107 protein-coding genes and 4 tRNA genes (2 of these 111 cut by a window edge) are annotated in these 114,046 nt (G+C 59.0%); 52 read left to right on the top strand and 59 right to left on the bottom strand.

All coding sequences use genetic code 11. The features are described 5' to 3' along the window. From msrQ to ACA074_RS23575, 6 genes are all read right to left on the bottom strand, one after another. Positions 1-550 carry the 5' portion of a protein-methionine-sulfoxide reductase heme-binding subunit MsrQ gene (msrQ, locus tag ACA074_RS23550; protein ID WP_187679257.1) on the bottom strand. The gene continues 74 nt to the left of window position 1, outside the view, so 550 of the gene's 624 nt are visible here — the first part of the coding sequence; it begins with the start codon at positions 548-550; its stop codon lies beyond the left edge, outside the window. Continuing rightward, entirely contained in the window at positions 550-1,563 is a 1,014-nt protein-coding gene (gene msrP, locus ACA074_RS23555) for a protein-methionine-sulfoxide reductase catalytic subunit MsrP (RefSeq protein WP_497615362.1), read from the bottom strand. Before msrP ends, msrQ begins: the two co-directional genes overlap by 1 nt. A 63-nt stretch (positions 1,564-1,626) precedes the next feature. Continuing rightward, entirely contained in the window at positions 1,627-2,484 is an 858-nt protein-coding gene (pssA, locus tag ACA074_RS23560) for a CDP-diacylglycerol--serine O-phosphatidyltransferase (protein WP_187679255.1), read from the bottom strand. A 147-nt stretch (positions 2,485-2,631) separates the two neighbouring features. Next, entirely contained in the window at positions 2,632-3,648 is a 1,017-nt protein-coding gene (gene ilvC / locus ACA074_RS23565) for a ketol-acid reductoisomerase (protein WP_003228216.1), read from the bottom strand. A 48-nt stretch (positions 3,649-3,696) separates the two neighbouring features. Continuing rightward, the gene (gene ilvN / locus ACA074_RS23570) at positions 3,697-4,188 is read right to left on the bottom strand and encodes an acetolactate synthase small subunit (protein WP_003176102.1); all 492 of its coding nucleotides are present in this window, start codon (positions 4,186-4,188) and stop codon (positions 3,697-3,699) included. A 2-nt stretch (positions 4,189-4,190) separates the two neighbouring features. Beyond that, positions 4,191-5,915 (bottom strand): acetolactate synthase 3 large subunit, encoded by a 1,725-nt coding sequence (locus ACA074_RS23575; protein WP_489881363.1) that lies wholly within the window; start codon positions 5,913-5,915, stop codon positions 4,191-4,193. A gap of 400 nt (positions 5,916-6,315) precedes the next feature. Between ACA074_RS23575 and ACA074_RS23580 the strand changes: the two genes are divergently transcribed. Next, positions 6,316-6,732, top strand: a complete 417-nt coding sequence (locus ACA074_RS23580; RefSeq protein WP_497677906.1) for a DUF4124 domain-containing protein — start codon at positions 6,316-6,318, stop codon at positions 6,730-6,732. A gap of 18 nt (positions 6,733-6,750) precedes the next feature. Here the strand turns inward: ACA074_RS23580 and ACA074_RS23585 are convergent, their stop codons facing one another. From ACA074_RS23585 to mrcB, 3 genes are read right to left on the bottom strand one after another with little or no spacing between them, the layout of a single operon-like run. Continuing rightward, complete coding sequence (locus ACA074_RS23585) at positions 6,751-7,086, bottom strand: YqcC family protein (protein WP_187679252.1); 336 nt, start codon at positions 7,084-7,086, stop codon at positions 6,751-6,753. Continuing rightward, entirely contained in the window at positions 7,086-7,835 is a 750-nt protein-coding gene (locus ACA074_RS23590; protein WP_187679251.1) for a tetratricopeptide repeat protein, read from the bottom strand. The genes ACA074_RS23585 and ACA074_RS23590 overlap by 1 nt, the downstream gene beginning before the upstream one ends. A gap of 16 nt (positions 7,836-7,851) precedes the next feature. Then, positions 7,852-10,176, bottom strand: a complete 2,325-nt coding sequence (mrcB, locus tag ACA074_RS23595; protein ID WP_497677907.1) for a penicillin-binding protein 1B — start codon at positions 10,174-10,176, stop codon at positions 7,852-7,854. A gap of 118 nt (positions 10,177-10,294) precedes the next feature. On the opposite strand from mrcB, the gene ACA074_RS23600 reads away from it, so the two are divergent. From ACA074_RS23600 to ACA074_RS23615, 4 genes are all read left to right on the top strand, one after another. Continuing rightward, positions 10,295-11,851 (top strand): bifunctional aminoglycoside phosphotransferase/ATP-binding protein, encoded by a 1,557-nt coding sequence (locus ACA074_RS23600; RefSeq protein WP_401268423.1) that lies wholly within the window; start codon positions 10,295-10,297, stop codon positions 11,849-11,851. Positions 11,852-11,942: 91 nt separating this feature from the next. Next, the gene (locus tag ACA074_RS23605; RefSeq protein ID WP_007909940.1) at positions 11,943-12,287 is read left to right on the top strand and encodes a pentapeptide repeat-containing protein; all 345 of its coding nucleotides are present in this window, start codon (positions 11,943-11,945) and stop codon (positions 12,285-12,287) included. A gap of 229 nt (positions 12,288-12,516) precedes the next feature. Further along, a complete protein-coding gene (locus ACA074_RS23610; protein ID WP_003228231.1) occupies positions 12,517-12,789 on the top strand; it encodes a TfoX/Sxy family protein in 273 nt (90 codons plus the stop codon). Positions 12,790-12,805: 16 nt separating this feature from the next. Further along, positions 12,806-13,606 carry a Crp/Fnr family transcriptional regulator gene (locus ACA074_RS23615; RefSeq protein WP_497677908.1) on the top strand — a complete coding sequence of 267 codons (801 nt, stop codon included), beginning with the start codon at positions 12,806-12,808 and terminating at the stop codon, positions 13,604-13,606. 226 nt (positions 13,607-13,832) lie between these two features. Here the strand turns inward: ACA074_RS23615 and ACA074_RS23620 are convergent, their stop codons facing one another. Genes ACA074_RS23620 through ACA074_RS23635 form a run of 4 tightly spaced genes read right to left on the bottom strand, consistent with a single transcriptional unit; the run spans position 13,833 to position 17,379 of the window. Then, positions 13,833-14,684 carry a ChaN family lipoprotein gene (locus ACA074_RS23620; protein ID WP_497677909.1) on the bottom strand — a complete coding sequence of 284 codons (852 nt, stop codon included), beginning with the start codon at positions 14,682-14,684 and terminating at the stop codon, positions 13,833-13,835. A gap of 21 nt (positions 14,685-14,705) precedes the next feature. After that, positions 14,706-15,473 carry a heme ABC transporter ATP-binding protein gene (locus tag ACA074_RS23625; protein WP_497677910.1) on the bottom strand — a complete coding sequence of 256 codons (768 nt, stop codon included), beginning with the start codon at positions 15,471-15,473 and terminating at the stop codon, positions 14,706-14,708. Then, complete coding sequence (locus ACA074_RS23630) at positions 15,473-16,456, bottom strand: FecCD family ABC transporter permease (protein ID WP_497618299.1); 984 nt, start codon at positions 16,454-16,456, stop codon at positions 15,473-15,475. The genes ACA074_RS23625 and ACA074_RS23630 overlap by 1 nt, the downstream gene beginning before the upstream one ends. A 50-nt stretch (positions 16,457-16,506) precedes the next feature. Beyond that, positions 16,507-17,379: a heme/hemin ABC transporter substrate-binding protein gene (locus tag ACA074_RS23635; protein ID WP_497677911.1), complete on the bottom strand. Its 873-nt coding sequence runs from the start codon at positions 17,377-17,379 to the stop codon at positions 16,507-16,509. A gap of 163 nt (positions 17,380-17,542) precedes the next feature. Between ACA074_RS23635 and ACA074_RS23640 the strand changes: the two genes are divergently transcribed. Next, positions 17,543-17,860, top strand: a complete 318-nt coding sequence (locus tag ACA074_RS23640; protein WP_489881356.1) for a Rieske (2Fe-2S) protein — start codon at positions 17,543-17,545, stop codon at positions 17,858-17,860. Here ACA074_RS23640 and sfsA read toward each other — a convergent pair. After that, positions 17,857-18,570 carry a DNA/RNA nuclease SfsA gene (sfsA, locus tag ACA074_RS23645; RefSeq protein WP_497677912.1) on the bottom strand — a complete coding sequence of 238 codons (714 nt, stop codon included), beginning with the start codon at positions 18,568-18,570 and terminating at the stop codon, positions 17,857-17,859. The two genes, ACA074_RS23640 and sfsA, sit on opposite strands and share 4 nt — an antisense overlap. Beyond that, positions 18,570-19,742 (bottom strand): pyridoxal phosphate-dependent aminotransferase, encoded by a 1,173-nt coding sequence (locus ACA074_RS23650; protein ID WP_497677913.1) that lies wholly within the window; start codon positions 19,740-19,742, stop codon positions 18,570-18,572. Before ACA074_RS23650 ends, sfsA begins: the two co-directional genes overlap by 1 nt. Before the next feature lie 334 nt (positions 19,743-20,076). Between ACA074_RS23650 and dksA the strand changes: the two genes are divergently transcribed. The 15 genes from dksA to ACA074_RS23725 all read left to right on the top strand — a co-directional run bounded on the left by dksA (position 20,077) and on the right by ACA074_RS23725 (position 40,569). Next, on the top strand, positions 20,077-20,520 hold the full coding sequence (dksA, locus tag ACA074_RS23655) for an RNA polymerase-binding protein DksA (protein WP_042561095.1): 444 nt from the start codon (positions 20,077-20,079) through the stop codon (positions 20,518-20,520). 190 nt (positions 20,521-20,710) lie between these two features. Next, positions 20,711-21,607, top strand: a complete 897-nt coding sequence (gluQRS, locus tag ACA074_RS23660) for a tRNA glutamyl-Q(34) synthetase GluQRS (protein WP_489881353.1) — start codon at positions 20,711-20,713, stop codon at positions 21,605-21,607. A gap of 77 nt (positions 21,608-21,684) precedes the next feature. Beyond that, positions 21,685-21,861, top strand: coding sequence for a hypothetical protein (locus ACA074_RS23665; protein ID WP_003176118.1), 177 nt, complete (start codon positions 21,685-21,687; stop codon positions 21,859-21,861). Then, positions 21,845-24,799, top strand: a complete 2,955-nt coding sequence (locus tag ACA074_RS23670) for a sensor histidine kinase (protein ID WP_187679241.1) — start codon at positions 21,845-21,847, stop codon at positions 24,797-24,799. The genes ACA074_RS23665 and ACA074_RS23670 overlap by 17 nt, the downstream gene beginning before the upstream one ends. Positions 24,800-24,821: 22 nt before the next feature. Next, positions 24,822-26,255: a sigma-54-dependent transcriptional regulator gene (locus tag ACA074_RS23675; protein WP_497677914.1), complete on the top strand. Its 1,434-nt coding sequence runs from the start codon at positions 24,822-24,824 to the stop codon at positions 26,253-26,255. 734 nt (positions 26,256-26,989) lie between these two features. Next, on the top strand, positions 26,990-28,393 hold the full coding sequence (locus ACA074_RS23680) for a polynucleotide adenylyltransferase PcnB (protein ID WP_187679239.1): 1,404 nt from the start codon (positions 26,990-26,992) through the stop codon (positions 28,391-28,393). A gap of 3 nt (positions 28,394-28,396) precedes the next feature. Continuing rightward, complete coding sequence (gene folK, locus ACA074_RS23685; RefSeq protein ID WP_497677915.1) at positions 28,397-28,882, top strand: 2-amino-4-hydroxy-6-hydroxymethyldihydropteridine diphosphokinase; 486 nt, start codon at positions 28,397-28,399, stop codon at positions 28,880-28,882. A 456-nt stretch (positions 28,883-29,338) separates the two neighbouring features. Further along, positions 29,339-30,139 (top strand): 3-methyl-2-oxobutanoate hydroxymethyltransferase, encoded by an 801-nt coding sequence (gene panB / locus ACA074_RS23690; protein WP_187679237.1) that lies wholly within the window; start codon positions 29,339-29,341, stop codon positions 30,137-30,139. Further along, complete coding sequence (gene panC / locus ACA074_RS23695; RefSeq protein WP_187679236.1) at positions 30,136-30,996, top strand: pantoate--beta-alanine ligase; 861 nt, start codon at positions 30,136-30,138, stop codon at positions 30,994-30,996. The genes panB and panC overlap by 4 nt, the downstream gene beginning before the upstream one ends. A gap of 343 nt (positions 30,997-31,339) precedes the next feature. Then, positions 31,340-33,004, top strand: a complete 1,665-nt coding sequence (gene pgi, locus ACA074_RS23700) for a glucose-6-phosphate isomerase (protein WP_187679235.1) — start codon at positions 31,340-31,342, stop codon at positions 33,002-33,004. 212 nt (positions 33,005-33,216) lie between these two features. Then, complete coding sequence (gene acs, locus ACA074_RS23705) at positions 33,217-35,154, top strand: acetate--CoA ligase (RefSeq protein WP_489881348.1); 1,938 nt, start codon at positions 33,217-33,219, stop codon at positions 35,152-35,154. A gap of 51 nt (positions 35,155-35,205) precedes the next feature. Further along, positions 35,206-36,078, top strand: coding sequence for an oxygenase MpaB family protein (locus tag ACA074_RS23710; protein ID WP_497677916.1), 873 nt, complete (start codon positions 35,206-35,208; stop codon positions 36,076-36,078). Between the two features lie 92 nt (positions 36,079-36,170). Beyond that, positions 36,171-37,187, top strand: a complete 1,017-nt coding sequence (locus ACA074_RS23715) for a class I SAM-dependent rRNA methyltransferase (RefSeq protein ID WP_497615370.1) — start codon at positions 36,171-36,173, stop codon at positions 37,185-37,187. A gap of 134 nt (positions 37,188-37,321) precedes the next feature. Then, positions 37,322-40,273 carry a DUF748 domain-containing protein gene (locus ACA074_RS23720; protein ID WP_497677917.1) on the top strand — a complete coding sequence of 984 codons (2,952 nt, stop codon included), beginning with the start codon at positions 37,322-37,324 and terminating at the stop codon, positions 40,271-40,273. Then, a complete protein-coding gene (locus tag ACA074_RS23725; protein ID WP_187679230.1) occupies positions 40,273-40,569 on the top strand; it encodes a DUF2845 domain-containing protein in 297 nt (98 codons plus the stop codon). The genes ACA074_RS23720 and ACA074_RS23725 overlap by 1 nt, the downstream gene beginning before the upstream one ends. 223 nt (positions 40,570-40,792) lie before the next feature. On the opposite strand, the gene ACA074_RS23730 is transcribed toward ACA074_RS23725, so the two are convergent. Next, positions 40,793-41,149: a BON domain-containing protein gene (locus tag ACA074_RS23730; protein WP_187679229.1), complete on the bottom strand. Its 357-nt coding sequence runs from the start codon at positions 41,147-41,149 to the stop codon at positions 40,793-40,795. 296 nt (positions 41,150-41,445) lie between these two features. Continuing rightward, positions 41,446-41,877 (bottom strand): pilin, encoded by a 432-nt coding sequence (locus ACA074_RS23735; RefSeq protein ID WP_187679228.1) that lies wholly within the window; start codon positions 41,875-41,877, stop codon positions 41,446-41,448. A gap of 226 nt (positions 41,878-42,103) precedes the next feature. On the opposite strand from ACA074_RS23735, the gene pilB reads away from it, so the two are divergent. Genes pilB through yacG form a run of 5 tightly spaced genes read left to right on the top strand, consistent with a single transcriptional unit; the run spans position 42,104 to position 46,715 of the window. After that, positions 42,104-43,804: a type IV-A pilus assembly ATPase PilB gene (pilB, locus tag ACA074_RS23740; RefSeq protein WP_187679227.1), complete on the top strand. Its 1,701-nt coding sequence runs from the start codon at positions 42,104-42,106 to the stop codon at positions 43,802-43,804. Between the two features lie 2 nt (positions 43,805-43,806). Next, complete coding sequence (locus ACA074_RS23745; RefSeq protein ID WP_489881342.1) at positions 43,807-45,024, top strand: type II secretion system F family protein; 1,218 nt, start codon at positions 43,807-43,809, stop codon at positions 45,022-45,024. A gap of 1 nt (position 45,025) precedes the next feature. Next, positions 45,026-45,898, top strand: coding sequence for a prepilin peptidase (locus ACA074_RS23750; RefSeq protein ID WP_497615374.1), 873 nt, complete (start codon positions 45,026-45,028; stop codon positions 45,896-45,898). Then, entirely contained in the window at positions 45,895-46,518 is a 624-nt protein-coding gene (gene coaE, locus ACA074_RS23755; RefSeq protein ID WP_489881340.1) for a dephospho-CoA kinase, read from the top strand. The genes ACA074_RS23750 and coaE overlap by 4 nt, the downstream gene beginning before the upstream one ends. Further along, complete coding sequence (gene yacG, locus ACA074_RS23760; protein ID WP_007959585.1) at positions 46,515-46,715, top strand: DNA gyrase inhibitor YacG; 201 nt, start codon at positions 46,515-46,517, stop codon at positions 46,713-46,715. The genes coaE and yacG overlap by 4 nt, the downstream gene beginning before the upstream one ends. Before the next feature lie 6 nt (positions 46,716-46,721). Here yacG and ACA074_RS23765 read toward each other — a convergent pair whose 3' ends face one another. The 3 genes from ACA074_RS23765 to ACA074_RS23775 all read right to left on the bottom strand — a co-directional run bounded on the left by ACA074_RS23765 (position 46,722) and on the right by ACA074_RS23775 (position 48,138). Continuing rightward, positions 46,722-46,937 carry a hypothetical protein gene (locus ACA074_RS23765; RefSeq protein WP_007959584.1) on the bottom strand — a complete coding sequence of 72 codons (216 nt, stop codon included), beginning with the start codon at positions 46,935-46,937 and terminating at the stop codon, positions 46,722-46,724. Positions 46,938-47,002: 65 nt separating this feature from the next. Next, positions 47,003-47,692: an energy-coupling factor ABC transporter permease gene (locus tag ACA074_RS23770; RefSeq protein WP_187679223.1), complete on the bottom strand. Its 690-nt coding sequence runs from the start codon at positions 47,690-47,692 to the stop codon at positions 47,003-47,005. Continuing rightward, entirely contained in the window at positions 47,689-48,138 is a 450-nt protein-coding gene (locus ACA074_RS23775) for an FAD/FMN-containing dehydrogenase (protein WP_497679347.1), read from the bottom strand. The genes ACA074_RS23770 and ACA074_RS23775 overlap by 4 nt, the downstream gene beginning before the upstream one ends. A gap of 148 nt (positions 48,139-48,286) precedes the next feature. On the opposite strand from ACA074_RS23775, the gene ACA074_RS23780 reads away from it, so the two are divergent. The 5 genes from ACA074_RS23780 to ACA074_RS23800 all read left to right on the top strand — a co-directional run bounded on the left by ACA074_RS23780 (position 48,287) and on the right by ACA074_RS23800 (position 51,662). Further along, entirely contained in the window at positions 48,287-48,913 is a 627-nt protein-coding gene (locus ACA074_RS23780; RefSeq protein ID WP_003228301.1) for a DUF1780 domain-containing protein, read from the top strand. Next, entirely contained in the window at positions 48,910-49,437 is a 528-nt protein-coding gene (locus ACA074_RS23785; RefSeq protein ID WP_489881339.1) for an MOSC domain-containing protein, read from the top strand. Before ACA074_RS23780 ends, ACA074_RS23785 begins: the two co-directional genes overlap by 4 nt. A 51-nt stretch (positions 49,438-49,488) precedes the next feature. Next, positions 49,489-49,662 (top strand): DUF3094 family protein, encoded by a 174-nt coding sequence (locus ACA074_RS23790; protein WP_003228304.1) that lies wholly within the window; start codon positions 49,489-49,491, stop codon positions 49,660-49,662. A gap of 63 nt (positions 49,663-49,725) precedes the next feature. Next, complete coding sequence (locus ACA074_RS23795; RefSeq protein ID WP_489881338.1) at positions 49,726-51,024, top strand: NAD(P)/FAD-dependent oxidoreductase; 1,299 nt, start codon at positions 49,726-49,728, stop codon at positions 51,022-51,024. Between the two features lie 230 nt (positions 51,025-51,254). After that, a complete protein-coding gene (locus ACA074_RS23800; RefSeq protein WP_187679219.1) occupies positions 51,255-51,662 on the top strand; it encodes an HvfA family oxazolone/thioamide-modified RiPP metallophore in 408 nt (135 codons plus the stop codon). A gap of 122 nt (positions 51,663-51,784) precedes the next feature. Here the strand turns inward: ACA074_RS23800 and ACA074_RS23805 are convergent. From ACA074_RS23805 to rluD, 7 genes are all read right to left on the bottom strand, one after another. After that, a tRNA-Pro gene (locus ACA074_RS23805) sits at positions 51,785-51,861 on the bottom strand. Positions 51,862-51,958: 97 nt separating this feature from the next. Beyond that, a tRNA-Lys gene (locus tag ACA074_RS23810) sits at positions 51,959-52,034 on the bottom strand. 5 nt (positions 52,035-52,039) lie between these two features. Beyond that, a tRNA-Pro gene (locus ACA074_RS23815) sits at positions 52,040-52,116 on the bottom strand. A 9-nt stretch (positions 52,117-52,125) separates the two neighbouring features. Continuing rightward, positions 52,126-52,201 (bottom strand) — tRNA-Asn (locus tag ACA074_RS23820). 295 nt (positions 52,202-52,496) lie between these two features. After that, positions 52,497-55,061 carry an ATP-dependent chaperone ClpB gene (gene clpB / locus ACA074_RS23825; RefSeq protein ID WP_401268480.1) on the bottom strand — a complete coding sequence of 855 codons (2,565 nt, stop codon included), beginning with the start codon at positions 55,059-55,061 and terminating at the stop codon, positions 52,497-52,499. A 129-nt stretch (positions 55,062-55,190) separates the two neighbouring features. Further along, the gene (pgeF, locus tag ACA074_RS23830) at positions 55,191-55,913 is read right to left on the bottom strand and encodes a peptidoglycan editing factor PgeF (protein WP_497677918.1); all 723 of its coding nucleotides are present in this window, start codon (positions 55,911-55,913) and stop codon (positions 55,191-55,193) included. Further along, entirely contained in the window at positions 55,910-56,872 is a 963-nt protein-coding gene (rluD, locus tag ACA074_RS23835) for a 23S rRNA pseudouridine(1911/1915/1917) synthase RluD (protein ID WP_401268484.1), read from the bottom strand. The genes pgeF and rluD overlap by 4 nt, the downstream gene beginning before the upstream one ends. Before the next feature lie 151 nt (positions 56,873-57,023). Here rluD and ACA074_RS23840 point away from each other — a divergent pair, with 151 nt between their 5' ends. The 4 genes from ACA074_RS23840 to ACA074_RS23855 all read left to right on the top strand — a co-directional run bounded on the left by ACA074_RS23840 (position 57,024) and on the right by ACA074_RS23855 (position 61,322). Continuing rightward, on the top strand, positions 57,024-58,040 hold the full coding sequence (locus tag ACA074_RS23840) for an outer membrane protein assembly factor BamD (protein WP_497677919.1): 1,017 nt from the start codon (positions 57,024-57,026) through the stop codon (positions 58,038-58,040). Between the two features lie 126 nt (positions 58,041-58,166). Further along, positions 58,167-58,400, top strand: a complete 234-nt coding sequence (locus tag ACA074_RS23845; protein WP_262410350.1) for a PP0621 family protein — start codon at positions 58,167-58,169, stop codon at positions 58,398-58,400. Continuing rightward, positions 58,390-59,979 (top strand): sensor histidine kinase, encoded by a 1,590-nt coding sequence (locus ACA074_RS23850; RefSeq protein WP_187679259.1) that lies wholly within the window; start codon positions 58,390-58,392, stop codon positions 59,977-59,979. Before ACA074_RS23845 ends, ACA074_RS23850 begins: the two co-directional genes overlap by 11 nt. Then, positions 59,976-61,322, top strand: coding sequence for a sigma-54-dependent transcriptional regulator (locus tag ACA074_RS23855; RefSeq protein WP_497677920.1), 1,347 nt, complete (start codon positions 59,976-59,978; stop codon positions 61,320-61,322). The genes ACA074_RS23850 and ACA074_RS23855 overlap by 4 nt, the downstream gene beginning before the upstream one ends. A 57-nt stretch (positions 61,323-61,379) precedes the next feature. Here the strand turns inward: ACA074_RS23855 and thiO are convergent, their stop codons facing one another. From thiO to ACA074_RS23890, 7 genes are read right to left on the bottom strand one after another with little or no spacing between them, the layout of a single operon-like run. Then, positions 61,380-62,480 carry a glycine oxidase ThiO gene (thiO, locus tag ACA074_RS23860; protein WP_497677921.1) on the bottom strand — a complete coding sequence of 367 codons (1,101 nt, stop codon included), beginning with the start codon at positions 62,478-62,480 and terminating at the stop codon, positions 61,380-61,382. 57 nt (positions 62,481-62,537) lie between these two features. Beyond that, positions 62,538-62,939 (bottom strand): type IV pilin protein, encoded by a 402-nt coding sequence (locus ACA074_RS23865; protein WP_497677922.1) that lies wholly within the window; start codon positions 62,937-62,939, stop codon positions 62,538-62,540. 15 nt (positions 62,940-62,954) lie between these two features. Continuing rightward, positions 62,955-66,044 carry a pilus assembly protein gene (locus ACA074_RS23870; RefSeq protein ID WP_489879975.1) on the bottom strand — a complete coding sequence of 1,030 codons (3,090 nt, stop codon included), beginning with the start codon at positions 66,042-66,044 and terminating at the stop codon, positions 62,955-62,957. Beyond that, positions 66,031-66,510: a pilus assembly PilX family protein gene (locus tag ACA074_RS23875; protein ID WP_497677923.1), complete on the bottom strand. Its 480-nt coding sequence runs from the start codon at positions 66,508-66,510 to the stop codon at positions 66,031-66,033. The genes ACA074_RS23870 and ACA074_RS23875 overlap by 14 nt, the downstream gene beginning before the upstream one ends. A gap of 11 nt (positions 66,511-66,521) precedes the next feature. Continuing rightward, positions 66,522-67,235 carry a PilW family protein gene (locus tag ACA074_RS23880; RefSeq protein ID WP_401268496.1) on the bottom strand — a complete coding sequence of 238 codons (714 nt, stop codon included), beginning with the start codon at positions 67,233-67,235 and terminating at the stop codon, positions 66,522-66,524. After that, positions 67,232-67,681 (bottom strand): type IV pilus modification protein PilV, encoded by a 450-nt coding sequence (gene pilV / locus ACA074_RS23885; RefSeq protein WP_489879972.1) that lies wholly within the window; start codon positions 67,679-67,681, stop codon positions 67,232-67,234. The genes ACA074_RS23880 and pilV overlap by 4 nt, the downstream gene beginning before the upstream one ends. Further along, on the bottom strand, positions 67,678-68,151 hold the full coding sequence (locus ACA074_RS23890) for a GspH/FimT family pseudopilin (RefSeq protein WP_187679207.1): 474 nt from the start codon (positions 68,149-68,151) through the stop codon (positions 67,678-67,680). The genes pilV and ACA074_RS23890 overlap by 4 nt, the downstream gene beginning before the upstream one ends. A gap of 130 nt (positions 68,152-68,281) precedes the next feature. Here ACA074_RS23890 and ACA074_RS23895 point away from each other — a divergent pair, with 130 nt between their 5' ends. Then, complete coding sequence (locus ACA074_RS23895) at positions 68,282-68,836, top strand: GspH/FimT family pseudopilin (RefSeq protein WP_497677924.1); 555 nt, start codon at positions 68,282-68,284, stop codon at positions 68,834-68,836. Here the strand turns inward: ACA074_RS23895 and ispH are convergent. The 6 genes from ispH to murJ form a co-directional block, all read right to left on the bottom strand. Then, complete coding sequence (gene ispH, locus ACA074_RS23900) at positions 68,808-69,752, bottom strand: 4-hydroxy-3-methylbut-2-enyl diphosphate reductase (protein WP_187679205.1); 945 nt, start codon at positions 69,750-69,752, stop codon at positions 68,808-68,810. The two genes, ACA074_RS23895 and ispH, sit on opposite strands and share 29 nt — an antisense overlap. A 140-nt stretch (positions 69,753-69,892) precedes the next feature. After that, the gene (fkpB, locus tag ACA074_RS23905; protein WP_185037054.1) at positions 69,893-70,330 is read right to left on the bottom strand and encodes an FKBP-type peptidyl-prolyl cis-trans isomerase; all 438 of its coding nucleotides are present in this window, start codon (positions 70,328-70,330) and stop codon (positions 69,893-69,895) included. A gap of 7 nt (positions 70,331-70,337) precedes the next feature. Continuing rightward, on the bottom strand, positions 70,338-70,850 hold the full coding sequence (gene lspA / locus ACA074_RS23910; RefSeq protein WP_187679204.1) for a signal peptidase II: 513 nt from the start codon (positions 70,848-70,850) through the stop codon (positions 70,338-70,340). Further along, positions 70,843-73,674 (bottom strand): isoleucine--tRNA ligase, encoded by a 2,832-nt coding sequence (gene ileS, locus ACA074_RS23915; RefSeq protein ID WP_497677925.1) that lies wholly within the window; start codon positions 73,672-73,674, stop codon positions 70,843-70,845. The genes lspA and ileS overlap by 8 nt, the downstream gene beginning before the upstream one ends. Positions 73,675-73,687: 13 nt before the next feature. Continuing rightward, the gene (gene ribF, locus ACA074_RS23920; protein WP_167394884.1) at positions 73,688-74,626 is read right to left on the bottom strand and encodes a bifunctional riboflavin kinase/FAD synthetase; all 939 of its coding nucleotides are present in this window, start codon (positions 74,624-74,626) and stop codon (positions 73,688-73,690) included. A gap of 129 nt (positions 74,627-74,755) precedes the next feature. Then, positions 74,756-76,294, bottom strand: coding sequence for a murein biosynthesis integral membrane protein MurJ (gene murJ / locus ACA074_RS23925; RefSeq protein ID WP_489879969.1), 1,539 nt, complete (start codon positions 76,292-76,294; stop codon positions 74,756-74,758). A gap of 252 nt (positions 76,295-76,546) precedes the next feature. Between murJ and rpsT the strand changes: the two genes are divergently transcribed. After that, entirely contained in the window at positions 76,547-76,819 is a 273-nt protein-coding gene (rpsT, locus tag ACA074_RS23930; RefSeq protein ID WP_003228351.1) for a 30S ribosomal protein S20, read from the top strand. Positions 76,820-76,930: 111 nt separating this feature from the next. On the opposite strand, the gene ACA074_RS23935 is transcribed toward rpsT, so the two are convergent. The 5 genes from ACA074_RS23935 to rplU form a co-directional block, all read right to left on the bottom strand. Beyond that, on the bottom strand, positions 76,931-77,398 hold the full coding sequence (locus tag ACA074_RS23935; RefSeq protein ID WP_401272238.1) for a CreA family protein: 468 nt from the start codon (positions 77,396-77,398) through the stop codon (positions 76,931-76,933). A gap of 10 nt (positions 77,399-77,408) precedes the next feature. Further along, positions 77,409-78,527: a glutamate 5-kinase gene (gene proB, locus ACA074_RS23940; RefSeq protein ID WP_401272239.1), complete on the bottom strand. Its 1,119-nt coding sequence runs from the start codon at positions 78,525-78,527 to the stop codon at positions 77,409-77,411. Positions 78,528-78,664: 137 nt separating this feature from the next. Then, positions 78,665-79,888 (bottom strand): Obg family GTPase CgtA, encoded by a 1,224-nt coding sequence (gene cgtA, locus ACA074_RS23945; RefSeq protein WP_401272240.1) that lies wholly within the window; start codon positions 79,886-79,888, stop codon positions 78,665-78,667. A gap of 193 nt (positions 79,889-80,081) precedes the next feature. Beyond that, positions 80,082-80,339 (bottom strand): 50S ribosomal protein L27, encoded by a 258-nt coding sequence (gene rpmA, locus ACA074_RS23950; protein WP_003176049.1) that lies wholly within the window; start codon positions 80,337-80,339, stop codon positions 80,082-80,084. A gap of 35 nt (positions 80,340-80,374) precedes the next feature. Further along, positions 80,375-80,689, bottom strand: a complete 315-nt coding sequence (gene rplU / locus ACA074_RS23955) for a 50S ribosomal protein L21 (RefSeq protein WP_003176051.1) — start codon at positions 80,687-80,689, stop codon at positions 80,375-80,377. A gap of 240 nt (positions 80,690-80,929) precedes the next feature. Here rplU and ACA074_RS23960 point away from each other — a divergent pair, with 240 nt between their 5' ends. From ACA074_RS23960 to ACA074_RS23970, 3 genes are all read left to right on the top strand, one after another. After that, positions 80,930-81,898, top strand: coding sequence for a polyprenyl synthetase family protein (locus ACA074_RS23960; RefSeq protein WP_497677926.1), 969 nt, complete (start codon positions 80,930-80,932; stop codon positions 81,896-81,898). Positions 81,899-82,023: 125 nt separating this feature from the next. Next, complete coding sequence (locus ACA074_RS23965) at positions 82,024-82,365, top strand: zinc ribbon domain-containing protein YjdM (protein WP_003228364.1); 342 nt, start codon at positions 82,024-82,026, stop codon at positions 82,363-82,365. A 206-nt stretch (positions 82,366-82,571) separates the two neighbouring features. Next, on the top strand, positions 82,572-82,829 hold the full coding sequence (locus ACA074_RS23970; RefSeq protein ID WP_003228365.1) for a PA4570 family protein: 258 nt from the start codon (positions 82,572-82,574) through the stop codon (positions 82,827-82,829). 131 nt (positions 82,830-82,960) lie between these two features. On the opposite strand, the gene bamJ is transcribed toward ACA074_RS23970, so the two are convergent. The 3 genes from bamJ to ACA074_RS23985 form a co-directional block, all read right to left on the bottom strand. Then, positions 82,961-83,578, bottom strand: a complete 618-nt coding sequence (gene bamJ / locus ACA074_RS23975) for a BamJ family beta-barrel-assembly machinery protein (RefSeq protein ID WP_039761705.1) — start codon at positions 83,576-83,578, stop codon at positions 82,961-82,963. 124 nt (positions 83,579-83,702) lie between these two features. Further along, positions 83,703-84,008 carry a DUF6482 family protein gene (locus ACA074_RS23980; protein ID WP_497677927.1) on the bottom strand — a complete coding sequence of 102 codons (306 nt, stop codon included), beginning with the start codon at positions 84,006-84,008 and terminating at the stop codon, positions 83,703-83,705. Between the two features lie 177 nt (positions 84,009-84,185). After that, entirely contained in the window at positions 84,186-84,674 is a 489-nt protein-coding gene (locus ACA074_RS23985) for a TIGR00645 family protein (RefSeq protein WP_129395586.1), read from the bottom strand. 162 nt (positions 84,675-84,836) lie between these two features. Here ACA074_RS23985 and ACA074_RS23990 point away from each other — a divergent pair, with 162 nt between their 5' ends. Continuing rightward, positions 84,837-86,666: a hypothetical protein gene (locus ACA074_RS23990; RefSeq protein WP_497677928.1), complete on the top strand. Its 1,830-nt coding sequence runs from the start codon at positions 84,837-84,839 to the stop codon at positions 86,664-86,666. Here the strand turns inward: ACA074_RS23990 and ACA074_RS23995 are convergent. Next, positions 86,663-86,983 (bottom strand): PA4575 family protein, encoded by a 321-nt coding sequence (locus ACA074_RS23995; protein WP_095189336.1) that lies wholly within the window; start codon positions 86,981-86,983, stop codon positions 86,663-86,665. The two genes, ACA074_RS23990 and ACA074_RS23995, sit on opposite strands and share 4 nt — an antisense overlap. Positions 86,984-87,294: 311 nt before the next feature. Then, entirely contained in the window at positions 87,295-89,733 is a 2,439-nt protein-coding gene (locus ACA074_RS24000; protein WP_187679194.1) for a Lon protease family protein, read from the bottom strand. Positions 89,734-90,010: 277 nt separating this feature from the next. Here ACA074_RS24000 and ACA074_RS24005 point away from each other — a divergent pair, with 277 nt between their 5' ends. From ACA074_RS24005 to ACA074_RS24020, 4 genes are all read left to right on the top strand, one after another. Beyond that, the gene (locus ACA074_RS24005) at positions 90,011-90,499 is read left to right on the top strand and encodes a DUF3015 domain-containing protein (RefSeq protein WP_042561159.1); all 489 of its coding nucleotides are present in this window, start codon (positions 90,011-90,013) and stop codon (positions 90,497-90,499) included. 95 nt (positions 90,500-90,594) lie between these two features. After that, a complete protein-coding gene (locus ACA074_RS24010; protein WP_497677929.1) occupies positions 90,595-92,448 on the top strand; it encodes an Lnb N-terminal periplasmic domain-containing protein in 1,854 nt (617 codons plus the stop codon). A 152-nt stretch (positions 92,449-92,600) separates the two neighbouring features. Further along, positions 92,601-92,957 carry a hypothetical protein gene (locus ACA074_RS24015; RefSeq protein ID WP_187679192.1) on the top strand — a complete coding sequence of 119 codons (357 nt, stop codon included), beginning with the start codon at positions 92,601-92,603 and terminating at the stop codon, positions 92,955-92,957. A gap of 71 nt (positions 92,958-93,028) precedes the next feature. Then, positions 93,029-93,523, top strand: coding sequence for a GreA/GreB family elongation factor (locus ACA074_RS24020; protein ID WP_305439894.1), 495 nt, complete (start codon positions 93,029-93,031; stop codon positions 93,521-93,523). Here the strand turns inward: ACA074_RS24020 and gdhA are convergent. Both gdhA and ettA read right to left on the bottom strand, forming a co-directional pair. Next, positions 93,520-94,857, bottom strand: coding sequence for an NADP-specific glutamate dehydrogenase (gene gdhA, locus ACA074_RS24025; RefSeq protein ID WP_497615384.1), 1,338 nt, complete (start codon positions 94,855-94,857; stop codon positions 93,520-93,522). The genes ACA074_RS24020 and gdhA overlap by 4 nt on opposite strands. A gap of 348 nt (positions 94,858-95,205) precedes the next feature. Then, positions 95,206-96,870 (bottom strand): energy-dependent translational throttle protein EttA, encoded by a 1,665-nt coding sequence (gene ettA / locus ACA074_RS24030; protein ID WP_187679258.1) that lies wholly within the window; start codon positions 96,868-96,870, stop codon positions 95,206-95,208. Between the two features lie 285 nt (positions 96,871-97,155). On the opposite strand from ettA, the gene morA reads away from it, so the two are divergent. The 5 genes from morA (at position 97,156) to ACA074_RS24055 (ending at position 105,564) form a co-directional block, all read left to right on the top strand. Continuing rightward, positions 97,156-101,004, top strand: coding sequence for a cyclic di-GMP receptor MorA (gene morA, locus ACA074_RS24035; RefSeq protein ID WP_489879961.1), 3,849 nt, complete (start codon positions 97,156-97,158; stop codon positions 101,002-101,004). A 238-nt stretch (positions 101,005-101,242) separates the two neighbouring features. Then, positions 101,243-102,496, top strand: a complete 1,254-nt coding sequence (gene glyA, locus ACA074_RS24040; RefSeq protein ID WP_187679188.1) for a serine hydroxymethyltransferase — start codon at positions 101,243-101,245, stop codon at positions 102,494-102,496. A gap of 276 nt (positions 102,497-102,772) precedes the next feature. Then, positions 102,773-104,086: a C4-dicarboxylate transporter DctA gene (locus ACA074_RS24045; RefSeq protein WP_187679187.1), complete on the top strand. Its 1,314-nt coding sequence runs from the start codon at positions 102,773-102,775 to the stop codon at positions 104,084-104,086. Between the two features lie 50 nt (positions 104,087-104,136). Further along, positions 104,137-104,841, top strand: a complete 705-nt coding sequence (locus ACA074_RS24050) for a FadR/GntR family transcriptional regulator (RefSeq protein WP_187679186.1) — start codon at positions 104,137-104,139, stop codon at positions 104,839-104,841. 24 nt (positions 104,842-104,865) lie between these two features. Then, positions 104,866-105,564 (top strand): GntR family transcriptional regulator, encoded by a 699-nt coding sequence (locus ACA074_RS24055; RefSeq protein ID WP_497677930.1) that lies wholly within the window; start codon positions 104,866-104,868, stop codon positions 105,562-105,564. Positions 105,565-105,617: 53 nt separating this feature from the next. Here the strand turns inward: ACA074_RS24055 and yjiA are convergent, their stop codons facing one another. The 3 genes from yjiA to ACA074_RS24070 form a co-directional block, all read right to left on the bottom strand. Beyond that, a complete protein-coding gene (gene yjiA / locus ACA074_RS24060) occupies positions 105,618-106,589 on the bottom strand; it encodes a GTPase (protein WP_497658132.1) in 972 nt (323 codons plus the stop codon). A 151-nt stretch (positions 106,590-106,740) separates the two neighbouring features. Then, positions 106,741-106,938, bottom strand: a complete 198-nt coding sequence (locus ACA074_RS24065; protein ID WP_003228401.1) for a YbdD/YjiX family protein — start codon at positions 106,936-106,938, stop codon at positions 106,741-106,743. Positions 106,939-106,953: 15 nt separating this feature from the next. Continuing rightward, the gene (locus tag ACA074_RS24070) at positions 106,954-109,020 is read right to left on the bottom strand and encodes a carbon starvation CstA family protein (RefSeq protein ID WP_187679183.1); all 2,067 of its coding nucleotides are present in this window, start codon (positions 109,018-109,020) and stop codon (positions 106,954-106,956) included. Between the two features lie 159 nt (positions 109,021-109,179). Here ACA074_RS24070 and ACA074_RS24075 point away from each other — a divergent pair, with 159 nt between their 5' ends. Then, on the top strand, positions 109,180-109,548 hold the full coding sequence (locus ACA074_RS24075) for a PilZ domain-containing protein (protein WP_401267268.1): 369 nt from the start codon (positions 109,180-109,182) through the stop codon (positions 109,546-109,548). 112 nt (positions 109,549-109,660) lie between these two features. Here ACA074_RS24075 and radA read toward each other — a convergent pair whose 3' ends face one another. Genes radA through ACA074_RS24090 form a run of 3 tightly spaced genes read right to left on the bottom strand, consistent with a single transcriptional unit; the run spans position 109,661 to position 113,221 of the window. Further along, positions 109,661-111,028, bottom strand: a complete 1,368-nt coding sequence (gene radA / locus ACA074_RS24080; protein ID WP_007909773.1) for a DNA repair protein RadA — start codon at positions 111,026-111,028, stop codon at positions 109,661-109,663. A gap of 45 nt (positions 111,029-111,073) precedes the next feature. Further along, the gene (locus ACA074_RS24085) at positions 111,074-111,619 is read right to left on the bottom strand and encodes an ankyrin repeat domain-containing protein (RefSeq protein ID WP_497677931.1); all 546 of its coding nucleotides are present in this window, start codon (positions 111,617-111,619) and stop codon (positions 111,074-111,076) included. A 60-nt stretch (positions 111,620-111,679) separates the two neighbouring features. Next, complete coding sequence (locus ACA074_RS24090; RefSeq protein ID WP_497677932.1) at positions 111,680-113,221, bottom strand: catalase; 1,542 nt, start codon at positions 113,219-113,221, stop codon at positions 111,680-111,682. 286 nt (positions 113,222-113,507) lie between these two features. Between ACA074_RS24090 and mscL the strand changes: the two genes are divergently transcribed. After that, entirely contained in the window at positions 113,508-113,921 is a 414-nt protein-coding gene (mscL, locus tag ACA074_RS24095) for a large-conductance mechanosensitive channel protein MscL (RefSeq protein WP_187681198.1), read from the top strand. 43 nt (positions 113,922-113,964) lie between these two features. Here mscL and ACA074_RS24100 read toward each other — a convergent pair whose 3' ends face one another. Then, a protein-coding gene (locus ACA074_RS24100) for a ferredoxin--NADP reductase (RefSeq protein WP_401267276.1) crosses the window boundary here: on the bottom strand, positions 113,965-114,046 show its 3' portion. Its footprint extends 695 nt past the window's final position; only the last 82 of its 777 coding nucleotides appear in the window; its start codon lies beyond the right edge, outside the window; the stop codon is at positions 113,965-113,967.

Here is a 114,046-nt window from a genome sequence, read left to right on the forward strand (position 1 = left end):
GCAGCAAAAGAAGCAGAGCACCTATAAAGGCATAGATAGCCCACTCTCGGAGATCAGCACGCACGATCCAAAGCATATGCAGCAAACCCAGCCCCAGAATCACATAGGCCAGACGGTGCAGCTTCTTCCAGCGCACGCCTAGACGGCGTTGACTGTAACGATTGGAAGTCACCGCCAACGCCAGCAACCCGAGAAAACCTAATGTACCGACAATAATGTATGGCCGCTTACGCAGCTCAACGCCAAGCTGCGACCAATCGAACCCGAGAATAAATGCCATGTAGCTACATAGATGTAGAACCACATAGGCAAAACACCAAAGCCCCAATTGCCGACGTACTGCGATCCACCCCGCCCAGCCGGTCAATTTTTGCATAGGCGTCATGCTCAAAGTAATCAGCAACAACACCAACGTCCCGAGTCCGAGCCGATCAACCAGGACCTTGCCAGGATCCGGCCCAAGCAAATCTTCGAAGGCTTGATAAAACCACAGCAAAGGCCAGATCGCCGCTGCAATGAAAACACCCACTCGCCAGACCGGATATCGCATCAGTAATTCTTCCGCAGATCGAGCCCTGTATATAAAGAAGCAACTTCATCCGAGTAGCCGTTGAACATCTGGGTATCGCGCACATTCGGCTTGAACAGGCTGTTCGGCAACCGGCGCTCCCGTGCTTGCGTCCAGCGCGGATGGTCGACTGTAGGATTCACGTTCGCATAAAACCCGTACTCATCCGCCGCAATACTCTGCCATGTCGTCTTCGGCTGCTCGCTGACTAAACTGATCCGCACGATGGATTTGACGCTCTTGAACCCATACTTCCAAGGCACAACCAAACGCAGCGGTGCGCCATTCTGATTCGGCAATTCCCGGCCATACATGCCCACAGCCAGAATCGCCAATGGATTCATCGCCTCATCCAGACGCAAGCCTTCTACATAAGGCCAGTCGATCAGGGCAAAACCAGAGCGCTGTCCTGGCATGCTCTTGGGATCCTGCAGCGTTTCGAAACGGATGTACTTGGCATTGGAGGTAGGCTCGACCTGCTTGAGCAGCGCCGAGATAGGAAAACCGATCCACGGAATAACCATCGACCAGGCTTCAACGCAGCGCAGGCGATAGATGCGCTCTTCCAGCTGATACGGCTTCATGAAGTCTTCCAGCGCATAACGCCCTGGCTTACCCACCTCCCCGTCTACCACAACACTCCAGGGTTCGGTTTTCAGCGTCCCGGCATTCGCCGCCGGGTCACCTTTGTCAGTACCGAACTCATAGAAGTTGTTGTAGTGAGTCGCGTCTTTATAAGGGGTGATCGCCTCATCCTTGACGTTGACCGCTCCCCACTTAGTAGAGGGAAGCTTCTCGGTAAACCAGGCTGGCGCTTTACCCGCCTCGACATCAGCATATCGAGCGGCTTCGTCTGCACTTGCCCAGCGCGGCAAGCTGCTGACGGCGATACCGGCGGCAGTGGCTCCAAGCAATTGGCGACGAGAGAGATAAATCGATTCAGACGTGACATCCGACTCATGGCAGTCAGATGCTTTGGGGATTTTGATCAACATGACAACTCCGCAGCTTTGGAGGACAGATGTACCCATAGACTGCGGAGTATGCGGGAAATTACATCACTCGGCGTTTTTGTGGCGACGAAGATGCAGGAGGTATTGCACTGGGCCGGAGGCCGCATAAGCGAGAAACACCAGCAGCAGAATGCGCGGTGGATCGCTGAAGACCACGGCAAACACCAACACCACCGCGAGAATCGCAACGAAAGGCACACGCCCTTTCAAGTCCAGCTCCTTGAAGCTGTTGTACTTGATGTTGCTGACCATCAGCATGCCGGCAGCGGCCACCATCAGCGCGACCAGGAACGACATCTTCGAGCCCTGGATCCCGTAATCGCTGAACGCCCAGACAATACCCGCCACCACGCCGGCGGCTGCCGGACTGGCCAGACCGATGAAGTAGCGCTTGTCGGCAGTGCCAACCTGAGTGTTGAAGCGCGCCAGACGCAGGGCCGCACCCGCTACATAGATGAAGGCGACCATCCAGCCGACCTTGCCCATATCACCCAGCGCCCAGCCAAAGGCCAGCAGCGCCGGTGCCACGCCGAAAGCAACCATGTCGGACAGCGAGTCATACTCGGCGCCGAAAGCGCTTTGCGTATTGGTCATGCGCGCAACACGACCATCGAGGCCGTCGAGCACCATAGCGACGAAAATAGCGATGGCAGCGAAGGCGAAATACTTGCTCGCGTTCACCGAGTCCCCGGCGCTTAACGCAGCCTGGGCACTCATCGAGTTGATGATGGAGTAGAACCCTGCGAACAGGTTCGCAGTGGTGAACAGATTCGGCAGCAGATAGATACCACGATGCCGGACTTTACGACCTTCTGCGTCGTGCCCTTCTTCGATGTGTTCATCGATAGGCAGCAGGCTTTCGGCGTCAGAAGCCTTGTTCGGCTCTTCGGGACGTTCGCTCATGGACATTACCTTGCAACGGTTTGGAAAAAATTCGACAGGTGTCTGGGACGACGGTTCGGCCACAAACGATGCAGCTTTATACCAGAACCACCGCCTCAAACGAAAAAACGCGGCCGAGGCCGCGTTTTTCGTACAAGGGACGACGACTTAGTTTTTGGCTTTGTCGACGATCTTGTTGGCACCGATCCACGGCATCATGGAGCGCAGTTGCTCGCCGATGATTTCGATACCGTGAGCGGCGTTGTTACGACGCTTGGCGGTCATCGAAGGGTAGCCGGTTGCGCCTTCGCTGATGAACATTTTGGCGTATTCGCCGTCCTGAATACGTTTCAGGGCGTTGCGCATGGCCTGACGGGATTCGGCGTTGATCACTTCCGGACCGGTCACGTACTCGCCGTACTCAGCGTTGTTGGAGATCGAGTAGTTCATGTTGGCGATACCGCCTTCGTACATGAGGTCAACGATCAGTTTCAGTTCGTGCAGGCACTCGAAGTAGGCCATTTCCGGCGCGTAGCCAGCTTCAACCAGAGTTTCGAAACCGGCTTTGACCAGTTCAACGGTACCGCCACACAGAACGGCTTGTTCGCCGAACAGATCGGTTTCAGTCTCGTCCTTGAAGGTAGTTTCGATGATGCCGGTACGACCGCCGCCAACACCGGCAGCGTAGGACAGTGCAACGTTTTTGGCGTTGCCCGAAGCGTCCTGGTAGATCGCGATCAGGTCAGGGATACCACCACCCTTCACGAACTCGGAACGCACGGTGTGGCCCGGGGCTTTCGGCGCGATCATGATCACGTCGAGATCGGCACGCGGAACAACCTGGTTGTAGTGGATCGCGAAACCGTGGGAGAAGGCCAGGGTGGCGCCTTTCTTGATGTTCGGCTCGATTTCGTTCTTGTACAGCGAGGACTGGAACTCGTCCGGTGTCAGGATCATGACCAGGTCGGCAGCAGCAACAGCGGAAGCAACGTCGGTCACTTTCAGGCCGTGAGCTTCAGCTTTGGCAACGGTGGCCGAACCTTTACGCAGACCAACGGTAACGTCGACACCGGAATCTTTCAGGTTGCACGCCTGGGCGTGGCCCTGGGAACCGTAACCGATGATGGCAACTTTCTTGCCCTGGATGATCGACAGGTCGCAGTCTTTATCGTAGAAAACTTTCATGAATTTCCCCTATATATCCAGGCCGTTCAGGCCATTCGCTAATTTGGTTTAGATGCTGAGTACTTTGTCGCCGCGGGCAATGCCGGTCACGCCGCTGCGGACGGTTTCCAGAATCGATGCGGTGCCAATGGACTGAATGAAGCTGTCGAGCTTGTCGCTGGTACCGGTCAATTGAACGGTATACACGCTGGCGCTGACATCGACGATCTGTCCACGGTAAATATCGGTGGTGCGTTTGATCTCGGCGCGCTGGGCGCCAGTGGCCTTGACCTTGACCAGCATCAGTTCGCGCTCGATATGAGCACTTTCCGACAGGTCCACCAGCTTGACCACTTCGATCAGCTTGTTCAGGTTTTTAGTGATCTGCTCGATGACTTCATCGTGGCCAACGGTGGTCAGCGTCAGACGCGACAGGGTCGGGTCTTCGGTCGGGGCCACGGTCAGGCTTTCGATGTTGTAGTTGCGCTGCGAGAACAGGCCGACTACGCGAGACAGAGCGCCGGGTTCGTTTTCCAGAAGCAAGGAAATAATGTGCCGCATGATTAAGTACGCTCCGTCTTGCTCAGCCACATATCGCGCATCGAGCCGTCTTTGATCTGCATCGGGTAGACGTGCTCGCTGGTGTCGACCGAAATATCGATCACGACCAGGCGATCCTTCATGGCAAACGCTTCTTCCATCTTCGACTTCAAATCTTTCGAATCGGTGATGCGTACGCCAACGTGACCGTAGGCTTCAGCCAACTTGACGAAGTCAGGCAGCGATTCCATGTACGAGTGCGAGTGACGGCTGCCGTAGCTCATGTCCTGCCACTGACGCACCATCCCCAGAACACCGTTGTTCAGGATGACGATTTTTACTGGCAAGCCATATTGCAGGCAGGTCGACAGTTCCTGGATGTTCATCTGGATACTGCCTTCACCGGTGACGCAGGCAACGTCGTCTTCCGGGAAGCTCAACTTGATACCCATGGCCGCCGGGAAACCGAAGCCCATGGTGCCCAGGCCACCGGAGTTGATCCAGCGGTTAGGCTTGTTGAACGTGTAGTACTGCGCAGCGAACATCTGGTGCTGACCCACGTCGGAGGTGATAAAGGCATCGCCCTTGGTCACTTCGCACAGGGTTTCGATCACGGTCTGCGGCTTGATCTTGCTGCCGTCGCCCTTGTCGTAAGGAAACAGGCCGCGATCACCACGCCATTCATCAACCTGCTTCCACCAACTGGCCACAGACTCCTTGTTTGGGGTCTCACCGATTTCCTTGAGGATCGCGACCATTTCGGTCAGGACGCTCTCCACCGGACCAACGATAGGCACGTCAGCCTTGATGGTCTTGGAGATCGAAGCCGGGTCGATATCGATGTGGATGATCTTGGCGTTCGGGCAGAACTTCGCCGCGCCGTTGATCACGCGATCGTCGAAACGCGCACCGACAGCCAGGATTACGTCGGCATGGTGCATCGCCAGGTTGGCGGTGTAGCTGCCGTGCATGCCGAGCATGCCGATAAACTGACGATCGGTGCCAGGGAAGCCGCCCAGGCCCATCAGCGTGTTGGTCACTGGCAGGTTGAGCATTTTCGCCAGTTCGGTCAGCGGTGCGGAACCGTTGCCCAGGATCACGCCGCCACCGGAGTACAGCACAGGGCGCTTGGCCGCCAGGAGCATTTCTGCCGCCTTGCGGATTTGCCCCGAGTGACCGCGAACGGCCGGGCTGTAGGAGCGCAGCTTGGCTTTCTTCGGGAAGATGTATTCGAACTTCTCGGCCGGGTTGGTCATGTCTTTCGGAATATCGACCACGACCGGACCCGGACGACCGGATTGCGCCAGGTAGAAGGCCTTCTTCATGACTTCCGGGATTTCCGAAGCGTGCTTGATCATGAAGCTGTGCTTCACGATCGGCCGGGAGATACCGATCATGTCGGTTTCCTGGAACGCGTCGGTGCCGACCATGGTGCTAGGCACCTGACCGGAAATGATCACCATTGGAATCGAATCCATATAGGCGGTGGCAATACCGGTGATGGCGTTTGTGGCGCCTGGACCGGAAGTCACCAATACCACGCCGGCTTTACCGGTGGCACGGGCGTAGCCGTCAGCCATATGGGTAGCCGCTTGCTCGTGACGAACCAGGATGTGAGTCACTTCCGGCTCTTTGAACAGGGCATCGTAAACATGCAGGAGAGCACCACCCGGGTACCCGTAGATATATTTGACGCCTTCGTCACGCAAGAAGCGGACGAGCATCTCACCGCCAGATAAAAGCTCCACGTTGTTCACCTCTAAAACGCCAGAATACCGCCCACGAAAAATGGGACGGGTCTTAATAGGTTTACTTCTCGGCAGAGCATGAGCGACGGTGGTCGCCGACTACGTCAGCACTGACTGAGCAAGTATTGGGATCGTCCCAAGTGTTGCGGGCCTTTCCCACCCAGCGCGAGGTAACGCGTTGCGGGTGTAACAGGTCGGCGCGGATGTGCGCCTCATGATCTACCGAGTGGGTCTGCTTCTGGCAGTCCCTCTACAGCGGACTTTGGATTCTTCTGTTTCGCCCTCTCCAAGTCAAGCCGTCTATGTGCTTAATTGTGGGTAAGCACATGAGAACGCAAGAAAAAACCTGAAAACAGCTACTCTGTTAGTGTCAATTGCGCAATTTTGCCAAGGAATCAGCATGCGAATGCTTCTGTTAACCCTGCTGATCGGCCTCACCCCATGGTGCACGGCCGCTCAGATCTACAAATGGGTCGATGCCCAAGGTGTCACTCACTTTGATGCACAACCTCCCCAAGGCCAGCCGTCCACTACCCTGCAGACGCCATCCTCGCCTGCGGCAAAACCGGCGCCGATGCCAGGTGGCGGCGTGATGGGCGATCAGAAAGCCATCGACGACAAGGTCAAGAAGCAAGTCGCCGATCAACAAGCGCAGCTCAAGGCGTTTTGCGAGCAGGCACGTACGAATCTTGCGCAATTGCACAACAATCCGCGTTTGCGGGAGGAAGTTGAGGGGGAATTGCGGCGGCTGAGCGATGCACAACGTCAGGAGCGCATCGTCGAAGCGCAGAAGCAGATTGCGGAAAACTGCCAGTAACAACTGGCAGCTTCCGGTTCAGCGCGAAGCAGTAATCAACTGATCAAACTGTTTGAGCAATAACTGAAGCTGCCGATCCTTGCCCTGCATATTGCGCTGGGCGAAGACCATTTCAGCCATTTCCTGAATGCCCGAGGCGTTCGGCAAAGGCAGATCCTGCTCGAGGATCATCTTCATCCGAGGCAGAAAGATCCATTGCAGCCACTGCTCGAAGTCCAGCGTGTCGACCGAGAATGGCTCGACGCTGCTCAAGGCTTCTACCGACGGCTGAACTTCATCCCACCACCCCTGCGTGCGCAGCTCACGCTCAATCAGCAACAGCTGATCGGCGATTTTCGGGAAACGACTATCCATCACAACGAAACCTTGGCCTTCTGGCGAGCCTGCGCAGCGCCGGCGGAATCACCTTGTTTCTCACGGGACTGAGCGATGATTTCCCACAGGCTGGCCTGCAAGTCCGGACGGCCGTTGGCCATGGTCAGTGCACGACGGGCAAACTGCTCGGCTTGCGGCGCATCGCCTTGGGCCATACGCACCTGCGCCAGGCGATAAAGCACTTGCGGCTCACGCGGGGCAACACGCTGCGCGCGCTCCAGGCTGGACGACGCACCATTGAGGTCGCCACCGGCCTGTTGCTGTTGGGCAGTCGTCAGCAAGGCGAGTACCGGACCGTCCAGTTGCTCGTCCGCCGACAGACCGCCGCCGCTGCTGGCCGAAGGAATGCCGCTCGGCGTCGAAGGCATGCTGTAGCTGCCGGAGTTGATCGGTGCCGACTCGACTGGCGAAGGGTTGTACGGCCCCGGCGTGATGCCGCCGGATGCCGGGCCCGGCACGATTGGCGAAGAGCTGATCGGCGCCGATGTTGCCGCGCCGCCGCCCGGCACCATCACCACAACGCCAGTATCACCTTGCGGTATGGCCTGAGTCTGGCCCTGCGCAGGACGCTTGACCGTGGTTTGACGGAAGCCGCCATTGGCCGAAATACGTTCGCTGTTGGACACAGCCGTGCCCGAATCAACCACCGGAATCGAACCACGCTGTACGGTAGAGCAGCCGCTGAGCAAAGCCACGGCAGTCACCGCTGGAATCAACCACTTGTTCACTTGAAACCCTCTTTGCTTAATTCATCCAGCCCTTGACCCAATCCATCACCGACTCGCCGGAAGCAGGCGTTTCGCTTGCACAGGCAGCGCCGGGTGGTGGTTCGCTGCCGCGAACATACGGCATCTGCACCGCCCCCGGGCAGTTGGCATCAGAGCCTTGCCCGGTACGCGAATCGACCCACGCCTGGACGATGTTGTCCGGCTGTGGCATGTCCAGCGGCAGCGGGTCAGCCTTGCGCATGAAACTTGTCCAGACCTGCAACGCACCGGTAGCACCAGTGAATGGCGTCTTGCCGTTGTCATCGCGTCCCAGCCAGACCACCGCCAGCAGATCCTGACTGAAACCGGCGAACCAGCTGTCACGCGAGTCGTTACTGGTACCGGTCTTGCCGGCCAGTGTCAGGGTCTTGGGCAGCACGTTGTAAACCGAGCTGCCGGTGCCTTCACGCATGACCCGCTGCATGGCGTTCTGGATCAGGTAAATGGACGCCGGATCGAAACGCTGCTGAATCTGGAACGGATAACGCTTGAGCGGCTCGCCTTCGGCGGTCAGCACACTGCGAATCCCGCGCATCGGCGTATTGAAACCACCGTTGGCGAGGGTCTGATACATGGTCGCCACTTCGATCGGGGTCATGCCGCCGGCACCCAGCAACATCGACGGGAATGCCGGAAACTCGCGCGTCACACCCAGGCGCCCCAGCGTCTTGAGGACATTGGGCACGCCCACTTCCAGGCCCAGACGCGAGGTCGACAGGTTGTAGGAATGCGCCAGGCCCTGATAGAGGAACACAGTGCCGTGGGAACGACGATCGTAGTTCTGTGGTTTCCACACTTGACCGTTCGCCCCCTTGACCGACAACGGATCATCCGACAACCAACTGGTCAGGGTGTATTGGCTCGGTTTTTCCAGCGCAGTGAGATACACCGCCGGCTTGATCAACGAGCCGATCGGTCGTACCGCATCCAGTGCCCGGTTGAAGCCGGCATAGCTTGCCTGTCGGCTGCCGATCATCGCCTGGACTTCGCCGGTTTCCGGATTGGTCACGACCATCGCCGCTTCAACGTCATCGGAGCCTTTGCGCCCGGACAGACGCTTAAAGGTGTCGTTGACCGACGCCTCGGCTTTCATCTGCAGAATCGGGTCGAAACTGGTGAAGATCCGCAGACCTTCTTCGGTCAAGTCTTCGTCGCGGTAGTCTTCACGCAACTGGCGTTTGACCAGATCGATAAAGCCCGGGAACGAGCTGTCGGCCAGCTTGCCGCGAGTGGTCACACCCAGTGGCATTTTCTTCGCTGCTTCGACCTGCTCCGCCGTTGCGACGCCTTGTTGCTCAAGCACATCGAGCACCAGATTACGACGTTCCAGCGCACGCTCGGGATTGCGCCGCGGGTTGTAATAGGACGGGCCTTTGACCATTCCCACCAGCATCGCGACTTGATGCAGCTTCAACTCGGACAGAGGCTGACCGAAGAAGAACTGACTGGCCAGACCGAAACCGTGCACCGCGCGTTGGCCGTCCTGTCCGACGAAGACTTCGTTGAGGTAGGCCTCAAGAATTTCCTTCTTGTCGTAATGCAGCTCCAGCAGCATCGCCATCATCGCTTCGGTAAGCTTGCGGGACAGGCTGCGTTCGTTGGTGAGGTAGAAGTTTTTCACCAACTGCTGGGTCAGCGTACTGCCGCCCTGGGTCATCTTGCCGCCGGACGTGTTGACCCAGATGGCGCGGGCAATCGACTTCGGCGACACGCCCCAGTGACTGTAGAAATCCCGATCCTCAACCGCAACCAGGGTTTCCAGCAGATATGGCGGCACTTGATCGAGTTTGATCAGAATGCGGTCTTCAAGATTCTTCGGATAAATCCCGCCGATCAACACCGGTTCCAGGCGCACCACTGACAGCTTGGAGCCATTGGTGGCTGAAAGCTCGGCGACATAATCGCCCGAGAAGCGCACGCGCACCGGCTGCGCTTTCTCCAGACCTTCATAGAACTGGAAGCCACGGGTATTCAGATCGACGGTGTTGCCGCTGACGGCAGCGGCGCCAGGGCCATTGCTCACGGCTTCGCGGCGGTAGCCGAGGGCATCGAGTTCGGTGAGGAAATCGTCCTTGCTGAGCTTTTGTCCGACGAACAGCTCAAGCGGGCGCGCGTAGACCTTGGCCGGGATGGTCCAGCGCTTGCCGGAGAACTTCTCCTGCACCACGGCATCGAGGTAAACGGCGAAGCCGGCCAGCACCACAAGGCCGACCAGACTGAGTTTAATGGCCCAACCCAACCATGGGCGCAGGCCCTTGGCAGGTGGTTTTTTAGGAGTGCGGGGGGATCGAGTTCGAGTCATGGCGGCGGATTATACGCACTTTATTCATACTCAACAGGAGCGCTCCGAGGTTTGCGTCGGGCTGGCGAGCGGCCATAATGGCGACCTCGAATTTCCCCCAGTCTCTGAAGGATCGCCCGTGAGCCAGTCACTGATCGCTGCCCTGCAAAACCCGGCCCTCTACCCGCACCCCGTCGAAGGGTTCCAGGTCATCGAAACCCATATCTCGTGGGTGATCCTCACCGGTCCCTTTGCTTATAAAGTGAAGAAGCCCGTGAATTTCGGCTTCCTCGACTTCACCAATCTCGAACAACGCGGACACTTTTGCGGCGAAGAACTGCGTCTGAACCAGCGCCTGACCGACGATTTGTATCTGGAGGTGTTGCCTGTCACCGGCAGCGTCGAAGCCCCACAACTGGGCGGCGACGGCCCGGCTATCGAATACGTGCTGAAAATGCGTCAGTTCCCGCAGACCGGTTTGCTCAGCACCTTGCAAGCCAATGGCGAGCTGACCACCCAGCACATCGATGAAATGGCCGAGCAGATCGCCCATTTCCACCTCACCGCCCCAAAAGTCCCGGCCGAGCACGACGCCGGCACCCCGGACAGCGTGATGGCGCCGGTATCGCAAAACTTCGAACAGATCCTGCCGTTCCTCAGCGACAAAAATGACCTGCTGCAACTTGAAGCCCTGAAAGCCTGGGCCGAAAGCAGCTTTGCGCGTCTCAAGCCACTGTTCGCCCAGCGCAAGGCCGAAGGCTTCACCCGCGAGTGCCACGGCGATATTCACTTGGGTAACGCTACTGTCATTGACGGCAAAGTGGTGATCTTCGACTGCATCGAATTCAACGAACCGTTCCGCTTCACTGACGTCTGGGCCGACACCGGTTTCCTGGCAATGGACCTGGAAGATCGCGGCCTGAAATCCCTGGCCCGCCGCTTCATCAGCCAATACCTGGAACTGACTGGCGACTATCAAGGCCTGGAAGTGCTGAACTTCTATAAAGCCTACCGCGCACTGGTTCGCGCAAAAGTAGCGCTGTTCAGCATGCCGGCAGACGCGACCCCGGTGCAGCGCGCCACCACCCTGCGCCAGTACCGCAACTACGCCAACCTGGCGGAAAGCTACAGCACCATTCCTTCGCGCTTCATGGCGATCACCCACGGCGTTTCCGCTGTCGGCAAGAGCCACGTGGCCATGCGTCTGGTCGAAGCGCTGGGGGCGATCCGCCTGCGCTCCGATGTTGAGCGCAAGCGTCTGTTCGGCGAGCAAACCGTCGCCAATGATGTACAGGCCGGCATTTATAGTGCCGACGCCAGCGCCAAGACCTACGCGCGCCTGCATGAAATCGCTGACGTGATCCTGCACGCCGGTTTCCCGGTGGTGATTGACGCCACTTACCTCAAGCGCGAGCAACGTGACAGCGCGGCTCAAGTCGCCGAAGCCACCGGCACTCCGTTCCTGATTCTCGACTGCAACGCGCCGCAAGCGGTGATCGAGAGCTGGCTGGCGATTCGTCAGGCAGACAAACAGGATCCGTCCGACGCCACGCTGGCAGTGATCGAAGCTCAGCAGGCCAATCGCGAAGCGCTGACGCCGGAAGAAATCCTGCGCAGCAAACGCGTGCAGACCAATGAATCCGGCACACTGGACACCGTGGTCGCGCAAATCCGCCAACGCCTGCCAGGCCTGTAAGAAACTATTTCGGCCGTGAAGCCCTCGCCGGCTTCACGGCCGTCAAATAGTGGCACTATACTGGCGCCATAAAACCAACAGGTGATGTGACATGAGCCAGCCGAAACTTCTCGATACCCCGCTGTATGCCTTGCTGCACAAAGATGACATCACAGGTTTCAACAAGGAACGCCCGCAAGACGGGCCGATCGATATGGTCGGCGGCGACTTCCGTGGCCTCGACCTGCGTGAACTGAACGCCGATGGCGTGGATTTCCGGGACGCGTATTTCCGTTCCGCCGATTTGCGTGGCATTGATTTCCGCAACGCATCGCTGGAAGGTGCAAGCCTGGCCCACGCACAGATTTCCGGTGCGTACTTTCCGCCGGAGCTGAGCGCTGACGAGATTCTGATGTCGATGAACTTCGGTACACGCCTGCGTTATCGCACTCGCTAAACGCTTCTGCCTGATGTGTCCAGCGCCCCCGCTTTGCGCTGGACTGCTTGCTGCGCGGATTTTTCCCGCGCCATGGCATCCCTCCCCGCCCGCCTATCCTGCTGAAAATTGCGACCGTTCTTAGAAGCGTTTGCGTTGAATCCGACCAAACAACCACGCTTTTCCTACTGATGGCTACACTCCTGAGAAGCTCGCCCCACGCACCATTCGGCCGTCGCAAGGAGGCTTGATGAATGATGAACTGCAACACCTGAAGAATCTTGGCAAGACGTCGGCGCAATGGCTGCATGCCGTGGGCATCCACAGCGCCTCGGACTTGCGTCGCCTGGGCGCGGTGGACGCCTACCGGGCCGTGCGTACCCGCGGGTTTCGCGCATCGAAGGTGTTGTTGTATGCGATCGAAGGCGCATTGATGGATGTTCACTGGAACGACATCCCCGCCGAGCGCAAGGACGCCTTGAACAAGCAACTCGAAGCCATTTCCTCACGTCACAAGAACTGAACGGGCGCTGACCGTCATGTACCTGCTTGGGGAACAATCGGCATTTGCCGACTCAGTGATCAACCGTTTGCAGAATTTTCCTGCGCAGTGGCTGGAAGACCTCGTGCCGTGCGGCCCGGTGATTGAACTGGAGACGACCGATGACTTGATGGCACAGTTGCCCGGCGATCAGTTGTTTCTGCTGACGGAAGGTGTAATCAACGGGTACGTCGGTGCACGAGCACTTTTCTATTGGCAGGAAGGTGACTTGATCGGCCTACAACAGGGCGATGCATGGGGCGATTGCCGTCTGTGCAGTGAAGGACCGTTGCGCTTGTTGCCCTATCGCCGCAGCGATGTGTTCGGGCATTTGTACGCTGACGCCAACCGGGCGAACCAATTTCTCGAGTACCTGCTGGGCCAAATGGCACTCCTCGCCCACGCCGTGGCCGAACTGAAACCGCGGGAGTTTCGCAGTACCAACGGTTTCAAACGGGTCGAGGCCGGTGAAGTGCTGATCCACCAGGGCGATGCCGCCGATCACGTGTTTGTCATCATCGACGGGCATGCCGAAGCCTTTGTCGATGGACATAAGGTCGGCGAAGTGCCCAAGGATGAGATTTTTGGAGCCATGGCGGTGTTCACCGGGGAGCCACGAAATGCCACAGTAATTGCTCGTGATTCGAGCACGGTGATGCTGATTCCCGGTGATCAGTTTTTGAGCATGACCCGCAGCAATCCGAAGATCGCCCACAGCCTGATCGAAAGCATGGCGCGGCGCATCAGCCAGCTCAACGGCCAGATCACTCAACTGACTGCGGTCAAAACCCAGTTTTAAGTCCCCGTTTTCCGGGGCATTCCGGCCAATCCCGAGATTAAATCAGGCAAATGAAAAAACAGAGGTTGACTCGGTAATGAGAATCGCTATGATTATCACAACTGGTCGCGAGATCAGTCGATATTCTGAAAAGCCCTTGGTTCGGACTCTCAGATTATCTCCTCATCAGGCTAATCACGGTTATTTGACCCGGTTTTTACCGGGTCTTTTTTTGCCTGTGGAAAAGTCACTTGCCGAACTGTTTGCGCATTTCTTCGCAGTAATCACGCTTGGGCATGGCCGGGGTGTACCAGACGTAATCGGCCATCGCCGACGTAACCTCGGCGCCCTGCTCCGCCAGCATCAGCACTGCAGGAGCCTGGGTAGCGCCCAGATCCACAACATGCAGCGGCACCCCGACATCCTTGCGTGCATGCCAGGCACCCGCCAGCAGCAACGACGGTGTGGGCGCAGCCAATAAACGCTCGGCCATGCGCCGATCGCGTTGTTGCTGAACCGCCAGCATCGCCGGCATCTGCGACTCAGGCAGCAGGCCACAGTGGGAATCGCTGATCTGCTCCAGCAAAACAGTTTTCACCGATTGAGCATTGCTGCGCTCCCCCGGCATAACGGATGGATTGCGATAAAAGCTGCGGATTTCGTTGTTATCCAGATTCGCCGCCAGCAACGGATACGGCTGTGTGAGGGCGAAGCGAACAATCGGCCCATAGAGACTCCAGTCCCAACCCTCCTGCCAGGCCAATGCGTCAGGAAGGGTGTCGGGCTGAGACGCAGACTGGCGTAGCGCATCAACCTTCGGCTGCTGATCCGGCGCGAGCATTTCCAACAACAGGCTGCCCTGCGGCCGCTGTTCGCCAAGAGACTGCAAAAGCCATAACTGCGCGGCGTGGTGATCGGCGTTGTCATGCTGCTCGCCGATGATCAGCCGCTGCAGTTCAGCAAGACGTGTGAGCAGTTGCTGCGCGGTCAGCACCTGACCGCTGTGCAGGTCACGAATCTCGCCACTGACTGGCGGTGGCGCGGCAACATGCTGACACCCCGCGAGCAACAACACCGCCAACAGCCACATTCCTCGCATGCAATCACCTCAATGAGAAAGTCAGCGGGCGATGATCAGCGGATGCCCACGCTCCGGGTGCGGCTGCACCAATACTTCGAGACCGAACACGGCTTTGAGCAGGTCCGGCCGCAACACTTGCTGCGGCGTGTCCAGCGCAACCGGTCGTCCGCCCTCAAGCAGCAACACGCGATCACAATAACGCGCAGCCAGATTCAGATCATGCAGGATCACCATCACTGCCGCGCCGCGATCGGCAAACTCGCGTACGGCCTGCAAAGTCGTGTGTTGATGCAGCGGATCAAGCATCGACGTCGGCTCATCCAGCAGCAATGTCTGCCCGACCTGCCCCGGCCAGAGTTGCGCCAGCACCCGCGCCAGATGCACGCGCTGGCGCTCACCGCCCGACAATGCCAGATAGCTGCGCCCGCTCAGATGCCCGGCATCCGCCGCCGCCAATGCTGCGGCGACAATCTCGTCATCACGCACTCGACCGCTTTGATAAGGCAAACGCCCCATGCCGACCACTTCTTCAACGCGAAAGGCGAAATCAAGGGTCGAAACCTGCGGTAACACGGCCAATCGTCGAGCGCGCTGCGTGCCCGTCCAATGTGCCAACGACTTGCCATCAAGCGAGACCTCGCCTTCACTTGGCGCCAGTTCACCGCATAAGGCACCAAGCAAAGTACTTTTACCGGCGCCGTTCGGCCCCAGCACGCCGAGCACTTCGCCCGGTTCGAGTTGCAGGGTGACCTCGCTGAGAACAGTCTTGCGGCCGCGACGGATATGCAGATTTTGCGCACGCAACATCAGGCACGCCCTCGCAGCAGCAAATAAAGGAAGAACGGCGCGCCGATAAACGCCGTGACGATCCCGATCGGCAATTCCGCCGGTGCCAGCGCCAGACGCGCCACCAGATCAGCCAGCAACAACAGACTAGCCCCGGCCAACACCGAGGCCGGCAGCAATACTCGATGATCGGGACCTGCGAGCAAGCGCACCAGATGCGGCACCACCAGCCCAACGAAGCCGATCATCCCCGCTGCCGCCACTGCTGCGCCGACACCCAGCGCCGTACAAAACACCAATTCACGCTTGAGCCGTTCGACATCAACCCCCAAATGCCCGGCCTCGGACTCGCCGAGCAGCAAGGCATTCAGCGCTTTCGCCCGGCGCGGCAACCACAGGGCAACGCCGGCGCTGATGATCAGCAATGGCCACAACCGCGCATAACTGGCGCCATTGAGACTGCCGAGGTTCCAGAAGGTCAGCGTGCGCAAAGTCGCATCGTCCGCCAGATAGGTGAACAGTCCGACCGCCGAACTGGCCAGCGCGGTCAGCGCGATCCCCGCCAGCAGCATGGTCGCGACATGGGTTTGCCCGTTGCGCCGGCCGAGGCGATAAACCAGCGCCGTCACCCCGAGCCCACCGAGGAACGCGCACACCGATAACAGATAAGGCCCGAACCACTCCGGCAAGCCGCCAAAAAACGAGCCGCCGACAATCGCAATTGCCGCGCCCAACGCCGCGCCACTGGAAACCCCGACCAGCCCCGGATCCGCCAAAGGATTACGAAACAATCCCTGCATCGCCACACCGGACAAGGCCAGTACACCGCCGACCGCCAACCCGAGCAACGTTCGCGGCAGACGAATCTGTCCGAGAATCAGCTCAGCCTGCTCCAGCCCTTCCGGAGCCAGCGGTACGCCAATCAGGCGCAACGCCGCACGCAACGTATCGAACAACGGCAGGCTGACCGGCCCCAGCGCCAGCGACAACCAGATTGCCAGCAGACACAGGAGTGTCAGGCCGATGAACAGGCCACGAGGTTTGAGCAGTGTGGTCATTGGCCACTCTTGGTTGGGTAGAAACCGTCAGACAGGGTTTTCAACGCCGCCGGCAGTCGCGGCCCGAGCCCGCCGACCAACAAGGTCGGATCGAGCTCAAGCACACGTCCGTCCTTGGCCGCACGGCTTGAATTGAGAATCGGGTTTTCCTTGAACAGTGCAGCCTTGGCCGCATCACCGGTCAACGCACGATCGGCAAACACCAGCACTTCAGGATCAAGACTCGCAAGAGATTCCACGGAAAACGGTTTGTAGCCGGTGTGAGTCGCCAGGTTATGCCCGCCCGCCTGTTGCAGCAGCCAATCGGCGGCGGTGTCCTTGCCGGCGATCAGCGGTTTGCCCCCGGCATGTCCCAGCAACAGCAGCACGCCCGGCGATTTCTGCTTGGACTGCGCTTCAGTCACCCGCGCTTTCTGCGCGTCGAGTTGCTGTTGATAACTTTGCAGCAACTGAGTGGCCCGCTCTTCAGCGCCGAGCAACTGCCCAAGATGAATGACGTTTTTTTCCAGCGTTGGCAGATCCGGCTGAGCCGAGAACAACTCCACCTGAACCTTGGCCGCCTTCACTTGGGCAAGCACGGGGGGCGGACCGACTTCTTCTGTGCCGATGAGGATGTCCGGACGCAGGCTGAGAATGCCCTCGGCGGAAAGGCTGCGCTGATAACCGATGCTCGGCAGCGCCTTCAAAGAATCGGGATGCTGACTGGTGGTATCGACGCCGACCAGTTTTGACTCGCCGCCCAACGCACTGACCCACTCCGACAGCGCACCGCCAGCACTGACCCAGCGTTGCGGCAGATCGGCCGCTGCCGTCATGTGGCTGGCGAAAAGTCCGACACAGACCACAGCGACGCGGGTACTCAGGCGCATACACAGCTTCCTTGAACAAGGTTTCCCGGGCGTCAGGATGACAGGCCAAGTATCCTCGGCATCTGGCAGGCGCCTGCGGGTGAAGGCCGCCATTTGATAATTGTTTGCATTTAAACGTCAAGCTCGGACATATCCGGACACGAGCCGACATTAGAGGATAGCCATGAAGTTTCTGTGCGCGGGCGCCGATCTGGCCGAGGCCGGCAGTCGCGGTTTTGATATTGACGGTAAAAAGCTGTTTGCCGTGCGCCGCAACGGTCAGGCGTATGTCTACCTGAATCGCTGCCCGCATCGCGGTGTGGGTCTGGAATGGCACCCGGACCAGTTTCTCGACCCGAGCAACAGCCTGATCCAGTGCGCCACCCACGGCGCACTGTTTCTGATCGAGGACGGCGAGTGCGTTTCCGGGCCCTGCGCCGGGCAGGCGCTGACGACTATAGATTGCCGCGAAGATGCACAGGGCGTGTGGATCGATGTTTAACCGTTGAGCAATACGTCGAGTCGCCGGTCGATCACCATCTCTTCATGGTTGAGCCGAACGCCGTAAGCCAGGACTTCAACGCCACAGGCCACCGCTTCGCGCAGGGCATCGGCGTAGGCCGAATCGATTTCCACCGCAGGACGCACCGCTTCAATCCCGGTGAGATTGACGCAATACAACTGCACCGCGCGAATCCCGTCCCGCGCCAGATGCGCCAGCTCACGCAGATGCTTGGCACCGCGCTGGGTCACGGCATCGGGAAAAGCCGCCACATTCGTGTCATCGAAGCCCAGGGTGACGCTTTTCACTTCTACATAAGCGGGGCCGCTGGGGTATTCGAGGCGGAAATCGATGCGGCTTTTTTCCTGTCCGTAAGCCACTTCGCGCTTCAACGCGGTAAACCCGTTCAACTCGGTGATGACACCGGCCTGCAAGGCTTCTTCCACCAGCCCGTTGGCGCGCCCGGTGTTCACGCAAAACAACCGACCCTGTGGGGTTTCGCCGACTTCCCAGGTGCCAGGCAACTTGCGCTTCGGGTCGTTGGAGCGACTGAACCAGACCTGCCCACCCTCGACCTGACAGTTGAGCATCGAACCAGTGTTCGGGCAGTGAATGGTCAGCATCTCGCCGCCAACGGTTTCGATATCGGCGAGAAAACGCTTGTAACGTCGAATCAGCCGCGCCTCTTCCAGAGGAGGATAAAAGCGCATCAGCCTTGCCAACTCTTCAAGCCATGGGCGATTCGCTCGACTGCTTCCTGTAGGCGCGGGAGGTTTTGCGTGTAGGCAAAACGAACATGGTGACTGGCCTGATAGCGACCAAAATCAAGCCCCGGGGTAAACGCAACGTGCTCGGTTTCGAGGAAATGACGACAGAACGCGAAGGCATCACCGCCGAACCGGCTGATATCTGCATACAAATAGAAAGCACCTTCGGGCTCAACGGCGATGTTGAACCCCAACTCGCGCAATGCCGGAAGGAGAAAGTCACGACGACGTCCGAACTCGGCGCGGCGCTCTTCAAGAATCGCAATGGTGTCCGGCTCGAAACAGGCCAGCGCGGCGTACTGGGCCATGCTCGGCGCGCTGATGTAAAGGTTCTGCGCGAGTTTCTCCAGCTCACTGACCGCCGCATCCGGGGCTACCAGCCAGCCGAGACGCCAACCCGTCATGCCGAAGTATTTGGAGAAACTGTTGAGGACAAAAGCGCTGTCATCGACTTCCAGCACACTCGCCGCGTCGGTGCCATAAGTCAGGCCGTGATAGATCTCGTCCACCACCAGATGTCCGTGTCGCGCCTTGATGGCTGTGGATAACCCGGCCAGCTCATCTCGGGTCAGGATCGTCCCGGTCGGGTTGGCCGGCGAGGCCACCAATGCACCGACGCTGTCGTGATCCCAATGGCGCTCGACCAGATCTGGGGTCAGTTGATAACGCACGTCAGGCCCTACAGGAACCAGCTGCGCCGCGCCTTCGACCAGGCGCAAGAAGTGCCGATTGCACGGATAGCCCGGGTCTGCCAACAGCCAGTGTTTGCCGGGATCGACCAACAACGCGCTGGCGAGCAACAAGGCGCCGGAGCCGCCCGGAGTGATCAGAATCCGCCGTGGGTCGATATTCAGGCCATAGCGCGATTGATAAAACCCGGAAATCGCCTCGCGCAGTTCAGGAATACCGCGCGCCGCGGTGTAACGGGTCTTGCCCGCCGTCAGCGCCGCTTGCCCGGCACGAATGATCGGCTCGGCCGTGGTGAAGTCTGGCTCGCCGATTTCCAGGTGGATCACATCGTGGCCTTCAGCCTGCAGCTCGTTGGCCCGCGCCAGCAGCGCCATCACATGGAACGGTTCGATCGCACGACTGCGCGCACTGTAGGGCTGAGCCATTGGCCTTCCTTCGACGGGAGAAAAGAAACGATTCTACCCATCTGCCGGAACGAGCGAGAACCCGTAGCGGTCACAGCCTCAAGAACTCTGGAATGTAATGACACACGCGTACCCTCCAGGATTGACTAAAATCAGTGATTGAACAGGTCTCCCACACCGCCAGACACGGCTTGCCAAACATTTGCAAGCGCCACCCGCCGGGGCCTCGACATCCGGGAGTAGCGCGGGCCGAATTGATCTGGTAAGTTCGCCCGCTTGCAGCCGCAGGGCCGGCAGGTGTCGGTGATGGAGCAATCCTGCGCAATGGATTACAAGAGTAGAGGCGGTCCATTTCATGCCCACCCAAGCAAAGCAACAGGCTAATCCGACCGTCAGCGGTTTCGAACCTTATGTTCAGGCCAAAGACGAAGAGTACATGGGCGCTCCGATGCGCGCCCACTTCACCAAGATCCTGAACAAGTGGAAGCAGGACTTGATGCAGGAAGTCGACCGTACTGTCGACCACATGAAAGACGAAGCGGCCAACTTCCCTGACCCGGCCGACCGTGCCAGCCAGGAAGAAGAATTCGCTCTGGAGCTTCGCGCCCGTGATCGCGAGCGCAAGCTGATCAAGAAGATCGACAAGACGCTTGATCTGATCCAAAACGAAGATTACGGCTGGTGCGAATCCTGCGGCATCGAGATCGGCGTCAAGCGCCTCGAAGCCCGCCCGACAGCCGACATGTGCGTCGACTGCAAGAACCTCGCTGAAATCAAGGAAAAGCAGGTCGGCAAGTAATCTCGACCTGAACGAAAAACGGAGCGTGCGAACGCTCCGTTTTTGTTTCTGCCTTTTGCCTGTGTAGGAGTGAGCCTGCTCGCGATCACGGTAGATCAGTCAATAATGATGTTGATTTTCACACTGCTATCGCGAGCAGGCTCACTCCTACAAGTTGACCTGCGCACGCCCTGAAAAGTAGTTTCGCCCAATGACTGCCAAGACATCCCCCGCCTACATCGGCCGTTTCGCCCCAACCCCAAGTGGCCACCTGCACTTCGGTTCGCTGGTTGCCGCCCTCGCCTCTTATCTTGATGCACGTTCGGTTGGCGGACGTTGGCTGGTGCGCATGGAAGATCTCGATCCGCCCCGTGAAGAACCCGGTGCGCAAGCGGCGATCCTCAAGGCCCTGGAAAGCTACGGGTTCGAATGGGACGGCGAGATGGTGCGCCAAAGTGATCGGCACGACGCGTATGCCGAAGTGCTCAACAGCCTGTTCAATCATGGCCTGGCCTACGCCTGCACCTGCTCGCGCAAACAGCTGGAGCCCTATGACGGGATTTATCCGGGGCTGTGCCGCAATGCCGGACACGACCAGCAGGACGCGGCGATCCGCCTGCGCGTGCCGGAGCTGGAATACCACTTCATCGACCGGGTGCAGGGCGAATACCGACAGCATCTGGGCCGTGATGTCGGCGATTTCGTGATTCGCCGTCGCGACGGCCTTTATGCCTATCAATTGGCCGTAGTGCTCGACGATGCCTGGCAAGGCATTACCGACATCGTACGCGGCGCCGACCTGCTCGACTCCACGCCACGCCAGCTCTATCTGCAAGAACTGTTGGGCCTGCGTCAGCCGCGTTATCTGCACCTGCCGTTGATCACCCAGCCGGATGGCAACAAGCTCGGCAAGTCCTACCGCTCGCCGCCGCTGAAAGCCGACCAAGCCACGCCGTTGCTGCTGCGGGCCTTGCGCGCATTGGGGCAAAACCCCGGCGCCGAACTGGCACATGCGTCGCCGCAGGAACTGCTCAACTGGGGCAGCGCCCATTGGGATGCCAGCAAGATCCCGCGCACACTGACCCTGCCTGAAGCGCAACTGCTATGACGACACTTGCAGTCGCGCCGCCATCCGTTACCATCGCCGCACGTTTTCGGGCACGCGCATAAAAAAGAGAGGCCGGGATGTACATCTATCGCTTGGTCCTGCTTTTGGTCGTGGGGATCTATCTGTTTTCTCCCGCCATCATGGATTGGTGGATCGACGCTACGGGCGCCTGGTATCGCCCCTATCTGCTCTGGCTGATCCTGATTGTCGTGACCTTCATCCTGCAGAGCCAAAAAGATGCCGATGAGCTTTAGCCTGACCCAGATGATCCTGGTCAGCGCCGCCTACCTGGCGGTGCTGTTCGGCGTAGCCTGGATCAGCGAACGGGGCATGATCCCCCGGGCGATCATTCGCCACCCGTTGACTTACACCCTGTCGCTGGGGGTCTATGCCAGTGCCTGGGCGTTCTACGGCACGGTTGGCCTGGCCTATCAGTACGGCTACGGCTTTCTCTCCAGTTATCTCGGGGTGTCCGGCGCGTTTCTGCTGGCGCCGGTGTTGCTCTATCCAATTCTGAAAATCACCCGCACCTATCAACTGTCGTCGCTGGCGGATCTGTTTGCGTTCCGTTTTCGCAGCACTTGGGCCGGGGCACTGACCACGATTTTCATGCTGATCGGCGTCTTGCCGCTGCTGGCATTACAGATTCAGGCAGTGGCCGACTCCATCGGCATTCTCACCGGTGAACCGATTCAAAGCCGCGTGGCGCTGGCATTCTGTGCGTTGATCATTCTGTTCACGATCTTCTTTGGCTCGCGCCACATCGCCACCCGCGAGAAACACGAAGGGCTGGTGTTCGCGATTGCCTTTGAGTCGGTGATCAAACTGATCGCCCTCGGCGGCGTTGGCCTGTACGCCCTCTATGGCGTGTTCGACGGCCCGCAACAGCTGGAACTCTGGCTGCTGCAAAACCAAACCGCCCTCGCCGCATTGCACACGCCGTTGCAGGAAGGCCCGTGGCGCACGTTGCTGCTGGTGTTCTTCGCCTCGGCGATCGTGATGCCGCACATGTATCACATGACCTTTACCGAGAACCTCAACCCGCGCTCACTGGTGAGTGCCAGTTGGGGCCTGCCGCTGTTCCTGTTGTTGATGAGTCTGGCGGTGCCGCTGATCCTGTGGGCCGGCCTCAAGCTTGGCGCCACGACCGATCCGGAATACTTCACCCTCGGCATCGGCATTGCCGCCAACAGCAAGCCTTTGGCATTGCTCGCCTACGTTGGCGGCCTGTCGGCAGCCAGCGGGTTGATTATCGTCACCACCCTGGCGTTGTCGGGCATGGCCCTTAACCACCTGGTGCTGCCGCTTTATCAGCCACCCGCCGAAGGCAATATCTACCGCTGGCTGAAGTGGACGCGCCGGGCGTTGATCGTCGCGATCATCATGGCCGGCTTCTGCTTCTATCTGCTGCTCGGCGCCGGGCAGGATCTGGCCAACCTGGGCATCGTGGCCTTCGTAGCGACCCTGCAATTCCTGCCGGGCGTGCTGTCGGTGCTGTACTGGCCGACCGCCAACCGTCGCGGCTTTATTGCCGGTTTGCTGGCGGGGATTCTGGTCTGGGTGATCACCATGCTGTTGCCGCTGGTCGGCAATCTGCAGGGTTTCTACATTCCGCTGCTGAACATGATCTACGTGCTGGACGACACCAGCTGGCACATGGCTGCCATCGCGTCACTGGCCGCCAACGTATTGATGTTCACCCTGATTTCGCTGTTCACCAACGCCAGTCCCGAAGAAGCCAGCGCCGCCGAAGCCTGCGCGGTGGATAACGTGCGCCGCCCGCAACGCCGGGAACTGCACGCTGCCTCGCCACAGGAATTCGCCACGCAACTGGCCAAACCACTGGGTGCCAAGGCTGCGCAGAAAGAAGTCGAACAGGCGCTGCGTGACCTTTATTTGCCATTCGATGAACGCCGCCCTTACGCCTTGCGCCGTCTGCGCGACCGTATCGAAGCCAACCTTTCCGGGCTGATGGGCCCAAGTGTGGCGCAGGACATGGTCGAAACCTTCCTGCCGTACAAGGCCGGCGGCGAAAACTATGTCACCGAAGACATTCACTTCATCGAAAGCCGCCTCGAGGATTACCACTCGCGCCTCACAGGTCTGGCCGCCGAGCTCGACGCCCTGCGCCGCTACCACCGCCAGACCCTGCAGGAATTGCCGATGGGCGTCTGCTCGCTGGCCAAGGATCAAGAGATCCTGATGTGGAACAAGGCCATGGAGGAGCTGACCGGGATCGCCGCGCAACGGGTGGTCGGTTCCCGCCTGAGCACCATCGGCAATCCGTGGAAAGAATTGCTGCAAGGCTTCATCAACTTGCCTGACGAGCATTTGCACAAACAGCACCTGGCGCTCGATGGCCAGACCCGCTGGCTGAACCTGCACAAAGCCGCAATCGACGAGCCCTTGGCGCCGGGTAACAGTGGTTTGGTGTTGCTGGTGGAAGATCTGACTGAAACCCAGATGCTCGAAGACAAATTGGTGCACTCCGAGCGCCTGGCGAGCATCGGTCGTCTTGCGGCCGGTGTGGCCCACGAAATCGGTAACCCGATCACCGGCATCGCCTGTCTGGCGCAGAACCTGCGCGAAGAACGCGAAGACGATGGCGAGCTGACGGAAATCAGCGGGCAGATCCTCGAACAGACCAAACGCGTGTCACGTATCGTTCAGTCGCTGATGAGTTTTGCCCATGCCGGCAGCCATCAGCACAGCGACGAGCCCGTTTGTCTGGCGGAAGTGGCCCAGGACGCCATCGGCCTGCTGGCCCTGAACCGACGCAATTTCGAAGTGCAGTTCTACAACCTGTGCGATCCGGATCACTGGGTCGAAGGTGATCCGCAGCGACTCGCCCAGGTCCTCATCAATCTGCTCTCCAACGCCCGTGACGCGTCGCCTGCGGGCAGTGCGGTGCGGGTCAAGAGCGAAGCCGGCGAACACACGGTCGATCTGATCGTCGAGGACGAAGGCAGTGGTATTCCGAAGAACATCATGGACCGATTGTTCGAACCCTTCTTCACCACCAAGGATCCTGGCGAAGGCACCGGTCTGGGCCTTGCACTGGTCTATTCCATCGTTGAAGAGCATTATGGACAAATCACCATCGACAGCCCGGCTGATGTACAAAGCCAACGCGGCACCCGTATCCGGGTGACCTTACCGCGTCATGTCGAAGCGACGTCCGCTGTGAACTGAGACCGTCGAGAGTATCGAATCAATGCCGCACATTTTGATCGTCGAAGACGAAACAATTATCCGCTCCGCCTTGCGCCGCCTGCTGGAACGTAACCAGTACCAGGTCAGCGAAGCCGGTTCAGTGCAGGAAGCACAAGAACGCTTCACCATTCCTACGTTCGATCTGATCGTCAGCGATCTGCGCCTGCCGGGTGCGCCGGGTACCGAGCTGATCAAGCTTGGCCAGGGCACGCCGGTGCTGATCATGACCAGTTACGCCAGCCTGCGCTCGGCGGTCGACTCGATGAAGATGGGCGCGGTGGACTATATCGCCAAGCCTTTCGACCACGATGAAATGCTTCAGGCTGTCGCGCGGATTCTGCGAGACCGTCAGTCGGCGCCTGCTGCCGGCGAAGTTGTTACCGGTAAAACCGCCAATGGCAGCGGCAAAGCCGCCGTCGACAACAGCAACGGCGAAATCGGCATCATCGGCTCCTGTCCACCGATGCAGGACCTGTACAGCAAGATCCGCAAAGTGGCGCCGACCGATTCCAATGTTCTGATTCAGGGCGAATCCGGCACGGGTAAAGAGCTGGTTGCCCGCGCCCTGCACAACCTGTCGAAACGCGCCAAGGCGCCGATGATCTCGGTGAACTGCGCGGCCATCCCGGAAAGCCTGATCGAGTCCGAACTGTTCGGCCACGAGAAAGGCGCGTTCACTGGCGCCAGCGCCGGGCGTGCCGGTCTGGTGGAAGCGGCGGACGGTGGCACGCTATTCCTCGATGAGATCGGCGAATTGCCGCTGGAAGCCCAGGCTCGCCTGCTGCGTGTATTGCAGGAAGGCGAGATTCGCCGCGTTGGTTCGGTGCAGTCGCAGAAGGTCGATGTGCGTTTGATCGCCGCGACCCACCGCGACCTGAAGAGCCTGGCGAAAATCGGCCAGTTCCGTGAAGACCTTTATTACCGTCTGCACGTGATCGCGTTGAAACTGCCGGCCCTGCGCGAGCGTGGCGCCGACGTCAACGAAATCGCCAATGCTTTCCTCGCCCGCCAGAGTGCGCGCATCAACCGTACCGACCTGAAATTTGCCGCGGATGCCGAACAGGCGATCCGTCACTATTCCTGGCCGGGTAACGTGCGAGAACTGGAAAACGCCGTCGAGCGCGCGGTGATCCTCAGCGAGAGCCCGGAAATCTCCGCCGACCTGCTGGGCATCGATATCGAGCTGAGCGATCTGGAAGACGACGAATTCATTGGTCTGCCGCCACAGACGGCGGGTAACAGCAGCAACAGCCATGAACCGACCGAAGATCTGTCGCTGGAAGACTACTTCCAGCACTTCGTGCTTGAGCATCAGGACCACATGACCGAGACCGAACTGGCGCGCAAACTGGGCGTCAGCCGTAAATGCCTGTGGGAACGCCGTCAGCGCTTGGGCATCCCACGGCGCAAGACCGGGGTCGCCAGCGAGAGCTGAACGTTACCTGTCGAGTGTGCGGGTAACGCATGAAGATGTGAAAAAACTGTTACCTCAGCCTTTCCACGTAACAGAAGCCGGGGTTATCGGTAACGAAACCCCGGCTTTTTTTCGCCCCTCTAAAACGGTTATATCGACCTAACCCCTTGTTTTATTGGCCTTCACAAAAGTTGGCACGGCACCTGCTATATGTTTGGTACAAGAACAATAACAAGCAATGCACAAGACAATAAAAATAAGACGAATCGACTCACGCACAATAAAAACAAGACGGCGAGAGGCGCAGCTAACTGATTCTTTTGGAGAGGCGTTGTATTTGGGGCTTGCCCCACGACCAGGCCGAGAACAACAAAAACTGTCCTAAGACAGAGCCTGTACTGGTTGGATCGAGAGATCACTGCAATTCAGCGACCAAAGCAATCCGTTTGCTCTTGGCTCCCGATTGGGAGGGTCATGAAGGAAAAGCTTCATGGCGAGGGCACTCAACAAAAACAAGAAGCCCGAATCAATAATAAAAAGAGCACGCAACTACTTCTTGGGGAGCTTCGGCTCCCCTTGTAGTTTCTCCCTCCCGGCAAAACTCCCCACATTTTCAAGGCTCGACGCCTGTAGCCCGCGGCTTGCAGCGTAAAACGGCTGCGTCCTACACCATCCCCCGACTAAATGCTAGAATCTGCGCCCATCATGCGGTCATTCTTTGGTTTGGCCGAACATTCCTTCAAACAGTGCATCCCATGCTGAAGAAGTTGTTCCAGTCATTCCGAGCTCCCGTGCGTCGTACGCAACACATCCGCAGCACCCCTGAAGTGCTCAACAGCGGCCAACATTCGCTGCAGAAAACGCAGTTCAGCCGCTACGCGGTCAATATCGTCGAACGCTTGCAGGGCGCCGGTTACCAGGCCTATCTGGTCGGCGGTTGCGTGCGTGACATGCTGTTGGGCATCACGCCCAAGGATTTCGACGTCGCCACCAGCGCCACCCCTGAGCAAGTCCGTGCCGAATTCCGCAATGCGCGAATCATCGGACGTCGCTTCAAACTGGTGCATATCCACTTCGGTCGCGAAATCATCGAAGTCGCGACCTTCCGCGCCAATCACCCGCTAAACGAAGACGACGAAGACAGCAACCAGTCTTCGCGTAACGAAAGCGGGCGAATTCTGCGCGACAACGTCTACGGCACCCTGGAAGAAGACGCGCAACGCCGCGACTTCACCATCAACGCCCTGTATTACGATCCGGTCAGCGAGCGCATTCTCGATTACGCCAATGGCGTACACGACATCCGCAATCATCTGATTCGTCTGATCGGCGACCCGAAGCAGCGCTATCAGGAAGACCCGGTGCGCATGCTGCGAGCCGTGCGTTTCGCCGCCAAGCTCAATTTCGGCATCGAGAAGCACACCGTCCAGCCGATCCGTGAACTGGCGCCGATGCTGCGCGAGATTCCGTCGGCACGCCTGTTCGAAGAAGTACTCAAGCTGTTTCTCTCCGGCCACGGCGCGATTACCTTCGAAATGCTGGTCGATCTGCAGCTGTTCGCCCCGCTGTTCCCGGCCAGTGCCGACGCACTGGAACACAACCCGGAATACACCCACACGCTGATCAGTGAAGCGCTGACCAACACCGATCTGCGGATCAAGCAGAACAAACCGGTAACCCCGGCGTTCCTGTTTGCCGCCATGCTCTGGCCTGCCCTGCCGGCCCGTGTGTTGCGTCTGCAAGAACGTGGCATGCCGCCGATTCCGGCCATGCAGGAAGCGGCGCACGAACTGATTGCCGAACAGTGCCAGCGCATTGCGATTCCGAAGCGCTTCACCATGCCGATCCGCGAAATCTGGGACATGCAGGAACGCCTGCCACGGCGCAGCGGCAAACGTGCCGATCTGCTGCTGGACAATCCACGTTTCCGCGCCGGTTACGACTTCCTGCTGTTGCGTGAAAGCGCTGGCGAGCAGACCGATGGCCTGGGCGAATGGTGGACCGATTATCAGGACGCCAACGACAGCGAGCGTCGCGACATGATCCGTGATCTGAGCGGCAAAGGTGATGACGCCAGCGGTGCTCCGCGCAAGCGTCGCCGCAGCAGCGGTTCCAAGCGCAAACGCACCGCCGGTGCTCCGAGCGCATCGGGCGAGTAAGGCATGGAACGTATCTACATCGGCATGGGCAGCAACCTCGCTGACCCAGCCGAACAATTGCGCAGCGCCGTCGAGGCGTTGGGGCAATTGTCGCTGACCACGCTGGCCGGCGTTTCAGCCTTCTACCAAAGCGACTCGTTGCTGCCGGGCCAACCGCGTTATACCAACGCGGTTGCAGCGCTCGAGAGCAATATGGCGCCGCTGGAACTGCTCGATGCCTTGCAAGCCATCGAGAACGATCAGGGCCGCGAACGTCTGGAGCGCTGGGGGCCGCGCACCCTGGATCTGGATATTCTGCTGTTCGGTGATAGGCTGATCGACGAGCCACGGCTGAAAGTCCCGCACTATCAAATTCAGGAACGTGCGTTCGTCCTCTATCCCCTCGCTGAACTGGCCCCGCAGGATCTGCGCCTGCCCGATGGCCGCACCCTCACCGACCTGCTCGCCGCCTGCCCGTTCGTCGGCCTCGAACGCCTCCCTCACGCCTGACACCCATTTCCCTTGGGTGCAGGCTTTTGTGGCGAGGGGATTTATCCCCGATCGGCTGCGCAGCAGTCGCAAAACCGGCAAATGCGGAGTGACTGATTAATGCGTACTACCATTTTGGGGCCGCTTCGCCGCCCATCGGGAATAAATCCCCTCGCCACAAAAGCGATGCTCCGTATTCGTTTTTTGTCGGACAAAAACGCCCCGATCAAGCCCCGCCGCCGCGCTGAATCGCATCAGTAACGCCGGTAACACTCCCCTCGTAACAACGCGGTAACACACGCAATTGACTTCCTAGGTTCTCCTCACGACTATAGGCGTCCCGCTGCCGCCAACACGGCACATATGGGCGCAATCCAGGCCTTATAAGCACGACAAAAGAGCGTGCGCCTGAGTAGATGAAGAATCACGCGCGTTACTCGCAGTAGTTTCCAGAGCGCCTGAACGAGGATTTTTTACATGCCAGCCATCACCCTGACCACGCTCCAGAGCCTCAAGCAGAAAGGTGAAAAGATCACCATGCTGACCTGCTATGACGCGACCTTCGCCCACGCCTGCAACGAGGCCGGTGTCGAAGTGCTGCTGGTGGGCGACTCCCTCGGCATGGTCCTGCAAGGTCATGACAGCACATTGCCGGTGACCACTGCGGAAATGGCCTACCACACCGCCTGCGTCAAACGCGGCAACAGCGATGCCCTGATCCTGGCCGACTTGCCGTTCATGGCCAACGCCACCCTCGAACAAACCATGAACAACAGCGCCATGCTGATGCAGGCCGGTGCGCACATGGTCAAGGTCGAAGGTCAGCTGTGGTTGGCCGAGTCGATTCGTCTGTTGGCCGAACGCGGTGTTCCGGTCTGCGCGCACATGGGGTTGACCCCGCAAGCGGTGAACATTCTCGGCGGCTACAAAGTGCAGGGCCGCAACGAGAACCAGGCGCGGCAGATGCGCGCTGATGCGATCTCGCTGGAGCAGGCAGGCGCATCGATGCTGCTGCTCGAATGCGTGCCGAGTGAACTGGCCGCTGAAATCAGTCAGGCCGTGAAGATTCCGGTCATCGGCATCGGCGCCGGTAGCGATACCGACGGCCAAGTACTGGTGCTGCACGACATGCTCGGCCTGTCGATCACCGGCCGCGTACCGAAGTTCGTTAAAAACTTCATGCAGGGTCAGGACAGCATCCAGTCCGCACTGAAGGCATACGTCAACGAAGTCAAAGGCGTTACTTTCCCTGGGATCGAACACGGATTCTCTGCATGAACACCGTTAAAACCGTACGCGAACTGCGCGCCGCCGTAGCCCGCGCCCGTAGCGAAGGCAAGCGCATCGGCTTCGTGCCGACCATGGGCAACCTGCACAGCGGCCACGTCGCACTGATCACCAAAGCCACCCAGCGGGTCGACTTCGTGGTGGCGAGCATTTTCGTCAATCCGCTGCAATTCGGCGCCGGCGAAGACCTCGACAAGTATCCGCGCACCCTGGCGGCGGATCAGGAAAAGCTGTTGGAAGCTGGCTGTTCGCTGCTGTTCGCGCCGACTGTCGAGGAAATGTACCCCGACGGCATGGCCGGACAGACCCGGGTCAGCGTGCCGCACCTCTCCGAAGGTCTGTGCGGCGCCAGCCGTCCGGGGCACTTCGAAGGCGTGGCGACGGTGGTCAGCAAACTGTTCAACATGGTCCAGCCGGATCTGGCGATTTTCGGCCAGAAGGATTTCCAGCAACTGGCGGTGATCCGCGCACTGGTGCATGACCTGAACATGCCGATCCAGATCATCGGCGAGCCGACCGTCCGTGCCGCCGATGGGTTGGCACTGTCGTCGCGCAACGGTTTCCTCAGCGAAGAACAACGTGCCGTAGCCCCGGTGGTCTATCGCACCCTGAGCACGATTGCCGAGTCGATCAAACAGGGTGAGCGGGATTTCCCGGCGCTGATCAGCGCGCAGCTGCAACAACTGGAAGCCGCAGGCCTGCGCCCGGATTACCTGGAGATTCGCCATGCTCTGACCTTGCGTCCGGCGACGGCTGAAGATCGCGATCTGGTGATTCTGGTCGCGGCGTTCCTCGGCACCACGCGGTTGATCGATAACCTGCACCTGAATCTCGATACGCCGACCTGAGAACACTGCAATATCACTGTGGGAGCGAGTTTGCTCGCGAATGCAATCTGTCAGATGACCAAGCGTCTACTGACACGACGCCTTCGCGAGCAAGCTCGCTCCCACAGTCGTTTGTGCTCAATTCAGTCTCGCTATTCTCCGTTTGTCGCCTCGTTACCGGTATCAATGTTAAAAAAGTACAGGGATCGGGTCAGACAAAGTCAAGACAGAACGCAGCGCGAGGTTTACTGTATTCGCCCTGTGTCCAGAAACCCTGTCGACGCAGTTGGCCCATGCCCAACCATGGCGTGCTGGCCTGTTCCGTGTTCAAAAGGCCGTTCAAGTAAAAAGGAAAACCGCAGCGATGGCGTACTACCGCACTCCTCACGACGTTACCGCTCTGCCTGCCTGGCAAGCGTTGAAAGACCACCGCCAAGCCATGCAGGATTTCAGCATGCGCGAGGCCTTCAACGCCGATCCGCAGCGCTTCAATCAGTTCACCCTCAGCAGCTGCGGACTGTTTCTCGACTATTCGAAGAATTTGATCAACGCCGAGACCCGCAATCTGTTGGTGGGTCTGGCCAATGAAGTCGATCTGAAGGGCGCGATCAAAGCGCTGTTCGACGGCGAAATCGTCAACTCGTCCGAAGGCCGCCCGGCACTGCACACCGCCCTGCGCCGCCCGGTGGGCGACAAATTGTCGGTCAACGGCGTCAATGTGATGCCGGAAGTCCACAAGGTTCTCAACCAGATCACCGATCTGGTCGGCCGCATCCACGACGGTCTGTGGCGCGGTTACACCGAGAAGCCGATCACCGACGTGGTCAACATCGGCATCGGTGGCTCGTTCCTCGGCCCTGAACTGGTGTCCGAAGCGTTGCTGTCCTACGCGCAGAAAGGCGTGCGTTGCCACTATCTGGCGAACATCGACGGCAGCGAGTTCCACGAACTGACGCAAAAACTGCGCGCCGAAACCACGCTGTTCATCGTTTCGTCGAAGTCGTTCAACACCCTCGAAACCCTGAAAAATGCTCAGGCCGCTCGCGCCTGGTACCTGGCTCAGGGCGGTTCGGAAGCCGAGTTGTATCGTCACTTCATCGCCGTATCGAGCAACAACGCCGCCGCCATTGCGTTCGGTATTCGTGAAGAAAACATCTTCCCGATGTGGGACTGGGTCGGCGGCCGTTACTCGCTGTGGTCGGCCATCGGTTTGCCGATCGCCCTGGCCATCGGCATGTCCAACTTCAAGGAACTGCTGTCCGGCGCATACACCATGGACCAGCATTTCCAGACCGCGCCCTTCGAACAGAACATGCCAGTGCTGCTGGCGCTGCTCGGCGTGTGGTACGGCAACTTCTGGGGCGCGCAAAGCCACGCGATCCTGCCGTACGACCATTACCTGCGTAACATCACCAAGCACTTGCAGCAATTGGACATGGAATCCAACGGCAAGAGCGTTCGTCAGGACGGCACTGCGGTGTCGACTGACACGGGTCCGGTGATCTGGGGCGGCGTCGGCTGTAACGGTCAGCACGCTTACCACCAGTTGCTGCATCAAGGCACCCAACTGATTCCGGCCGATTTCATCGTGCCGATCGTCAGCTTCAACCCGGTGTCTGACCACCACCAGTGGCTGTACGCCAACTGCCTGTCGCAGAGCCAGGCGCTGATGCTCGGCAAGACCCTGCCGGAAGCCGAAGCAGAACTGCGCGACAAAGGCGTGAGCGAAGAAGACGTGCACAAAATCGCACCGCACAAGGTGATCCCGGGCAACCGTCCGAGCAACACCCTTGTGGTCGAACGCATCAGCCCGCGTCGTCTCGGCGCGCTGGTTGCCATGTATGAGCACAAAGTGTTCGTGCAAAGCGTGGTCTGGGGCATCAACGCCTTCGACCAGTGGGGCGTGGAACTGGGCAAGGAACTGGGCAAAGGCGTTTACAACCGTCTGGTCGGCAGCGATGAAACGACCGCTGACGATCCGTCCACTCAAGGCCTGATCAACTACTTCCGCGGTCGTCACCGCGGGTGATTTGACTGTGTTGCCCACAGATCCTGCGGGCAACACTTCTCCACTGTGGGAGCGAGCCTGCTCGCGAATGCGGTTTGTCATTCAGCATCTTTGTTGACTGACACCCCGCCTTCGCCAGCAGGCTCGCTCCCACAGTTGTTTTGTGGATGACTTGAACCTCTCGATCTCTCGGCGCATCTTTATTCTTCGCACAACAAGAATAAGGAACCGTCATGTTCGATATCAGCACGTTCCCCAAAGCCGATGCCGTCCGCCGGGCTGCTCAGTTGAGTCAGGACGACTACCGACGCCTGTACCGCGAATCCATTGAACACCCCAGCGTTTTCTGGGCCGAACAGGCCACCCGCTTCCTTGACTGGAGTACACCGTGGCAGACCGTTCAGCGCTATGACCTGAAAACCGGTGAAGCCTCCTGGTTTGCCGGCGGCCAACTGAACGTCAGTTACAACTGCATCGACCGCCATCTCGAACAGCGCGGCGATCAGACCGCCCTGCTCTGGGAAGGCGACGACCCTGCCGAATCGGCGCAAATCACCTATAAAAAACTTCATCACCACGTCTGCCGACTGGCCAACGTGCTGAAAAACCGTGGCGTGAAGAAAGGCGACCGGGTGTGCATCTACATGCCGATGATCCCGGAAGCCGCCTACGCCATGCTCGCCTGCGCGAGGATCGGCGCGATTCATTCGGTGGTGTTCGGCGGCTTTTCCCCTGATTCACTGCGTGACCGCATTCTCGATGCCGATTGCCGCACCGTGATTACCGCCGACGAAGGCGTGCGCGGCGGCAAATTCGTGCCGCTGAAACAGAACGTCGATAAAGCCCTGCAAAATTGCCCGGCTGTCAGCACCGTCGTCGTAGTCGAGCGCACCCAGGGCAATGTGGACTGGGTCGAGGGCCGCGATCTCTGGTATCACCAGGCTGTGCGCGAGGTCAGCGACGACTGCCCGCCAGAGCCGATGGACGCCGAAGATCCGCTGTTCATCCTCTACACCTCCGGCAGCACAGGCAAACCCAAAGGCGTGCTGCACACCACTGGCGGCTACTTGCTGCAAGCGGCGATGACTTTCAAGTACGTGCTCGACTACCGCGACGGCGAAGTGTTCTGGTGTACCGCCGACGTCGGCTGGGTCACCGGCCATAGCTACATCGTCTACGGCCCGCTGGCCAATGGCGCGACCACGTTGATGTTCGAAGGCGTACCGAGCTATCCGAGCAGTTCGCGTTTCTGGCAGGTGATCGACAAACACAAGGTCAACATCTTCTACACCGCGCCCACCGCGCTGCGCGCGTTGATGCGTGAAGGTGCCGAACCGCTGAAGGAAACTTCGCGCCAGAGCCTCAGATTACTCGGCAGCGTGGGTGAGCCAATCAACCCGGAAGCGTGGGAATGGTATTTCAATGTGGTCGGCGAACAGCGCTGCCCCATTGTCGATACCTGGTGGCAGACCGAAACCGGCGGCATCATGCTCAGCCCCTTGGTCAGTGCGCAGCGGATCAAACCGGGCTGCGCCACACAGCCGATGTTCGGCGTGCAACCGGTGCTGCTCGATGAGCAGGGCAAGGAAATCAAAGGCGCTGGCAGCGGCGTGCTCGCCATCAAATCGAGTTGGCCGGCGCAGATCCGCAGTGTCTATGGCGACCCGCAGCGGATGGTCGACACCTATTTCAAACCCTACCCCGGCTATTACTTCACCGGCGACGGCGCCCGTCGCGACGAGGACGGCGATTACTGGATCACCGGGCGTATCGACGATGTGATCAACGTTTCCGGTCACCGCATCGGCACTGCCGAAGTGGAAAGCGCGCTGGTGCTGCACGACAGCATTGCCGAGGCCGCGGTGGTCGGTTATCCCCACGACGTCAAAGGCCAAGGCATCTACGCGTTCGTCACCCCCATGAACGGCACCGAACCGAATGATGAGCTGAAGAAAGAATTGCTGGCCCACGTCAGCAAGGAAATCGGCAGCTTCGCCAAACCGGACCTGATCCAGTGGGCGCCGGCCTTGCCGAAAACCCGCTCAGGCAAGATCATGCGGCGCATTCTGCGCAAGATCGCCTGCAACGAACTCGACAGCCTCGGCGACACCTCGACCCTGGCCGACCCGAGCGTGGTGCAAGGCCTGATCGACAAGCGCCTCAATCAGTAACATCCCGGGCGCGATCAACCGGTCGCGCCCGCTCTTCAACAATGAGTGGTCATGGAATTCATCCGCAGCCGTATCGAAACCCAACTCATGAGCCTGACCGGGTTATCTCTTGGTCAGCTCGACCTGGAAAATCCCAAGGGCGATCCCGGCCTGTTCGGCCCCGACTCGATCAGTTGGCAGGTGCACGGCGACTTCAGCAGCATGTTGATCGGCGGTATCAGCGCATTGTTGCTGCAAGCGCTGCATCCACTGGCGCTGGCCGGGGTCTGGGATCATTCGAACTTTCGCCAGGACATGCTCGGGCGATTGCGCCGTACCAGCCAGTTCGTGTCCGGCACCACCTTCGGCTCGCGGCGGGACGCCGAATGGCTGATCGAAAAAGTGCGCACCATTCACCTGCAAGTGGTCGGCACTGCGCCGGATGGCCGAACATATGCGGCCAGCGATCCGGATCTGCTGACGTGGGTGCATGTGGCGGAAGTCAGCAACTTCCTCGCCGCGCATTTGCGTTATCGCAATCCGCAGTTGTCGCCGGCGGATCAGGATCGTTATTACACGGAGATCGCTGTGGTCACCGAACGCCTGGGCGCCCGCGACGTGCCGAAGTCACGGCAAGCTGTGGCGGATTATCTGCAACGCATGCGCCCGCAATTGCTGTGCGATGAGCGCAGCCGCGAAGTCTTGCGTCTGCTGCTCGACGCGCCAGCCCCCAGTGTGTTGGCGCGGCCCTTTGGCGATCTGATGATGAAGGCCGGTATCGACCTGTTGCCGGACTGGGCCAGCGACATGCTCGATGTGCGGCAGAGTTCGCTGCAACGGCAACTGATCCGCGCCAGCGTCAGGCGCAGCGCGCCGATGCTGCGTTGGGCGATGCGTAATGGGTCGGTGCAACGGGCCAAGCGGCGGATGGGCCTGCTCACCTGACCTGCACACAGGTAATCGGTAATGCCTCAGGGCATCGGTAGCAGCACAATGCTAAACTCCCGCGCCCCAATTCTCACCAGCAAGGCGCACGCATGTCTTCCTTGAATCAGGCGCTGCGCGCCGCCCTCGACCAACGCCAGGACCTGCTCGCCGAGCTGCATAGCCAGGGCACCGATTGCTATCGGCTGTTCCACGGCAGCCAGGAAGGCGCCGGCGGCCTGACGATCGACCGCTACGGCCCGCAACTGCTGGTGCAAAGCTTTCACCAGACGCTGGAGCGTGACGACCTGCTGCAACTGCACGCCATGGTCAACCAGACCCTTGGATTTGAAGCCCTGCTGGTCTACAACGACCGCTCCCGCGGCAACTCGCGTATCGACCGCGAAGACAGCGTCTATAAAGCCGACGCCGCCGCGTTGGCCGATCTGATCGGCCACGAGTGGGGCCTGAACTACCGAGTTCGCGGGCGCCATGCCGGGCAGGATCCGTTGCTGTTCCTCGACCTGCGCAACACCCGCGGCTGGGTCAAGGATCACGCCCAGGGCAAAAGCGTGCTCAACCTGTTCGCCTACACCTGCGGCGTTGGCCTCAGTGCCGCGGCCGGTGGTGCGCGTGAGGTGTGCAATCTGGACTTCGCCGAAGGCAACCTCGCAGTCGGTCGCGAAAATGGCCAGCTCAATCCGCAATTGCCCGAAATGGAATTTATCCAGTCCGATTACTTCCCTGCGATTCGCCAACTCGCCGGCCTGCCGATCAGCCAGCGGCGCGGGCAGAAGCTGCCGAGCTATCAGCGCCTCGAACAACGCCAATACGATCTGGTGCTGCTTGATCCGCCAGCCTGGGCCAAGAGCGCATTCGGCACCGTCGACCTGCTGCGCGACTATCAGAGCTTGCTCAAACCGGCCCTGCTGACCACCGCCGACAACGGCGTGCTGATCTGTTGCAACAACCTGGCGAAAGTCAGCATGGACGACTGGCGTGAGCAGGTGTTGCGCTGCGCCGAGAAGGCCGGACGTCCGGTGCGCGAGTGGAGCGTAATGACGCCGGGCGCCGACTTCCCGTCAATGGATCAGCAGCCGCCGTTGAAAACCCTGATCCTGCAGCTCTGATCGCATCCCTTTGCAGGAGCTGCCGAAGGTTGCTCCTACAAAGATTGCGGAAAAATCTGAACAATCCTGTCCCACGCCATGTACTTCGGAACCAGAATCGCGTGCCATACTCCAAGGCACTCCGATTCAGACAGATGAAGCCGCACATGCCCAAAGGATTGATTCGCGCGATTGGCGCCCTGTTGACCGCTCTGGCCCTCTACAGCCTGCTGGGGTTTCTGATTTTGCCGGGCATCGCCCTGCGCGTGGCCAACCAGCAACTGGCCAACTACGCCACGGTGCCTGCGCATATCCAGCGCATCGAACTCAATCCGTTCAGCCTTGAGGTCACCCTGTGGGGCCTGGTTATCGGCGAGCCGGGCAAAGAGCAGGTCGGCTTCGAACGCCTGTACGCCAACCTGCAACTCGACAGCCTGTGGACAAAAGCGCTGCACCTGTCCGATATCGAGCTGGACAAATCCAAGACTGAAATCCTCTTCGCCAAAGACGGCAAGCTCAACCTGCTGGGCTTGTTCAAGCTGCCGGCCAGTGAACCGACTCCGACCGACCCGGATGCAAAACCGTTCCCGCTGCGCATCGACCGGATCAAACTGGCGGGTGGCGCCCTGCATTTCGAGGATGCGCGCCCTAGTGAGCCGATCGAGTTCCTTTACGACAAACTCGACTTCGAACTGAAAAACCTCAGCACCCTGCCCGAAGACAGCGCCGACATGACGCTGGTCGCCGCCGGCCCGGCCGGTGGGCAGATCGACTGGAAAGGCAACTTCAGCCTGATCCCGATTGCCTCCGAAGGCACACTGAAAATCACCGACGGCCAGATGAAATCCTTCTGGCCGTACGTGCGTGATGCGGTGCCACTGGTGCTGGAGAACGGCGTGGTCAGCCTCAGCACCGACTACAAGCTCAATCTGTCGAAAGAAACCGAACTGCTGCTGAACAACGTTGCGGTCAGCATCGCGCCGTTCGCCATCAAGGCACCGGACGGGCGCCCACTGGCAAAACTCGAACGCCTCGACATCAGCGACACCACCGTGGACCTGGCCAAACAGCAAGTGGTGGTCGGCAAGATCCGCAGCAACAAACTGGAAACCTGGGCCGCCCTCGAAGCCGACGGCCAACTGGACTGGCAGAAACTGTTCGCCAGCCAACCGTCGAAGCCCGCCGCCAAAGCCGCCGCCGAACCGGCCAGTACGCCGGCCGCCGCCGATTCGCCCAAGGCTGAATCCACTGCCCCGAGCAAGCCATGGCAGGTGCTGCTCAAAGATGTGCAGTTGCGCAACTACCAAGTGCATCTGGCTGACCGTTCGGCCAATCCACCGGTGGCGCTGGATGTCGGCCCGCTGAACGCTGACTTGCAGGATTTCGACAGCCTCAACGGTTCGCCCTTCAAGGTTAAACTCGATTCCGGGCTGGGCAAGCAAGGCAAGATCATGGCCGACGGAGTGGTCAATCTCGCGCCGGTCACCGCCCAGCTCAACGTGAAAACCCAGGACATCGACCTGCGTGTCGCACAGTCCTACATCAATCCGTTCATTCGCCTCGAATTGCGCAGCGGCATGCTTGGCAGTGACCTCAAGGTCAATCTCAAGAGCACCGACCCGCTGGCGCTCAGCGTGACCGGCCGGGCTCAGATCGATCAACTGCACACCCTCGACACCCTGAAAACCCGCGACTTCCTCAAATGGCAGCAAGTGGTGGTGGAAGGCCTGAACTATCAGCACGGCGACAGCCTGTCGATCGACAAGGTCAACCTGTTCCAGCCGTATGTGCGTTTCATGATCAACGATGACCGCACCACCAACATCGACGATCTGCTGATTCCGCAGCCTGCCGACAGCGGCGCAAAAACCGCCGCCGCCAAACCGGCGAGCAAAGATAAACCGCTGGGCATCCACATCGGCGGCATCGCAATCAATGACGGTTCGGCCAACTTCGCCGACTTCAGCCTGACCCCGAACTTCGCCACCGCCGTCCAGCAACTCAACGGCCAGATCGGCACCATCGACAGTCGACAGGTGAAACCGGCCACTGTCGATATCAAGGGCAAGGTTGATCGCTATGCGCCAGTGACCATCAAGGGCGCGGTCAATCCGTTCGACCCGATGGCCAGCCTCGATATCACCACCAGTTTCAAACGTGTCGAGCTGACCACGCTGACGCCCTACTCCGGCAAATTCGCCGGTTACCGCATCCGCAAGGGCCGACTCAACCTCGACCTGCATTACCTGATCACCAAAGGCCAGTTGAAAGCCGAGAACAAAGTGGTGGTCGAGCAATTGCAACTCGGTGAAAAAGTCGACAGCCCGGACGCGACAAGCCTGCCGCTGAAATTGGCAATCGCGTTGCTCAAGGACGTCGACGGCAAGATTTCCATCGAGTTACCCGTGACGGGCGACTTGAACAATCCGCAGTTCAGCGTGATGCCGATTGTCTGGCAGACCCTGCGCAACCTGATCGTCAAAGCCGCTGCCGCGCCTTTCAAAATGATTGGCGGACTTGTCAGCGGTGGCGGTTCCGAAGACCTCGGCACAGTGTCGTTCGCGCCGGGGTCCAGCGAGTTGAACAAGGATGCCGAGAGTGCGCTGATCAAGCTATCCCAGGCACTCAAGGAACGTCCGGCCCTACGCCTGGAAATCGAGGGCGCCGCCGCCAAAAGCAGCGACGGTCCATTGCTCGCCGAGCAGCGCCTGGAACGTGAATACCAGTACAACTACTACAAGATGCTCCAGCGCCGTGGCGATAAAGTCCCGGCTCAGGCTTCCTTGATAGAAGTGCCGGACAGCGAGAAAGGCCCATTGCTCGAAGGCATCTATCGCACTCGCCTGAAGACTCAGCCGCCGGCCGAATGGAAGGATCTGGGCAAGGAAGAACGCACAGCGAAAATGCGCGAAGGCGTGATCAATTTCTGGAGCGGCAGCGATGTATTGCTGCGCCAGTTGGGCCAGGATCGCGCCAGCAGCATCAAGGATTATCTGGTGGATAAAGGTCAACTGGCTGACGAGCGCGTGTACTTCATCGACACCAATCTGGGCGAGGCTGAAAGCGATGGTCGGGTGGTGACGCAAATGCATCTGGATGCCGAGTGATGAAGCGCAAATGGCTGGCAGTGATGACACTGACACTCGTTGTTGGCCAAGCCTCGGCGTCGGATACGTTGCGTTGCGGCAGCCAACTGATCAGCCTTGACGACCGCGCAAGCGAAGTACTGCAAAAGTGCGGAGAGCCGGTCAGTCGCGATGCGCTGGGTTACAAGCGTAGCGCCAATCGCCGCGAAGAGTTTCAGGTCGAGGAATGGACCTACGGCCCGAGCAACGGCATGTATCAATACCTGCGCTTTGAAGGCAATCGTCTGCGCCAGATCAACAGCAAACGCGGCAACTGAAAATCAAAAGATCGCAGCGTTCGGCAGCTCCTGCAGGAAACCAATGAGCTGCCGAAGGCTGCGATCTTTTTGCTTTGTGAAATAAAACAGGCCCCGACACAAAGTGCCGGGGCCTGTAATGGTCACTTCCGTGTGACCGTTCGCATGAACTCTAAAGTTGCGGCAGACGTATTGCTCGGCCCGTCTGTCGCGCCTTCTCCCGGTCCAGGCGAGAAGTCATGCCTTACTCGGCTTTCAGGCCAGCAGCAGATACGTCTTTAACGCCCTTGATATTCTTGGCGATGTTCACTGCGGTTGTTTTCTGAGCCGCAGTTACCGGAGTGGTCGACGACAGAGATACAACACCTTGGTTGGTCTCAACTTTGATATCGGTGCCTGGAATGCCTTTTTCGGTAACCAGGTCAGTTTTGACTTTGGTGGTGATCCAGGTATCGGAAGTGTCTTGCTTCATCTCGGTGACTTCACCGGCGGCCAGAGTCATTGGAGCCTGGGTAGCCTGGGTGGATTGAGCGAATGCACCGGAAGCCATGGTCAGGGTCAGCGCGGTAGCAGCAGCGGCAGTGATAGCGAACTTCTTCATACGAGTAACTCCTGTTTTTCTGGAAAGTCTGCTGGATGTCTTGTCAGCAGGGTTACTGGAGATATTGCGAACGCTGTGCCAACTTTTCCAACAAGCTAAAAACCATATAAATCAAAGACTTATGAATATCTCAAATTTTCGGTTTCATGCAATTTGCATGACTCGCGCGATATTCACATGCAAGTTGCGGCTTTCCGAAAAGTTCCTAAGGTGCTGAAATTATTAGAGCTTTTGTGAAGTGCTGCGCAATGAAAAATGCCCCGCGTGGCGGGGCATTCATCAGACATGGCCTGACATTACGTACCGCTGGCAGTGCAGCCTTTTGGCGAGTAGTCCGGAGCCACTGTGGTACCACAGCTCCAAACGCCTGCGCCCGTGCCGGAGGAACGAGTCAGCGTGATAGTTTTGCCCAACACTGGCGCTGGAGCATTGGCGATCGTACAAACAATGGTTCCCGCACCGTCAGCGGCCGTACCTGAAGCCGTCAATGCACAATTTGAAGTGGTAGTGACCGCATCACCCTTCACGATTGCAAGCGTAGGGTTTGTCCCTTGATTGATGGTGTCCTCAAACGGCACTTTCAGTGCGCTGATTTCAGCCAGCCCCGCCGTCACCTTCGACCGCGCCTGATATTTCGAATACTGCGGCAGGGCGATAGTCGCCAGAATCCCGATGATTGCCACAACGATCAGCAGCTCGATCAGAGTAAAGCCTTGTTGTTTTTTCATAGACACGCTCCATGCATGAGTCGAATTCTCATGATCTGAGAAGGACTGAGCATAGCCCATGCCAAGCGCCTCAACGCCCTGCGCACTAGGCGGTTACCACGCTCGACGCAGCTTCCTACAACCTGTAACCGCACTATCTGACACTTTTTGTCACCTGCACCGGCCATGTTTGGCGCTGTCACTTGACTAGGCTATAAGTCATGAACTGCAAGCGTGCGGAATCCCCATGAATGACATCGCTCTGAGCGGTCTGGCCAAGCAATTGGTGCAGGCCGAACTGCTTACGGAAAAAAGCGCCCAGCAGGCCTGGCAACAGGCCCAGCGCAATCGACAGTCACTGGTCAGCTATCTGGTGCAGAACAAACTGGTGAAGAGCTGGCAGGTGGCCGAGATCGCCTCGGAGCACTTCGGCATGGCGTTCCTCGACCTCAATTGTCTGGACAAGGAAACCCAGCCCAAAGGCCTGGTCAGTGAAAAACTGGTACGCCAGCATCACGCCCTGCCCTTGTGGCGACGCGGTAACAAACTGTTCGTGGGGATTTCCGACCCGAGCAATCATCAAGCGATCAACGACATTCAGTTCAGCACCGGACTAAGCACCGAAGCCATTCTGGTAGAAGACGACAAGCTTACCGATGCCATCGAAAAATTCTTCGACACCCATGCCAGCGGTCTCGAAGACATGGCCGATGTCGATCTCGATGGCATCGATGTAGAAGCCATCGATGACAACAAACAGGACGCCATCGGTGGACTCGATGCCGACGATGCGCCGGTGGTGCGTTTCGTTCACAAGATGCTGCTGGACGCGATCAAGAGCGGCTCCTCCGACCTGCATTTCGAGCCTTACGAAAAGAACTACCGCGTGCGAGTACGCACCGACGGCATTTTGCGCGAGGTAGCCAAACCGCCCATCCAACTGGCCGGGCGAATTGCCGCACGCCTGAAAGTCATGGCCAGCCTCGACATCTCGGAACGGCGCAAACCGCAGGACGGGCGGATCAAGATGCGCCTGTCGAAGAGCAAGTCGATCGACTTCCGGGTCAACACCCTGCCGACCCTGTGGGGCGAAAAAGTGGTGATCCGGATTCTCGACCCGTCCAGCGCGCAGATGGGCATCGATGCGCTCGGCTACGAGCCAGCGCAGAAAGATCTGTACATGGCCGCACTCAAGCAGCCACAAGGCATGATTCTGGTCACCGGCCCCACCGGCTCGGGTAAAACCGTGTCGCTGTATACCGGGCTGAATATTCTCAACACCGTCGACATCAACATCTCCACCGCCGAAGACCCGGTGGAGATCAACATGGAAGGCATCAACCAGGTCAACGTCAATCCCAAACAAGGACTGGATTTCGCCCAGGCCCTGCGCTCGTTCCTGCGGCAGGACCCGGACGTGATCATGGTCGGCGAGATCCGTGACCTGGAAACCGCCGAGATTGCGATCAAGGCTGCGCAGACCGGTCACTTGGTGCTCTCGACCCTGCACACCAACAGCGCGGCGGAAACCCTCACCCGCCTGCACAACATGGGTATTCCCGGCTTTAACATCGCCACTTCGGTCAGCCTGATCATCGCCCAGCGGCTGGCGCGCAAGTTGTGCAGCCATTGCAAGAAAGCCATCGAGATCCCCCGCGAAACCCTGATCAAGGAAGGCTTCCCCGAGGAACGCATCGGCAGTTTCACGATCTACGAGCCGGTCGGTTGCGATCACTGCAACGGCGGTTACAAGGGACGCGTGGGGATTTATGAAGTGGTGAAGAACACACCCGACCTGCAACGGCTGATCATGGCCGAGGGCAATTCGCTGGAAATCGACATTCAGATGCGCCGCGACGGTTTCGACGACCTGCGCACTTCCGGTTTGCATAAAGCCATGCAAGGCATCACCAGCCTGGAAGAAATCAACCGGGTCACCAAGGACTGAATATGGCGGGCAAGGCAGCGAAAATCAGCGTCTACGCCTGGGAAGGCACGGACAAGAAAGGCAGCAAACTCAGTGGTGAATTGAGCGGTCTTAATCCGGCCCTGATCAAGGCGCAATTACGCAAACAGGGGATCAATCCGGGCAAGGTGCGCAAAAAATCCGCATCGATTCTAAGTTTCGGCAAACGCATCAAGGTCCGGGACATCGCGCTGTTTACCCGGCAAATGGCAACCATGATGAAGGCCGGAGTGCCGCTGTTGCAGTCGTTCGACATCATCGGCGAGGGCTTCGAAAACCCGGCCATGCGCAAACTGGTGGACGAGGTGAAACAGGAGGTCGCCGCCGGTAACAGTTTCGCCAACGCCCTGCGCAAAAAGCCGCAATATTTCGACGAGTTGTATTGCAACCTGGTGGATGCCGGCGAACAGTCCGGCGCGCTCGATACGTTGCTGGAACGGGTCGCGACCTACAAGGAAAAGAGCGAAAGCCTCAAGGCCAAGATCAAGAAGGCCATGACCTACCCCACCGCCGTGGTGCTGGTGGCCGCCATAGTGACCGGGATTCTGCTGGTGAAAGTGGTGCCGCAGTTCCAGTCGGTATTTTCCGGATTCGGCGCCGAATTGCCGGGCTTTACCCTGATGGTGATCAGCCTCTCGGAATTCATGCAGCAATGGTGGTGGGCGATTCTGATCTTTCTGGTCGTGGCGTTTTTCGGCATTCGACATGCGCTGAAAACTTCCCAGGCCTTGCGCGACCGTCGCGACACCTGGCTGCTGAAGCTGCCGCTGGTGGGCACGCTGATGTACAAATCTGCCGTCGCTCGTTTCGCCCGAACCCTGTCGACTACCTTCGCCGCCGGGGTGCCGCTGGTCGAAGCGCTGGATTCGGTGGCCGGTGCCGCTGGCAACGTCGTGTTCAAGAGAGCGATTCTGCGGATCCGCCAAGATGTCTCCACCGGTATGCAGCTGAATTTTTCGATGCGCACCACCGGCGTGTTTCCCAACATGGCGGTGCAGATGACCGCAATCGGCGAAGAGTCCGGCGCGCTGGACGAGATGCTCGCCAAAGTCGCAGGGTTTTACGAGGACGAAGTGGATAACATGGTCGACAACCTCACCAGCCTCATGGAGCCGTTCATCATGGTGGTCCTGGGGGTGATCGTCGGTGGTCTGGTGGTGGCCATGTACCTGCCGATCTTCCAACTCGGCTCAGCGATCTGACATGCCTATCGACGAACTGTTTGTCCTCTATCCGCTGGCTTTTGTCTTCACCGCGCTGTTGCTTGGGCTGGTGGTCGGCAGCTTTCTCAATGTGCTGGTCTGGCGTCTGCCAAAGATGCTCGAGCGTGACTGGCGCCAGCAGGCCCAGGACGTACTAGGTCTTCCCGGCGAAACGCCGCTGCCGACCTACAACCTGATGCTGCCCCACTCCGAGTGCCCGCACTGCGCGCATCGAATCCGCGCTTGGGAAAACATTCCGTTGCTCAGTTATCTGTGGCTGCGCGGACGTTGTTCCGCGTGTGCCGCGCCGATCAGCAAACGCTATCCGCTGACGGAACTGGCCTGCGGCCTGCTCTCGGCGTTCATTGCCTGGCACCTGGGATTCGGCTGGCAAGCGTGCCTGTTGATCTTCCTCACCTGGGGCTTGCTGGCGATGAGCCTGATCGACACAGATCACCAATTGCTGCCCGATGTGCTGGTGCTGCCCTTGTTATGGCTGGGGCTGATCGTCAACAGTTTCGGGCTGTTCGTGCCGTTGCACGATGCACTATGGGGCGCGGTGGCCGGTTATCTGGCGCTGTGGTCGGTGTACTGGCTGTTCAAACTGCTGACCGGCAAGGACGGCATCGGCCACGGTGATTTCAAGCTGCTGGCGCTGCTCGGCGCCTGGGGTGGCTGGCAGATTTTGCCGCTGACGATCCTGCTCTCATCGCTGGTGGGCGCGATCATCGGAGTGATTTTGCTGCGCCTGCGCGACCAGGAAACCTCGACGCCAATCCCGTTTGGCCCCTATCTGGCAATTGCCGGCTGGATTGCCTTGCTCTGGGGTGGTCAAATAACCGACTTCTATTGGCAGTTTGTCGGTTTGAAATGAATACCCCTGTGGAAAAACCCTGGATTCTCGGCCTGACCGGCGGCATCGGCAGCGGCAAAAGCGCCGCGGCCCAGCACTTTATCGACCTCGGCATTCATGTGGTCGACGCTGATCATGCGGCGCGCTGGGTGGTCGAACCGGGGCGTCCGGCGCTGGCGAAGATTGCCGAACACTTTGGCGCTGGCGTGTTACAAGCGGACGGAACGCTGGATCGCGCCGCGCTGCGCAAACTGATCTTTGAGGTTCCGGAGGAACGCCGCTGGCTCGAAGCCCTGCTGCATCCGTTGATCGCCGAGGAAATCGCCCATCACCTGGCGCTGGCAAAATCGCCTTACGCGATTCTGGTGTCACCGCTGCTGATCGAATCCGGGCAATACGCAATGACTCAGCGCATCCTGGTGATCGACGCCCCGCAACAACTGCAGATCGAACGCACCTTGCAGCGTGACCAGACCAGCGAGCAGCAAGTTCAGGCGATCCTCAAGGCCCAGTCGAGCCGCGAAGACCGTGTGAGCCGTGCCGACGACGTGGTGGTCAACGATCGCGACCTCGCCTGGCTGCACAGCGAGGTCGAGCGCCTGCATGACTTTTACCTGACTTTAAGTGGAGGCCAATCATGAGCCAGATCCCAACCGTAGAATGCCCAACTTGCGGCGCACCCGTGGAATTCACGCCCGAGAACAAATTCCGCCCGTTCTGCTCCGATCGCTGCAAACTCATCGACCTCGGTGCGTGGGCCTCCGAGGAACACAAGATTCCGGTCGCCCCGGATGCCGAGGATGAACTGTTTTCCGGCGATTTCGACCCGCGTCACTGATCCCGCTCAAGGACGCATGAAGCCGTAGTCCTGATCGTCGTCGAGGTTTTCCGCCAGAAAGCGCAACTCGTCGGCAAGGTCTTCGGCATTGCGCACAGCCTTGCTCTGTTGCACCACCGCACTGAGCAAGGCCCGCAGGCTCAGTCCCGGATCAAACCCCACCTCCTGCGCCATCTCCAGACTCTGCCGTGTTTCCTGTCTCGCCCACTCGTACACACTCATGCCGCTGCTCCTGAAGGGATTTGCACGAGCATGAAATGACGCTTGCCGGGCTGGTTTGATGTGGATCAAGACTTCGGATCGTCGTCCTTCCACGGCGCCGAAAGGTAACGCGTGCGATTGAAGGTCTCCAGCCATTCAGGGCTGAACACCACCAGCGCACTGATCACCACACCGTTGATAAATGCCTCAGGGAAAATGATCAACCACAGGTAGCCGATGAAGTCTTCCAGCCACTCCGGCATGGCAAATAGACCGTCGTACCAGAGCAGCGTCAGGCTCAACAGCAGGCACATCAACGCCGACAACGCAGCCGCCAGAAACCCGGAACAGAAGATATACACAAATGGATTGCGCGGCTGAGCGCGCTCGACGAGGATCGCCACGCACTCGGTAATCAGCACCGGCAGCAGAATAAACAAAGCGCCATTGACCCCAAGCGCCGCGAGATCCTGACGCCCGAGCAGCACCAGGCCGATCTGAGCAATCAACCCGCCGACAATCGCCAGCGGCCAGTCCAACAGCAGCGTTACCGCCGTCATGCCAATGAAGTGATAAGACACACCGGTGTCGAAATCCCTGCGCACCAGCCACAACAGAAACAACGCGAATACGGTGCCGAACAACAAGTGCTGACGGCGGATATCGCTGAACAACTCGACCCAAGGTGCGCGAAAGATCGCCCAGAGCAGCACCGGCAGATAAATCAGCCAGCCCACTACCAGGCTTTCAGTCGACAGCACCTCGACACCGATCATGGCCGCGCCTTCTCCAGTGCCTCGCGCAGTTGGGTAGCGTTGGCGTACTCATGCTGTTCGAGCAGCCGACCGTCCTTCAATTGCAGCCACAACACCTGCCCTTCTGCGCCGGGATAGCGCGACGCGACCCGGCCCTCACGGTCGAGCATGACCCGGTAGCTGTAGTCCCGCATGGCGGGCACGGCGAAGATTTTGGCGATCAGCGCCGGCATGCGCTGGATGTCCGCAACAAACACCGCGTGGCGCGCCTCCAGATAGCCCTTGGGCTGATCTTTCATGGCTTCCTTGATCAGCTTGGCGCCATCCATGTCCCGCGCCACCAACAGCGTCGTGGTGCTGTTATCGAGCGTGTAGGCCTGATCGTACTGATCCAGCAGCGTCCAGGGGGCAAGCCGGTCGCCGTTTTCGAGGGCGTGGGCCCACAGCGGGACAAGAGCAAACACCATTAGCCAGCGAAATTTCACGATAAGTCCCCTTGGTTTGACGTAATGACTCGGCTGTATTGAGTCTACACCGCCATTCTCGACTGCCCACTGACGCACTTTGCCACGCAAGGCTTTCTGCTTGTCGCATTTGAACGCTAAGCTTGGGCCTATGGATGACTCAGATTATTTACGCCTGCTGACCATCGCGGCCGAGCAAGCCAACGCGTTCCTGTCCAATGCCCGCAAATGGGAGCGTGAGCGTTGGGTCTGCCAGCGCCTGCTGCAAGGCCTGAACATTCCCTACCGGGCCGACGAGTTCGCCCCTGCCGGCGAGCCACCGGACGTGCTGTTTCGTGATGCCAATTTCGAGGTGTTTTTCGTTCTCGATGAAGGCCGCCGACTCAACGACGAATGGCGCGACGAATTGCAGCGGCGGCGCAGTGCGTTCTCCCTTAGCCAACTGGTGCGCCGCGAAGCCAAGCCGCGCCGGATTCCGGCCAATGAATTCCTGCTCAGACTGGCGCCGACCTTGCGCAAGAAAGCCCACAACTACAAAGAGCGTGGCATGGATCTGGGCGAACTGGATATCATCGCCTTCGCCAGCCTCAAGCGCGAAGTGCTGGATCTGAACAGCCACTTTCCACCACCGACCGAATATTTGCGTCAGGGCTGGCGCTCGCTGTCCCTTGTCGGCCCGACATTCGCCCGCGTGCTGTTCGCCCACCCCGATGCACCGGACTTTCTGCGCAGCAACCTTGGAAGAAGCATCGTGTTTGATGTTGGAATCAGCCTGTGACGCCGCTTCAGCAATTGATCGCCGATGTTCCGCAAACCGGCCGAGTGCGCTGGATTGGCGTGCGTCCCGAATCCCGTGGGCCAATGATCGAACTCGATGCTGTGGAAGCGCGGCTGGAAGCCGGACTGACTGGCGATCACGCCCGCCCCGGCGTGCGCAACGCGCGGCAGGTGACGCTGATCCAGTTTGAACACCTCGCGGTGATCAGCGCGCTGATGGGCCGCCCGGCCGATCAACCGGTCAAACCTGAAGATCTGCGGCGCAATCTCGTTATCAGTGGGATCAACCTGTTCAGCCTCAAGGGTCGGCGCTTTCGCATCGGTCAGGCAATTTTCGAGACCACCGGCTGGTGTCAGCCTTGCGCCCGCCTGCAAAACAACCTCGGCCCCGGCACTTTCCAAGCGGTGCGCGGGCATGGCGGAATCACCGCACGGGTGTTACAAAGCGGGATCATTCGCCTCGACGACGGTGTGTCTGTCGAACCGGTTCCGGACAGCGGCTATGCTGCGTTCAACCCCGGTTGAAAACCACTGTAGCTTCTGCACATTCAGCAACGTCTACCTGACGAGGCCTTTATGACCAGCCGCCTGAACCCCGAAGACCAAAAGCATGTCGAAGAGTACCTGCAATTGTCCCAACACCGTGTCGAGCGCCGGCCTTTCCGGCCGTGGATGCTCCTGGTGCTGGTGCTGGCAGTGACCATTGGTCTGGGCCTGTTGAGCCGACTTATAAGTTATCTGACGCTATGAGCTGCCTGGCGCTCGCGAAGGTAACCGCACCGATTTCCTTTAAAAACCTTGCGAGTTATCCCTATGTCCCATCGTATTGTTATTGTCGGCGGCGGCGCCGGCGGTCTGGAGTTGGCTACCCGTCTGGGTAAGACTCTGGGCAAGCGCGGCACGGCCAGTGTGATGCTGGTCGACGCGAACCTGACGCACATCTGGAAACCACTGTTGCATGAAGTGGCCGCCGGATCGCTGAACTCTTCCGAAGACGAACTCAACTATGTTGCCCAGGCCAAATGGAACCACTTCGAGTTCCAGTTGGGGCGCATGAGCGGGCTTGATCGTGCCGCGAAGAAAATTCAGCTAGCCGCCACCTACGACGAAAACGGCGTGGAACTGGTGCCGGCCCGCGAAGTGGCCTATGACTCGCTGGTGATCAGCGTCGGCAGCACCACCAACGATTTCGGCACCCAGGGTGCGGCGCAGCACTGCCTTTTCCTCGACACCCGCAAACAGGCCGAGCGCTTCCACCAGCAACTGCTCAACCACTATTTGCGCGCGCACGCCGGGCAAACCGATGTGGTCGAACAGATCAGCGTGGCGATCGTCGGTGCCGGCGCCACGGGCGTCGAACTGGCGGCAGAACTGCATAACGCCGCCCATGAGCTGGCGGCTTACGGTCTGGACCGGATCAAACCGGAAAACATGCACATCACCCTGATCGAAGCCGGGCCACGGGTGCTGCCGGCCCTGCCGGAGCGTATCAGCGGGCCGGTACACAAGACTCTGGAGAAACTCGGGGTCAACGTGATGACCAATGCGTCGGTGAGCGAAGTTACCGCCGACAGCCTGATTACCGCCGACGGCAACGAGATCAAAGCCAGCCTGAAAGTCTGGGCGGCCGGCATTCGTGCACCGGGTTTCCTCAAGGACATCGACGGCCTGGAAACCAACCGCATCAATCAACTGCAAGTTTTGCCGACGCTGCAAACCACCCGGGACGAAAACATTTTCGCCTTCGGTGACTGCGCCGCGTGCCCGCAACCGGGTTCGGATCGCAACGTGCCGCCACGTGCGCAAGCTGCACACCAACAGGCATCCTTGCTGGCCAAATCGCTGAAGCTGCGCATCGAAGGCAAGACTCTGCCGGAGTACAAGTACACCGACTACGGCTCGCTGATTTCGCTGTCGCGTTTTTCGGCTGTGGGTAACTTGATGGGCAACCTGACCGGCAGCGTGATGCTTGAAGGCTGGCTGGCGCGGATGTTTTACGTGTCGCTGTATCGCATGCACCAGATGGCACTGTACGGGCCATTCCGCACGGCGATGTTGATGCTCGGTAGCAAGATTGGTCGCGGGACTGAGCCACGTCTGAAGCTGCATTGATGTAAGAACTGTGGGAGCGAGCAAGCTCGCGCCCACAGTGTTTCATGTTGATTGGGAGATATGTGTCTGACTGTATCTCCGCCCCACCTTCCCCACCTTCGCTTACAAACTCCCCCGCTCCACGACACAGTCGCGATACACCGCCACCGCCTAATGGCCTCACCCGAGCACCTCTGCTCCGGATGTCGTCCTTAACGTGTGGTTGCACTGTGCAACCGTAGGAGAATGTAATGTCCCGTACTTCGACTCTCGGTAAAAAATCCATTGGCCTGATCGGCGCCGCACTGGCGGGTGGTCTGATGCTGTCCGGCTCGGTGTTTGCCGCCCAGCCACTGGCCCAGGGCTATATGGTTGCCTCGGCAGAAACATCGGTAAAGACACCGGAAGGCAAATGCGGTGAAGGCAAGTGTGGCGATGCGTCGATGGCCAAGACCGACTCCGATGGCGACGGCAAGGTTTCCCGTGCCGAATTCCTCAAAGTCGCGCCGAAATCTGATTTCGACAAGATTGACACCAACCATGACGGTTTCATCGACGAGCAAGAGGCCTACAACAACGTGAAGGCCAACTTCGAAGCCAATGGCAAGAAGATGCCCAAGGGCCTGTTCGAGCATCTGAAAGACCAAGACGGCGTCTGATTCGCTGAAAGCAAAAAGCCGCGCCCTCCCTGAAGGAGGCGCGGCTTTTTTACGTCTGATGCCAGGCCCTGAGCGCCAGACAAAAAAAATCCCCGTATCTTTCGATACGAGGATTTTTAATATGGTCGGGGTAAGGGGATTCGAACTCCTGACATCCTGCTCCCAAAGCAGGCGCGCTACCGGACTGCGCTATACCCCGGTAAAAAAAATGCGACCTTTCAAAGATCGCCTTCTTCGATCAGCGCTTTTGGCCTCTGATCTTAAGATTCGATCCCAGTGCAAACTGGTTTCAAAAATGGTGGGTCGTGTGGGATTCGAACCTACGACCAATTGGTTAAAAGCCAACTGCTCTACCAACTGAGCTAACGACCCAAAAATGGTCGGGGTAAGGGGATTCGAACTCCTGACATCCTGCTCCCAAAGCAGGCGCGCTACCGGACTGCGCTATACCCCGGTTTGAAATTGGCTCCGTGACCAGGACTCGAACCTGGGACCCAATGATTAACAGTCATTTGCTCTACCGACTGAGCTATCACGGAACTACATATTTCAATTTACAACGGTGAAACTTACAGCTCTTAGACTCCGTTCGCATCGCTGCGTTCGTGTGTCTGAGGCGCGCTATTCTACAACCTAGATCACCTCTGTCAACCCCCTAAATTGCTTTCAAGTTAATGATTTGCAACTTATTTCAGATTCCTGCTCAGTGAGCTGAAACCTTGTGGGTGACTGACTGCGGGGCGCACTTTACAAGCCTTTTCCTTTGAGTTCAACAGCCTGGCGAAAAAAAGGCCTCGCAATGCGAGGCCTTCCCTATTTCATTGACGCTGCGGCTCAGTTGAAAACGATTTCGTCGTTCACAACGGCACCGGTCGCCGTCGCGCCGGGCAGGAAATGCCCCGACAGGATCAACTGCGCCAGCGGGTTTTCGATCCAGCGCTGGATCGCCCGTTTCAAAGGACGAGCGCCATAGACCGGGTCGTAACCGACAGCAATCAACTTGTCCATCGCTTCCGGGCTCAGCTCCAGCTTAAGCTCACGCTCGGCCAGACGACTGCGCAGACGGCCCAACTGGATCTCGGTAATGCCCGCGATCTGATCCCGCGCCAGAGGCTCGAAGATCACCACTTCGTCGACCCGGTTGATGAACTCCGGCCGGAAGTGCGACGTCAGCGCATCCATTACAGCTGCACGCTGGGCTTCACGGTCACCGACCAGTTCCTGGATCTGCGACGAACCGAGGTTCGAGGTCATGACGATCACAGTGTTGCGGAAGTCCACCGTACGGCCGTGGCTGTCGGTCAGACGCCCGTCCTCAAGCACTTGCAGCAGAATGTTGAACACATCCGGATGCGCCTTCTCGACTTCGTCCAGCAGGATCACCGAGTAAGGCTTGCGCCGAACCGCCTCGGTCAGATAACCGCCCTCTTCGTAACCGACGTATCCCGGTGGCGCACCGATCAAACGAGCCACGGAATGTTTCTCCATGAACTCGGACATGTCGATCCGCACCATCGCCTCTTCAGTATCAAAGAGGAATTCGGCCAACGCCTTGCACAGCTCGGTTTTACCGACACCGGTCGGACCGAGGAACATGAACGAGCCACTTGGACGGTTCGGGTCAGACAGGCCGGCGCGGGAACGCCGTACCGCGTTGGCCACCGCCACTACCGCTTCGTCCTGACCGATCACACGTTGGTGCAACAGGCTTTCCATCTTCATCAGCTTGTCGCGCTCGCCTTCGAGCATTTTCGACACCGGAATGCCCGTCCACTTCGACACGACTTCAGCGATCTCTTCCTCAGTCACCTTGCTGCGCAGCAACTGGTTTTCGCTCTTGCCGTGCTGGTCGACCATTTGCAGGCTGCGCTCCAGATCCGGGATCACCCCATACTGCAACTCGGCCATGCGGTTCAGATCACCTTTACGGCGTGCGGCTTCCAGTTCCTGACGGGACTGTTCGATCTTCTGCTGAATCTGCGCAGAACCCTGTACCTCGGCTTTTTCCGAGTTCCAGATTTCTTCCAGATCCGAATACTCACGCTCAAGACGAACGATTTCTTCCTGGAGTTTTTCCAGACGCTTCATCGCCGCTTCATCGCTTTCTTTCTTCAGCGCCTGTGATTCGACCTTCAACTGAATCAGGCGACGCTCAAGACGATCAAGCACTTCCGGCTTGGAGTCGATCTCCATGCGGATACGGCTGGCAGCCTCGTCGATCAGGTCGATGGCTTTGTCTGGCAACTGCCGATCAGTGATGTAACGATGGCTGAGCTTGGCCGCCGCGATGATCGCGCCGTCAGTGATCGCAACCTTGTGGTGGACCTCGTAACGCTCCTTGAGGCCACGCAGGATCGCGATGGTGTCTTCTTCACTTGGCTCATCCACCAGCACTTTCTGGAAGCGCCGCTCAAGTGCCGCGTCCTTCTCTATATATTGGCGGTACTCGTTGAGTGTGGTCGCGCCGACACAGTGCAACTCGCCACGCGCCAGCGCTGGCTTGAGCATATTGCCGGCATCCATCGAGCCTTCGCCCTTGCCCGCGCCGACCATCGTGTGCAGTTCGTCGATGAACAGAATGATCTGCCCTTCCTGCTTCGACAGCTCATTGAGCAGCGATTTCAGGCGTTCTTCGAACTCACCGCGGTACTTGGCACCCGCAATCAGCGCACCCATATCCAGCGACAGCAGACGCTTACCCTTGAGGCCGTCCGGCACTTCGCCGTTGATGATGCGCTGGGCCAGACCCTCGGCAATCGCGGTTTTACCCACGCCAGGCTCACCGATCAGCACCGGGTTGTTCTTGGTGCGGCGTTGCAGAACCTGAATGGTGCGACGAATTTCGTCGTCACGCCCAATCACCGGATCGAGCTTGCCGTCTTCGGCACGCTTGGTCAGGTCGACGGTGTACTTGTCCAACGCCTGACGCGACTCTTCGTGGTTGGCATCATTGACGGCGTCGCCACCGCGCAGGTTGTTGATCGCGTTTTCCAGGGCCTTTTTGCTCACGCCTTGGCCGAGCAGCAACTTGCCGAGCTTGCTGTTTTCGTCCATCGCGGCGAGCAGCACCAGTTCGCTGGAGATGAACTGGTCGCCCTTCTGCTGGGCCAGACGGTCAGCCTGATTGAGCAGGCGCGCCAGATCCTGCGACATGTTGACGTCGCCGGTGGGGTTCTGGATTTTCGGTAATTGATCGAGCTCTTTGGTCAGCTCTTTTCGCAAGCTGTTGACGTCAAAACCCACTTGCATCAGCAGGGGTTTGATCGAACCACCCTGCTGTTCAAGCATGGCCTGCATCAAGTGCGCCGGCTCGATGGCCGGATGATCGTGGCCGACAGCCAACGATTGGGCGTCGGATAATGCCAACTGTAATTTACTGGTTAAACGGTCTATACGCATGGGTCACCTTCCTTTTGAGCAGGCCGGACCTAAAACCATCCTGAATAAAGAAACCTGCCAGATACCACTGTAGATGCGGTCGATTCTGCGAGATTCAAGCGGCGGAGAGTTGATGCAGGTCAGGCAAGTCTAGCGGGTCAGCCAGATCAGGGAGGCGAACCGACCAGTGCGAGATGCACGGCGGTAAGAAAAGAAGCGCGGATCGGTCACGGTGCAGAAATCGCCACCGTAAACCGCTGTGACACCACGCGCTGCCAGTCGCAGGCGCGCCAGCAAATAGATGTCAGCCATGAACTTGCCAGCATTGTGGCTCGGCACGAAGGCGCTTGCCGCTTCGGGCAATTGATTGATGAAGACTTCCCGAACTTCCGGGCCGACTTCAAAGGCTTGTGGGCCGATGGCTGGGCCGAGCCAGACCAGAACCTCTTGCGCCGGGACATCGAGCGTGTCGAGTGTGGCCTCGAGCACACCTGCCGCCAGACCGCGCCAACCGGCATGAGCCGCCGCAACGCGGGTACCGTCGCGATCACAGAACAGCGCTGGCAAGCAGTCAGCCGTCATTGCAGCGCAGGCGATGCCCGGGGTGGCTGTCCAACTGGCGTCGGCAGTCGCAACAACGGCAGGATCCGCATGCGCCACGGCAATCCCGTGCACTTGCTGCAACCAGGCAGGCTTTATAGAGAAGTGTTCAGTCAGACGCCGACGATTCTCGGCGACAGCTTCCGGGCGGTCATCAACATGATCGCCCAGATTGAGGCTGTCGAACGGCGCCTCGCTGACACCACCCTCGCAGGTGGTGACACAGGCCCTGACGCTGGCCGGCGCAGGCCAGTCCGGCGTCAGCCAGTTCATCCGATGAAGGCCTCGCGATCCTGCTTGAGCAGGGTCAGCAGCCAGACGAAGTCTTCCGGCAACGGAGACTCCCAGCTCATGCGCTCACCGCTCGTCGGATGATCCAACTCAAGGAAACGCGCATGCAGAGCCTGCCGCGGGAAGTTCTTGAGGGTTTCGACCATGTTCAGGTTCGCAGCAGGCGGAATGCGGAAACGACCGCCGTACGCCGGATCGCCGACCAACGGGAAGTTGATGTGCGCCATGTGAACACGGATCTGGTGGGTACGACCGGTTTCCAGTTTCACCCGTACATGGGTGTGGGAACGGAAACGCTCCAGCACGCGGTAGTGGCTGACGGCAGGCTTGCCGCCTTCCATCACTGCCATGCGCTGACGCTGCTGGCCGTGACGGCCGATCGGGGCGTTGATCTTGCCACCGGCGGTCACCACGCCGATCACGATGCACTCGTAGATCCGGCTCACGCTGCGACTCTGCAATTGAGTCACAAGCTTTGTCTGCGCCTGAATGGTCTTGGCTACCACCATCAAACCGGTGGTGTCCTTGTCCAGACGATGCACGATACCGGCGCGCGGGACATTGATAATGTCCGGCACGTGGTGCAGCAAGGCGTTGAGCAAGGTGCCATCGGCGTGACCGGCAGCCGGATGCACCACCAGGCCCGCAGGTTTGTTGATCACCAGAATGTCGTCATCTTCATAGACGATGTCGAGCTCGATGTCCTGGGCGATCCACTCGCCCTGGGCTTCCTGCTCGGCAGTCAGCTCAAGGATGGCACCGCCATGCACGATGTCGCGCGGGCGGATGACCGTCCCGTCCACAGTCAGGCGACCTTCTTTGATCCAGGCGGAAAGGCGCGAGCGTGAGTGCTCAGCGAAGAGTTGGGCGGCGACTTGATCGAGGCGTTGGCCGCCCAATTCGGACGGCACCTCTGCGCGAAGTTCAATTTTATCGGACATGCTCTGACTGGGCGTCGGCACAGCTTTTGGTTTCGGCTGCGCGCTTGTGGTTAAATACGGCGTCTTTTGCCCCGAGGCTTTTCAACGGGGCGCTCATCATAACAGGACGGCCCCGCCCAAGACAGCGGCCGTCATAGGGACGCAAGCCGCCATGCAAGTGAAACACCTGCTGCTGATCGCCATCCTCGCATTGACCGCTGCTTGCTCATCGAAGGAAGTCGTAGACGAAAACCTCAGCGAAGCCGAGCTGTATCAGCAGGCTCAGACTGACCTGGACAACAATAGCTACACCAGCGCCACAGCCAAGCTGAAGGCTCTGGAGTCGCGTTATCCGTTCGGTCGCTACGCCGATCAGGCACAGCTGGAGCTGATCTACGCCAACTATAAAAACGCCGAACCGGAAGCTGCAAAGTCCGCCGCCGAGCGTTTCATTCGTTTGCATCCGCAGCACCCGAACGTGGATTACGCGTATTACTTGAAAGGTCTGACTTCCTTCGACCAGGACGTCGGCCTGCTGGCGCGCTTCCTGCCGCTGGACATGACCAAGCGTGACCCGGGCGCTGCCCGCGACTCCTACAACGAGTTCGCCCAGCTGACCAGCCGCTATCCGAACAGCCGCTACGCGCCGGACGCCAAGCAGCGCATGATTTACCTGCGCAACCTGCTGGCGGCCTACGAAATCCACGTGGCCGACTATTACCTGACCCGTCAGGCGTACGTTGCCGCTGCCAACCGTGGTCGTTATGTCGTGGAAAACTTCCAGGAAACCCCATCGGTCGGTGACGGCCTGGCGGTGATGACCGAAGCCTATCAGCGTCTGCACCTGAACGAACTGGCGGCCAGCAGCCTGGAAACCCTGAAGCTCAACTACCCGAACCACCCTAGCCTGCAAGATGGCCAGTTCGTGCCAAGGGTTGCCGAAGCCGACAACCGTTCGTTCCTGAGCAAGGCAACTTTGGGTCTGATCGAATCGCGTCCACCGCTGCCGCCGGGAGAGACCCGCGCCAACCAGGACGTGCAGAAGCAGTTCCAGGACGCGAAAGACGCGATCCCGAACGAGCTGAAGCCTAAAGACGAGAACGGTGACGTGATCGAAGAGCCGGAGCCAGAGTCGAGCGACACCGACCGTTCCTGGTTCAGCTACATGACTTTCGGCGTGTTCGACTGATCACACCGGATGCACAGAAAAGGGAGATCTTCGGATCTCCCTTTTTCATGACCGCGCTTTAATAGGCTGTGCGCTTGTCATGTCCTTGGCTAAACTGCCGGATCATCAGTCGAAAAGCCGCTCATCATGCTTCGTTTATTGTTCTGGATTGCCCTGATTTTCGCTGCGATATGGTTGTGGCGTAAATTCAAGGCCCCCGCCTCATCCGCACAATCTCCCCGCGAGCAAGACGCCGCGCCGATGGTGCGCTGTGCCCATTGCGGCGTGCACCTGCCCCGCGACCGTGCGCTGAACCTTCAACAACAGTGGTATTGCAGCCAGGCTCATCTTGAGCAAGGCCCTGGTTCCAGTGATCGCTGAGGCCGCCAACGCCGACAGCAAACAGGCTCAGCGTCTGCTGCGCCTTTATCATCTCTACCGTTTAAGTGTCGGCATCACCCTGGTGCTGCTGATCTCCAGCAACATGGACAACCGCCTGCTGACGTCGGCCAACGACGATCTGCTGCGCGGCGGCAGTTGGCTTTATCTGGTGCTGAACATTCTTCTGGTAGTGTTTCTTGAAAACACCCGGCGGCCCGCGCAACTGTTCAGCCTGGCCCTTGTCGATGTGCTGCTGTTGTGCGGTTTGTTCTTCGCGGCGGGCGGTGTCGCCAGTGCCCTCGGCAATTTGCTGGTGGTCTCGGTGGCGATCAGCAACACCCTGCTGCGCCGACGCATAGGCCTGCTGATTGCCGCTATCGCTGCGCTCGGTATTGTCGGTTTTAGTTTTCTGCTCAACTTCAGCCATCCGCTGAGCGCCAATGAATACCTGCAAGCGGGCACCCTCGGTGCTTTGTGTTTTGCTGCCTCGTTGCTGGTCCAGGGTCTGATCCGGCGCCTTGAAGTCAGTGAAACTCTGGCTGAGCGACGGGCCAGCGAGGTGGTCGGCCTTGAAGCCCTTAACGCGCTGATTCTGCAACGCATGCGCACCGGGATCCTGGTGCTCGACGAACAGCGCCGCGTCCAACTGGCCAATCAGAGCGCCCAGACCTTGCTCGCGCAATCGCACCTTCAAGGCCATTTGATCGACGATTATTCGCCCGCGCTAGTCGATCGCCTGCAACTGTGGATGAACAACCCGACCCTGCGCCCGCAAAGCCTGAAAATCCCCGGCAACGGCCTGGAACTGCAGCCAAGCTTCATCGCCCTCGAACAGAGCCCCAATCAACAGACACTGGTGTTTCTCGAAGACCTCGCACAAATCGCCCAACAGGCCCAACAACTGAAACTCGCCGCGCTCGGGCGCCTGACAGCCGGTATCTCCCACGAAATTCGCAATCCGCTGGGGGCCATCAGTCACGCCGCACAGCTATTGGGGGAATCCGAGGAACTCGATGGCGCGGATCGGCGTCTGACGCAGATCATTCAAGATCACTCCCAACGCATGAACCGAGTCATCGAAAACGTCCTGCAACTGTCCCGCCGCCAACAGAGCGCCCCGCAACGGCTGGATCTAAAGCCGTGGCTGGAAAACTTTGTCGCCGAAAGCCGCGAACAGGCCACCGAGCGCCAGCAGATCCATCTGCGGATCAACTCGGGCGACTTCACCACCCTGATGGACCCCAACCAGCTCACGCAAATTCTCGACAATCTGCTACGCAACGGCTGGCGCCACAGCGCCCTGCTGCATGAGCATGCTGAAGTATGGCTGTATCTGTTCATGGATCTCGACAGCCAGCTGGCAGTGCTCGAAGTGCAGGACAACGGCCCCGGCGTGGCGCTCGATGAACAGGCTCATCTGTTCGAACCGTTCTTCACTACCAGCAGCCAGGGCACCGGCCTTGGGCTTTATCTGTCCCGTGAGCTGTGCGAAAGCAATCAGGCGCGCCTAGACTTCAAATCACGCCAAGGCGGCGGCTGCTTTCGCATCACCTTTGCTCACGGACGGAAACAAAGTTGAACACGAGCCCACGGCAAAAAGTCCTCATCGTCGACGACGAACCGGATATTCGCGAACTCCTGGAAATCACCCTGGGACGGATGAAACTCGACACCTTCAGCGCACGCAATTTTGGCGAAGCCCAAGCGTTGCTGCAGCGCGAGGCCTTTGACCTGTGCCTGACCGACATGCGCCTGCCCGACGGCACGGGGCTGGAACTGGTGCAGCACATCCAGCATCGTTATCCCCAGTTGCCGGTGGCGATGATTACCGCGTATGGCAGCCTCGAAACGGCGATCAACGCGCTGAAGGCCGGTGCGTTCGACTTTCTCACCAAGCCGGTGGATCTCACACGATTGCGCGAACTGGTCGCAACAGCGCTGCGCATGCCGGCGGTGGGCGGCGTTTCTGTCTCGATTGATCGACGATTGCTTGGCGATTCATTACCGATGCGCACGCTGCGCAAGCAAATCGATAAACTGGCTCGCAGTCAGGCGCCGGTGTACATCAGCGGCGAATCCGGAAGCGGCAAAGAATTGGTTGCGCGATTGATTCACGAACAAGGCCCGCGTGCCGGCCAACCGTTTGTGCCGGTCAATTGCGGGGCGATTCCTTCGGAGCTGATGGAAAGCGAGTTTTTCGGCCATCGCAAAGGCAGTTTCACTGGCGCGGTCGAGGACAAGCCGGGGCTGTTTCAGGCCGCACACGGCGGCACGTTATTTCTTGATGAAGTGGCAGACTTGCCACTCTCGATGCAGGTCAAGTTGCTGCGGGCGATTCAGGAAAAAGCCGTGCGCAGCGTTGGCGGCCAGCAGGAAACCGTGGTTGATGTACGAATACTCTGTGCCACTCACAAGGATCTCGATGCAGAAGTTGCCGCCGAGCGTTTTCGCCAGGATCTGTATTACCGGCTCAACGTGATTGAACTGCGCGTGCCGTCCCTGCGCGAGCGCCGCGATGACATTGAAGTGCTGGCGGCTCACATGCTCCAGCGCTTGGCCAAAGACACCGGGCAACCAGCTACGCGCCTGCATCCGCAGGCGTTGGAAGCGCTGAAAAATTATCGCTTTCCGGGCAATGTGCGGGAATTGGAGAACGTTCTCGAACGCGCGCACACCTTGTGTGAGAACCGCGTGATCGAGGCTGAAGACCTGCGCTTGAGCGAAGGCAACTGCGCGGCGGATGGCGGCATTGCGGATTTGACGCAGATCGACAATCTGGAGGATTACCTGGAGAGCGTCGAGCGCAAACTGATCCTGCAGGCGCTGGAGGAGACCCGCTGGAACCGCACGGCGGCGGCGCAACGGTTGAGTCTTTCGTTCAGGTCGATGCGCTACAGGCTGAAAAAACTCGGTCTGGATTGAGGGCCTCATCGCGGGCAAGCCCGCGATGAGGCCTAACAGACACCAGAGGGTATCTGGCTAGATGCGGCCTTCTGGCGCATACGGCGCCGGATCAATAATCGGCGTGCGCCCCAACATCACATCGGCAAACAACTGACATGACGCCGGCGCCAGCACCAACCCATTTCGGTAATGCCCACAGTTGAGCCACAAGCCATCAAACCCCGGCACTCGGCCAATATAAGGAACCCCCTCAGGCGAACCCGGACGTAACCCGGCCCAATGCCCGACCACTTCGGCCTCCGCCAGCGCTGGCAACAACTCCACCGCCGAGGCTTTCAGGCTTTCCAGCGCAACATCGGTCGGCGTCTTGTCGTAGCCCTCATGTTCCAGCGTGCTGCCGATCAGGATATGCCCGTCGCGACGCGGAATCGCATAACGGCCCTTGGCCAACACCATGCTAGGCAAGAAGTCAGTCGCGCATTTGTAGAGGATCATCTGGCCTTTGACTGGCTGCACCGGCAGCGTCAGGTTAAGCGTCTTGAGCAAATCACCGCTCCATGCACCTGCCGTCAGCACCACCTGATCGCCCTTGATCACGCCAGTGGCGGTTTGCACACCAACAACCCGCTCGCCTTCACGGACAAATCCACTGACTTCGCATTGCTCGTGAATGATCACGTTCGGCAGCGCCTGCAATGCCGCTTTCAGCGACTTCACCAGACGCGGGTTTCTTACGTTGGCCACATCAGCCATGTAGATAGCCCGCGAGAAGCCACCGCCAAGTACCGGCACCGCGTCATGGGCCGCCGAGATATCCACTGCCCGCAGGGGCCGGTTCTCCCGCTCAGCCCAGGCCAGCGCTTCGGCTTCGTCGTCCAGATCCAACCAGTACAGGCCTGTGGTGTGAACCTCGGGATCTACACCGGTATCAGCAAACAATCGCTCGCCGAGCTGTGGATAAAAATCCTGCGACCAATGCGCCAGCGCGGTGACTGCCGGGCTGTAGCGCCACGGATACAGCGGAGAAACGATGCCGCCGCCCGCCCAGGACGATTCCTGGCCGACGTTCGAGCGATCCAGCAGCACTACGCTGCCCACTTCGGAGGCGAGATTGTAGGCGGTCAGCAGGCCAATCACCCCGCCACCGACAATCACCACTTGCTGTTGCCTGGTCATGTTTGATCCAACCGTAAAAAAGACAGTGGGCGCAAAAGGCGCCCGAAAGAATACGCCTCAGCGGCCCCAGCAATCCTTGGTGGTCAGCCCGGTAGTCGCATTGCTCATGCTTCTGACGCCGGTATTGGTCAAGGTGAAATCCCCGCACTTGTCGGTGGACATGGCCGTGCCCGACTTGCGTGTGGCAGTCAGCAGGAAAGTTTGGTCAGTGATCGTCGGCGTGATGGTGTAGAAATCGTTGCCCGCACTCAGACCAGTGATGCCGGTGTAGAGATTGTTTCTGGTGTAGAAACGTTCGAGGCTCTGCGCCTGTTCCGACAGTAGCGATACAACTTCGGCGCGCCGACCCTTCTTCACGTATTCGGTATAGCTTGGAATGCCAATGGTGAGCATGATCCCGATGATCGCAATCACGATCATGATTTCGATCAGGGTGAAGCCTCGGTTGGATCTGCGCATGCCTCAAACTCTCACTTACTGTATTTGTCGCCACATGATACGACGGCTACCGCCGCCGCCCTTTTCTACAACGATCGTGATGTTGCCACTGGAGTCGGTCACTCCCTTGCGCTTCCCGTCACTGGAGATGAAGTTCACCGTCGGATTGCCGCCAGTGAATATCACACCGCTGGAGATCGTGTCATTGCTGTCGACCAGGCCGTCGGAATTGGTGTCGATCACGGCGTAGTTGAGCATCTTACCGCTGAACGCATCGAGTTCGACCAGTTTGCCCGTACCGAGACTCGCACAGGGGTCTGTGGTGTCGACACTCGCGGTGGTGAAGACGATACGGCCAAGCACGATATTCGCTTGATTGATGACTCGCTCGCCGGTCAGCACGTTGTTATACACAAGCGGCAGGTACCAGCCCTTCTCCCCCGGATAGGTCGTGTCATTCTGCGTTGTGGTCAGGAATTGCCCGGAGCTGCCGGAGAATGAACCGGTTATCGCCTGTGGCTGCAAACTGCTGACGGTGAGCTGTCCCGAGCCGCCATCGGCATCCCACACCGAATAGAACGCCTGCAAATCCTTGTTGGTCTTGTCGGCTGTTTCGTTGAATTTACCGGTGCCGACGAAGATCTGTTTGCCGCCCAGCGAATTGTCCGCCAGCAGTGGCTGCGCGGTGATCGGCTGAGTCGCGCCGCCCGCCGTGGTGAACAGCGGTTTGCCGGAAAACGCCACGCCCCAGCTGTCCGTCGACGTGGCACTCAGATCAAACTTCCACAACCGCCCTTTCAAGTCACCGCCGTAAGCAGCCTGCACCACATTTTGCGAATTGACCTTGAGCTTCACCGACGACAGACCGTTGGTGGTTTCTGAACTGTCGATCACGATTTTCTTGATCAGCGAGCCATCGCGCACATCCAGCACGTACAACGCTGCCACGCCGGAGTTGCTGCCGTAGCCGTTGGAAATGAACGCCGCCCAGCGACCATCGGCCAAGCGTGCCACTTCCGGCCGCGCGTAGGCATAACCCAGATCATTAAAAACGTTGGAGGTGTTTGCTGTCGTTGGCGCACTGACTTCCCAAAGTGCGCGTAAAACATTACCGGCCGACGCGTCGAACAGTTGCAGCGCGTAGAACGTCTTGCCACCGGCACCGGTGCCACCGATGGCAAGAGTCTTCCAGGCGCTGTTGAGTTGGGCGTCAAACACCCCGACCTGGCCGTCGACCAGAAACTTATGGCTGACACCATTGATGTAGGTCGGATCGGCAATCAGCCGCAGAGACGGCAAAACACTGGACGGCATGTAAGCGTAACGTCGAGTGCCGTTGGCCGAGTTGATGACGTTGACGAATCCGTCATTGGCATTCACCACCAGACTGGTATTCATGTTCGCTGCTTTGGTCGCCAGGTAAGTGCTGTAGGTGGTGTCGCCCGACAGATCGGAGGCGGTCTTGTCCGTTGGCGATGCCAGCACCAGTGGCGAGTTGATGATGTCGCCCAACAAGACGCTGCGGACCTTCAGCCCGGTTTTGTTGGTGCCCTTGCTCCACTCCACCAGATCGATACCCGTGATGCCGGTGGGCAGGCCTTGGCTGAGCGTCGTCTGTTGCGCTGCGGAAAAGTTACCGTATGCCAGTGTCACAGCAGCGTTGCTGGAAGTGTTCCACGATTGATAAGTCGGTGCGGTGGCACCCGGCACAATGGTCGTGTCAGTGCTCCAGATTGCAGTAGACGTGTTCAGCGCCCCCGCCGATGTGAAGCCAAAAGACTTGATAGTGCCGCGCCAATCCTTGGGGTCATAGGTGGTCTGAAAGAAATTGCTGTTACTGCTCAAGGTGGTTCCGCTAACGACACCGGCGCCGCCAGAACCGGCCTTGGAGGTGATATCGCTCAGAGCCGATGACAAGGCGGCGTTGAGGCCTGTGTCGTCAGTCGCCTGATAGTACTTGCCCTGCCCGTAACTCGCCGCATCAGAGAGCATGTCGTTGTCAGCAGCGAAACCCACGGTGTAGGTGTTCATGTTCTGTTTGGGAAAATCCACTGCGTTCCAGCTCTTGCCCGCCGCATCATTGCCGGTCGAACGCATGTCGATATCGAAAGCGAACTTGGCGATATCGTCCAGATACAGCGTGTTGCCCTCGCTGTCGCCATTGAGGTTATTGCCGTCATTGTTGACGCCGTCCCAGTTCGGCAAGCGGTTGCCGCCCAGCGGGTCGTTGCTCGGGAAGGTACGGTCAAAGGTGGGCAAACCGTCGGTAATCACCACGCCATAATTCTTCTGACAACGGTATTGGATCGGGCTGGTGTAAGTATTCGGCGTGTTGTTGTAATACGGCGCCATGCCGCGCATGTAGCGGGTGATTTCGTAATAGGTTTCCGCCAATGGCGTGTTGGCCACGGCACTCAGATTGTTAATGGCTGAAATAAGCGCGTTGTAGTTGGTATCGGCCTGGCCCTGGGTCACGCTGCCGGAAACCGGTGACATGTCGGTGATGGTGCGGGCGATGTATCCGCCATTGCCCGAGTTGTTGTTGGTGGCCGGGTTGAATGTCGACAGACCGATGCGCAACGTCCTGTTGCTTGTGACCAGTGCCGTGGAGACGTTGCGCGCAACGTTGATGCGGTAATCGTTGGGAATCGCCCCATTGGTGAAGTCGCGGGTGCCGTTGTTGATCGCAAGACTGACCACGTAGGCAATGTAATCCCCTGAGTAACGCGTGTTGCCGTTGCCCACCGGGTCCGGCAGTTTCAGACACAGCGGCGCCAGGCTGTTGTTGTAGAACGCATACGCCCCACCGGAGCATCCGGAGGTTGGAAGGCTCGATAAAAACACGGTATCGCCGGTAATCGCTGGCGCATTCAGGGCCGAGCACAACCCGAGGAATGCATTGCACTCCCGGGCCGGCGTTCGGTCTTCGGTGGGATCGAATCCCGCTGCATAAATGATGCTGTTCATACTCCCCGAGTCATCGATCAGCAGCATGACGTTCGGCGCCACTGCCGCAGCGCTCAGCAGCGGCGAATCGGACGGCGTAAATGCATAGGCAGGCGCCGTCAGATAGAAACTCAGCAACATACCGATCAGCAGCGATTTGTAGCGTTCAATACTTCGCATAGACACTCTCCACCACGCTACGCGAAGTGCCGACGATCCCGACAGCGGTCACTCGATACAGCGTCGCCGAGGTGTTGCTCGGCACATTCACCGCGGTCAGCGTCGTGCCGATGTTCTGCACGCCATAGAACCCGCTCCCGGCGGCGATCCAGGTCACGCCGGACGCCGAATTGAGCCCTGCGGCACTGACCACCGATGACTCCGCAGGCGGCGCACATTGCGTCGTGCCGCTGCATACGGCCAACGAATAACTGTCCAGTTGCACCGCACTCTCGCCGACCCGCAACGCCGCTTCGGCGGTCTGGAACGACTGGTTGCGCAGGCTCACGCTGCCGGCCATTTTCTCCTGCAGGTTGGCACTCTGCATCGACGACAGGCCAATCACTGTGAGCAACAAAAGAAACACCAGACTGACCAGCAACACCATGCCGCGCTGGGTCTGACGTTGATGGAGAGAAATCCTCATCGCCCAGACCCTCACTGCAAGCGGTTGCGCAAAGCGGCAACCACGTTGAAGGTTTGATTGGCGACCCGACTGTTCGGATCGTTGAGAGTCAGGCTAAGGCGCACACTGCGAATACGCGCCGGATCGCTGGGGTTGGTGCTGTAAGTCGAGGCGGCTACATCAGTCGCGGAACTGGCCAGACCGAACGTCACGTTAAAGGCACTGACGTTGTTAACCAGCACCTGCTGGGTCGGTGTGCCGCTGCCGGTGCCCATCAGGATCTGGTTGTTGCTGAAGCTGTAGACAAGACGCCGGATCGGGAAAGCGATTTGTCCGCTCGCCGCGCTGCGTAACCCGGTATAGGCCGTCGCGCTGTTGCGGCAATCGGAGACCACAGTCCAGGTGGGAGTGCCACCAGCGCTGCCGACGTCAGCGGTCACCAGCGTCAACTTGAGATTGGCGTTGTCCCAACTGATCGGCGTGATCTGCGCGGCGCTGAAGTCACCGGCGGAGCTTGAATCCGTGATCGTGCCCAGACAACCGAACATTCCGACCATGCGCAGTTCCTGAATCATTTTGCTCAGCACAAAGCGTGCGTCTTCCTGCATGGCGGCAGCACTGTTCTGGCTGACGTAGGTATTTTTCGCAGCGAGGAAAGTTTGCACCACTCCCAGCACCACGATCAGCCCGAGCGCCAGGGCGATGAGCATTTCGATAAGGCCGAAACCGCGGTTATGGCGCTTCATGGCGTGGCCACCGGATCTACCGTGGCGCGACTGGTCAGGACAAAGCTGCGCGCAGTGCCGGCGGCATTCGCTGCACGTGAGTCACTCCAGTTGATTGTGATCGTGTACACCCGCTGATTGCGGGCGATCGTGCCGGTGGCGGTCGGCCCGCCGAAGTTGACGATGTTGGTAGTGAAGTCGTAGAGGTCCTGATCCCGGGCAACACTGAGGTTTCCTGACGTCGGGGGCGTGACGGTGTAGTCGGCGCCGGAGTTGGCGCGGATGCGGTCCATCATGTCGTAGGCGATGAAACTGGCCTGACTGGTCATGCGTGAACTGTCGGTGTACTTCAGTGCATTCATTTGCACCGCCGCCGCACCCAACAGCCCGACCGTCAGAATCAGCAACGCGACCAACACTTCGATCAGCGTCATGCCCTGCTGAACGCCCTTGCTCCCTGGCCTCATCCGCAACTTCCACCCAATTGAATTCGTCCGTTCAAACACACGTTAAGCGTCCTGCTTTGCGTTCCCAGCGTGTAGCTGATGACCACCGCCGTCGAGGGTGCGGCCAGACCGCCAAGGTTGTTGAAATCCAGCGCGGTCACTCCAAAGGTTAGCGTCAGAGTTGCGCCGCTGCTCATCGCCGGAACAACCCGCAACACATTGGCCGGATTGCCAGTACTGTCGTAGACCGACAGTTCGCCGGTCCAGACGCTGCCGCCAGCCGTCGGTCGCAGCCGCGTCGTCACGCCTCGATCAATCGCTTCAAGACGGGCGAAATTGATGGCCCGTTGCAGGTCGCCCATTTCGGTATCGGCCTTGCTGCCTTGTATCGAACGGGTGAACGCAGGCACCGCCAGGGTGATCAGGATCACGAATATCGCGACCGCGACCAGCAACTCGATCAGCGTGAAACCTTTTGTACGATGATCCATCGATGCCCTCCGTTGCCGTCGGCTATACCTGCTTGTACACGCTAGAACATTCAACCGGACTCTGTCGGTTGATTTGCCCTGCCCGGCGCACGGAGCGCGCCGCTCATCACACTCCATGGAGGGAGTTTTCATGTCGCAACAGGGTTTCAGCCTGATTGAACTGCTTATGGGACTGGCGATTGGCGCAATTGTTCTGCTGCTGGTCAGCCCGGCGTTTGCCACACTTACGGAATCGAATCATCGCGATCAGGCCGCGCAGGCTTTGCTCGACGGTATTCGCAACGCCCGCACAATGGCGATCACGCGCAATCAAAGCGTGGTGATTCACGGCATCAACGGTGACTGGAGTCAGGGCTGGCGGATCATTCTGGATATCAGCGGCAAGGGGCCGGAAGACAGCAGCAATCCACTTATGATGGAAAATGCGCGTGACGCGGGGGTGCCGATTGTCGGCAATTGGTTGGTCAGTCGTTACGTGCGGTTCAGCAGTCTTGGACAACCACTGATGCCCGGGCGGGCGTTTCAGGCAGGAACATTACATATTTGCTCGACTCGCGAGCCGGTCAGCCAGCGTCAAGTGGTGCTGGCGGCGACCGGTCGAGTGCGCCTGGGCAGGGAGAAGACTGAACAGGCGCTGTGTCAAAAAGTCAAAAGCGTCAGATCGAACGCACGCGCAACTCTTTAGGCATCGAGAACGTGATGTTCTCTTCGCGGCCGGCGAGTTCATCGGCACCGGTAGCGCCCCAGGCCTGCAATTGCTGAATCACGCCACGCACCAGAACTTCCGGCGCGGAAGCACCGGCGGTGATGCCAATACGCTCGACGCCATCGAACCAGCTCTTTTGCATGTCTTCGGCGCCGTCGATCAGGTAGGCCGGCGTGGCCATGCGTTCAGCCAGCTCACGCAAGCGGTTGGAGTTGGAGCTGTTCGGGCTGCCGACCACCAGCACCACGTCGCATTCGTCGGCCAGTTGCTTGACCGCATCCTGACGGTTTTGCGTGGCGTAGCAGATGTCGTCCTTGCGCGGGCCGCCGATGGCCGGAAAACGTGTGCGCAGGGCGTCGATAACACGACTGGTGTCGTCCATCGACAGGGTGGTCTGGGTGACGAACGCCAATCTTTCTGGATCGTTCACCTGCAATTCGGCCACATCTTTCTCGTCCTCGACGAGGTAGATGGCGCCGCCATTGCTGGCGTCGTACTGACCCATGGTGCCTTCGACTTCCGGGTGACCGGCGTGGCCAATGAGGATGCATTCACGACCGTCGCGGCTGTATTTCGCGACTTCGATATGCACTTTGGTCACCAGCGGGCAGGTGGCGTCAAAGACTTTCAGGCCACGGCCAGCGGCTTCGGTACGCACAGCCTGGGATACGCCGTGGGCACTGAAGATCACGATGACGTCGTCCGGCACCTGATCCAGTTCTTCGACGAAGATGGCGCCACGGCTGCGCAGGTCTTCGACCACGAACTTGTTGTGCACCACTTCATGGCGCACGTAGATCGGCGGCCCGAAGACTTCAAGGGCGCGGTTGACGATTTCGATCGCCCGGTCCACACCGGCACAGAAGCCACGGGGGTTGGCGAGTTTGATTTGCATGCTGTGCCTCGTGTCTTGCGCGCGAAAAAACAATGAATTTCAAAACTGTAGGAGCGAGCCTGCTCGCGATGGCGCAGTGTCAATCAACATCAACCTTGAATGTCAGGCACTCATCGCGAGCAGGCTCACTCCTACATTTTTTACAGCGCTTTGACGTTGATGATCTCGACGTCAAAGGTCAGCGTCTTGCCAGACAGCGGGTGGTTGAAGTCGATGGTCACTTGCGCGTCGTCGAATTCTTTCACCACACCCGGCAGCTCAGTATTGGCTGCATCGTTGAAGATCACCAGCAAACCCGGCGACAGTTCCATGTCTGCAAACTGTGAACGCGGGATAACCTGTACGTTCTGCGGGTTCGGCTGGCCGAAAGCGTTTTCCGGCTCAACCGTCAGCGTGCGCTTGTCGCCAGCCTTGAAGCCGAACAGCGCGGCTTCGAAACCCGGCAGCAGGTTGCCGTCGCCGACCTTGAACGTCGCTGGGGCCTTGTCGAAGGTGCTGTCGACCGTGTCGCCGTTCTCCAGGCGCAATGCAAAGTGCAAGGTGACTTCCGTGTTCTGGCCGATGCGTTGCTCAGCCAATACCTGTTCAGTCATGAACGGTTTCTCCGGTTTTCTTACTTTTGAACATATCCAGTGCGAGCATCACCGCACCAACGGTGATGGCGCTGTCGGCGAAGTTGAACGCCGGGAAGTACCAGCGGTTTTGCCAGTGCACCAGAATGAAGTCGATCACATGGCCCAGGGCAATGCGGTCATACAAATTGCCCAGCGCACCGCCCAGCACCAGCGCCAGAGCGACGGCCAGCCAGGTTTCGTTGCGGCCCAGACGCTTGAGCCAGACCACCAGCACCGCACTGACAACAATGGCGATCAAAGCGAACAGCCAGCGCTGCCAGCCAGAGCTGTCAGCCAGGAAGCTGAACGCAGCGCCGGTGTTGTAAGCCAGGGTCCAGCTGAAGTAATCGGGAATGATCACGATCTGCTGGAACATTTCGAGCTTGTCTTCGAAGTAGAACTTGCTGGCCTGGTCGATGACCAGAACCAGCAAACTCAACCAGAGCCAGCTCAACCGTCCGAAACGGCCAACGGCATTAGGCATAGTCACGAACCTCGCCAGCGCCGCTGATGTTGTCGACGCAACGACCGCAGATTTCCGGATGCTCCGGGTTCACGCCGACGTCTTCGCGGCAGTGCCAGCAACGGGCGCATTTCGCGAAGGCAGACTTGACGATCTTCAGCTTCAGGCCGCTGACTTCGGTGGCTACGGCATCGACCGGAGCCTGCACGAAAGGCGCAACGCTTGCGGTCGAAGTGATCAGGACAAAGCGCAGTTCGTTGCTCAGTTTAGCCAGATCGGCGCTCAGCGCCTCTTCGGCGAACAGCGTCACTTCGGCTTGCAGGTTGCCACCGACGGCTTTGGCCGCGCGCTGGATTTCCATTTCTTTGTTGACCGCAACCTTCACTTCCATGATGCGATCCCAGTACTCACGACCCAGCTCGAAGCCTTCTGGCAGCTCGGTCAGACCTTCGTACCAAGTGTTGAGCATCACCGATTCGTTGCGCTCGCCCGGCAGGTATTGCCACAACTCGTCGGCGGTGAACGCAAGGATCGGTGCGATCCAGCGCACCAGCGCTTCGGAGATGTGGAACAGCGCAGTTTGCGCCGAGCGGCGCGCCTTGCTGTCGGCGCCGGTGGTGTACTGGCGATCCTTGATGATGTCGAGGTAGAAACCACCCAGCTCCTGCACGCAGAAGTTGTGGATCTTCGAGTAGACGTTCCAGAAACGGTATTCGCCGTAGTGCTCTTGCAGCTCGCGTTGCAGCAGCAGGGTGCGATCCACCGCCCAGCGATCCAGCGCGAGCATTTCTTCAGCCGGCAGCAGGTCGGTGGCCGGATTGAAACCGGTCAGGTTGGAAAGCAGGAAGCGCGCGGTGTTACGGATACGACGATAGGCGTCCGCACTGCGTTGCAGGATCTGCTCGGACACGGCCATCTCGCCGGAGTAGTCCGTCGAAGCGACCCACAGACGCATGATATCGGCGCCCAGGGTGTCGTTGACTTTCTGCGGTGCGATCACGTTGCCCAGCGATTTGGACATCTTGCGGCCGGACTCATCGACGGTGAAGCCGTGAGTCAGCAATTCGCGGTACGGCGCGTGGTTGTCAATGGCGCAACCAGTCAGCAAGGACGAATGGAACCATCCACGGTGTTGGTCGGAACCTTCCAGGTACAAGTCGGCGCGCGGGCCGGTCTCGTGGCCCATCGGGTGCGAACCGCGCAGGACGTGCCAGTGCGTGGTACCCGAGTCGAACCAGACGTCGAGGGTGTCGCTGATCTTGTCGTATTGCGGCGCTTCATCGCCCAGCAATTCGGCGGCGTCGAGCTTGAACCAGGCTTCGATGCCTTCGACTTCAACGCGCTTGGCGACTTCTTCCATCAGTTCGACGGTGCGTGGGTGCAGCTCGCCGCTTTCCTTGTTCAGGAAGAACGGGATCGGCACGCCCCAGTTGCGCTGACGGGAGATGCACCAGTCCGGACGATTGGCGATCATCGAGTGCAGGCGCGCCTGGCCCCAGGCCGGGACGAACTTGGTGTCTTCAATGGCTTTGAGCGAGCGCACACGCAGGGTGTCGCCGCTGGTTGGCTCTTTATCCATGCCGATGAACCACTGCGCGGTGGCACGGTAGATCAGCGGAGTTTTGTGACGCCAGCAGTGCATGTAGCTGTGTTCGATGACGGTGGTGTGCAGCAGCGCACCGACTTCGGTCAGTTTGTCGACGATGGCCGGGTTGGCCTTCCAGATGAACTGACCGCCGAAGAATTCCAGCGACGGCACATAAACGCCGTTGCTCTGCACCGGATTCAGGATGTCGTCGTTGACCATGCCGTACTTCTTGCAGGTCACGAAGTCGTCCACGCCGTAGGCCGGGGCGGAGTGAACCACACCGGTGCCAGCGCCCAGCTCGACGTAGTCGGCCAGATACACCGGCGACAGACGGTCGTAGAACGGGTGACGGAAGTTGATCAGTTCCAGCTCTTTACCGGTAGTGGTCGCGATGACCGAGCCTTCCAGGCTGTAACGAGCGAGGCAGGCTTCGACCAGTTCTTCAGCCAGCACCAGCAGCTTGTCGCCGACGTCGACCAGGGCGTAGTTGAATTCCGGATGAACGTTCAGCGCCTGGTTGGCCGGGATAGTCCACGGGGTGGTGGTCCAGATCACGATCGAGGCAGGCTTGCTCAGGGACGGCAGACCGAACGCGGCAGCCAGTTTGGCTTCGTCAGCGATCGGGAACGCTACGTCGATGGTCGAGGACTTCTTGTTCTCGTACTCGACTTCCGCTTCAGCCAGAGCCGAACCGCAGTCGAAGCACCAGTTCACAGGCTTCAAGCCCTTGAACACGAAACCGCCCTTGACGATTTCGGCGAGGGCGCGGATTTCACCGGCCTCGTTCTTGAAGTCCATGGTTTTGTAAGGGTTGGCGAAGTCGCCCAGCACGCCGAGGCGGATGAACTCGGTCTTCTGCCCTTCGATCTGCTCGGTAGCGTAGGCACGGCACAGTTCGCGGGTCTTGTCCGCGCCCAGGTTCTTGCCGTGGGTCACTTCAACCTTGTGCTCGATCGGCAGGCCGTGGCAGTCCCAACCCGGAATGTACGGCGCATCGAAACCCGAAAGGGTTTTCGAGCGGATGATCATGTCCTTGAGAATCTTGTTCAGAGCGTGACCGATGTGGATCGTGCCGTTGGCATACGGAGGGCCGTCGTGCAGAACGAACTTCGGACGATCCTTGCCAATCTCGCGCAACTTTCCGTACAGGCCAATACTGTCCCAGCGCTGCAGGATCTGCGGTTCGCGCTGTGGCAGGCCGGCCTTCATTGGGAAGGCGGTGTCCGGAAGGTTTAGCGTGGCTTTATAGTCGGTCATTTAAGGCTCTTCATTAGCGATGGGCGCTAGGTGCGGCTAGTGCACGGGCGGTGGCGACATCCGCATTGATCGCCGTTTTCAGCGCCTCCAGGGAGGCGAAACGCTGCTCTTCACGCAGCTTTTGGTGGAAAACCACCGTCAAACGCCGGTCATACAGATCGCCGGCAAAATCTAAAAGATGGACTTCAAGGTGGGCCTTGCCATCACCCTGCACCGTGGGCCGCACGCCAATATTGGCGACGCCGGGCCAGGTCTTGCCGTCGATATCGACATCCACCAGATACACCCCGGTAAACGGCACGCGACGACGCTTGAGTTGAATATTGGCAGTGGGCGTCCCCAGTTGCCGGGCCAGTTTCTGGCCATGCAGCACGCGACCGGCGATGCGGTACGGGCGGCCGAGCAACCGTTCGGCCAAGGCAAAATCGGCGGCGGCCAACGCGTTGCGCACCTGGGTGCTGCTGACGCGAATGCCGTCCAGCTCGACGGTTTGCGCAGCTTCCACGCTAAACCCGTGAACCTGCCCGGCCTGCAGCAGGAAATCGAAATCACCGAGGCGGTCGCAGCCGAAGCGGAAGTCGTCACCGACCTCCAGATGCTGCACGCCGAGGCCGTCTACCAGAATGGTGTCGACGAACTCACTGGCGCTGAGCTTGCTCAGACGCTGGTTGAAGGCCAGGCACAAGACCCGGTCAACACCTTCGGCCGCCAGCAGTTGCAGTTTGTCGCGCAACCGGGCCAGACGTGCCGGCGCGGTCTCGGGTGCAAAGAACTCCCGTGGCTGCGGCTCGAAAATCACCACGCAGCTGGGTACGCCCAACTCGAGCGCACGCTCACGCAGCCGGGCCAGGATAGCCTGGTGACCACGGTGAACACCGTCAAAGTTGCCAATAGTGGCGACGCAGCCCCGATGCTGGGGGCGCAAGTTGTGGAGGCCTCGAACCAGCTGCATAACGCGCTTCTTGCTCATAAAGTGGCCGATTATAACCACACCCGGCGGCAGACGACAGGCAACACCGTAACGCAAAGTGATCGAGCCGACAAAACTGCCGGCCCGTGCCCGTTTATAAGGGGTAAAACCTCAGCTCAAGGCCTTGCGATTGAAGTCGCGCAGACGGAAACCGAGCAGCAGCAGCATACCGAAATACGAAACCACGCCCGCCGCGACCAAAGCGCCCAGACGCAGGAAGCGTTCCAGCATGTGCCCCTGATCCCAGGCCGGCATGAAATGCATGCCGACCAACAACACCACCGACATCACCGCCACGGCCACAACCAGCTTGAAGCCGAACTTCGCCCAACCAGGCTGCGGCTGGTACATCTGCTGTTTGCGCAGTTGATAGAACAGCAAACCGGCGTTCAGACAGGCACCTGCACTGATGGCCAACGCCAGCCCGGCGTGGGCCAACGGGCCGATCAACACCAGGTTGAACAGTTGAGTAACCACCAGCGTGAAGATTGCGATTTTCACCGGAGTGCGGATGTTCTGTTGCGCGTAAAAGCCCGGCGCCAGCACTTTGATCACGATAATCCCGAGAAGGCCGACAGAATAGGCAATCAATGCGCGCTGAGTCATCTCGGCATCAAAGCCACTGAACTGGCCGTACTGGAACAGCGAAACGGTCAATGGCTCGGCGAGAATTCCCAGCGCCAGCGAGCACGGCAGCACCAGCACGAAGCACAGGCGCAGGCCCCAGTCGAGAATGCGCGAATACTCGTGGCGATCCTTGCTGGCGTAGGTTTTGGCCAGAGTCGGCAACAGAATCGTGCCCAGCGCGACGCCCAGTACGCCGGATGGCAACTCCATCAAGCGGTCGGCGTAGTACATCCACGACACCGAACCTGCGACCAGAAACGAGGCAAAGATGGTGTTGATGATCAGCGAAATCTGGCTCACCGAGACACCAAGGATCGCCGGCAGCATCTGCTTCATCACACGCCAGACACCGGTGTCGCGCAGATTCAGGCGCGGCAGCACCAGCATGCCGATCTTTTTCAGGTGTGGCAGTTGATAGAGCAATTGCGCCAGACCACCGACCAGCACCGCCCAGCCAAGGGCCATGACCGGTGGATCGAAGTACGGCGTGAGGAACAGCGAAAACACGATCATGCTGACGTTGAGCAATGTCGGCACAAAGGCTGGCACCGAGAAACGGTTCCAGGTATTGAGAATTGCCCCGGCCAGCGACGACAGGGAGATCAGCAATATATAAGGGAAGGTCACCCGCAACAGATCAGAGGTGAGCTGGAATTTTTCCGGTGTATCTGTGAAACCGGGGGCTGTAGCCCAGATTACCCAAGGCGCAGCGATCATGCCCAAGGCCGTTACCACGGCCAATACCAGGGTCAACAGACCCGATACGTAGGCAATAAAGGTTCGAGTCGCCTCCTCGCCCTGCTGGCTTTTGTATTCGGCCAAAATCGGCACAAATGCCTGAGAGAACGCGCCTTCGGCAAAAATTCGCCGCAGCAGATTGGGCAGTTTGAAGGCGATAAAGAAGGCGTCAGTCGCCATTCCGGCGCCGAATGTGCGAGCGATGAGCGTGTCACGAACAAATCCCAAAATACGGGAAAGCATCGTGATAGAGCTGACGGCGGCCAACGATTTGAGCAGATTCATTGAGGAAATCAGGGCCTTTCGATAAACAGCAGGCGAACAATGCGCCTACTTGTGCGATACTCCGCGCCGCAACAGCACAGAGCCAAAGCTCGCGAGTTTACAGGTCAAGCGCCGGAAATAAATATCCCGCCTCTTTATACCTACCACTTAGCGGAACGATTGAAGTGCCCTTGACAAGACATCTCTTCATCGGCATGATTCGCGGCCTATTTTGTTTGCTATTTCCTAAAAAGTCTTTCGAGGAGCTCGACGGTGGCCAACTCACCTTCCGCCAAAAAACGTGCAAAACAGGCTGAGAAGCGTCGCAGCCACAACGCCAGCCTGCGTTCCATGGTTCGTACCTACATCAAGAATGTAGTTAAGGCCATCGACGCAAAAGACGCTGAAAAAGCTCAAGCTGCATACGTTCTGGCTGTGCCAGTTATCGACCGCATGGCCGATAAAGGCATCATCCACAAGAACAAGGCTGCTCGTCATAAGAGCCGTCTGAATGGCCACGTCAAGGCACTGAAAGAAGCTGCCTAAGCGACGTAGTCATTAAAAAACCGACCTCAGGGTCGGTTTTTTATTGCCTGCGATTTGGTGAATGCAGAGCAAAAAAATGTGGGAGCTGGCTCCCACATGGATTTTCTTGCCTTATTGCTGAACCGGCACCCACGGCAGGATCGGAATCGCCGTCACCGCATTCTGCGGACTGCCCTCGATCAAGCGGTCGCTGTAGACCAGGTACACCAACGTATTGCGCTTCTTGTCGAGAAAACGCACCACCTGCATGGTCTTGAACACCAGTGACGTGCGCTCCTTGAACACCTCGTCACCATCTTTCAGCTCACCTTTGAAATTGATCGGACCGACCTGACGGCAAGCGATCGAGGCTTCGGCGCGATCCTCGGCCAGACCCAGACCACCCTTCACACCACCCGTCTTGGCGCGCGACAGATAACAGGTCACACCTTCCACCTTCGGATCATCAAAGGCCTCGACCACGATCCGGTCGTTCGGCCCGACAAACTTGAACACCGTCGACACCTGACCGATTTCCTCGGCCGAGGCCAGCAATGGCAACGCAATCAGCAGACCCAACAATCCTTTTGCTACACGCATCGAGCTTTCCTCAAACCAGAATCAGATTGTCACGGTGAACCAGTTCCGGCTCAGCCATGTAACCCAGCAAACCGACAATCGCATCCGACGACTGTCCGATAATTTTTTGTGCTTCCAGCGCACTGTAGTTGGCCAGACCACGAGCGATCTCACGACCGTCCGGCGCCACGCAAACCACCATTTCCCCGCGACGGAAACTGCCCTGCACCAGTTTGACGCCCACCGGCAGAAGGCTCTTGTTGCCCTGTGACAACGCCGACACCGCACCATCATCCAGCACTAAGGTGCCGCGGGTCTGCAGATGCCCGGCCAGCCACTGCTTGCGTGCAGCCAGCATGCCGCGCTCAGGCGACAGCAAGGTGCCGATACGCTCGCCAGCTTTAAGACGATCAAGCACCCGCTCAAGCCGCCCACCGACGATGATGGTGTGGGCACCTGAGCGCGCCGCCAGCCGCGCCGCGCGCAATTTGGTCTGCATACCGCCGCGCCCCAGCGCACCGCCAGTGCCGCCCGCCACCGCATCCAGACTCGGATCATCGGCACGCGCCTCGTAGATCATCTGCGCATCGGGATTGTTGCGCGGATCAGCGTCGAACATGCCATCGCGATCCGTCAGGATCACCAACAGATCCGCCTCGACCAGGTTGGCCACCAGCGCCGCCAGCGTATCGTTGTCACCGAAACGAATTTCATCAGTGACTACAGTGTCGTTTTCGTTGATCACCGGGATGACTTTCAGCTCGACCAGCGCACGCAAGGTACTGCGGGCGTTCAGGTAGCGCTTGCGATCGGACAGGTCGTCATGGGTCAGGAGAATCTGCGCCGTGTGTCGGCCATGCTCGGCGAAGCTCGACTCCCACGCCTGCACCAAGCCCATCTGACCGATCGCAGCGGCCGCCTGGAGCTCATGCATCGCACTGGGTCGTGCGGTCCAGCCCAAACGACTCATGCCGGCCGCCACCGCCCCAGAGGACACCAGCACCAACTCGACGCCGGCCTCATGCAAGGCCACCATCTGCTCAACCCAGACACTCATTGCCGCACGATCCAACCCTTTGCCATCAGCTGTCAGCAAAGCGCTGCCGATCTTCACGACCCAACGCTGCGCACCTGTCACCTTGCTCCGCATCATCTTCAACCTTAGCTTGAGGACAGCGCGACCCAGCGCTGCCCGTGACGTTATTCGTGGCTGTTCCTGACCAACGATCGATTTCCAGATACTAAAACGCCGCTCGATTGAGCGGCGCTTAAGTTTACTGCAACGAATCAGTCACGCACGTAAATGATTTCCGGACCGTCTTCGTCATCCACATCTTCTTCATCCCAGTCATCGTCACCGATGTCGTGGACCGACTTCACGCCGCTGCGACGCAGGGCACGCTTGTCGTCCAGCGCCTGCAATTGCGCACGCGCTTCGTCTTCGATGCGCTGATCCAGATCGGCCAGCTCTTCCTTGTAAGCCGGGTCGGCAGCAAGGCGATCGGCGCGATCTTCCATGTAACGCATGATGTCGTGGCAAAGACGCTCGGTGCCGATCTTGGCGATGGCCGAGATAACGTAAACCGGACCAGTCCACTCCAGGCGATCAACGATTTCCTTGACGCGAGCATCGTGATCTTCCTCAAGGATCTGGTCGCACTTGTTCAGCACCAGCCAGCGATCACGCTCAGCCAGGGACGGGCTGAATTTGATCAGCTCGTTGACGATCACTTCCGCCGCATCCGGAGCGCTGGAGTCATCCAGCGGCGCCATGTCGACGAGATGCAGCAGCAGACGCGTGCGCGCCAAGTGCTTGAGGAAACGAATACCCAGACCGGCACCGTCAGAAGCACCTTCGATCAAGCCCGGAATATCGGCAACGACGAAGCTCTTCCAGCGATCGACACTGACCACACCCAGGTTCGGCACCAGCGTGGTGAACGGGTAGTCGGCAACTTTCGGCTTGGCCGCCGAAACCGAACGGATAAAAGTACTTTTACCGGCGTTCGGCAAGCCCAGCAGACCGACGTCGGCCAGCACTTTCATTTCCAGCTTCAGGTCGCGCTGCTCACCCGGCTTACCCGGAGTGGTCTGACGCGGCGCACGGTTGGTACTGGATTTGAAACGGGTGTTGCCCAGACCGTGCCAGCCACCCTGCACAACCATCAACTTCTGACCAGCCTTGGTCAGGTCGCCAATGACTTCCTGGGTGGCGGAGTCGATCACCGTGGTACCGACCGGCACGCGCAGGATCAGATCCTCACCTTTTTTGCCGGTGCAGTCGGTACTGCCGCCGTTGGAGCCACGCTCGGCATCGAAGTGCCGGGTGTAACGGTAGTCCACCAGGGTATTGAGGTTTTCGTCGGCCATCATGTAGATGGAACCGCCATCACCGCCATCACCACCGTTCGGCCCACCGTTTTCGATGAATTTTTCCCGACGGAAACTCATGGCACCATTGCCGCCGTCACCAGCCTTTACGCGAATCGATACTTCATCAACAAACTTCATAACCAACGCCTCTCGCCATACGGACGAGCCGAAAAACAATCAAGACATAAGACTCTTGCAAAAATGAGCGCAGCGACCCCAATACACGACCTGCATCGCACGCCGACAGCCCATACAAACAGTTTTGCAAGAGACTCACCCCACAAACGAAAAAGCCCCGTCGCAAGACAGGGCTCTTCCAGCGATTGCGCAATTAAGCTGCGACAACGCTCACGTAACGGCGGTTGAACGCGCCTTTTACTTCAAACTTGATCACGCCTTCGATTTTCGCGAAGAGGGTGTGATCTTTACCCATGCCAACACCGTAACCGGCGTGGAATTGGGTGCCGCGCTGACGCACGATGATGTTGCCCGGAATGATTTTCTGGCCGCCATACATCTTGACGCCAAGGCGTTTGGCTTCTGAGTCGCGACCGTTACGGGTACTACCACCAGCTTTTTTGTGTGCCATGAGTTCAATTCTCCTAGTGAGGAATTAGGCTGAAATTAAGCCTGAATACCGGTGATTTTGATCTCGGTGTACCACTGGCGGTGGCCCATACGCTTCATGTGGTGCTTACGACGACGGAACTTGATGATGCGGACTTTATCGTGACGACCTTGGGAGATCACTTCAGCCACAACAGTAGCGCCAGCAACAACTGGAGCGCCGATATTCACGTCGTCGCCATTAGCAACCAACAGAACGCGATCAAAGGTAACGGATTCGCCGGTAGCGATTTCCAGTTTTTCGATCTTCAGGTATTCACCTGGGGCGACCTTGTATTGCTTGCCGCCAGTAACGATTACTGCATAAGACATGGTATTTCTCCGATAATCCTGCTCACCCAGCTCTTTATAAGAAGAGGTATTGGCTGGCATGGCTGCATGAGGCTGGAAGGCCTGCTTGCAATTGCGTAAGGCAGGTGCTGCCCAGGAAGTTCAGGGTGCGCGATTGTACGCAAGGCGCGGCAGGCTTGCAAGTAGCCGTCCATCGCGCCTTGACAGGTCTGGACGGGGGTCCTAGCATGCCGCGCAACCCTTCTGGAGCGACTCTCGCTGATGCAACCCCAAGCTTTCTACCGCGCGGTGGCGGACGATTTTAGCGCCGTCGACGGCATCATCAAGAAGCAGCTGACTTCCCGAGTGCCGCTGGTATCGAAAATCGGCGACTACATCACGTCGGCCGGCGGCAAACGTCTGCGTCCTTTATTAGTGTTGCTGTGTGGCAAGGCCTTGGGTCGCGAAGGCGACGACATGCGCCTGCTGGCGGCGACCATCGAATTCCTGCACACCGCCACCCTGCTGCATGACGACGTCGTCGACATGTCCGGCATGCGTCGTGGCCGTTCAACCGCCAACGCCATGTGGGGCAACGCCCCGAGCGTGCTGGTTGGCGATTTCCTGTACTCGCGCTCGTTCGAAATGATGGTCGAACTGGGCTCGATGCCGGTGATGAAGATTCTGTCCCAGGCCACGCGCATCATCGCCGAAGGCGAAGTATTGCAACTGTCCAAGGTGCGCGACGCCAGCACCACCGAAGAAACCTACATGGAAGTCATCCGCGGCAAGACCGCGATGCTCTTTGAAGCTTCGACCCACAGCGCCGCCGCGTTGGCCGGTGCCACCGCCGAGCAGAGCGAAGCCCTGCGCACCTTCGGTGATCACCTGGGCGTGGCGTTCCAACTGGTCGACGACCTGCTCGACTACAAGGGCGACGCCGAAACCCTGGGCAAGAACGTCGGTGACGATCTGGCCGAAGGCAAACCGACTCTGCCGCTGATCTTCACCATGCGCGAAGGCACGCCTGAGCAGGCTGCACTGGTGCGCCAGGCGATCCAGAAGGGCGGGATCGAAGATCTGGAAAGCATCCGCGTCGCCGTGGAAGCGTCCGGTTCGCTGGAGTACACCGCGCAACTGGCCCGTGATTACGTGGCCCGTGCGATCAAGTGCCTCGATGCGCTGCCGGCCAGCGAGTACCGCGATGCACTGGTTGAACTGAGTGAGTTTGCGGTCGCGCGCACGCATTGATTCTGCCGCATCACCAAAAGCCGCAGCCTTCCCCGAAGCCTGCGGCTTTTTGTTGCCTGCCCTCTCACGGCAAAAACCTTATACAATGTGCGACTTTTAGCGAACCACATCCTCAAGGAGCCTTAGTGAGCACGCTGCCACCCTGCCCGAAATGCAATTCCGAATACACCTATGAAGACGGTGCCCAACTGATCTGCCCGGAGTGCGCCCACGAGTGGTCTGCCAATGGCGAAGCCGAAGTGGCCTCTGACGATGCAGTGAAGAAGGATTCGGTCGGTAACGTCCTGCAGGACGGCGACACCATCACCGTGATCAAGGACCTGAAGGTCAAGGGCACGTCGCTGGTGGTCAAGGTCGGCACCAAGGTCAAGAACATCCGCTTGTGCGATGGCGACCACGATATCGACTGCAAGATCGACGGCATCGGCCCGATGAAACTCAAATCCGAGTTCGTCAGAAAAGTCTGAGCCTGCTGTCATCCATCCCGCGCCAGCCGTGGGATGGAGCTCCACCCTCCTCGCTTTCCCCCAGAAAAACCACGCAATAGCTAAACGCCAGCCGTTTTGACCTTACGCAATCTTTACCCGTAAAAACTCGCAACATGCCAATAGGCGCTTGCTATTTGACGAATAAGAATTATTCTCATTGAAACCCTTTCAAGGAGATTAGAACCATGACTTATTTGATCGACGCCTGGCTGGATCGCCCACACCCTTATCTGAGAATCCTGCATCGGGAAACCGGGGAAGTCTGCGCAGTGCTGGAAGAAGAGGCCCTGCATGAGCTGCAGGATCAAGGGGATCTGGACGTCAGCAGCCTGAATTCCAGCGAGCCGCTGGTGCTCAAGGAGCTCGTGCGCAATCTGTTTCTGTTCTGCTATGCCCGGGCCTTGCGCCCGACCAATGAGCTGCATCACAAGATCGAAATATGAGCAGTACCACAAAAAATTGTGGGAGCCAGATTACTGGCGATGGCATCAACGCGGTCCTGAAAGAAAACCCCGTCGCACCATCGCCAGCAGGCTGGCTCCCACATTAGCCCATCACAAGGACAGGCTAGGTCTTACAGAACGTCGAGCAGTTCGACGTCGAACACCAGAACGCTGTGCGGCGGGATGCTGCCAACGCCTTGAGCGCCGTAAGCCAGTTCGCTCGGCACGTACAGACGCCACTTGCTGCCGGCATTCATCAGTTGCAGAGCTTCGGTCCAGCCGGCAATCACGCCGCCAACCGGGAATTCTGCAGGCTGGCCGCGCTCGTAGGAGCTGTCGAACACAGTGCCGTCGATCAGGGTGCCGTGGTAGTGAGTACGCACTTGATCTTCACGGGTAGGCTTGGCGCCTTCGCCCTGAGTCAGCACTTCGAATTGCAGGCCGGACGCCAGAGTGGTGATGCCGTCACGCTTGGCGTTCTCAGCCAGGAATGCCAGGCCTTCGCCCGCAGCGGCTTCAGCTTTGGCAGCGGCTTCGGCTTGCATGATCTCGCGGATCACTTTGAAGCTGGCGGACATTTCTTCCTGACCCACACGGCTTGGCTTGCCGGCGAAGGCGTCGGTCAGACCGGCCAGGATGGCGTCCAGGCTGACACCCGGTGGCGGGTTGTCGCGCAGCTGGTCACCCAGCTGACGGCCGATGCCGTAGCTGACGCGGGTTTCATCGGTGGACAGATTTACTTCGGACATGACACTGCTCCGCTGTGCGGACGACCTCAAGACTTGCCGTGCGAACACAGCGCGTCCCGGCGCGCCCGGAACCAAAAAGGGCGAGCAGACTAGCACAGATGCCCCGTCGGTTGGGGCACGGGGTCTACAGGGCGGAGCGCCAGGCAATCGGCAATTTCAGGCTCTCTTCAATGCTGGCACTTAGTCCACACATTTCATCATGCACCGAGGTGTGGACGAGGTTGAACGGCAGCACCGGAAAGTTATGCAGCAAATCTCGTGCATGCTCCACCGAACGCAGCGTCAGCATGTTGCCCTTGAGATTGCTCAACGGATACGCCGCCCCATGCATCCGCGCTTCCAGCAGATAAATCCCGCCTTCCATGGAGATCAGATTCAGCTCATCTACTTTTTTGGCGATAGCAAACGCATTCAACTCTTGCAGGTTCATGAACACACCTCACGCAGTGGCGAGCCAAGACCTCTACAGGGATATGCCCGCACGCCCCAAAGCACAAGCCACAAACGACACCGCCCGTCTGTTTCGCAACAGACGGGCGGTGTTTTTGTGTTGCGAGGGGGGGATCGCTACGCGATCCAGCGGGAGCAAGCTCCCTCGCCACAATGATCAGTGCTTGGTGAGCTTGTCGAGGTAACCCATGGCAAACGCCGAGATCACAAAGGTCATGTGGATGATCACGTACCACATCAGGTGCTCGGGATCGACGTTCTTGGCGTCCATGAAGATCCGCAGCAGGTGGATCGAGGAGATCGCCACGATCGAGGCCGCCACTTTCATCTTCAGCGACGAAGAGTCCATGGTTCCGAGCCAGCTGAGTTTTTCCTTGCCTTCGTCGATGTTCAGTTCGGAAACGAAGTTCTCGTAGCCGGAAATCATCACCATCACCAGCAGGCCACCCACCAGCGCCATGTCGATCAGCGACAGCAGCACCAGAATCAGCTCCGACTCGGCCATCGAGAACACGTTGGGCAGGATGTGGAAAACTTCCTGGAAAAATTTCAGCGCCAACGCCAGCAGCCCGAGTGACAACCCGATGTAGATCGGCGCCAGCAGCCAACGCGAGGCGTACATTGCATTTTCGATAAAGCGTTCCATTGAATCTCACACAAGGGGGGTTGTAATGGGTGGCGAGTATACCAGCCACCTGTGACAGCCAGAAACCGCCCGGAAATCCGCCACCTGCGTGTGTGTGACAAGGTTTTTCTGCTAGTGTCCAAATCATTGACAGCCCAGCGACAGTGGACAGGACGAGTGGAAATGGATCTGCGATTGCCGATAACGACTGCCGGAATTTGCTTCGCCATGCTACTCGGCGGTTGCTCACCCGGCGACGACAAGCAGGCTGCCAGCCTTGAAGAAAAGACCACAAAGTTCGAACAGTCACTGGATGCCATCACCGATCCGAAGCTCAAGGACGCCATCACCGAGCTTGGCGGTTCGCTGCTGCTGCTTGAGCGCGCAAAACAGAAACTCGACAGCAATCCGGCAAAAACCGAATACGGCGAAGACGCCCTCGGCGTGCTAAAGCATTACCCGACCCCGCAGAGCCTTGTCGATACCTTCATCAATGGCCTGTTCGTACTGCACAAGGACGCCAGTTCCGATTACCTCACGGATCTGCAACCGGTCTTCCCCTTCAACCTGAACATTCCCGGCGGCTTCCTGTTTCCCCATAGTGTGGAATGGCAGTCGGTAACGCTGAGCAACAAGCGCGTCATTGCTTATCAACCCGAGTGGTCGGAAACCGATCCCGGCATTCAGTTGAGCCCGTCCAGCTCCAACGTCACCAACCCCGATGACCTGACGGTGACCTACCCATTCATAGACGGCCTGAATGTGGACAAGAAAACCCAGCCGCAACCAGTGAGCCTGCAAGGCCAGGTCGAAGTCATTGCGCCGCGACGTTTGTACAGTTTCGACCTGACGCAAAAGGACGTTGGCCAGATCCGCACCAACGACAACCTCAGCGTCAAACTGCTCAAGCTTGAAAAGAACTACGCGCAAGTAGAGTTCAGCAACAGCCTGCCATTGGCACCGGAAGTCGCAGACGCCCAGCTCAATCCACTGATCGTTCAAGCACGCGATATCAGCGGGCAATATTTGATGCGTGCCGGCTCGATCAACGAAAGTCCGGAGCAGGTTGCCTTCTACGAAAAACAACTGGCTCAGTTGCAACAGCAGAAAAGCTGGAGCGACACCCTGGAAAAACAGCTCAGTAACGATCAGCAAGCTTTTGAGCAACAACACCCCAAGCGCTACAACAAGGTTTACTTCAACGGCCCGATCGAAACCCTGGAAGTCAGCGTGCTCGACTTCTCATCGGCCACCGTGACCCGCAAAAACCTGGATCTGCCTATTCGTGCGTTCAATCAGCACACCACGGAAAAAGCCATTCAACCGCTGGATCTGCCCGTGGTGGTGTATGACGATCTGGCGGTGAACTGGCTCAAAGGCGCAAGCCTGACCGAAGACCAATTGAAGGCCGGCATCCGTATTCATCAATCGGTGGAAGACCCCAGTGCGGCGCGTATCGAGTTTTCCCATCGACGTACCTTCAACGACGAATTGCTCGGTGACGACTTCAGCCCCGGCGTCAGCCCGGTGACGTTCTTCACCGAAAAGCGCAGCGGCAAACTTGATGAGCCAATCGAACTGCCGCCCGAGGCTTATCAGGTCGACCCGTTGCGGGCGACGATTACCTATGATCTGAATCTGTTCCCGGAAACCCCGGCGATTGCCGTCGGTTCGATGCCGTTGTTTCTCGCCACGGTCGACAAAAAATCCTACGACGCCAAGTCTTTACCCAAAGGCCTGGAGATCAAAAACAACACCCTGGCGGTGGATCTGAAACTGTTTCCTGCGAACGAATGGCGGTTCTTCGTCAAGGACGACAGCGGCAACTATCTGAAGCAGATCCTCTCGGTCAGCCATGATGCGAGCGCAGAAGGCCCAGCGTTGTTCGGCGTGCACTACTTCTACGGCCGACCAACCCACGTCGAAACCTTCCAGCGAACCGACCTCGCCACCGTGCAATACGGCTTTGAGGTCAAACTCGACAAGTCGCAGGCACCCGCCCCTGCGCCTTAACTGTTGAGGCTACGTCCTCGCCCGCCGTTGATCTGCCGAAGCTGGGCTTGCAGGTGCAGGCTCCAGATTTGCGGATCGTCGGCCAATTCGTAGCCGTGCAGGGTCAGACTTTCGACGATGGTATCGAGGATCGACTCGGCAGCGACCGGGCCGTGAAACGGGCCTTGGGCTTTGATGGCAGAGGGTTGTTCGCCGGCCATGCCGGCAGCGAAGAGCAGCGTCCACATGCCAGTATCGCCGGCCAACGGCTTGATGGCGCACTCGATACGGGTCACGAGACCCAGGCATTGACGGGTGAGGCAGAGGTTGCGCGACATGGCGGCGACCCTCGGTGAAGCCGGTATTCAGCCCTCACGGGAGGACTGGCTCGATCCAGTGATACTGTCGATATCCTTGAGCTGAGAATAGAAGAAAAGTTCGCCGCGCAAGCTTTATGGAACCAGAAGGCGCCGAATGGTCATTGTGTGAATATTGGCGCCAGAGTGATGGCACTTTTCCCGAAGATCGACACAAAACAAATGTAGGAGTGAGCCTGCTCGCGATCATGGTGTGTCAGTTGATGGAAATGTCGACTGATACACCGTGATCGCGAGCAGGCTCGCTCCTACAGTTTTAACCGTGTAATGGCTTACGCCGGTTTGGCTTCTGCCAATGCCTCCTGCGCCAGTTCCTTCTCGGCCTCTTTCAGATCTTCTTCACTGATCATCTCGGCAATCACGCGCAGACGCTCAACCACCCGCGCGTTGACGCTGCCTTCAGGGAATTGACCGTCAGCATCCGGTTCACCGGCCGGCTCGCCGACCAGCAGGCTCAACGCCTCGTCGGCCTGACGCACTGCGTAAACGTGGAACTGCCCGGCGCGCACCGCCGCCAGCACTTTCTCGTCGAGCATCAACGTGGCGACGTTGGCCTGCGGAATGATCGCACCCTGCTCGCCGGTCAGCCCGCGCGCTTCGCAGAGGCGGAAGAAGCCTTCGATTTTCTCGTTGACCCCGCCAACTGCCTGCACCTCGCCGAACTGGTTGATCGAGCCGGTGATCGCAAAGCACTGCTTGAGCGGGGTTTTCGACAGCGCCGAAATCAGCGTGCACGCCTCGCCCAGCGATGCACTGTCGCCATCGACGTAACCGTAGGATTGCTCCAGCGCGATACTCGCGGAAATTGCCAACGGAAATTCCTGAGCGTAACGGCTGCCCAGATACCCGGTGAGGATCATCACGCCTTTGGAGTGGATCGGCTGGCCGAGGTTGACCTCACGCTCGATGTCGACGATACCGCTGCCGCCCGGGTACACCGTGGCGGAAATCCGCGCCGGCACACCGAACGCCGAGTCACCGACTTCCAGCACGGTCAGCCCGTTGCATTTGCCGACCGCCGCGCCGTCGGTGTCGATCAGGATGATCCCGGCGAGCATGTCGTCGAGAATCCGCGCCGACACGCGACCTGTACGAGTGGCCTTGGCTTTCAGGGCACGTTCGATGTGGCCGGCATCGGTCATCTCATCGCCGGCCAGGTGACGAATGAAATCCGCTTCGCTGACCAACTGGAACAGATCGCCAATGCGCGCCGACAAGCGCCCCTGATGCTCGGCCAGACGTGCGCTGTAAGTGGCCAGACGCGCGACCGCATCGGCGGTCAGCGGCGCCATGCCTTCTTCCGACGTACGGGTTTTCAGCAACTGGGCGAATTGCTCAAGGCTCTCGTCGACCATCGGAATGTCTTCGTCGAAGTCGACCAGGACGCGGAACATCTCCTGGAAGTCCGGATCGAGGTCTTGCAGCGTGTAGTAGAGCGACCGCGCACCGATGATGATGACTTTGACCTGCAACGGAATGTGCTGCGGATTGAGGGTCACGGTGGCGAAACGACCCATCTCGCCCAGCGGTGATTCCATTTTCAGCTTGCGCGATTGCAGGGCGCGTTTAAGCGCATCCCACACGAACGGCTCGCTGAGCATTTTTTCCGCTTCAAGGATCAAGAAACCACCGTTGGCGCGGTGCAGCGCACCCGGGCGCAACTGGCGATAGGTGGTGTAGAGCGCGCCCTGATCGGTGGTGTACTCGATACGGCCAAACAGGTTTTCGTAAGTCGGGTGCGGCTCGAACACCACCGGCGCACCGCCGCTGGCCGGATGACCAACCACCAGACTCGGCGCGTATTGCTCTTCCAGCAACTTGCGCGCGACGGCGTCGGTCTTGCTGTCGTCGACCAGTTGCTCGACCACGGTTTTCAGCAGGTACACCTGCATCGCTTGCAGATAACCGCAGACAGCGGCGTTTTCCGCGTACTTCTCAGACAGCGGCGACAGCAGTGGCTGCAAGGCCAGGGTGATCGTTTCTTCGTTGAGCGAACGCAGTTGGTTGTTCGACTCACGCTTCCACTGCGGCAGGCTGGCGAGTTCTTCGTTCAGACGCTCTTCAAGGCCGGAAATATCTTCATGAAAGCGCTCGCGATCGGCCTCCGGCAACTGCGAGAACTCAGCTTCATCCAGCGCCTTGCCGTCGAGCATCGGCGTGAAGGCGATGTTGCTGCTGTCGCGGTACAGGGCGACGTCTTTTTCCAGGGCCAGACGCTCGATGATGTCGAGGGCCTTGTCGTAGCGCTGGTTGAAGGCGCGGTCGATGGCGCTTTTCTTTTGCTGGTAGGACGGGTGTTCGAACACCGCCGGGAAGGTCGCCAGCAGGTTGTCGATCAAGCCGTTGATATCACCGATGAACGCGCCGGCCGTGCCCGATGGCAGCTCCAGCACGCGGGGCTCGCGCGGTTCATCGAAATTGTTGACGTAAACCCAGTCCGCCGGGGTCTGCAGGCGTTTGCCTTCGGCTTTCAGGTAGCGTTTGACGAACGAGAAGCGACCGGTGCCGGGCTCGCCCATGACGAATACGTTGTAACCGGGGCGTGGCATGGCCACGCCGAACTGCAAGGCTTCGACCGCACGTTCCTGGCCGAGCACACCGCGAAAGGGCTCCAGATCATTGGTGGTAGTGAAGCTGAACTGTTCAGCGGAAAACGGACGGGTCAGCGCTTCGGGCGCTATACGCAGGCTGGCAGCAACAGGATCAGGCATCGGGCTTCCTTAACAATCAGGCGGGGCAGATAGCGGCATTCTGGCGCTGCCCGTGCCCCACTGGCAAGGCGCGCCATGTGACAAAGCATAGACAACCGGCTGCCCATGTCCCGCCACCCATGAAATCGGGGTTATCGCCAAATCTTTTGTAAAAACTCACGGAACCCCGGGAACGTGCCTAAACTCCAAACTGCGCGGCTGGAACTAATACTGGCCCACTGGCACCGTCAGGTGTCAGAACCCTGTCCATTGGTATGCACATAAAGAGATAAAAGCTATGAAACGGATTCTTCTCGGTACTCTCTTCACCGCTGTATCCATCAACGCAATGGCGCAAGCTCCAGGCGGCCCGGATTGCGGTTGGGGCAACATGCTGTTCGAAGGTCAGCGTGGCACCCCTGCTCACTTCCTGGCATCCACCACCAACGGCACTTCCGGTAACGCCACGTTTGGTATGACTTCCGGCACCAACGGTTGCTCGACCAACGCGTCGCTGACCTACGGCGGCAAATCCTGGTTTGCCATGAATGGCATGATGAACGAGCTGTCCGAAGACATGGCAAAAGGTAACGGCGAAGCGCTGACTACCTATGCCGTGGTACTGGGCGTGGCGCCGGAAGACCGTGCGCACTTCGCTGCTGTCACTCACGAGCACTTCCAGCAGATCTTCAGCAAGGCTGACGTGACCGCTGAAGACGTGCATACCAACACCCTATCCGTTCTGAAGTCAGACCCACGTCTGGCCAAGTACGCAACTCAGGCTTAAGCTCGACTCCGCCCGCTTCTTTCGGGAAGCGGGTTTTATTTTTTTGGCCCGTCCCTCTTTGGGTTTTTGTTTTTTTCCTGTTTAAGTTGCCGACTATGCTCAAACGCCTTGCCTGGCTGGCGCTCTGTGTCTGCGCCCCGCTGTCCGCCGCGCCAAACATCGACCCTCAACGTTTGCAGCAACTGGCCAACGACCGCTTCTGGATCTCCCTCGGTCATTACGAAACCGCCAAGCTCGGTGGCTGGCGCAGCTATGTCAGCGACAAGAAGTTCTTTCTGGCGCCCGACGGCAACGAACATCCCGACCATGAACTTGCCGCCACCGTTCAGGCACTGTATGCCCCGGCCAGCCTCGGCGAGCAACACGCACAATGCGTTTACCCGGCGCGCACGCGCTGGCTGAAAACGCAGCTCAACCTGACCGACCTGCCGGCACCTGCGTGCGCCGAGTACAAAAAATGGTTCAAGGATGTCTCGCCGCACAGCGCGGTGATGATCTTCCCGGCGGCTTATCTCAACAGCCCATCGTCGATGTTCGGCCACACGCTGCTGCGCATCGATCAGGCTGACGTGCAGGCAGACAAGACGTCGCTGCTCAGTTACGCGATCAACTTCGGTGCTTACATCGAAGGTTCGGACAACAGCATCCTTTACGCCTGGAAAGGTTTGATGGGTGGCTATCCCGGCCTGTTCGCACTGGTGCCGTATCAGGAAAAACTCTCCGAATACCGCAGTCTGGAAAACCGCGATCTGTGGGAATACCGACTCAATCTGACGCAAGAAGAAACCGCGCGCATGGTTGAACATGTGTGGGAGTTGAAGCAGATCCAGTTCGACTACTTCTTCTTCGATGAAAACTGCTCCTACCGCTTGCTCGAACTGCTGCAAGTGGCGCGGCCGAGCCTGCGCCTGACCGAACAATTCCCGCTGACCGCGATTCCTACCGACACGGTCAAAGCGGTGAAAGAAGCCGGGCTGGTCGAAAGCATCGAATACCGCCCCTCCCGCGAGCGTGAACTGCTCAGTCGCGCCGAACCGTTAAGCGATGAAGAACAGCAGTGGGTGCTGAAAGTCAGCGCTGACCAGCAAGTTTTGCAAGACCCGACCTTCAAGGCCCTGCCCCGCGCCCGCCAAGCCTTGATCATCGACGCGGCGTATCGTCTGGAACGCTACCGCGCCAACGGCCAGGAGCGCGACCCACAACGTGCGCAGCGCAGTTTTGAACTGCTGCGGGCAATCAACAAAAATCCGGCGCCGGAGCTGGAAATCCCGCAACCGGGCTTGCCCGAAGATGGCCACGAATCAAGGACCTGGCAGGCCGGTCTCGGTACTCGAGGCGACCGCGCATTTGGCGAGTACGGCTTGCGCATGGCCTATCACGATCTCAACGACAACGCCGAAAGCTTCCCGCTGGGTGCGCAGATTGAAATCCTGCAGATGAAACTGCGCCAGTACGAAGGCAACCAGTGGCAATTCCAGCAACTGGATCTGGCAACCATTCGCTCGCTAACCCCTCGCAATGAGCTATTGCAGCCGCTGTCGTGGCAAGTCACAGGCGGTCTTGAGCGGGTGCTGGGCAAACACGATGACGAGACGCTGGTCAGCCACGTCAATGGCGGTGGTGGCGGTACGTGGGCGCTGGGCGACGATGTGCTGGGCTTTGCTCTCGGCACGGTGCGGGTGGAACACAACAATGACTTCGCCGAGTTTGTTTCCCCGGCGGGCGGTTTCAATACCGGCGTGCTGTGGAAAAACCCGCTGGGCAATCTCAGCCTGGAAGCCAAGGGCGATTACTTCTTCAATGGCGAAGTGCGCCGCAGCCTGAGTCTGAATCAGCAGTGGGAGTTGTCGCGCAACCTCGGTTTGCGCTTGAGTGCGCAGCGTGAGTTCAGTCATCTGGCCACGCCGGAGACTGAAGTGATGCTAGAAGTGAAGTGGTATCACTACTGAAAAGATCGCAGCCTGCGGCAGCTCCTACAGGGGAAATGCATTCCAACTGTAGCTGCCGCAGGCTGCGATCTTTTGATCTTTCTTTCACACCCCATCAACGAATCCCCTTCTAGACTTTCCCCATAAGCCGAGAACCGGCGCGGGAGAGTGCGATGTGGCGGTGTGCGGGTTTGCTGGGCGTTTTGCTGGTGCTGAGCGGTTGCCAGACCACTCACGAAGATTTGATTGCCAAAGGTTATCCACCGGCCTTCGCCGACGGTTTCGATGACGGTTGTGTCAGCGGCCGCCAGGCGGCCGGTTCGATCAGCGGTGAATTCCGCAAGAACGTGCCGCGCTACCTCAAGGACAAGCAGTACGCCGAAGGCTGGACCGATGGCTTCCGCCAGTGTCAGGCAATGCTGGAAAACAAGGGTCGCGAAGAATATCGCAACGAACATTGGGACGAACGCGAACGCGCCTGGCAGCAACAGAAAGACCAGGACGCCGGGCGGGCTTATCGCTCGCAGTAGGTCGCTTCCAGACATCCAGTGAAACCAAATGCCGGCGACCATGGCCCAAACTCTATGAAGAGGAGGACACCATGAGTCGCGCTTTCGTCAACGAAGACAATGCCGCTGCGCAAGCCGATCAACCGGTCGAACGGCAGGTCAGCACACAGCCCAATTACGTCACCCCGCAAGGGCTGGCGCAGTTGCAGGCGAAAGTCGCCGAGCTGCAAGCCCTGCACGCCGAGCAATCGGCCAAGGGCGAACAGGCTGACAAACAGCGCCTGGCCGATCTTGAACGGGATCTGCGCTACTTCAACCAACGCCTGGGCAGCGCGCAGGTCGCCGTCGCCGCGACCTCCACCGACAAGGTGCAGATCGGCAGTTGGGTCACCTACGCCGACGAACACAGCACCGAACGCCGGGTGCAACTGGTGGGCGAAGATCAGGCCGACGCCGCCAAAGGCCTGATCAATTGGGGATCACCTTTGGGCCGCGCACTGCTCGGTGCCCGTCTCAACGACGAGGTGCTGTGGCAGCGCCCCGCCGGCGATCAAGTGATTGAAGTGATCCGCGTCGAACCGAGTTAAACCACACCCTGCGCCAGCATCGCATCGGCGACTTTGACGAAGCCTGCGATGTTCGCGCCTTTGACGTAGTTGATCCGCCCGTTCTCTTCGCCGTAATGCACGCAAGCGTGGTGGATCGACTGCATGATCGCGTGCAACTTGCTGTCCACCTCGCCCGCCGTCCACAGCAGACGCATGGCGTTCTGCGACATTTCCAGACCACTCACCGCCACGCCGCCGGCATTGGAGGCCTTGCCCGGCGCGAACAGAATGCCGGCCTCGATAAAGATATCCACAGCCTCCAGCGTGGTCGGCATGTTCGCGCCTTCGGCCACGCAAACACAGCCATTGCGCAGCAGCGTGCGGGCGGCATCGGCGTCGAGTTCGTTCTGGGTGGCGCAGGGCAGCGCGATGTCGCACGGCAGCGACCATGGGTGCTGACCAACACGGAACTCCAGGCCAAATGCCGCCGCCATTTCGCTGATGCGCCCGCGTTTGACGTTTTTCAGTTCCAGCAGCGCCGACCACTGTTCTTCGCTCAACCCCGCCTCGCAATACAGCGTGCCTTCGGAGTCGGACAGGGAAATCACTTTACCGCCCAGATCCATCACCTTGCGCGCCGCGTATTGCGCGACGTTGCCGGAACCGGAGATCGCCACGCGCTTGCCTTCGACGGTCTGCTCGCGACGCTTGAGCATTTCTTCGGCGAAGTACACACAGCCAAAACCGGTAGCTTCCGGGCGGATCAAACTGCCGCCGTAAGTCATGCCCTTGCCGGTCAGCACGCTGGTGAACTGGTTGCTCAGGCGTTTGTATTGGCCGAACAGAAAACCGATCTCCCGCGCGCCAACGCCGATGTCACCGGCCGGCACGTCGACGTCCGAGCCGATATGGCGGTACAACTCGCTCATGAACGCCTGGCAGAACCGCATGACTTCGGCATCACTCTTGCCCTTCGGATCGAAGTCCGAGCCGCCCTTGCCGCCGCCCATGGGCAGCGACGTGAGCGAGTTTTTGAAGGTCTGTTCGAAGGCGAGGAATTTCAGCACGCCCAGATTCACCGACGGATGAAAACGCAGGCCGCCCTTGTACGGGCCGATGGCGCTGTTCATCTGGACTCGGAAACCGCGATTGACCTGAACCTTGCCCTGATCGTCGACCCACGACACGCGAAACACTACCGCCCGTTCCGGCTCGCAGATGCGCTCCAGGATTCCCGAGGTCAGGTAACGCGGATTGGCTTCGAGAAACGGCCAGAGACTGCGCAGGACTTCTTCGACAGCCTGGTGGAATTCGGGTTGATCCGGGTCGCGTTTTTTCAGGCGTGCGAGGAAGGATTCGACGGATTCGGTCATGGGAAAAGTCTCGGCAAATTTATTGTCGTTGGAGGAGATTGGGCCGGACTGTAACAAACGATTTGCATACAGGAACAGTTCAAAATGTCGCAGATATGAAATTAAATGGTGCACAGGATATAAATCAGAAGTCCTTTAAGGGCTTTTTTGCACCTGAATGGGGAGGCGAAATCCAAGTGATGCACCAACAGTAACACCGCCTTCGCGAGCAGGCTCGCTCCCACATTTGAAATGCATTTCCCTGTGGGAGCGAGCCTGCTCGCGAATGCCGCGACTCGGTCTCACTGGAAAAAAAAGGCAAAAAAAACGGAGCCCTAAGGCTCCGCTCTTTGTGCAACCAACCCGATATCAGGCCAGTTTCTTGTGACGTACCCGGTGTGGCTGGGCAGCCGCTTCGCCGAGGCGCTTTTTGCGGTCGGCTTCGTACTCGGTGTAGTTGCCTTCGAAGAAGATCGCTTGCGAGTCGTCTTCGTACGCCAGGATGTGGGTCGCGACGCGGTCAAGGAACCACCGATCGTGAGAGATCACAATGGCGGCGCCCGGGAAGTCCAGCAGGGCTTCTTCCAGGGAACGCAGGGTTTCAACGTCGAGGTCGTTGGACGGTTCGTCGAGCAGCAGGACGTTGCCGCCCTCCTTCAGGGTCAGCGCAAGGTGCAGACGACCGCGCTCACCACCGGACAGGTCCTTGACGAACTTCTGCTGATCGCCGCCCTTGAAGTTGAAGCGACCGACGTAGGTGCGCGACGGGATCTCGTAGTTACCGATGCGGATCTGGTCGGAACCGTCGGAAATCTGCTGGAACACAGTCTTGCTGCCGTCGAGGTCTTCGCGGCTCTGATCCACGCAGGCCAGTTGCACGGTTTCGCCGACTTCGATGCTGCCCGAGTCCGGCGTTTCCTTGCCCATCAGCATGCGGAACAGGGTCGACTTACCGGCACCGTTACCGCCGATGACGCCAACGATGGCGCCTTTCGGCATCGAGAACGACAGGTTGTCGATCAGCACGCGATCGCCGTAGCCCTTGGTGACGTTCTTGAACTCGATGACCTTGTCGCCCAGGCGCGGACCGGCCGGGATGTAGATCTCGTTGGTTTCCGAACGCTTCTGGAATTCCTGCGATTGCATTTCTTCGAAGCGTTGCAGACGAGCCTTGGATTTCGACTGGCGGGCCTTGGCGCCTTTGCGCACCCACTCCAGTTCTTCTTTCATGGCTTTTTCGTGGGCCGACTGCTGCTTGGATTCGGCAGCCAGACGATCGGACTTGGCTTCAAGCCAACCCGAATAGTTGCCCTCGTAAGGAATGCCCGCACCGCGGTCGAGTTCCAGAATCCAGCCAGCAACGTTGTCCAGGAAGTAACGGTCGTGCGTGATCGCAACCACAGTGCCCGGGAAGTCGTGGAGGAAGTGTTCCAGCCACGCCACCGAGTCGGCGTCCAAGTGGTTGGTTGGTTCGTCGAGCAGCAGCATGTCCGGAGCGGACAGCAGCAGACGGCACAGGGCCACACGACGCTTTTCACCACCGGAGAGGAATTCGACCTTGGCGTCCCATGCCGGCAGACGCAGCGCATCGGCAGCGACTTCCAGTTGACGATCCAGATTGTGGCCGTCGCTGGCTTGCAGGATCGCTTCGAGCTTGGCCTGTTCAGCTGCCAGTTTGTCGAAATCGGCGTCTTCTTCAGCGTAAGCCGCGTAGACCTCGTCCAGGCGCGCCTGGGCGTTCTTGATCACGCTGACCGCTTCCTCGACCACTTCACGCACGGTCTTGGTCGGATCAAGTTGCGGTTCTTGCGGCAGATAACCGATGTTCAGGTCCGGCATCGGACGGGCTTCGCCTTCGAACTCGGTGTCGACGCCGGCCATGATTTTCAGCAGCGTGGACTTACCCGAACCGTTAAGGCCGAGTACGCCGATCTTGGCGCCGGGGAAGAACGACAGCGAAATGTTTTTCAGGATTTCCCGCTTCGGCGGAACAACTTTGCCCAGCCGATGCATGGTGAAGACGTATTGAGCCATGGAGAACCTTGGGTCAGTGACAGATGAATGATTGGAGCGCAGGCGATGCCCGGCCAGACCGTGCGCGTCGTTCACTTGATGGTGATCAATGCGTGCGCGCTGAAAAAGTCTGATTCTAGGAGCTGGAACGCTCCCGCGTAACCGGCAAAGCTACCTGATTGACGGAAGGCAGTCCAGCCGCGAGGGGCTGGCACTTCGCCACGACTCAAGGCATGCTAGCCGCCCTTTGGGCGTCCGGCTTATAGTGCACGTCGCGCCAGTCCAGCCAGATCGCAGGATTACAGCTTGTCCAATGTCACTCCGCCAGCTTCTGTGAGCAGCACCCAACCGGCGCCCGGCTCGCCCCTGCGCGGGACATTAAAGGGTGCGCTGGCGACACTCGTGCTTTTGCTGCTGGCGCTGCTGTTCTGGCAACTGCTCGATCAACTGCGCGAAACCCAGAAAAACCAGCGCCAGTACACCATCGATTACACCGCCGACCTCGCCTCGCAGGTCAGCCTGAACATGGCGCTGAATGCGCAAATCGCCCTCAATCTGCTACCGATCGTCGAACAACCGCAATCGGCCGACGAACAGCAGCAGTTGCTGCGCAAGCTCCAGCAATCGCTGCCTGACCTGCGCAGCCTCGCGTTGCTCAGCCCTTCCGGGCGAATCATCAGCGACAGCGCCGCCGACAGCTCCGACGCCAGCTACCTCACCGAACTGGTACGCCGCAGCCGCGCCCAGGCGCACTATTTCAGTAACGCCGACGATGGCTCGGTGGTGCATCTGTTGTTGCATCAGGCCAGCGGCAGTACCCGCGCCTACTGGGCTTTGCGTCTGACGCCGACGTTCTTCGACTCGCTGACCAAGCAGAGTGAAACCGGCCTGCGTCCGCTGTGGCTGGTGGAAAACCGTATCAACCATCAGATCATCAGCCGCGACGAAGCCCTGTCATCCGCCAAGCCTGGCGTGCTGAGCCCGGACGATCTGGCCAACACCGTGCTCACCGTGCCGCTGAGCAGCAGTGATTGGCAATTGCGTGGCCTGTTCGACCGCCAGCGCGTGCTGGAAGAGTTGCTGCCGGCGTTCATCGGCAAATGCCTGCTGGGCCTGGCGTTCTCGATGCTACCGGTGATCGCGCTACTGAACATGCGCCGGCGTCAGCGCCAATTACATGAAGGCCGCCGCCGCTATCAGGACATTTTCGACGGTACCGGGGTTGCCCTGTGCGTGCTCGATCTGTCCGGGCTCAAGCAGATTTTCGACAAGGCGCAGATCCAGACCAGCGACCAGCTCAAGGCCTGGCTGGACCAGCCGCAACAGCGCCAGCAATTGCTGCAGGAACTGCGCGTCACCGAGGTCAATCAGGTCGCGCTGCAATTGCTCAATGTCAATTCCTGCGAACACGCCTGGCAGTTGTTGATCGACGGTCATCCACATCGTCACTGCGCGATCGGCCATCAAGTACTCGACGCGGTGCTCCAGCAACAAAAGCAGCTGGAACTGGAAATCAAACTCCCGGACATCAACGGTCGCGATCAACACCTGTGGATGGTGCTGCGCCTGCCGACCGAGCGGCACGACTATAAAGCGGTGATCCTGAGTATCAACGACATCACCAGCCGCAAGCTGATCGAGCTGTCGCTGCTGGAGCGCGAGGGCTTCTGGTCGGACGTGGTGCGCACCGTGCCGGATCATCTGTACGTGCAGGATGTGATCAGCCAGCGGATGATTTTCAGCAACCACCATCTCGGCCAGACCCTCGGTTACAACCGCACCGAACTGCATCAGATGGGCGAGTACTTCTGGGAAATTCTCCTGCACCCGGAAGACGCCGACTATTACCATCGCTCACGGCAGATGCAGCGCCACGCCGGTTACAGCCAACTGTTGCAGTGCCAGTTGCGCTTCCGCCATCGCGACGGCGAATGGCGGCGCTTCGACATTCGTGAACAGGCACTGGCCCGGGACAAGCACGATCAGGTCACGCGGATCATCGGCGTGGCCAAGGACATAACCGAGCAGATCGAAGCCAGCGAATCCCTGCGCGACAGCGAGCAGCGCTACCGGATGCTCGCCGAAAGCATCAGCGACGTGATCTTCTCCACCGACAGCAAGCTCTCGCTGAACTACGTCAGCCCGTCGGTGCAAGCGGTGCTGGGCTACGACGCCGAATGGATTTTCCAGAACGGCTGGCAATCGACCATCGCCAACCCGCAGCAACTGAGCGGCATCTACACCCTGATGGATCGCGTCAGCAAAGCCCTGGATAAACCCGAACAGTTAGCCATTTTGCGCAATCAGGTGCAGACCCAACTGTTCCTGTTCGACTGCCTGCGCGCCGATGGCCGCAAGATCCCGATCGAACTGCGTCTGGTGCTGGTGTGGGACGAACACGGCGCGTTCGAAGGCGTGCTCGGCGTTGGCCGCGACATCAGTCAGCAGCGCCGCGCCGAGAAAGATTTGCGCATGGCCGCCACGGTATTCGAACACTCAACGTCGGCTATCCTGATCACCGACCCGGCCGGTTACATCGTCCAGGCCAACGAGGCGTTCAGTCGGGTCAGCGGTTACGCGGTGGCGGAAGTGCTCGACCAATTGCCCAACATGCTCACCGTCGACGAGCAACAGGATGCGCACCTGCGTTACGTGCTCAAGCAACTGCATCAGCACAGTACGTGGGAAGGCGAAGTCTGGCTCAAGCGCCGCAATGGCGAGCACTACCCGGCGTGGGTCGGCATCACCGCTGTGCTCGACGATGAAGGCGATCTGGCCAGTTACGTGTGCTTCTTCAGCGACATCAGCGAGCGCAAGGCCAGCGAACAGCGCATCCACCGCCTCGCCTATTACGACGCCCTGACCCATCTGCCCAACCGCACACTGTTCCAGGATCGCCTGCACACTGCGCTGCAAGCAGCCGAGCGACAGAAGTCGTGGGTGGTGCTGATGTTTCTCGACCTCGACCGCTTCAAACCGATCAACGACTCCCTCGGCCACGCTGCCGGCGACCGCATGTTGAAAGACATGGCCACGCGCCTGCTGGCCTGCGTCGACGATGACGACACCGTGGCGCGGATGGGTGGCGATGAGTTCACTCTCCTGCTGCAACACCGCTCAAGTCGGGAGCTGGCGCTGAACCGCGCGATTCATGTGGCCGAGCAGATTCTCGGCAGTCTGGTACGACCGTTCGTGCTTGAGGGTCGCGAGTTCTTCGTCACCGCGAGTATCGGCATCGCTCTGAGTCCGCAGGACGGCAACGAACTCAGCCAGTTGATGAAGAACGCCGACACCGCGATGTACCACGCAAAAGAGCGCGGCAAGAACAACTTCCAGTTCTACCAGGCCGACATGAACGCCAGTGCGCTGGAGCGTCTGGAGCTGGAAAGCGACCTGCGCCATGCCTTGGAGCAGAACGAATTCGTCCTGTATTACCAACCCCAATTCAGCGGCGACGGCAAGCGTCTGACCGGCGCCGAAGCCCTGCTGCGCTGGCGTCATCCGCGTCGTGGGCTGGTGCCGCCGGGGGATTTCATTCCGGTGCTGGAAGAACTCGGACTGGTGGTGGACGTCGGCGACTGGGTGATCAGCGAGGCCTGCCGTCAGCTCAAGACCTGGCACCAGAGCCGCGTGCGCGTGCCAAAGGTGTCGGTGAACATCTCGGCGCGGCAGTTCTCCGATGGCCAACTCGGCACGCGGATCGCCACCATCCTGCGCGAAACCGGCCTGCCGCCGGCATGCCTGGAGCTGGAACTGACCGAAAGTATCCTGATGCGCGAGGTCAGCGAGGCCATGCAGATTCTCGCCGGTTTGAAAAATCTCGGTCTGAGCATCGCGGTCGACGACTTCGGCACCGGTTATTCATCGCTGAACTACCTCAAGCAATTCCCGATCGACGTGTTGAAGATCGACCGCACTTTCGTCGACGGTTTGCCGTCCGGCGAACAGGACGCGCAGATCGCCCGGGCGATCATCGCCATGGCCCACAGCTTGAATCTGGCGGTGATCGCCGAGGGTGTGGAAACCCATGAGCAGCTCGACTTCCTGCGTGAGCATGGTTGCGATGAGGTTCAGGGGTATCTGTTTGGAAGGCCGATGCCGGCGGGTCGGTTTGAGGCGCAGTTCAGCAATGACGCCCTCTTCATGTTCGACTGAACATCTGCGGTGCGGCCTTCGCGAGCAGGCTCGCTCCCACAGGAATTGATGTCGATCAAAAATCGCAGGCCTGCCTCGATTACTGTGGGAGCGAGCCTGCTCGCGAAGAGGCCTTCAAAAGCACCGCACATCGGTCATGAAAACCACTTGTCTGCGACATGATGTCGTTTCATATGCCATCCAAAACCCATTGGGTTAGAATGCCCCCCTTTTCTGCCCCCGATCCTTGAGGACCGCCATGTTCAGCCGTGATTTGACTATTGCCAAGTACGACGCCGATCTTTTTGCCGCCATGGAGCAAGAAGCTCAGCGCCAGGAAGAACACATCGAGCTGATCGCTTCGGAGAACTACACCAGCCCAGCGGTGATGGAGGCTCAAGGCTCGGTACTGACCAACAAGTACGCCGAAGGTTATCCGGGCAAGCGCTACTACGGTGGTTGCGAGTTCGTCGACGTTGTTGAGCAACTGGCCATCGACCGCGCCAAAGAACTGTTCGGCGCCGATTACGCCAACGTTCAGCCGCACGCCGGTTCGCAAGCCAACGCTGCTGTCTACCTGGCCCTGCTGTCGGCCGGTGACACCATTCTGGGCATGAGCCTGGCCCACGGCGGTCACTTGACCCACGGCGCCAGCGTTTCCTCCTCCGGCAAGCTTTACAACGCTATCCAGTACGGCATCGACGCCAACGGCCTGATCGACTACGACGAAGTCGAGCGTCTGGCGGTTGAGCACAAGCCAAAAATGATCGTGGCCGGTTTCTCTGCCTACTCGCAGATTCTGGATTTCCCACGCTTCCGCGCTATCGCTGACAAGGTTGGCGCCTACCTGTTCGTCGACATGGCTCACGTGGCCGGTCTGGTCGCCGCTGGCGTCTACCCGAACCCGGTGCCATTCGCTGACGTCGTGACCACCACCACGCACAAGACCCTGCGCGGTCCACGTGGCGGCCTGATCCTGGCTCGCGCCAACGCCGACATCGAGAAGAAGCTGAACTCCGCGGTATTCCCGGGTGCCCAGGGTGGCCCGCTGGAGCACGTGATCGCCGCTAAAGCGATCTGCTTCAAGGAAGCGCTGCAGCCTGAGTTCAAGACTTACCAGCAGCAAGTGGTGAAAAACGCCAAGGCCATGGCCGGTGTGTTCATCGAGCGTGGTTTCGACGTGGTGTCCGGCGGTACTGAAAACCACCTGTTCCTGCTGTCGCTGATCAAGCAGGAAATCTCCGGTAAAGACGCAGACGCCGCTCTGGGCAAAGCGTTCATCACCGTGAACAAGAACTCCGTGCCTAACGATCCACGCTCCCCGTTCGTCACTTCCGGCCTGCGCTTCGGTACTCCGGCTGTGACCACTCGTGGCTTCAAAGAGGCTGAGTGCAAAGAGCTGGCCGGCTGGATCTGCGACATCCTGGCTGACCTGAACAATGAAGCGGTGATCGACGCCGTTCGTGAGAAAGTCAAAGCCATCTGCAAGAAACTGCCGGTGTACGGCGCTTAATCGCGACGATAAATCCGCAGCATGAAAAACCGGCCAAGTGATGGGCCGGTTTTTTTATGTCCGCATTTTTTCAAACGCCTGAACCGCTCAAGAATGGGACTCACCGCACAACTGGTCAGACCGGTCATGCCAATTCGTCATTTTTCACTTGCGATCCTTAAAAAACAGCGCCTAGACTGCACCTGCACTGGACATACCGGTAAGACCACAATAATTAAGTCCTGAATCTGATGCGCCACGCGCACGGCAGCCAGGACACCGACCAGGATTCCTCCCATGCTCAGATGGTGCTCGCGTTCAATCTTCCTCCAAGTGGTTCTCGGACTGGTGCTTGGCATCGTCTGCGGACTGACCCTTCCTGAATACTCGGCCCAGCTCAAACCGCTCGGTGACGGCTTCATCAAACTGATCAAGATGCTCATCGGTCTGATCGTATTCTGCGTGGTGGTCAGCGGCATCAGTGGCGCGGGCGATCTGAAGAAGGTCGGGCGCATCGGCCTCAAATCCGTTATCTACTTTGAAGTGTTGACCACCATTGCCTTGGTGATCGGTCTGGTGTTCGCGTTCAGCACCGGCATCGGCAGCGGCGCCAATATCCATCTGGAGCAACTGTCCGCCGCCGACATGGGCGACCTCGCCGAACGCAGCCAGCACATGCACACCACCACGCAGTTCCTGATGGACCTGATCCCGACGTCGGTGATCGGCGCGTTTGCCGACAACAACATCCTGCAAGTACTGCTGTTCTCGGTGCTGTTCGGCAGCGCATTGAATCTGGTCGGCGAAGCCGCTTCCGGGATCTCGCGCCTGATCAACGAACTGAGCCATGTGATCTTCCGCATCATGGGCATGATCGTGCGTCTGGCGCCGATCGGTGTGTTCGGCGCCATCGCGTTCACCACCAGCAAATATGGCCTCGACTCGCTGCAACACCTGGGCAGTCTGGTTGGCCTGTTCTACCTGACCTGCGTCGCCTTCGTCAGCGTGATTCTCGGTGTGGTGATGCGCGCCTCCGGCCTGCGCATGTGGCCGCTGCTCAAATACCTGCGTGAAGAACTGCTGATCGTCATGGGCACCGCGTCGTCTGACGCCGTGCTGCCACAGATCATGCGCAAACTTGAACACTTGGGGATCGGCAGCTCGACGGTCGGGCTGGTGATTCCCACCGGCTACTCGTTCAACCTCGACGGTTTCTCGATCTATCTGACCCTGGCCATCGTGTTCATCGCCAACGCCACCGGCACGCCGCTGGCCATGACTGATTTGCTGACGATTCTGCTGGTGTCGTTGATCACCTCCAAAGGCGCCCATGGCATTCCCGGTTCGGCACTGGTGATTCTGGCGGCGACATTGACGGCGATCCCGGCCATTCCGGTGGTCGGTCTGGTGTTGGTGCTGGCGGTGGACTGGTTCATGGGCATCGGCCGCGCACTGACTAACCTGATCGGCAACTGCGTCGCCACCGTGGCCATCGCTCGTTGGGAGAAGGACATCGATGTGCAACGGGCGAACAAGGTGCTCAACGGCGAGCAGGGCTATACCTTTCAGCCGAGAAAAACCGTCGCTCAAGCGGCGGCCAAAGAATTCTGATTGATCGCCGTGCCTGCTGACCCGCAGGCACGGCTCATGGAGCAAGACACGTGATTACCACCTCAACCGTCGTCAACTCAGTCGTAGAAAAACTCCGGGCCGCACTGGCCCGTGGTCAGTGGCGCTCCGGCGACATGCTGCCGGGCCAGCGCGAACTGGCCGAACAACTGGGCATCAGCCGCCCGAGCCTGCGCGAAGCGGTGATCGTCCTGGAAACCCTCGGCCTCGTGCGCTCGATGCCGGGCAAAGGCGTAGTCGTACTCGACGCACAGCTCAGCGACAGCCAAAGCCACGACAGTGCAGTGGCCAGCGCCAGTCTCGAAGACGTGCTGCAACTGCGCTACACCCTTGAGCCGTTCATCGTCGGCCTCGTTGCCCAGTCGATCAGCAGCAAGGAGGTCGGCCAGTTGCGCCTGACTCTGATGGACATGCGCGAAGCCCTCGAGGCGGGTGACAGCGAAGCCGGGGTCAGCGCCTACATCGCGTTTCACGAAGAGCTGTTCACCCTGACGTCGAATCCGATCTTCCAGAGCGTGGTGCAACAGACCAGCAATGCCCTCAAGCAAAGCGCCGAGGTGCTGCGCAATTCCCCTGAGCATCTGGCCGAAAGGTTGGAGGAAAACGAAGCCGTGGTTCGTGCGATCCGCAGCAAAAACAGCGCCCAGGCCAGCGCCGAAATGCGCCGGCACATCCTGCGCGAAGGCCAGCGGATGGGCATCGAGCTGAACATTCCGGACGACAATTTGAACAACTGAATTTCTTCCCACTGGAGACCGGCCATGAACAGTCTTGCCTCACCACAGCGCACTCGCCACATGTCGGCCGCCCTGCCCTTCTCCCGCATTGATGACCTGTATCCACGGCTGTTCGATGCGATTCTGGAACAACGTATCGACCCGGCCAGCCGCTTCACCGAAGAGAGCCTCAAGCAGATGTTCGGCGTCAGCCGCGCGGACGTGCGTCGGGTGCTGACGCAGTTGTCCCATGAACAAGTGGTCGTGCTGCGCGCCAATCATCGGCCGCGTGTTGCGACGCCCGATATGGAGCAGACCCGGCAGACCTTGCATGCACGGCGCCTGACCGAAAACACACTGGTGCGCCTGGCTTGTCAGCGACCACAGGCTGATGGCGTGAAACGCCTGCGCGCCTTGATCGAGCGCGAGCGTCAGGCCGTAGAGCAGGATCGGCGCGGCGCGGCGATTCGATTGTCGGGGGAGTTTCATCTGCAATTGGCGCAGATGGCGGGGAATGCACCGTTGGCGCATTTTCTTGGCAGCCTTGTGCCGATTACGTCACTGGCGATTGCGCGGGGTGATGGAACGACGCGCAGTTGTTGCGCGTGGCAGGAGCATTTGGAGATTGTCGAGGCGGTGGAATGTGGGGATGCAGCTAAAGCGGCGATGTTGATGAATCAACATCTGGATCATTTGGAAGGCACCCTGTTGTATTCCGTCAATGCGCACTGCGCTGCCGGATAGATCGCCATCGCGGGCAAGCCCGCGATGGCGTCATCCCTAACACCGAAGATCCATCAGGCTGCCGAAACCTTGGCAAACCCCGCCCGAATCTTCTCTTCCGGCAAGTCATCAGCAATAAACACAATCACACTTTCGCGCGCCTCACCTTCGGCCCATTCGGTGTCCCAGTCGAAACCATAGAGTTTCAGCACACCCTGAAACACCAATCGCCGATCTTCCCCGGCAATGTTCAGCACCCCTTTGTAACGCAGCAATTGTTTGCCGTGTTCTTCCAGCAACTCATTCATGAACTCGCTGAGCTGATCGATATCCAGCGGCTGCTCGGTGCGCAGCACGAGGCTGGAAATGCGATCGATCGACGGCGCCTGGCTGACCGGACGCAGACTCAGCCCACCGCCGAGATCGGCGTTGAGGTTGAAGCCGCGCACGTCGAGCAATTCGGCCAGATCGATGTTGCCGTGCTCGACCACACGGATCGGCGCACGACGGTTGATCCGCGTCAGGCGCTCACTCAATGCGGTGAACGCTGCTTCATCCACCAGATCAGTTTTGCTGACCAGCAAGCGGTCGGCGAAACCGATCTGTGCCTGGGCGATGGTCTGAGTCAGGTGTACATCGGCATGAGCCGCGTCAACCAAGGTGATGATGCCGTCGAGCAAATAACGCTCGCGCAATTCCTCATCGATGAAAAAGGTCTGCGCCACGGGTGCCGGATCGGCCAGACCGGTGCACTCGATCACCAGTCGGTCGAAGGCGATTTCGCCGCTGTCCAGCCGCTCAAGCAACAAGTACAGGGCTTTGGTCAGATCGGTGTGGATGGTGCAGCAGACACAGCCGTTGGCCAGGGTCATGACTTGCACTGGTTCGTCGCCAAGCAACTGAGTGTCGATGCCGGCGTCGCTGAATTCGTTTTCGATCACGGCGATTTTCAGGCCGTGCTCGGCTTTCAACAGGTGCCGCAACAAAGTGGTCTTGCCGGCGCCGAGGAAACCGCTGAGTACAGTGACAGGTATGGGAGAAGACAAAACCCGATCTCCTTAAAAGGAACACAAAAACAAATGTGGGAGCGAGTCTGCTCGCGAAAGCGGTGTGTCAGCCAATGGATTCATCAACTGACACTCCGTATTCGCGAGCAGGCTCGCTCCCACAGGGGATAGCTTCGACCTCAGGCTCTAATCAACAGCACTTCGGCCCACCCTTGCCACCGTAACGGGCTTCCTGACGTTCGCGAAAGAACATCTCGTAGCTCATCACCGGTTTGTCCGGGTGCTTGGTTTGCATATGCTCGACGTAGGTGTCGTAGTCGGGCATGCCGACCATCAGGCGCGCGGCCTGACCGAGGTATTTACCGAGGCGACTCAGGTCATTGAACATGGTGCAATCCTCTGGTTACGCATCCGGCAGGGCCTGGAATGGCGATTCTTTATCCGTACGCTCTTTTTTACCCCAGGCGGCGATGCCGACCTTGAGCGCGTAGAACAGGATACTGAACACCACAAACAGGAACAGCACTGTCAGCGTTGCGTTGGTGTAGGCGTTAAAGATCACGTGCTGCATTTGCTCCACGCTTTTGGCCGGCGCGAGCACCTGACCATTGGCGAGTGCATCGCTGTACTTCTTGGCCAGCGACAGGAAGCCGATCGCCGGGTTGGCGTCGAACAGCTTGATGAAGCCTGCTGTGGTGGTGCAAATCAGCAGCCAGGTAGCCGGAAGCAAAGTGACCCAGATGTAGCGCTGGCGCTTCATTTTGATCAGCACAACGGTACCAAGCATCAACGCGATACCGGCCAGCATCTGGTTAGAGATACCGAACAGCGGCCACAGGGTGTTGATGCCGCCCAGTGGATCGATCACGCCCTGGTACAGCAACCAGCCCCACATCGCCACACAACCGGCGGTGGCGATCAGGTTGGCGGTCCACGACTCGGTACGTTTCAGCGCCGGCACGAAAGAGCCGAGCAGATCCTGCAGCATGAAACGCCCGGCACGGGTGCCGGCGTCTACAGCGGTGAGGATGAACAGTGCTTCGAACAGAATTGCGAAGTGGTACCAGAACGCCATGGTGTTTTCACCCGGCAGGACACTGTGCAGGATCTGCGCGATACCGACCGCCAGGGTCGGCGCACCGCCGGCACGGGCCAGGATCGTGGTTTCGCCAATGTCATTCGCCACGGCTTGCAGCGCCTCAGGCGTAATGGCGAAGCCCCAACTGGTGACCACTTGCGCAACAGACACCACATCACTGCCGACGACGGCTGCCGGGCTGTTCATGGCGAAGTACACGCCAGGCTCGATCACCGAAGCAGCAACCATGGCCATGATCGCTACAAACGATTCCATCAGCATGCCGCCGTAACCGATGTAACGGGCGTTGGTTTCGTTATCCAGCAACTTCGGCGTGGTGCCCGACGAGATCAGCGCGTGGAAACCGGAGACCGCACCGCAAGCGATGGTGATGAACAGGAACGGGAACAGACCGCCCTTCCACACCGGGCCAGTGCCGTCGACGAACTGGGTCAGCGCGGGCATTTTCAGCTCAGGCATGGTCACCAGAATGCCGATCGCCAAAGCGACGATGGTACCGATCTTGAGGAAAGTGGAGAGGTAGTCACGCGGCGCCAGAATCAACCAGACCGGTAGCGAAGCGGCCACAAAACCGTAACCGACCAGCATCCAGGTAATCTGCACACCCGTGAAGGTGAACGCCTTGGCCCACACCGGATCGGCGGCGATCTGCCCACCGAGCCAGATCGAACCCAGCAGCAGCAACACGCCGACCACCGAGATCTCACCAATGCGACCCGGACGGATGTAGCGCATGTAAATGCCCATGAACATCGCGATCGGGATGGTCGCCATCACCGTGAAAATGCCCCATGGACTCTCGGCCAGGGCTTTCACGACGATCAGAGCCAGCACCGCGAGGATGATGATCATGATCAGGAAGCAGCCAAACAGCGCGATGGTGCCGGGAATGCGGCCCATTTCTTCACGCACCATGTCGCCCAGGGAGCGGCCGTTACGACGGGTCGACATGAACAGAACCATGAAGTCCTGCACCGCACCCGCCAGCACCACACCAGCGATCAGCCACAGCGTGCCGGGCAAATACCCCATCTGCGCCGCCAGTACCGGACCGACCAGAGGCCCCGCGCCAGCGATGGCCGCGAAGTGGTGACCGAAGAGAATGTGTTTGTTGGTCGGCACATAGTCCAGACCGTCATTGTTGAGCACGGCGGGGGTGGCCCGACGCGGATCGAGTTGCATCACATGGTTAGCGATGAACAGGCTGTAGTAACGGTACGCAACCAGATAAATGGCCACGGCAGCGACCACAATCCACAAGGCGTTGATCGCCTCGCCTCGGCGCAATGCCACTACGCCCAGGGCGCACGCTCCTACGATTGCCAGCACTAGCCAGGGTAAGTGGCGTAGCAGGCTATTATTATTTTTCATTTTATTATTCCAGCCAGGGTGGACAAGAAAGACAGCCACCCCGAGTTTAGCGCTTACGGCGACAAAGGCCATACCCCGACATTGGTCTAGACGCCTTAACGATTGGCTGCGACCGACTGGTCGGGTCTATAGTCAGCAAACCTTCGTGAGGATTGCGCCATGAGCCAGCACCCAGCTGAGCGTCGCCGCTTCAAACGTATCGCGTTCGATGCCAAGACTGAATTGAGTCAGGGCGAGTACATCTGGCCGGTCAAATTGATTGATCTGTCGCTCAAGGGTCTGTTGATCGAAAAACCCGAGCCGTGGTTAGGTGATCGGGAGCGGCATTTTCTGGTCGATATTCATCTCAACGATGAGGTCGGCATCAAGATGGATGTGCAATTGACCCACGACGACCATGGCCAACTCGGCTTCGTCTGCAAGCACATCAGCCTGGAGTCCATCGAACGCCTGCGGCGCTTGATTGAGTTCAACCTGGGTGACCCGCAGGAGCTGGAGCGAGAATTGGGCGCTCTGATCGAACTCTGATTAAAACCGGCTCCCTGTAGGAGCTGCCGAAGGCTGCGATCTTTTGATCCTGATCTTTTAAAAGCAAGATCAAAAGATCGCAGCCTTCGGCAGCTCCTACAGGGGATCGTGGTTATTCGAAAAGCGCGTCGAGAGCTTGTTCGAGACGCGTCACGGCGATGATCTGCAACCCCGGCGGCGACTCTTTCGGCGCGTTGCCCTTGGGCACGATCGCGCGCTTGAAGCCATGCTTGGCTGCTTCCTTCAAACGTTCCTGGCCACTCGGCACCGGACGCACTTCGCCGGACAAACCGACTTCGCCAAACACCAACAGATCGTGGGGCAACGGCCGATTACGCAAGCTCGACATCACGGCCGCCATCAACGCCAGATCGGATGCGGTTTCCAGCACCTTCACCCCGCCGACCACGTTAAGGAACACGTCCTGATCGTGGGTCGGAATGCCGCCGTGTCGATGCAAAACCGCCAGCAACATCGCCAATCGGTTCTGATCCAGGCCCAACGTCACCCGGCGCGGGTTGGCCAGATGACTGTCATCGACCAGCGCCTGCACTTCCACCAGCATCGGCCGAGTGCCCTCCCACGTCGCCATCACCACACTGCCGGGGACTTCTTCCTGAGCACGGGTGAGAAAAATCGCCGATGGGTTGGAGACTTCTTTAAGTCCCTTGTCGGTCATGCCGAACACACCGAGTTCGTTGACCGCACCAAAACGGTTTTTCACCGCCCGCAGCAAACGCAAACGGCCATCGGATTCACCTTCGAAATACAGCACGGTGTCGACCATGTGTTCCAGCACGCGCGGGCCGGCAAGCGCGCCTTCCTTGGTGACGTGGCCGACGAGGAAAATCGCAGTGCCGCTTTGCTTGGCGTATCGCACCAGCAGCGCCGCACTTTCGCGCACCTGAGAGACACCGCCGGGCGCCGATTGCAGTTGTTCGGTGAAGATCGTCTGGATCGAGTCGATCACCATCACCTTGGGTTTTTCCTGACGGGCAGTGGCGATGATGGTTTCGATACAGGTTTCGGTCATCACCCGCAGTTGATCCTGCGGCAAGCCGAGGCGCCGGGCGCGCATGGCTACTTGCTGCTGGGATTCTTCGCCGGTGACGTACAGCGCTGGCATGCTCTTGGCGAGGTTGCAAAGGGTCTGCAACAGAATCGTTGACTTGCCGATCCCTGGATCACCACCAATCAGCACTACCGAGCCATCGACCAGCCCGCCACCGAGCACGCGGTCCAGTTCGCCGGAGGCAGTAGAAAACCGTGGAATCTCTTCGATGCTGACTTCGGCCAGCGTCTTGATCTGCGCCTGTTGCCCGGCCCAACCGGTGCGACCGGTGGGCGCCGTCGCGCCGCCGCTCTCGATCATGGTTTCGGTCAAGGTGTTCCAGGCACCGCACTCGCCACATTGGCCGGCCCACTTGGGAAAGGTTGCGCCGCACTCGGTGCAGCCGTACATGCGCTTGGCCTTGGCCATCAGAACCCCCGACAAAAACCGCGATGATAACGCACGCGCTGCCGATCAGCGCGGCGCGGCGGTACGGAATTCCCCGCTGGCCAGACGTGCGGCGCTGTTACCCAGCGGATCTTCGGCATTCAGATCGGCGCCTTTGGCTTTCAGCGCGTCGAGCAATTCCTGACGCTTGAACAAGCCGGCGTACATGGCGGCCGTCTGACCGGCACCGTTACGTTGGTCGGGACTGCAATCGGTGGCCATCAAGCGCCGGGCAATCTGCAACTCGCCCTTGAAAATCGCGCCCATCAGCGCCGTGTTGCCGCGTTGATCCTGAGCACAGGCATCCGCCCCGGCGGCGAGTAGCCTTTCAACCGCGGGTGCCTGGCCGTGATACGCCGCCAGAATCAGCGCGGTGTAGCCCTTGTCATCGCGGGTGTCGAGCGAATATCCGGACTCGATAAAGGTATCGAGCATCGGCACATCACCGCGCCGGGCCGCGTCGAAATAGTAGTCCTGCAGTTGCGCCCTGATGGCTTCAGGGTCCTGCTCGGGCGAAGCCGCCCACGCAGAGAACGACAGGCAGCTGCAAAACAATAAAAGACAGATACGCATCAGCAGTCTCCTTTGGCGAAACGGGGCCTGATTCAGACCCCGTTTTGCATCAGCGTTGGATCAGTCGACCAGTTTGGCCGCCAGTGCCTTGACCCGGCTCAGGTCACCCTTGGCCACTTCAGTCACGCCGGTGCCGTACTCCGGATCGGCTTTATAAAGGAAGGACAGGATGATGTGCTTGCTCTCTTCATCCGTGGTGGCCAGCGAGCCGCCGAAGCTGTCGATCAGGTCGCGGCGTTCCTTTTTGCTGAACGAGCGATACAGATCGCCGGCCTGCTTGAAGTTCTGCTCACGCTGGATCTTCGCCTGCTGCGTGCTGCCCGACAGCGCCATCTGGCTGTAACGCGCCGCTGGCGTTTCTTCACGCGGTTGCAAACGGCTCGGCTGATAGTTCACACCGGACTGGCTGGCACCGAAGTTCATCGCGCCATCCTGATTGCCGTTGTTCACCGCGACTTTCGGCGCGTTGATCGGCAATTGCAGGGCATTGGCGCCAAGACGATACATTTGCGTGTCGGCATAAGAGAACACGCGACCTTGCAACAATCGATCTTCGGAAGGTTCGATACCCGGAACAACATTGGCCGGTGCCATTGCAACTTGTTCGGTTTCCTGGAATACGTTTGCCGGATTACGGTTTAGAACCATTTGTCCAACTTTACGTTCTGGAATACCCGGCCAGATCTTGGTTGCATCCAGCGGATCGAAATCAAACTTGGACAAATCTTGTGGTTTCAGAACCTGAATGTACAAGTCCCATTTCGGGAAGTTGCCTTTGTTTATATTAGTCACCAAGTCATTGGTCATATGACTGTAATCCTGACCCTGAACTTTTGTGACTTGTTTAGGGGTGAGATTATTGATGCCCTGCAAGCTCTTCCAGTGAAACTTTACGTAGTGCACTTCGCCTTTGGCATTGACCAACTTATAGGCATGCACTCCGTTGCCGTCCATTTCGCGATAACTGGCTGGTGTTCCCGAGTTGGAATACAGCTCGGTCAGCGTACGCGTGGCTTCCGGTACATGGGAGAAGAAGTCGAATCGGCGCGAGTCATCATCAAGATTGGTGCGCGGGTCGGGTTTGAACGCATGCACCATGTCCGGAAATTTGATCGCGTCACGGATGAAGAAGGTCGGGAAGTTGTTGCCCACCAGATCCCAGTTGCCGTCGGCGGTATAGAACTTGGTGGCGAAACCACGCGGGTCACGCAGGGTTTCCGGGGAGTGGTTACCGTGAACCACGGCAGAGAACCGCACGAATACCGGCGTGCTCTGGCCGGCGGCAAATACCTTGGCCTTGCTCAAGTCGCTGAGGTCGTTGGTCACGGTGAAAGTGCCGTGGGCGCCGGTGCCACGGGCGTGAACCACACGCTCGGGAATGCGCTCGCGGTCAAAGCGCTGCAGCTTCTGGATCAACTGCACATCCTGCAGCAACACCGGGCCGTTGGCGCCGGCGGTCTGCGAGTTCTGATTGTCGCCCACCGCCGCACCGTTATCCCGGGTCAGGGGCGCGGCATGCACGGAAAAGGTCAACAGGCTGGCGGTGATTACGCCAAGTGTGCGGCGATGGGGAAAAGCCCCCAGTCCAAGAGTGGCATTCATATCAGGTTCCTCTGGTTTTTTTGGGCGCATCCAGGTGCGCCAACCCAAGGCTAGAGGCCTGTGCCGCTGAACATAAATAGAAAGAACGTAACGCCATGATTGAAAAAATTGGCTTCCCGATCAGTGAGTTACGGCGTATTTCGCGCGCGATTAGTGGCACTTTGCAAACTAATCGTGGATTAATGTGTCGATTAAAACGGGCATTGTAAGAAGGTGTTTCGCGCAGGACGCGTTTTGCTGATTTACACTGCGTACACCAAACTCATCTGTAACAAGGAAATAACCTATGGGCGTGATAAGTGAGTTCAAGGCCTTCGCGGTCAAAGGCAATGTGGTCGACATGGCCGTCGGTATCATCATCGGTGCCGCCTTCGGCAAAATCGTTTCATCGTTTGTCGGTGACGTGATCATGCCGCCGATCGGCCTGCTGATCGGTGGAGTGGATTTCAGTGACCTGGCAATTACGCTCAAAGCTGCCCAAGGCGAGGCCCCTGCGGTCATGCTGGCTTACGGCAAATTCATCCAGAGCGTGCTCGACTTCGTGATTGTCGCTTTCGCAATCTTCATGGGCGTCAAAGCCATCAACCGCCTGAAACGCGAAGAAGCCGTGGCCCCTACCCTGCCACCGGTGCCGACCAAGGAAGAAGAATTGCTGGGTGAGATCCGCGATCTGCTCAAGGCCCGGAACAATCAGCCCTGACTTGACTGCACCCTGAAAAACGGCGCCTTAGGGCGCCGTTTGTTTACCAGTAGTTTTCTACGGCCACCTGTCCCGGTCGGCGGGTGAGGCTGAGGCTCATGTGCCTTTTTTTCAGCAACGCACGA

The sequence above is a fragment of the Pseudomonas sp. LBUM1655 genome, from assembly GCF_059716085.1.

Excerpts from the sequence above, each read along its gene's own strand:
- msrP (WP_497615362.1), bottom strand. The coding sequence starts at position 1,563 with ATGTTGATCAAAATCCCCAAAGCATCTGACTGCCATGAGTCGGATGTC.
- pssA (WP_187679255.1), bottom strand. The coding sequence starts at position 2,484 with ATGAGCGAACGTCCCGAAGAGCCGAACAAGGCTTCTGACGCCGAAAGC.
- ilvC (WP_003228216.1), bottom strand. The coding sequence starts at position 3,648 with ATGAAAGTTTTCTACGATAAAGACTGCGACCTGTCGATCATCCAGGGC.
- ilvN (WP_003176102.1), bottom strand. The coding sequence starts at position 4,188 with ATGCGGCACATTATTTCCTTGCTTCTGGAAAACGAACCCGGCGCTCTG.
- ACA074_RS23580 (WP_497677906.1), top strand. The coding sequence starts at position 6,316 with ATGCGAATGCTTCTGTTAACCCTGCTGATCGGCCTCACCCCATGGTGC.
- ACA074_RS23585 (WP_187679252.1), bottom strand. The coding sequence starts at position 7,086 with ATGGATAGTCGTTTCCCGAAAATCGCCGATCAGCTGTTGCTGATTGAG.
- mrcB (WP_497677907.1), bottom strand. The coding sequence starts at position 10,176 with ATGACTCGAACTCGATCCCCCCGCACTCCTAAAAAACCACCTGCCAAG.
- ACA074_RS23605 (WP_007909940.1), top strand. The coding sequence starts at position 11,943 with ATGAGCCAGCCGAAACTTCTCGATACCCCGCTGTATGCCTTGCTGCAC.
- ACA074_RS23610 (WP_003228231.1), top strand. The coding sequence starts at position 12,517 with ATGAATGATGAACTGCAACACCTGAAGAATCTTGGCAAGACGTCGGCG.
- ACA074_RS23615 (WP_497677908.1), top strand. The coding sequence starts at position 12,806 with ATGTACCTGCTTGGGGAACAATCGGCATTTGCCGACTCAGTGATCAAC.
- ACA074_RS23620 (WP_497677909.1), bottom strand. The coding sequence starts at position 14,684 with ATGCGAGGAATGTGGCTGTTGGCGGTGTTGTTGCTCGCGGGGTGTCAG.
- ACA074_RS23625 (WP_497677910.1), bottom strand. The coding sequence starts at position 15,473 with ATGTTGCGTGCGCAAAATCTGCATATCCGTCGCGGCCGCAAGACTGTT.
- ACA074_RS23635 (WP_497677911.1), bottom strand. The coding sequence starts at position 17,379 with ATGCGCCTGAGTACCCGCGTCGCTGTGGTCTGTGTCGGACTTTTCGCC.
- ACA074_RS23640 (WP_489881356.1), top strand. The coding sequence starts at position 17,543 with ATGAAGTTTCTGTGCGCGGGCGCCGATCTGGCCGAGGCCGGCAGTCGC.
- sfsA (WP_497677912.1), bottom strand. The coding sequence starts at position 18,570 with ATGCGCTTTTATCCTCCTCTGGAAGAGGCGCGGCTGATTCGACGTTAC.
- ACA074_RS23650 (WP_497677913.1), bottom strand. The coding sequence starts at position 19,742 with ATGGCTCAGCCCTACAGTGCGCGCAGTCGTGCGATCGAACCGTTCCAT.
- dksA (WP_042561095.1), top strand. The coding sequence starts at position 20,077 with ATGCCCACCCAAGCAAAGCAACAGGCTAATCCGACCGTCAGCGGTTTC.
- gluQRS (WP_489881353.1), top strand. The coding sequence starts at position 20,711 with ATGACTGCCAAGACATCCCCCGCCTACATCGGCCGTTTCGCCCCAACC.
- ACA074_RS23665 (WP_003176118.1), top strand. The coding sequence starts at position 21,685 with ATGTACATCTATCGCTTGGTCCTGCTTTTGGTCGTGGGGATCTATCTG.
- ACA074_RS23670 (WP_187679241.1), top strand. The coding sequence starts at position 21,845 with ATGCCGATGAGCTTTAGCCTGACCCAGATGATCCTGGTCAGCGCCGCC.
- ACA074_RS23675 (WP_497677914.1), top strand. The coding sequence starts at position 24,822 with ATGCCGCACATTTTGATCGTCGAAGACGAAACAATTATCCGCTCCGCC.
- ACA074_RS23680 (WP_187679239.1), top strand. The coding sequence starts at position 26,990 with ATGCTGAAGAAGTTGTTCCAGTCATTCCGAGCTCCCGTGCGTCGTACG.
- folK (WP_497677915.1), top strand. The coding sequence starts at position 28,397 with ATGGAACGTATCTACATCGGCATGGGCAGCAACCTCGCTGACCCAGCC.
- panB (WP_187679237.1), top strand. The coding sequence starts at position 29,339 with ATGCCAGCCATCACCCTGACCACGCTCCAGAGCCTCAAGCAGAAAGGT.
- panC (WP_187679236.1), top strand. The coding sequence starts at position 30,136 with ATGAACACCGTTAAAACCGTACGCGAACTGCGCGCCGCCGTAGCCCGC.
- pgi (WP_187679235.1), top strand. The coding sequence starts at position 31,340 with ATGGCGTACTACCGCACTCCTCACGACGTTACCGCTCTGCCTGCCTGG.
- acs (WP_489881348.1), top strand. The coding sequence starts at position 33,217 with ATGTTCGATATCAGCACGTTCCCCAAAGCCGATGCCGTCCGCCGGGCT.
- ACA074_RS23710 (WP_497677916.1), top strand. The coding sequence starts at position 35,206 with ATGGAATTCATCCGCAGCCGTATCGAAACCCAACTCATGAGCCTGACC.
- ACA074_RS23715 (WP_497615370.1), top strand. The coding sequence starts at position 36,171 with ATGTCTTCCTTGAATCAGGCGCTGCGCGCCGCCCTCGACCAACGCCAG.
- ACA074_RS23720 (WP_497677917.1), top strand. The coding sequence starts at position 37,322 with ATGAAGCCGCACATGCCCAAAGGATTGATTCGCGCGATTGGCGCCCTG.
- ACA074_RS23725 (WP_187679230.1), top strand. The coding sequence starts at position 40,273 with ATGAAGCGCAAATGGCTGGCAGTGATGACACTGACACTCGTTGTTGGC.
- ACA074_RS23730 (WP_187679229.1), bottom strand. The coding sequence starts at position 41,149 with ATGAAGAAGTTCGCTATCACTGCCGCTGCTGCTACCGCGCTGACCCTG.
- ACA074_RS23735 (WP_187679228.1), bottom strand. The coding sequence starts at position 41,877 with ATGAAAAAACAACAAGGCTTTACTCTGATCGAGCTGCTGATCGTTGTG.
- pilB (WP_187679227.1), top strand. The coding sequence starts at position 42,104 with ATGAATGACATCGCTCTGAGCGGTCTGGCCAAGCAATTGGTGCAGGCC.
- ACA074_RS23745 (WP_489881342.1), top strand. The coding sequence starts at position 43,807 with ATGGCGGGCAAGGCAGCGAAAATCAGCGTCTACGCCTGGGAAGGCACG.
- ACA074_RS23750 (WP_497615374.1), top strand. The coding sequence starts at position 45,026 with ATGCCTATCGACGAACTGTTTGTCCTCTATCCGCTGGCTTTTGTCTTC.
- coaE (WP_489881340.1), top strand. The coding sequence starts at position 45,895 with ATGAATACCCCTGTGGAAAAACCCTGGATTCTCGGCCTGACCGGCGGC.
- yacG (WP_007959585.1), top strand. The coding sequence starts at position 46,515 with ATGAGCCAGATCCCAACCGTAGAATGCCCAACTTGCGGCGCACCCGTG.
- ACA074_RS23765 (WP_007959584.1), bottom strand. The coding sequence starts at position 46,937 with ATGAGTGTGTACGAGTGGGCGAGACAGGAAACACGGCAGAGTCTGGAG.
- ACA074_RS23770 (WP_187679223.1), bottom strand. The coding sequence starts at position 47,692 with ATGATCGGTGTCGAGGTGCTGTCGACTGAAAGCCTGGTAGTGGGCTGG.
- ACA074_RS23775 (WP_497679347.1), bottom strand. The coding sequence starts at position 48,138 with ATGGTGTTTGCTCTTGTCCCGCTGTGGGCCCACGCCCTCGAAAACGGC.
- ACA074_RS23780 (WP_003228301.1), top strand. The coding sequence starts at position 48,287 with ATGGATGACTCAGATTATTTACGCCTGCTGACCATCGCGGCCGAGCAA.
- ACA074_RS23790 (WP_003228304.1), top strand. The coding sequence starts at position 49,489 with ATGACCAGCCGCCTGAACCCCGAAGACCAAAAGCATGTCGAAGAGTAC.
- ACA074_RS23795 (WP_489881338.1), top strand. The coding sequence starts at position 49,726 with ATGTCCCATCGTATTGTTATTGTCGGCGGCGGCGCCGGCGGTCTGGAG.
- ACA074_RS23800 (WP_187679219.1), top strand. The coding sequence starts at position 51,255 with ATGTCCCGTACTTCGACTCTCGGTAAAAAATCCATTGGCCTGATCGGC.
- clpB (WP_401268480.1), bottom strand. The coding sequence starts at position 55,061 with ATGCGTATAGACCGTTTAACCAGTAAATTACAGTTGGCATTATCCGAC.
- pgeF (WP_497677918.1), bottom strand. The coding sequence starts at position 55,913 with ATGAACTGGCTGACGCCGGACTGGCCTGCGCCGGCCAGCGTCAGGGCC.
- rluD (WP_401268484.1), bottom strand. The coding sequence starts at position 56,872 with ATGTCCGATAAAATTGAACTTCGCGCAGAGGTGCCGTCCGAATTGGGC.
- ACA074_RS23840 (WP_497677919.1), top strand. The coding sequence starts at position 57,024 with ATGCAAGTGAAACACCTGCTGCTGATCGCCATCCTCGCATTGACCGCT.
- ACA074_RS23845 (WP_262410350.1), top strand. The coding sequence starts at position 58,167 with ATGCTTCGTTTATTGTTCTGGATTGCCCTGATTTTCGCTGCGATATGG.
- thiO (WP_497677921.1), bottom strand. The coding sequence starts at position 62,480 with ATGACCAGGCAACAGCAAGTGGTGATTGTCGGTGGCGGGGTGATTGGC.
- ACA074_RS23865 (WP_497677922.1), bottom strand. The coding sequence starts at position 62,939 with ATGCGCAGATCCAACCGAGGCTTCACCCTGATCGAAATCATGATCGTG.
- ACA074_RS23870 (WP_489879975.1), bottom strand. The coding sequence starts at position 66,044 with ATGCGAAGTATTGAACGCTACAAATCGCTGCTGATCGGTATGTTGCTG.
- ACA074_RS23875 (WP_497677923.1), bottom strand. The coding sequence starts at position 66,510 with ATGAGGATTTCTCTCCATCAACGTCAGACCCAGCGCGGCATGGTGTTG.
- ACA074_RS23880 (WP_401268496.1), bottom strand. The coding sequence starts at position 67,235 with ATGAAGCGCCATAACCGCGGTTTCGGCCTTATCGAAATGCTCATCGCC.
- pilV (WP_489879972.1), bottom strand. The coding sequence starts at position 67,681 with ATGAGGCCAGGGAGCAAGGGCGTTCAGCAGGGCATGACGCTGATCGAA.
- ACA074_RS23890 (WP_187679207.1), bottom strand. The coding sequence starts at position 68,151 with ATGGATCATCGTACAAAAGGTTTCACGCTGATCGAGTTGCTGGTCGCG.
- ACA074_RS23895 (WP_497677924.1), top strand. The coding sequence starts at position 68,282 with ATGTCGCAACAGGGTTTCAGCCTGATTGAACTGCTTATGGGACTGGCG.
- ispH (WP_187679205.1), bottom strand. The coding sequence starts at position 69,752 with ATGCAAATCAAACTCGCCAACCCCCGTGGCTTCTGTGCCGGTGTGGAC.
- lspA (WP_187679204.1), bottom strand. The coding sequence starts at position 70,850 with ATGCCTAATGCCGTTGGCCGTTTCGGACGGTTGAGCTGGCTCTGGTTG.
- ileS (WP_497677925.1), bottom strand. The coding sequence starts at position 73,674 with ATGACCGACTATAAAGCCACGCTAAACCTTCCGGACACCGCCTTCCCA.
- ribF (WP_167394884.1), bottom strand. The coding sequence starts at position 74,626 with ATGCAGCTGGTTCGAGGCCTCCACAACTTGCGCCCCCAGCATCGGGGC.
- murJ (WP_489879969.1), bottom strand. The coding sequence starts at position 76,294 with ATGAATCTGCTCAAATCGTTGGCCGCCGTCAGCTCTATCACGATGCTT.
- ACA074_RS23935 (WP_401272238.1), bottom strand. The coding sequence starts at position 77,398 with ATGCGTGTAGCAAAAGGATTGTTGGGTCTGCTGATTGCGTTGCCATTG.
- proB (WP_401272239.1), bottom strand. The coding sequence starts at position 78,527 with ATGCGGAGCAAGGTGACAGGTGCGCAGCGTTGGGTCGTGAAGATCGGC.
- cgtA (WP_401272240.1), bottom strand. The coding sequence starts at position 79,888 with ATGAAGTTTGTTGATGAAGTATCGATTCGCGTAAAGGCTGGTGACGGC.
- rpmA (WP_003176049.1), bottom strand. The coding sequence starts at position 80,339 with ATGGCACACAAAAAAGCTGGTGGTAGTACCCGTAACGGTCGCGACTCA.
- rplU (WP_003176051.1), bottom strand. The coding sequence starts at position 80,689 with ATGTCTTATGCAGTAATCGTTACTGGCGGCAAGCAATACAAGGTCGCC.
- ACA074_RS23960 (WP_497677926.1), top strand. The coding sequence starts at position 80,930 with ATGCAACCCCAAGCTTTCTACCGCGCGGTGGCGGACGATTTTAGCGCC.
- ACA074_RS23970 (WP_003228365.1), top strand. The coding sequence starts at position 82,572 with ATGACTTATTTGATCGACGCCTGGCTGGATCGCCCACACCCTTATCTG.
- bamJ (WP_039761705.1), bottom strand. The coding sequence starts at position 83,578 with ATGTCCGAAGTAAATCTGTCCACCGATGAAACCCGCGTCAGCTACGGC.
- ACA074_RS23980 (WP_497677927.1), bottom strand. The coding sequence starts at position 84,008 with ATGAACCTGCAAGAGTTGAATGCGTTTGCTATCGCCAAAAAAGTAGAT.
- ACA074_RS23985 (WP_129395586.1), bottom strand. The coding sequence starts at position 84,674 with ATGGAACGCTTTATCGAAAATGCAATGTACGCCTCGCGTTGGCTGCTG.
- ACA074_RS23990 (WP_497677928.1), top strand. The coding sequence starts at position 84,837 with ATGGATCTGCGATTGCCGATAACGACTGCCGGAATTTGCTTCGCCATG.
- ACA074_RS23995 (WP_095189336.1), bottom strand. The coding sequence starts at position 86,983 with ATGTCGCGCAACCTCTGCCTCACCCGTCAATGCCTGGGTCTCGTGACC.
- ACA074_RS24000 (WP_187679194.1), bottom strand. The coding sequence starts at position 89,733 with ATGCCTGATCCTGTTGCTGCCAGCCTGCGTATAGCGCCCGAAGCGCTG.
- ACA074_RS24005 (WP_042561159.1), top strand. The coding sequence starts at position 90,011 with ATGAAACGGATTCTTCTCGGTACTCTCTTCACCGCTGTATCCATCAAC.
- ACA074_RS24010 (WP_497677929.1), top strand. The coding sequence starts at position 90,595 with ATGCTCAAACGCCTTGCCTGGCTGGCGCTCTGTGTCTGCGCCCCGCTG.
- ACA074_RS24015 (WP_187679192.1), top strand. The coding sequence starts at position 92,601 with ATGTGGCGGTGTGCGGGTTTGCTGGGCGTTTTGCTGGTGCTGAGCGGT.
- ACA074_RS24020 (WP_305439894.1), top strand. The coding sequence starts at position 93,029 with ATGAGTCGCGCTTTCGTCAACGAAGACAATGCCGCTGCGCAAGCCGAT.
- gdhA (WP_497615384.1), bottom strand. The coding sequence starts at position 94,857 with ATGACCGAATCCGTCGAATCCTTCCTCGCACGCCTGAAAAAACGCGAC.
- ettA (WP_187679258.1), bottom strand. The coding sequence starts at position 96,870 with ATGGCTCAATACGTCTTCACCATGCATCGGCTGGGCAAAGTTGTTCCG.
- glyA (WP_187679188.1), top strand. The coding sequence starts at position 101,243 with ATGTTCAGCCGTGATTTGACTATTGCCAAGTACGACGCCGATCTTTTT.
- ACA074_RS24045 (WP_187679187.1), top strand. The coding sequence starts at position 102,773 with ATGCTCAGATGGTGCTCGCGTTCAATCTTCCTCCAAGTGGTTCTCGGA.
- ACA074_RS24055 (WP_497677930.1), top strand. The coding sequence starts at position 104,866 with ATGAACAGTCTTGCCTCACCACAGCGCACTCGCCACATGTCGGCCGCC.
- ACA074_RS24065 (WP_003228401.1), bottom strand. The coding sequence starts at position 106,938 with ATGTTCAATGACCTGAGTCGCCTCGGTAAATACCTCGGTCAGGCCGCG.
- ACA074_RS24070 (WP_187679183.1), bottom strand. The coding sequence starts at position 109,020 with ATGAAAAATAATAATAGCCTGCTACGCCACTTACCCTGGCTAGTGCTG.
- ACA074_RS24075 (WP_401267268.1), top strand. The coding sequence starts at position 109,180 with ATGAGCCAGCACCCAGCTGAGCGTCGCCGCTTCAAACGTATCGCGTTC.
- radA (WP_007909773.1), bottom strand. The coding sequence starts at position 111,028 with ATGGCCAAGGCCAAGCGCATGTACGGCTGCACCGAGTGCGGCGCAACC.
- ACA074_RS24085 (WP_497677931.1), bottom strand. The coding sequence starts at position 111,619 with ATGCGTATCTGTCTTTTATTGTTTTGCAGCTGCCTGTCGTTCTCTGCG.
- ACA074_RS24090 (WP_497677932.1), bottom strand. The coding sequence starts at position 113,221 with ATGAATGCCACTCTTGGACTGGGGGCTTTTCCCCATCGCCGCACACTT.
- mscL (WP_187681198.1), top strand. The coding sequence starts at position 113,508 with ATGGGCGTGATAAGTGAGTTCAAGGCCTTCGCGGTCAAAGGCAATGTG.